Source organism: Streptomyces sp. AJS327, assembly GCF_013450295.1.
Taxonomy (GTDB): Bacteria; Actinomycetota; Actinomycetes; order Streptomycetales; family Streptomycetaceae; genus Streptomyces.
Genome location: NZ_SKBR01000001.1, coordinates 992,219 through 1,107,561, shown reverse-complemented (window position 1 = coordinate 1,107,561; position 115,343 = coordinate 992,219). Strand labels below are relative to the sequence as shown.

76 protein-coding genes, 3 pseudogenes, 1 CRISPR repeat array and 1 riboswitch (1 of these 81 cut by a window edge) are annotated in these 115,343 nt (G+C 73.3%); of the genes and pseudogenes, 36 read left to right on the top strand and 43 right to left on the bottom strand.

The window, feature by feature from the left end; all coding sequences use genetic code 11:
- The 9 genes from cas7e to E0L36_RS04330 all read right to left on the bottom strand — a co-directional run.
- Nucleotides 1-475: the 5' end (the start) of a type I-E CRISPR-associated protein Cas7/Cse4/CasC gene (gene cas7e / locus E0L36_RS04375; RefSeq protein ID WP_180927499.1), read on the bottom strand. It extends 767 nt beyond the left edge of the window; the window shows 475 of its 1,242 coding nt (coding positions 1-475); the start codon lies at nucleotides 473-475; its stop codon lies off the left edge, out of view.
- A gap of 144 nt (nucleotides 476-619) precedes the next feature.
- The gene (gene casB, locus E0L36_RS04370; protein ID WP_180927498.1) at nucleotides 620-1,585 is read right to left on the bottom strand and encodes a type I-E CRISPR-associated protein Cse2/CasB; all 966 of its coding nucleotides are present in this window, start codon (nucleotides 1,583-1,585) and stop codon (nucleotides 620-622) included.
- Between the two features lie 90 nt (nucleotides 1,586-1,675).
- Complete coding sequence (casA, locus tag E0L36_RS04365) at nucleotides 1,676-6,514, bottom strand: type I-E CRISPR-associated protein Cse1/CasA (RefSeq protein ID WP_258015892.1); 4,839 nt, start codon at nucleotides 6,512-6,514, stop codon at nucleotides 1,676-1,678.
- A 264-nt stretch (nucleotides 6,515-6,778) separates the two neighbouring features.
- On the bottom strand, nucleotides 6,779-7,345 hold the full coding sequence (locus E0L36_RS04355; protein ID WP_180927497.1) for a hypothetical protein: 567 nt from the start codon (nucleotides 7,343-7,345) through the stop codon (nucleotides 6,779-6,781).
- A gap of 336 nt (nucleotides 7,346-7,681) precedes the next feature.
- Nucleotides 7,682-9,301: a CRISPR direct-repeat array (repeat unit 29 nt; unit sequence GGGTCCATCCCCGCGTGCGCGGGGAGCAG).
- Between the two features lie 325 nt (nucleotides 9,302-9,626).
- Nucleotides 9,627-10,109, bottom strand: a complete 483-nt coding sequence (locus tag E0L36_RS04350) for a hypothetical protein (RefSeq protein WP_180927496.1) — start codon at nucleotides 10,107-10,109, stop codon at nucleotides 9,627-9,629.
- Between the two features lie 116 nt (nucleotides 10,110-10,225).
- On the bottom strand, nucleotides 10,226-12,628 hold the full coding sequence (locus tag E0L36_RS04345; RefSeq protein ID WP_180927495.1) for a DUF6571 family protein: 2,403 nt from the start codon (nucleotides 12,626-12,628) through the stop codon (nucleotides 10,226-10,228).
- A 127-nt stretch (nucleotides 12,629-12,755) separates the two neighbouring features.
- Nucleotides 12,756-13,295 carry a hypothetical protein gene (locus E0L36_RS04340; RefSeq protein WP_180927494.1) on the bottom strand — a complete coding sequence of 180 codons (540 nt, stop codon included), beginning with the start codon at nucleotides 13,293-13,295 and terminating at the stop codon, nucleotides 12,756-12,758.
- 574 nt (nucleotides 13,296-13,869) lie between these two features.
- Nucleotides 13,870-15,282 (bottom strand): amidase, encoded by a 1,413-nt coding sequence (locus E0L36_RS04335; RefSeq protein ID WP_308416625.1) that lies wholly within the window; start codon nucleotides 15,280-15,282, stop codon nucleotides 13,870-13,872.
- A gap of 316 nt (nucleotides 15,283-15,598) precedes the next feature.
- Nucleotides 15,599-16,531, bottom strand: a complete 933-nt coding sequence (locus tag E0L36_RS04330; protein ID WP_219636095.1) for a CPBP family intramembrane glutamic endopeptidase — start codon at nucleotides 16,529-16,531, stop codon at nucleotides 15,599-15,601.
- Between the two features lie 173 nt (nucleotides 16,532-16,704).
- Here E0L36_RS04330 and E0L36_RS04325 point away from each other — a divergent pair, with 173 nt between their 5' ends.
- Complete coding sequence (locus tag E0L36_RS04325) at nucleotides 16,705-17,205, top strand: GNAT family N-acetyltransferase (RefSeq protein ID WP_180927492.1); 501 nt, start codon at nucleotides 16,705-16,707, stop codon at nucleotides 17,203-17,205.
- Between the two features lie 108 nt (nucleotides 17,206-17,313).
- Here E0L36_RS04325 and cobN read toward each other — a convergent pair whose 3' ends face one another.
- Complete coding sequence (gene cobN, locus E0L36_RS04320) at nucleotides 17,314-21,000, bottom strand: cobaltochelatase subunit CobN (RefSeq protein ID WP_180927491.1); 3,687 nt, start codon at nucleotides 20,998-21,000, stop codon at nucleotides 17,314-17,316.
- Between the two features lie 30 nt (nucleotides 21,001-21,030).
- Nucleotides 21,031-21,154: riboswitch (cobalamin riboswitch) on the bottom strand.
- 434 nt (nucleotides 21,155-21,588) lie between these two features.
- On the opposite strand from cobN, the pseudogene E0L36_RS04315 reads away from it, so the two are divergent.
- The 4 genes and pseudogenes from E0L36_RS04315 to E0L36_RS04300 form a co-directional block, all read left to right on the top strand.
- Nucleotides 21,589-22,869, top strand: a pseudogene (locus tag E0L36_RS04315) (cobalamin biosynthesis protein CobG); the annotation flags it as partial.
- A gap of 891 nt (nucleotides 22,870-23,760) precedes the next feature.
- A complete protein-coding gene (locus E0L36_RS04310; RefSeq protein WP_180928594.1) occupies nucleotides 23,761-24,387 on the top strand; it encodes a precorrin-8X methylmutase in 627 nt (208 codons plus the stop codon).
- A gap of 86 nt (nucleotides 24,388-24,473) precedes the next feature.
- Nucleotides 24,474-26,096, top strand: a complete 1,623-nt coding sequence (locus tag E0L36_RS04305; RefSeq protein WP_374705507.1) for a precorrin-2 C(20)-methyltransferase — start codon at nucleotides 24,474-24,476, stop codon at nucleotides 26,094-26,096.
- Nucleotides 26,097-26,525: 429 nt separating this feature from the next.
- A pseudogene (locus tag E0L36_RS04300) lies at nucleotides 26,526-26,939 on the top strand (SDR family oxidoreductase); the annotation flags it as partial.
- A 70-nt stretch (nucleotides 26,940-27,009) separates the two neighbouring features.
- Here E0L36_RS04300 and E0L36_RS04295 read toward each other — a convergent pair.
- Complete coding sequence (locus E0L36_RS04295; protein ID WP_308416624.1) at nucleotides 27,010-27,822, bottom strand: cobalt-precorrin-6A reductase; 813 nt, start codon at nucleotides 27,820-27,822, stop codon at nucleotides 27,010-27,012.
- 11 nt (nucleotides 27,823-27,833) lie between these two features.
- Here E0L36_RS04295 and E0L36_RS04290 point away from each other — a divergent pair, with 11 nt between their 5' ends.
- Nucleotides 27,834-29,003, top strand: coding sequence for a cobalt-precorrin-5B (C(1))-methyltransferase (locus E0L36_RS04290; protein WP_180927489.1), 1,170 nt, complete (start codon nucleotides 27,834-27,836; stop codon nucleotides 29,001-29,003).
- 55 nt (nucleotides 29,004-29,058) lie between these two features.
- On the opposite strand, the gene cobM is transcribed toward E0L36_RS04290, so the two are convergent.
- Together cobM and cbiE are read right to left on the bottom strand one after the other, a co-directional pair.
- Nucleotides 29,059-29,823 (bottom strand): precorrin-4 C(11)-methyltransferase, encoded by a 765-nt coding sequence (cobM, locus tag E0L36_RS04285; protein ID WP_180927488.1) that lies wholly within the window; start codon nucleotides 29,821-29,823, stop codon nucleotides 29,059-29,061.
- A gap of 128 nt (nucleotides 29,824-29,951) precedes the next feature.
- The gene (gene cbiE / locus E0L36_RS04280; protein ID WP_180928592.1) at nucleotides 29,952-31,184 is read right to left on the bottom strand and encodes a precorrin-6y C5,15-methyltransferase (decarboxylating) subunit CbiE; all 1,233 of its coding nucleotides are present in this window, start codon (nucleotides 31,182-31,184) and stop codon (nucleotides 29,952-29,954) included.
- 767 nt (nucleotides 31,185-31,951) lie between these two features.
- On the opposite strand from cbiE, the gene gdhA reads away from it, so the two are divergent.
- Nucleotides 31,952-33,334 (top strand): NADP-specific glutamate dehydrogenase, encoded by a 1,383-nt coding sequence (gene gdhA / locus E0L36_RS04275; protein WP_180927487.1) that lies wholly within the window; start codon nucleotides 31,952-31,954, stop codon nucleotides 33,332-33,334.
- A gap of 336 nt (nucleotides 33,335-33,670) precedes the next feature.
- Here gdhA and E0L36_RS04270 read toward each other — a convergent pair whose 3' ends face one another.
- From E0L36_RS04270 to E0L36_RS04260, 3 genes are all read right to left on the bottom strand, one after another.
- Nucleotides 33,671-35,272 (bottom strand): ROK family transcriptional regulator, encoded by a 1,602-nt coding sequence (locus E0L36_RS04270; RefSeq protein WP_219636094.1) that lies wholly within the window; start codon nucleotides 35,270-35,272, stop codon nucleotides 33,671-33,673.
- 735 nt (nucleotides 35,273-36,007) lie between these two features.
- Nucleotides 36,008-36,826: a DUF5753 domain-containing protein gene (locus tag E0L36_RS04265; RefSeq protein WP_258015890.1), complete on the bottom strand. Its 819-nt coding sequence runs from the start codon at nucleotides 36,824-36,826 to the stop codon at nucleotides 36,008-36,010.
- Between the two features lie 1,315 nt (nucleotides 36,827-38,141).
- Nucleotides 38,142-38,717, bottom strand: a complete 576-nt coding sequence (locus E0L36_RS04260) for a rhodanese-like domain-containing protein (protein WP_180927486.1) — start codon at nucleotides 38,715-38,717, stop codon at nucleotides 38,142-38,144.
- 77 nt (nucleotides 38,718-38,794) lie between these two features.
- Between E0L36_RS04260 and E0L36_RS04255 the strand changes: the two genes are divergently transcribed.
- A complete protein-coding gene (locus E0L36_RS04255) occupies nucleotides 38,795-39,103 on the top strand; it encodes a metal-sensitive transcriptional regulator (RefSeq protein ID WP_180927485.1) in 309 nt (102 codons plus the stop codon).
- Nucleotides 39,104-39,613: 510 nt separating this feature from the next.
- Here E0L36_RS04255 and E0L36_RS04250 read toward each other — a convergent pair.
- The 6 genes from E0L36_RS04250 to E0L36_RS04225 form a co-directional block, all read right to left on the bottom strand.
- The gene (locus E0L36_RS04250) at nucleotides 39,614-40,381 is read right to left on the bottom strand and encodes a sulfite exporter TauE/SafE family protein (RefSeq protein WP_180928590.1); all 768 of its coding nucleotides are present in this window, start codon (nucleotides 40,379-40,381) and stop codon (nucleotides 39,614-39,616) included.
- A gap of 157 nt (nucleotides 40,382-40,538) precedes the next feature.
- Nucleotides 40,539-41,906: a rhodanese-like domain-containing protein gene (locus E0L36_RS04245; protein WP_180927484.1), complete on the bottom strand. Its 1,368-nt coding sequence runs from the start codon at nucleotides 41,904-41,906 to the stop codon at nucleotides 40,539-40,541.
- Nucleotides 41,907-43,221: 1,315 nt separating this feature from the next.
- On the bottom strand, nucleotides 43,222-44,775 hold the full coding sequence (locus tag E0L36_RS04240; protein WP_180927483.1) for an MFS transporter: 1,554 nt from the start codon (nucleotides 44,773-44,775) through the stop codon (nucleotides 43,222-43,224).
- Nucleotides 44,776-45,862: 1,087 nt separating this feature from the next.
- A complete protein-coding gene (locus tag E0L36_RS04235; RefSeq protein ID WP_180927482.1) occupies nucleotides 45,863-47,026 on the bottom strand; it encodes a dihydrodipicolinate synthase family protein in 1,164 nt (387 codons plus the stop codon).
- Between the two features lie 322 nt (nucleotides 47,027-47,348).
- Nucleotides 47,349-47,789: a helix-turn-helix transcriptional regulator gene (locus tag E0L36_RS04230; protein WP_180927481.1), complete on the bottom strand. Its 441-nt coding sequence runs from the start codon at nucleotides 47,787-47,789 to the stop codon at nucleotides 47,349-47,351.
- Between the two features lie 685 nt (nucleotides 47,790-48,474).
- The gene (locus tag E0L36_RS04225; RefSeq protein WP_180927480.1) at nucleotides 48,475-50,241 is read right to left on the bottom strand and encodes a serine hydrolase; all 1,767 of its coding nucleotides are present in this window, start codon (nucleotides 50,239-50,241) and stop codon (nucleotides 48,475-48,477) included.
- Nucleotides 50,242-50,322: 81 nt separating this feature from the next.
- Here E0L36_RS04225 and E0L36_RS04220 point away from each other — a divergent pair, with 81 nt between their 5' ends.
- Complete coding sequence (locus E0L36_RS04220; protein WP_180927479.1) at nucleotides 50,323-51,087, top strand: TetR/AcrR family transcriptional regulator; 765 nt, start codon at nucleotides 50,323-50,325, stop codon at nucleotides 51,085-51,087.
- Nucleotides 51,088-51,178: 91 nt separating this feature from the next.
- Here E0L36_RS04220 and E0L36_RS04215 read toward each other — a convergent pair whose 3' ends face one another.
- The gene (locus tag E0L36_RS04215; RefSeq protein ID WP_219636093.1) at nucleotides 51,179-51,487 is read right to left on the bottom strand and encodes a hypothetical protein; all 309 of its coding nucleotides are present in this window, start codon (nucleotides 51,485-51,487) and stop codon (nucleotides 51,179-51,181) included.
- 539 nt (nucleotides 51,488-52,026) lie between these two features.
- Between E0L36_RS04215 and E0L36_RS04210 the strand changes: the two genes are divergently transcribed.
- Complete coding sequence (locus E0L36_RS04210; protein ID WP_180927478.1) at nucleotides 52,027-53,613, top strand: GMC oxidoreductase; 1,587 nt, start codon at nucleotides 52,027-52,029, stop codon at nucleotides 53,611-53,613.
- A gap of 354 nt (nucleotides 53,614-53,967) precedes the next feature.
- Nucleotides 53,968-54,111 (top strand): hypothetical protein, encoded by a 144-nt coding sequence (locus E0L36_RS04205; RefSeq protein ID WP_180927477.1) that lies wholly within the window; start codon nucleotides 53,968-53,970, stop codon nucleotides 54,109-54,111.
- A 266-nt stretch (nucleotides 54,112-54,377) separates the two neighbouring features.
- Here E0L36_RS04205 and katG read toward each other — a convergent pair whose 3' ends face one another.
- Entirely contained in the window at nucleotides 54,378-56,600 is a 2,223-nt protein-coding gene (gene katG / locus E0L36_RS04200) for a catalase/peroxidase HPI (protein ID WP_180927476.1), read from the bottom strand.
- Between the two features lie 422 nt (nucleotides 56,601-57,022).
- Between katG and E0L36_RS04195 the strand changes: the two genes are divergently transcribed.
- Nucleotides 57,023-57,436, top strand: a complete 414-nt coding sequence (locus E0L36_RS04195; RefSeq protein WP_180927475.1) for a Fur family transcriptional regulator — start codon at nucleotides 57,023-57,025, stop codon at nucleotides 57,434-57,436.
- A 105-nt stretch (nucleotides 57,437-57,541) separates the two neighbouring features.
- Here E0L36_RS04195 and E0L36_RS04190 read toward each other — a convergent pair whose 3' ends face one another.
- A complete protein-coding gene (locus E0L36_RS04190; protein ID WP_180928588.1) occupies nucleotides 57,542-58,282 on the bottom strand; it encodes a GNAT family N-acetyltransferase in 741 nt (246 codons plus the stop codon).
- Between the two features lie 736 nt (nucleotides 58,283-59,018).
- Entirely contained in the window at nucleotides 59,019-60,434 is a 1,416-nt protein-coding gene (gene glnA / locus E0L36_RS04185; protein WP_180927474.1) for a type I glutamate--ammonia ligase, read from the bottom strand.
- Nucleotides 60,435-60,937: 503 nt separating this feature from the next.
- Here glnA and E0L36_RS04180 point away from each other — a divergent pair.
- Entirely contained in the window at nucleotides 60,938-61,408 is a 471-nt protein-coding gene (locus E0L36_RS04180) for an RDD family protein (protein WP_180927473.1), read from the top strand.
- Nucleotides 61,409-62,051: 643 nt separating this feature from the next.
- On the opposite strand, the gene E0L36_RS04175 is transcribed toward E0L36_RS04180, so the two are convergent.
- From E0L36_RS04175 to lipB, 3 genes are all read right to left on the bottom strand, one after another.
- Nucleotides 62,052-62,741, bottom strand: a complete 690-nt coding sequence (locus E0L36_RS04175) for a DUF4191 domain-containing protein (RefSeq protein ID WP_180927472.1) — start codon at nucleotides 62,739-62,741, stop codon at nucleotides 62,052-62,054.
- Nucleotides 62,742-63,275: 534 nt separating this feature from the next.
- Nucleotides 63,276-64,241 carry a lipoyl synthase gene (gene lipA / locus E0L36_RS04170; RefSeq protein ID WP_180927471.1) on the bottom strand — a complete coding sequence of 322 codons (966 nt, stop codon included), beginning with the start codon at nucleotides 64,239-64,241 and terminating at the stop codon, nucleotides 63,276-63,278.
- A 119-nt stretch (nucleotides 64,242-64,360) separates the two neighbouring features.
- Complete coding sequence (lipB, locus tag E0L36_RS04165) at nucleotides 64,361-65,155, bottom strand: lipoyl(octanoyl) transferase LipB (RefSeq protein ID WP_180927470.1); 795 nt, start codon at nucleotides 65,153-65,155, stop codon at nucleotides 64,361-64,363.
- Nucleotides 65,156-65,425: 270 nt separating this feature from the next.
- On the opposite strand from lipB, the gene E0L36_RS04160 reads away from it, so the two are divergent.
- Together E0L36_RS04160 and E0L36_RS04155 are read left to right on the top strand one after the other, a co-directional pair.
- Complete coding sequence (locus E0L36_RS04160) at nucleotides 65,426-67,099, top strand: regulator (protein WP_180927469.1); 1,674 nt, start codon at nucleotides 65,426-65,428, stop codon at nucleotides 67,097-67,099.
- 183 nt (nucleotides 67,100-67,282) lie between these two features.
- Nucleotides 67,283-67,642, top strand: coding sequence for an arsenate reductase family protein (locus E0L36_RS04155; protein ID WP_180927468.1), 360 nt, complete (start codon nucleotides 67,283-67,285; stop codon nucleotides 67,640-67,642).
- Between the two features lie 87 nt (nucleotides 67,643-67,729).
- On the opposite strand, the gene E0L36_RS04150 is transcribed toward E0L36_RS04155, so the two are convergent.
- On the bottom strand, nucleotides 67,730-69,175 hold the full coding sequence (locus tag E0L36_RS04150; protein WP_180927467.1) for a sensor histidine kinase: 1,446 nt from the start codon (nucleotides 69,173-69,175) through the stop codon (nucleotides 67,730-67,732).
- A 473-nt stretch (nucleotides 69,176-69,648) separates the two neighbouring features.
- On the opposite strand from E0L36_RS04150, the gene E0L36_RS04145 reads away from it, so the two are divergent.
- The 6 genes from E0L36_RS04145 to E0L36_RS04120 all read left to right on the top strand — a co-directional run bounded on the left by E0L36_RS04145 (nucleotide 69,649) and on the right by E0L36_RS04120 (nucleotide 78,042).
- Nucleotides 69,649-70,020 carry a 5-carboxymethyl-2-hydroxymuconate Delta-isomerase gene (locus E0L36_RS04145; RefSeq protein WP_180927466.1) on the top strand — a complete coding sequence of 124 codons (372 nt, stop codon included), beginning with the start codon at nucleotides 69,649-69,651 and terminating at the stop codon, nucleotides 70,018-70,020.
- Nucleotides 70,021-70,037: 17 nt separating this feature from the next.
- On the top strand, nucleotides 70,038-71,066 hold the full coding sequence (locus E0L36_RS04140; RefSeq protein ID WP_180928587.1) for a Gfo/Idh/MocA family protein: 1,029 nt from the start codon (nucleotides 70,038-70,040) through the stop codon (nucleotides 71,064-71,066).
- Between the two features lie 259 nt (nucleotides 71,067-71,325).
- Complete coding sequence (locus E0L36_RS04135; RefSeq protein ID WP_180927465.1) at nucleotides 71,326-71,973, top strand: response regulator transcription factor; 648 nt, start codon at nucleotides 71,326-71,328, stop codon at nucleotides 71,971-71,973.
- A gap of 793 nt (nucleotides 71,974-72,766) precedes the next feature.
- Nucleotides 72,767-75,922, top strand: a complete 3,156-nt coding sequence (locus E0L36_RS04130; RefSeq protein WP_180927464.1) for an alpha-N-acetylglucosaminidase — start codon at nucleotides 72,767-72,769, stop codon at nucleotides 75,920-75,922.
- Between the two features lie 164 nt (nucleotides 75,923-76,086).
- Complete coding sequence (locus E0L36_RS04125) at nucleotides 76,087-77,187, top strand: histidine kinase (protein ID WP_180928586.1); 1,101 nt, start codon at nucleotides 76,087-76,089, stop codon at nucleotides 77,185-77,187.
- Between the two features lie 156 nt (nucleotides 77,188-77,343).
- Nucleotides 77,344-78,042, top strand: a complete 699-nt coding sequence (locus E0L36_RS04120; protein ID WP_180927463.1) for a TetR/AcrR family transcriptional regulator — start codon at nucleotides 77,344-77,346, stop codon at nucleotides 78,040-78,042.
- Between the two features lie 240 nt (nucleotides 78,043-78,282).
- Here the strand turns inward: E0L36_RS04120 and pulA are convergent.
- The 5 genes and pseudogenes from pulA to E0L36_RS04095 all read right to left on the bottom strand — a co-directional run.
- Nucleotides 78,283-80,928, bottom strand: a pseudogene (gene pulA, locus E0L36_RS04115) (pullulanase-type alpha-1,6-glucosidase); the annotation flags it as partial.
- A gap of 568 nt (nucleotides 80,929-81,496) precedes the next feature.
- Nucleotides 81,497-82,525 (bottom strand): LacI family DNA-binding transcriptional regulator, encoded by a 1,029-nt coding sequence (locus E0L36_RS04110; RefSeq protein WP_180927461.1) that lies wholly within the window; start codon nucleotides 82,523-82,525, stop codon nucleotides 81,497-81,499.
- 41 nt (nucleotides 82,526-82,566) lie between these two features.
- Nucleotides 82,567-83,466 carry a sugar ABC transporter permease gene (locus E0L36_RS04105; protein ID WP_180927460.1) on the bottom strand — a complete coding sequence of 300 codons (900 nt, stop codon included), beginning with the start codon at nucleotides 83,464-83,466 and terminating at the stop codon, nucleotides 82,567-82,569.
- 2 nt (nucleotides 83,467-83,468) lie between these two features.
- The gene (locus tag E0L36_RS04100; protein ID WP_374705506.1) at nucleotides 83,469-84,470 is read right to left on the bottom strand and encodes a carbohydrate ABC transporter permease; all 1,002 of its coding nucleotides are present in this window, start codon (nucleotides 84,468-84,470) and stop codon (nucleotides 83,469-83,471) included.
- A gap of 436 nt (nucleotides 84,471-84,906) precedes the next feature.
- Entirely contained in the window at nucleotides 84,907-86,181 is a 1,275-nt protein-coding gene (locus E0L36_RS04095) for an extracellular solute-binding protein (RefSeq protein ID WP_180927458.1), read from the bottom strand.
- Nucleotides 86,182-86,718: 537 nt separating this feature from the next.
- On the opposite strand from E0L36_RS04095, the gene E0L36_RS04090 reads away from it, so the two are divergent.
- The 3 genes from E0L36_RS04090 to E0L36_RS04075 all read left to right on the top strand — a co-directional run bounded on the left by E0L36_RS04090 (nucleotide 86,719) and on the right by E0L36_RS04075 (nucleotide 90,714).
- Nucleotides 86,719-88,314 carry a glycoside hydrolase family 13 protein gene (locus E0L36_RS04090; protein ID WP_180927457.1) on the top strand — a complete coding sequence of 532 codons (1,596 nt, stop codon included), beginning with the start codon at nucleotides 86,719-86,721 and terminating at the stop codon, nucleotides 88,312-88,314.
- Between the two features lie 25 nt (nucleotides 88,315-88,339).
- Nucleotides 88,340-89,650 (top strand): LacI family DNA-binding transcriptional regulator, encoded by a 1,311-nt coding sequence (locus E0L36_RS27400; RefSeq protein WP_308416623.1) that lies wholly within the window; start codon nucleotides 88,340-88,342, stop codon nucleotides 89,648-89,650.
- A gap of 203 nt (nucleotides 89,651-89,853) precedes the next feature.
- A complete protein-coding gene (locus tag E0L36_RS04075; protein ID WP_180927456.1) occupies nucleotides 89,854-90,714 on the top strand; it encodes a phosphatase PAP2 family protein in 861 nt (286 codons plus the stop codon).
- A gap of 147 nt (nucleotides 90,715-90,861) precedes the next feature.
- On the opposite strand, the gene E0L36_RS04070 is transcribed toward E0L36_RS04075, so the two are convergent.
- Both E0L36_RS04070 and E0L36_RS04065 read right to left on the bottom strand, forming a co-directional pair.
- The gene (locus E0L36_RS04070) at nucleotides 90,862-94,047 is read right to left on the bottom strand and encodes a bifunctional [glutamine synthetase] adenylyltransferase/[glutamine synthetase]-adenylyl-L-tyrosine phosphorylase (protein ID WP_308416622.1); all 3,186 of its coding nucleotides are present in this window, start codon (nucleotides 94,045-94,047) and stop codon (nucleotides 90,862-90,864) included.
- Between the two features lie 75 nt (nucleotides 94,048-94,122).
- A complete protein-coding gene (locus E0L36_RS04065) occupies nucleotides 94,123-95,484 on the bottom strand; it encodes a glutamine synthetase family protein (protein WP_180927455.1) in 1,362 nt (453 codons plus the stop codon).
- A 381-nt stretch (nucleotides 95,485-95,865) separates the two neighbouring features.
- On the opposite strand from E0L36_RS04065, the gene E0L36_RS04060 reads away from it, so the two are divergent.
- The gene (locus tag E0L36_RS04060) at nucleotides 95,866-97,008 is read left to right on the top strand and encodes an LLM class flavin-dependent oxidoreductase (protein WP_180927454.1); all 1,143 of its coding nucleotides are present in this window, start codon (nucleotides 95,866-95,868) and stop codon (nucleotides 97,006-97,008) included.
- A complete protein-coding gene (locus E0L36_RS04055; RefSeq protein WP_180927453.1) occupies nucleotides 97,008-97,673 on the top strand; it encodes an FMN reductase in 666 nt (221 codons plus the stop codon). The genes E0L36_RS04060 and E0L36_RS04055 overlap by 1 nt, the downstream gene beginning before the upstream one ends.
- A 143-nt stretch (nucleotides 97,674-97,816) precedes the next feature.
- Here the strand turns inward: E0L36_RS04055 and E0L36_RS04050 are convergent, their stop codons facing one another.
- Nucleotides 97,817-99,019 carry a S8 family peptidase gene (locus E0L36_RS04050; protein ID WP_180927452.1) on the bottom strand — a complete coding sequence of 401 codons (1,203 nt, stop codon included), beginning with the start codon at nucleotides 99,017-99,019 and terminating at the stop codon, nucleotides 97,817-97,819.
- A gap of 106 nt (nucleotides 99,020-99,125) precedes the next feature.
- Nucleotides 99,126-100,169 (bottom strand): helix-turn-helix transcriptional regulator, encoded by a 1,044-nt coding sequence (locus E0L36_RS04045; RefSeq protein WP_180927451.1) that lies wholly within the window; start codon nucleotides 100,167-100,169, stop codon nucleotides 99,126-99,128.
- A gap of 267 nt (nucleotides 100,170-100,436) precedes the next feature.
- Here E0L36_RS04045 and E0L36_RS04040 point away from each other — a divergent pair, with 267 nt between their 5' ends.
- The 3 genes from E0L36_RS04040 to E0L36_RS04030 all read left to right on the top strand — a co-directional run bounded on the left by E0L36_RS04040 (nucleotide 100,437) and on the right by E0L36_RS04030 (nucleotide 104,620).
- Complete coding sequence (locus E0L36_RS04040) at nucleotides 100,437-100,973, top strand: hypothetical protein (protein WP_180927450.1); 537 nt, start codon at nucleotides 100,437-100,439, stop codon at nucleotides 100,971-100,973.
- A gap of 127 nt (nucleotides 100,974-101,100) precedes the next feature.
- Entirely contained in the window at nucleotides 101,101-102,741 is a 1,641-nt protein-coding gene (locus E0L36_RS04035) for a multicopper oxidase family protein (RefSeq protein WP_180927449.1), read from the top strand.
- A gap of 133 nt (nucleotides 102,742-102,874) precedes the next feature.
- The gene (locus E0L36_RS04030; RefSeq protein ID WP_180927448.1) at nucleotides 102,875-104,620 is read left to right on the top strand and encodes an NAD+ synthase; all 1,746 of its coding nucleotides are present in this window, start codon (nucleotides 102,875-102,877) and stop codon (nucleotides 104,618-104,620) included.
- A gap of 30 nt (nucleotides 104,621-104,650) precedes the next feature.
- On the opposite strand, the gene E0L36_RS04025 is transcribed toward E0L36_RS04030, so the two are convergent.
- Nucleotides 104,651-105,691 (bottom strand): endonuclease/exonuclease/phosphatase family protein, encoded by a 1,041-nt coding sequence (locus tag E0L36_RS04025; protein ID WP_180927447.1) that lies wholly within the window; start codon nucleotides 105,689-105,691, stop codon nucleotides 104,651-104,653.
- A gap of 346 nt (nucleotides 105,692-106,037) precedes the next feature.
- On the opposite strand from E0L36_RS04025, the gene panB reads away from it, so the two are divergent.
- The 5 genes from panB (at nucleotide 106,038) to E0L36_RS04000 (ending at nucleotide 110,849) form a co-directional block, all read left to right on the top strand.
- On the top strand, nucleotides 106,038-106,967 hold the full coding sequence (panB, locus tag E0L36_RS04020; protein ID WP_180927446.1) for a 3-methyl-2-oxobutanoate hydroxymethyltransferase: 930 nt from the start codon (nucleotides 106,038-106,040) through the stop codon (nucleotides 106,965-106,967).
- Nucleotides 106,968-107,237: 270 nt separating this feature from the next.
- Nucleotides 107,238-107,558, top strand: coding sequence for a hypothetical protein (locus E0L36_RS04015; protein WP_180927445.1), 321 nt, complete (start codon nucleotides 107,238-107,240; stop codon nucleotides 107,556-107,558).
- 490 nt (nucleotides 107,559-108,048) lie between these two features.
- Entirely contained in the window at nucleotides 108,049-109,059 is a 1,011-nt protein-coding gene (locus E0L36_RS04010) for an ATP-binding cassette domain-containing protein (protein WP_180927444.1), read from the top strand.
- Nucleotides 109,056-109,928 carry an ABC transporter permease gene (locus E0L36_RS04005; protein WP_180927443.1) on the top strand — a complete coding sequence of 291 codons (873 nt, stop codon included), beginning with the start codon at nucleotides 109,056-109,058 and terminating at the stop codon, nucleotides 109,926-109,928. Before E0L36_RS04010 ends, E0L36_RS04005 begins: the two co-directional genes overlap by 4 nt.
- Nucleotides 109,929-110,021: 93 nt before the next feature.
- Nucleotides 110,022-110,849: a site-2 protease family protein gene (locus E0L36_RS04000; protein ID WP_180927442.1), complete on the top strand. Its 828-nt coding sequence runs from the start codon at nucleotides 110,022-110,024 to the stop codon at nucleotides 110,847-110,849.
- A gap of 215 nt (nucleotides 110,850-111,064) precedes the next feature.
- Here the strand turns inward: E0L36_RS04000 and E0L36_RS27395 are convergent, their stop codons facing one another.
- From E0L36_RS27395 to E0L36_RS03985, 3 genes are all read right to left on the bottom strand, one after another.
- Nucleotides 111,065-111,352, bottom strand: a complete 288-nt coding sequence (locus E0L36_RS27395) for a hypothetical protein (RefSeq protein WP_258015889.1) — start codon at nucleotides 111,350-111,352, stop codon at nucleotides 111,065-111,067.
- 160 nt (nucleotides 111,353-111,512) lie between these two features.
- The gene (npdG, locus tag E0L36_RS03990) at nucleotides 111,513-112,265 is read right to left on the bottom strand and encodes an NADPH-dependent F420 reductase (RefSeq protein WP_180927441.1); all 753 of its coding nucleotides are present in this window, start codon (nucleotides 112,263-112,265) and stop codon (nucleotides 111,513-111,515) included.
- A gap of 314 nt (nucleotides 112,266-112,579) precedes the next feature.
- The gene (locus tag E0L36_RS03985; RefSeq protein ID WP_180927440.1) at nucleotides 112,580-112,864 is read right to left on the bottom strand and encodes a hypothetical protein; all 285 of its coding nucleotides are present in this window, start codon (nucleotides 112,862-112,864) and stop codon (nucleotides 112,580-112,582) included.
- Nucleotides 112,865-112,915: 51 nt separating this feature from the next.
- On the opposite strand from E0L36_RS03985, the gene map reads away from it, so the two are divergent.
- Nucleotides 112,916-113,773 (top strand): type I methionyl aminopeptidase, encoded by an 858-nt coding sequence (map, locus tag E0L36_RS03980; protein ID WP_180927439.1) that lies wholly within the window; start codon nucleotides 112,916-112,918, stop codon nucleotides 113,771-113,773.
- 425 nt (nucleotides 113,774-114,198) lie between these two features.
- Nucleotides 114,199-115,185 (top strand): hypothetical protein, encoded by a 987-nt coding sequence (locus E0L36_RS03975; protein ID WP_308416621.1) that lies wholly within the window; start codon nucleotides 114,199-114,201, stop codon nucleotides 115,183-115,185.
- The last annotated feature ends 158 nt before the right edge of the window (nucleotides 115,186-115,343 follow it).

The following is a 115,343-nucleotide window of genomic DNA, read 5'->3' as shown; positions in this document are numbered from 1 at the left end:
CGACACTCTCGGCTCCGGCGCCTTCGGTCCCCGCACCCTCCGTCGCGAGTGCCGCGAGCGCGTCGAGCTGGAGGGCGCTGAGAAACAGCAGGTAACTGGACTCCGGTGCGGGCTCCTGGGCGCCCTCCTCCACGTCCTTCTTCTGCCTGCGCGGAGGAACCTCGATCTTCGTGCCGGTCGCGGTACGCAGGGTCTCGGCGGCGAGTTCCACCGCTACCGGCCTCAGCGCGGGAGCACGCTCGGTGATGCGCTCTCCCAGCAGCTCGGCCACCTTCCGGGTACGGACGCCGAGTTCGGATGGTGGGAGTGTCTCGTTGAAGCCGAGGCGGGTGGCGCGCTTCCACGCCTGGCTGGAGACCCTGGCCCGCCGCACACCGCCGTAAACGGCCGTCTTGGGCATGCCGGTGTCGTCCCGGTTGAGATTGCTCGGCGGGACCGTCTGAAGGACGTGGATGTCCAGGATGGTTCGTGTCATCACAGCTCGATTCCTCGATAGGGGTGTGGGTGAAGCGGAGCACGTCGGAACAGACCGGTCTGGACGGCGCGTTGGTCGCGTCCTCACGGTGGGCAGGGACCCACGGTCGAACGTCCCCCACCCCACCGTGCGACGTGGCGAGTGTCACTCGCCGGTGTCGTCTTCTCCCGCGCCGTCGTACCCGTAGCCAACGAACTCGTCGTCCTCGTACTGGTCGTCGGCGTACTCGTGGTCGATGTCGCGTGGTGCGGGGATGGTGGGAGCGGAGGGGTCGGTGGCCCCCTCGGGCGGCACCGCACCGCTGTCCGGGCGCTGCTCGGCCGTGGGGCGGTAGGCGGCGAGGTGGAACTCGCGGCCCCACTCACGGCTGACGACGTTCCGCTCCCCGGTCATCTGCCAGCGGTGCAACTGGTCGGCGAGGCGCACGTAGTCCAGCGGCACACGGTCGTTGCGCAGCAGCACCACGATGTCGCGCAGGCGAACGGCCAGCGCGTCGAAGGAGGTGGACGAGCCCAGCCGGACCAGGCGTTTGCGGGCGGGGTGCCGGGCCTCCCGTTCTGCCCTGCCCTCCGTGAAGTCCTTGTCCCCCTTGCTCTTCCGCCGTCCGCCCCGGCCTGGCTTGGTCCGTCCGTCCCCGGTCGCCGTGGACTCCCCGTCATCGTCCCCCCGTTGGGGGGCCATCAGCGCGCGTACCGACCGGCCCAGTGTCCATCCCTTCTGGTGCATTCCGGCGCTACGGGACGACTGCTGGTGCAGCGCCCAGAGCGTGACGGCGAGGTGCACCGCCTCCTCGGCGAACAACGCCGAGCTCGCCTTCCAGGTGCCGGGGACGGTTCGCGTCGAGCCGAGGACATCGGCGTAGTCCCGGTAGACGTCGGGGAGTTCTTCCAGCCCGGCCTGCGCCCACAGACCGGGATCCTCGTGCACGCGGCGGCCCACCCCTCGGCGGATACGCGCGAGTTCGGCGACGGCGTGCGGGTCGTCGGCCTGGTAGGTGCGCTGGAGCTGAACGACGCAGCGGGCGGTGGCGAGCGCCGCGGGACTGCGCGGGAGACGCCGGGAGTTCTGCTCGGACTGGGCGTCCGCCCCGGATGAGGATGGACTGGTCATGCGGGTGGCTCCGTTGAATGGGTGGGTTCGGACGTGTCCGGACGCGGGAGACGGTGGCGGACGGGCGGGTCAGGCGGGGTCACGGGCGGGTCAGGCGGGGTCGGTGGCGAAGCGCGAACCGGGCCGGGGCAGCGTTCCGTTGAGGTCGCGCAGGAACCACAGTTCAGCGCGGGCCGCGTCCACCCAGCGCTTCGTCTTCTGATGCTCGACGAGCCGTCCCGTCTCCGCCGAGTCTCCCGCCGTGTCGAGTAGTTCGCGACCCAGGTCGGTGAGGATCCGCCGGGCGGTGCGCCGCCATTCGTCCCGGGCCCGCTCCGGGGAGGGGACGGCGGCGAGGCCGGCGAGCCAGCGCCGGTACGGTCCGTCCAGGGCGCCGTAGCCCCGGTCGCGCGCCGCGGTACTCGGGGCGGCCGGGTCGGAACCGGCGGCGCGAGCCAGGTTGCCCGCCAACTGTCCCAACGCGCGCACACCTTGCTCGGACTCCCGGACCGCGTCCAGCGCCAGGGTGCCGTACTGCGGGTACTCCTCGTGCAGGAGGATGACGGGGAGGGGGATCTCGTCGTCCACCACCTCGTCCACCACGGACTGCTGGGTGCCGTACACCGCGCCGATCGCGCGGGTGCGCAGCAGCGTGTGCGCGGGCAGTTCGCCCTCGTTGGCCAGCATCGCCAGCCACCGCACCACTCCGGAGGTCCGCCGCTCGGGGACGTCCCGGCCGCTGTCGGCACCGGTCGCCAGGTGGGGAAGCACTGCCTCAAGTCCCCACCAGGCGGCCCGACTCGGGTCATGCTGGAGCGGCATGTGGACTGCCTTCAGACCGTGTTTCCGCTCCTGGGCGGGGCTCCGCCGCCAGCCGGTCATGGGCTCCAGGTCCCAGCGGTTGTGCGCCGTGAGTGGGTCGCCGTATCCGAGGACGACGCCGGTGACCTCCTCGCCCTCGGTGTGGAGCAGCATCCTCCGGGACTGCCAGGTGTACAGGTCACGTGGCCCGGTGGGTCGCGCGGTCTCCGGTTCCTCGTCCAGGTCGACCGCGCCCGGCCCGGGCTGCTGACGACGCCAGATCGGACGGTCCAGCGCGCCACGCCCCGGGCGCAGGATGTCCACCTCGTAGGGGATGAGGTTCAGCAGGAGGGTGTCACGGAGCGTGTCGCCCTCGGCGAAGACGCCGCCGAGGTTGCCGGTCCAGCCGACCCCCTGCGGATAGACCTTCCCGCTCTTGACCCGACTGTCGTCCACCATCCCGGACTTGATGCCTGACACGTCGAACGCGTGGGCGTGCACCACCCAACGGGCCGCCTCCGCCAGCCCCAGACGGTCGGCCCCGGGTCGGCGCATCGAGAAGAACGCCTCGCCGCTCGGGACGTCGGCCACGATCCGGTTCAGCGGCGACACCTCGTGCTTCGCCGTGTGCAACCCGGCCACCTGGAAGAACGGCTGCTCAGGGTGGAGCAGGTCGAAACGCTCCCGGTGGCGCTCCAGATACTCCGGCACACCCCCGAACGGGTCCTTCGCCTGCCACAGCCGCTCCCAGTCCTCCTGGTCGACCGGCCCGTCCACCGCGTCGTGCAGGATCGCCAACAACAGACGGAGCAGGGCTAGTTCCTGCGTCGGCAGGTCACCGACCAGCCGCCGTATCTCCCCGGCCCGGGCGAAGACCTCCGTCAGCGACAGCTCCGTGAACTCCCCGTCGGTGCGCAACGCCGTCAGCCAGGGTCGGGTGATGAGGTCGAACGACCGCCGCATGGACTCCACTTCCTGTGTCGGGGGCGACTCGAAGGGCCCCACCAGGAGCCCGTCGGCGCGGCTGTAGCGGACGTCGAAGCCTGCCAGCCGGGTCTGACACTCCTCGTCCAGAACCAGAATCAACTCGCCTGCCAGCCACGGGCATTCGGTAGTGCTCTGCCACGCCGGGACGTGGAAGCGCTCCAGTTCGTCGAGTGTCCGATCGATGGTGCGGCTGTTGCAGAACTGGGCGGGGAGCGTCAGCGCGCTCGCCGCCACCGCCTCGGCGGCCCACCGGGGTGGCGGCATGTGCTCGGGCAGGCTCAGGCCGCCCCGGCCGCCCTCCAGCCAGCTGAGGGTCCTCAACCGCCCGTCCCGGCAGCGCTGGACGAGCAGCACCTCCAGGTTCTCCCGGGTGTCGCGCACCTGGGCCCGGCCGGTGCGGCTCTCGTCCGTGTCTCCCACGGCGCCGTACAGCCAGCCGACGATCGGTCGCCCCGCCGGGCGCACCGGGCCCAGCCGGAAGGGCTCCGCCCGTTCCCGCTGCTCCGCCACGGCATCGCGTTCGGCACTCGCGGCCTTGTCCAGTACCGGCGCCCAACTCTCCGGCCCCACCGGCGTCTTCCCGTACGCCTCCTGCACGAGCGGGCTGATGTGCTTCGGCAACACCAGTGGCGCGCCGTCCAGATGAGGACCGAGCACCGCCAGCGCCCGCAGCAGGTGGTGGGCGCGGTAGACCGCGATCGATCCACGGGCCAGGCGGGGCGGGTCGGTTCGCCAGTCCACCCCCGTCACCAGGCAGCGTGCCCGCCTCAACGGGGTTGGTCGCGGGCGTGGATGACGGTGCAGCCGCCCCATGCGCTGAAGCGCGAGGTCAACCGGGGCCAGATCCGTCACCAGTAGATCGAAGTCCACGTCGAGCGACTGCTCGACGACCTGGCTGGCGACCACGACGTGCGGACCGGCCGGACGTGTCTCGCTGTCCGGGCCGAACCGCTCCCGCAACTCGGCATCGTTCCGCGCGCGGTCAGCGGCGACGAAGCGGGAGTGCGCGACCGTCACCGCACCGTCGCCGAACCGCTCCCGCAGCACCCGCGCGGTGTCCAGCACCCGGGCGACGGTGTTCCGTACCACCAACGCACAACCGCCGTCGCGGAGTTCACGCTCAAGACGGTCCGCGAGGACCGGCAGCCCGTCCGCCAGCCGCTCCAGCACGATCTCGGTCCTGCGCCCGGCCGCCGCCTCCGGGCTCGCCGTCCGTACCGGGCCACCCGGCGCCACCGCAGTGATCAGTGGGTACACGGTCCCGGTCACCCCCGCGCCGGTCGCGACGCCCCCGTCGGGATCGGGGGCCGCGGGGGACACCACCTCGCCCACCGGTATCGCGTCAGACGAGACGCCCGCCGGTGTCGCGTCCGGCGGCGTCGCGTCCGGCGGCGTCGCGTCCGGCGGCGTCGCGTCCGGCGGGTGGCCCTCGGAGACTTCGGCCGCCTGCGCGTGCGGTCGCCCGGCCGGGCAACGAGGGGCCGAGTCCGTCCCCGAGTCGGTCTCCGGGGCGGAGAGGGAGGCGGAGTCCGGCGGGGAGACGGACGCGGAGGGCGAACCGAGCGTCGTCACACCACCGTTCGCGTAAGCGGCCAGCAACTCCCGTCGTCGCCCCTCCGGCAGGGTCGCGGAGAGCAGCACCACCGGCACCCGGTACGCGGCCAGCCACCCCAACACCCGGTCGAGGTAGGTGTTCATGTACGTGTCGTAGGCGTGCACCTCGTCGACGACGACCACCTTGCCCGCCAACGCCAGGTGCCGCAGGGCGAGATGGCGGCTCTTCAAGCCGGCGAACAGCACTTGGTCGATGGTGCCCACCGCGAAGGAGGACAACAACGACTTCTTGCGCCCACGCAACCACTGGTGCGCCTGCAACTCCGCGGGATTGTCCCGGCGGGCGTCCCGGGCCCGCTGGATCCGCGTCGCGCCGTCCGACTCGACCGCCGCGATCCGCCGACGTCCCACCTCCAACAGCCCGGCCCAGACCTCGTTCAGCGCCGCCTTGGCGTGCGCGAGCGTCACGGACGTGGGCCCCACCGACGGCAGCCGCTCCAGCCAGCTCAGCAGTCGGGGGAACATCGCGTCCCCCGTCGCCCGGGTCGGCAGCGCCACCAGGACACCCCCGGCGCCCGAGCGCGCCGCCAGGATCTCCGCCGCCGCGAACCCCGCCTCGGTCTTGCCCTCGCCCATGGGCGCCTCGATCACCAGCATCCCGCCAGTGTCCAACTCCCTTGCCATCCGCACCGCTTCGGCCTGCACGGGTCGCACCCGCGCCCCGTGCGGCAACGCGAACCGCTCAGCGAACAGTTCCTCCACCGAACCAGCGGGCTCCGACGGCACCCAGGGCGGCGGGAGATCCAGCCCCGTCCAGGCGGCGGTCAACCGGCGCGCCTCGTCGAACCCTCCGAAACCTGACTCCGGTTCGTACGGAAACAACTCCGCCGAACTCGCGATCCAGTCCGAGACGATGACCACCGCGCTCAGAAGGACCTGCGCCGTCTGCGGAATCCGCGCCGAACTCCACTCCGGAAAGCGTTCGTTCGTTCCGGAGACGCGAGCGCACTCGTCCAGCAACTCGAACTGCGCCTCCCGCCACACTCGTTCGCTACGCCCCGGAGTCCGCAACAACCGTGCACGCACACGCAAAGCATGAATCTGCTCCTGCGAGGGTGGCGTCCCGTGGTGGCCGCCCAACACCACCGCCAGTTGCCCGGCCACGCGGTGCCGCCAACCAAAGCGTTCGAACAGCCACTCTTCCAGCAGCAGTTGACTGGCCAGCCCGTGCGGGGCCATACGCCGATCCTGACCGAACTCCCTCCGGTACGGCATCTCCAGGCCCCGGTCCCGCATACGGTCTGCGAGCGTGTCCACCTGACAGGCGAACGCCGGGGTGCACTTCCCCACGTCGTGCGCCCCCGCGAGAAAGCGCACCAGCTGTCGCCCGTCCGCCACTCCCCCCGGTAGCCCCTCCCCCAACAGCGCCCTGACGTTCTCCGGCAGCCACTCGTCCCACAACCTGCCAGCGACGGCGGCGCTGTCGGCCATGTGCCGCCACAGCGGCAGCCAGCCGTCAGTTCGCCGGTCGTGCTTGCCCCAGGCCCTGCGAGCGGGGGCGGACAACCGCGCGAACGGGGAACCCCGTTCGCCGTCGCCCTGATGCATGGGGCCATTCGACATGTCGTAGACCTACTCGTTGCGCGGTGTTCGGAACAACACTCAAATTGAACGCAGTTGACCACTCGCGCCCACTAGCGTCCACCGACCGATCCCCCACCTCCGCCGGGGCAGAAGCTGAGCTGTGGGCCTCCGCGCATCGACGGATGAGGACCATCCCCGCGCGGGCGGGGAGCAGTTCAAAGTAGGTCACGAAGGCCAAGTCAGATGGGGTCCATCCCCGCGTGCGCGGGGAGCAGCACACCAGCCCGCTCAGCACTCCCGCGCGGACGGCTCGTCCTTGAGAACCACCCATCCCGCCTCCCCCTTCTCTCCCCAGTCCTCGACGGTGACCGTGACGATGAACTGCTCCGGTTGCCCCTTCGGTAGCGGGCTGACCTTTCCGGTCTTGCGGTTCACGCTGTGCCACCGCGAGATGTCGAGGCAGTCGCGGATTGTGGCCATCGCCAGCCGGCCATTCCGGGCAGGGGTCACCTCCGTGACGCTGGCGTCGTGCCGCGGCTTCCCGCGGTATCGGTACCCGTCCTTGGTGACCTGAGCGACACCCTCCTGGGCCTGCACCAGCGCGGCGCCGCTCGCGTAGCCCTCCAGCTTCGTGCCCTTCGTGGTCCCCTCGCTGTAGGCCTTGACCTGCTCCGTCCAGTAGCCCTCGTACGCCTTGAGGATCTTCTGCTTGACCTGATCCTTCTCCCCCGTAGAGGGACTGGCCGCGGGCGAGCTGGCGGCGGTCGACGCCGAAGACGGACTGGGGGAGGAGGAGGGTTTATCGTCCGAGGACGACGAACCGGAGCCCTGGCACGCCGCCGCACTCAAGGACACGGCCGTGACCAGACTCAGCGTGTACAGCCCACGTCGTCGAGGCGATCGGTGTGAGCTGCTGTGATGACGGTGCGTCACATTCATCCTTCCGGGGGATCGTTGGCCGTGCCAGATAGATCAGGGGCGCCTGACCGGCGCCAGCCGGGGCGCGTCGCTCCGCTCGCGGCAGCCACCGGCCCTCCAGGGCGTGCGCCAGTATCACGCTCCGCTACAGCCGTGTACACCCGCACCTGCCGCCCCACCAGGCTCCGCAAGCCTCCCGAGGCTGGAAAAGCCATTGCCCGGCACATGACAGACCATGCGCGCATCGATACCGCGCAGTTGCCCACCATCACAGGGTCCATCCCCGCGTGCGCAGGGAGCAGACGAAGTCGGGGCGCATCGGGGCTTCGGGGACGGGTCCATCCCCGCGTGCGCGGGGAGCAGCCAACACCGTCACCTCGACACAGGGGAGGGGGGGTCCATCCCCGCGTGCGCGGGGAGCAGCGCCCCCGCCGGACCATCACTCCGAACGGACGCGGGTCCATCCCCGCGTGCGCGGGGAGCAGGAGGGTCACCAGCGGGTGAGCCTCGGGAAGACGGGTCCATCCCCGCGTGCGCGGGGAGCAGAACCGGTGCACGGTGCTGCCGTTGGCTGCCGCGGGTCCATCCCCGCGTGCGCGGGGAGCAGGTCGCGAACTCGGCGGGGCGGATCTGGTGGTCGGGTCCATCCCCGCGTGCGCGGGGAGCAGCTGGCCTCGCGCCTTCAGGAGTTCGAGGCCCCGGGTCCATCCCCGCGTGCGCGGGGAGCAGGTCTCGGGCGAGGAGTCGACCCCCTCTTCGGCGGGTCCATCCCCGCGTGCGCGGGGAGCAGATTCGCTCGCTGAGCGCAGGTCGGCAGGGAGGGTCCATCCCCGCGTGCGCGGGGAGCAGACATTGGTGGGCCCGAACGCCGTCCACAGGTGGGGTCCATCCCCGCGTGCGCGGGGAGCAGGCGGCATGGCCTCACTGGCACCGCGCGAAGCCGGGTCCATCCCCGCGTGCGCGGGGAGCAGGCGGCATGGCCTCACTGGCACCGCGCGAAGCCGGGTCCATCCCCGCGTGCGCGGGGAGCAGGCCCGGCCGCTGACCTCGGACGAGGTGACCGAGGGTCCATCCCCGCGTGCGCGGGGAGCAGCTTGTCCGCAAAGTGAGTCTGCAATCCGCGAGGGGTCCATCCCCGCGTGCGCGGGGAGCAGAGGAGTGCGATCTGGTGTTCTCGCGACGTGACGGGTCCATCCCCGCGTGCACGGGGAGCAGCCGGTCCGCGTACGGGTGCCGGCCCCGCTCGCCGAACAGGGGTCCATCCCCGCGTGCGCGGGGAGCAGCGCCCTGGCAGCGTACGCACAGTTGCTTGTTGTGGTCCATCCCCGCGTGCGCGGGGAGCAGATGTCCCACAAGTCACGCGTCAGCGGCGTCCCGGGTCCATCCCCGCGTGCGCGGGGAGCAGTCCGGCCGCACCCGTTCCCCGCACGCGGGGAAGGGTCCATCCCCGCGTGCGCGGGGAGCAGCCGAGGCGGCCCAGCGCCGCACGGGAGTCGCCGGGTCCATCCCCGCGTGCGCGGGGAGCAGAGGGGAACGGGGAGGACCGACAATGCGGCGAGGGGTCCATCCCCGCGTGCGCGGGGAGCAGGTAGCGCGCCTCGATGCGGCCTGTGGAGCCGCGGGTCCATCCCCGCGTGCGCGGGGAGCAGGATGGAGATGGATCTGTGAACAAGCCGGTCCCGGGTCCATCCCCGCGTGCGCGGGGAGCAGGGCGCGAGCCTGCCGGACACTGCGGTGGAGCTGGGTCCATCCCCGCGTGCGCGGGGAGCAGGGGTGGGACGCGGTGGCGATCACCCCGATCCGGGGTCCATCCCCGCGTGCGCGGGGAGCAGCAGATCCTCGACCCGGTGTACTCCTCGCGGAAGGGTCCATCCCCGCGTGCGCGGGGAGCAGAGGAACTGAGCTGGGAGTTTATGGGCGCGTGAGGTGATGGATTGCCACTTTCAGGAATTCGGTCATTTCACCTATAGCAGGCTAGAGCTGGCAGCGCCGGACGGGCAGCCCCCGCGCAGCGAGCAGAGGGGGGAACGGGTCCGACGCGGGGGTCACCTGGACGGCCGGGACGGCGGGGGTCGGGCTGCATGGGCCTCGAAGCCTGATGGTCGGCACGGCCTCCACGGGCACGTTGGAATGAACGCACCGTCCGCCCGCACTGAGCACGGTGGGGCCGAACCGGAACAACACCCTCGCGGACGGGGCGGCTTGACCTCTCGCCCAGTCAAGGCTTCGGGCACTTGATCTTTTTCGACACCTCTTCCATCACCGCCTCGGACAGTTTCCCGAAGTACTCGTGGGCTCGATCACCATCAATATTCTCCAGGTCAGCATTTGCCATCGACACGACGACCATGAATCGATCAGCCCCGCTCTTGCTACTGGGCTCACGCAAGCACCGCATCACCGAAGCCGCCCCTCGCGGCCACGTCGCCGTCTCATACTTTGCCTTATACATCTTCGATTCACTTACCGACCTCCTACGTGCCTGAAACAGCGGATCCGGATACCCCTTCTCACTGGAATACTCCCAGGAAGGTGTGAAAGATACCGCCGGCATTCCGTCCACCATATACTTGCAGGTTGGAGAGTCCGTTTTATACTCCTTCCAGCTACCGTGCAGTTGATGGTAGATCTTCTTCCCTGGGAGGAACATCTCCTCATAGAGAGCCTGCGGAACGTCAAGACCGCAGAGATTCTTCGGCACCGCGTACTCACGCTTCGGAGACTCCGAACAACCGGCGGCCAACGTGACACACGCCAGCACTACACCCGCAAACCCAACGCCCCGTCGACGGGAACCAGAACATGACATCATTTCCCCTACTCCGCAGGGTCCGGATTACCGCGACCCCGCGCCATATTGGACCCCGCACCGAATGAATCCCCTGCCTGCCCCCTTGCCCCCGACTCCATGGAATCCCTCACACTCCCCTTAACCCCTGCCTCCTCTGCCGCGTTCTTGACTACCATTTCCATATGGTCTCTCAATGCCTCCTCGGTTTCCGCGAAATCGTATCTGCCCTTGTCCTCGGCATATTGCGCGACCTGAGGAACGTCGTTCTTCATTCGTTCGGTGATGGAGTCGCTGAGGTCTTCCTGGAGCCAGGTGGCGGGTGCGGCGAAGATCTCGCCTGCTCGGTGGGCTCCGGAGGCGAACTCGATACCGGCGCCGACGAAACGGTTGACCCACTTGCTGTTCTCGTCGATCCGCGCGTTGTAGTCCTGGGCCTCACCAACCGCGTCCTCGTACATTCCCGCCGCCTTGGCCTCGCTGAGGATGCCGGAGACCTTGGCTCCGCTGCGCACCGCGTCGCTGATCTCGTCCCGGGCGTCGCTCTTGTCCGCGTCTGACGGCAGGTTGCCGATGGCTTCTCGGATGTTGTAGGCGGTGTAGGTCTCCTGGGAGGTGACGATGGAGGCGTAGGCGTCGGGGTCCCGGCCGGTGGCGTAGAGGAAGTTCGCCAGGTCACCGGGGCGGAAGTCGGCGCGGGTGCCCTTGGCCGGTGTGTCGTCGCCGTACATCGGGTGCTGCACGTCACCGGGGTAGTCGGAGATCATCTTGCCGAGGGTGGGGCGCAGGTTGACGAGATCGCCGTCCCCTCGGATGAGGTCGGGGTCCTTGCCGAAGATCCTGACCGTCTCCTCCATGACCGAGGCGTTGGCCGCCGAGTGGGAGGAGGGCCCCGCGCTCGCCTCGGTGTCGGGGAGACGGCCGGTGGCGGCGGCCTTGAGGGCGTCCTCGAACCCGGCGAAGGCGTCCTTGTCCCGTTCCGTGTTCACGGGTCCGGTGCGCGGTGTCCCACCCGCGACACCCGGGGAGGTGGAGCCGCCCTCGGACTCGCCGTTGACGACCTCCCAGCCGTCCTTCCGTTCCTTGATCAGGTAGGCGAGACGGTCGTTCCGCTCCGTCTTTCCGTCGGTGGGGTCGGGGTCGGACTTCGGGTCGAGGTATGTGGCGGCGGTGTCGGGGTCCTTGGCCATGACGCCAAGCACCCCGTCGTAGGGGTCGTTGGCGAACCAGCCGCCGTCCTTTCCGTGGAAGCCGCCGCGGAGGTTCCAGACTCCGGGTTCCCTCTCCTCGGCGGCGCGGATGTCGTCCGCGACGTCGTGCAGGAACTGCGGGGAGTAGCTGTCGCCCTGTCGCATCAGGGTGACGAGGGTCTGGTAGCCACGGGGGTTGGAGTTCTGCCCCGACTGCCAGGTCTCCTTCTGCACGGCGCTGGAGGTGTACGTCTCGACTCCGGCCTTGCGCATGTCGGCGCGCCAGTCCCGGTAGAAACTCCCGGCCGGGCTTTTCTCCCACTCGCGGTACTTCTCGGCGTAGCCGGAGGTACCGGGCTTGAGCACCTTTCCGTTGTCGTCCTTGAACTCCGGGACCTTTGTCGCGGTGGCCAGGGTGGTGGCCAGCCCCTGCTGGAAATCGCCGTACTGGGCGCGGTGGGGTCCGCTGCCGCGCGTCAGGTCGTTGAGCCGGTTGGCGGTCTCGATGGTGCCTTCCGGGCCGAGGGAGTTGAGCACGGCGCGGCTGAACTCCGGGTCCTTCTTGTTGGCTCCCAGGAGGAAGTCGAGTTCCTGTCGCTCCTTGCGGGAGAGGTCGTCGCCGTCACCGAGTCTGGTGAGGAGGTGTTTGGCCCGGGCGGAGTTGACGTGGCCCGCGTCGCCCTTGAGTCCGCCGTCGAACCCGCCCTCCGTGCCCCTGTCGTTGTCCCTCGCGCGGGCTGCGAGAGCGAGCCGGAGGTTGTGGTCGTCCTCCTGAACGGCCTTGACCTGCTTGGCGATCGCGTCGGTCCATTGTTCCTCGCCCTGTCGCCGGGCCATGGCGGCCTCGCGGCTGGCGGGCCGTTCGTTCTCCGGCAGCCGGTCCACGTCGAGGGTGCAGCGGCCACGGCTGTCCACGTTCATCCCGGCTTCCCTGGCTTCGCGCACGAGCCGCAACAGCCGCTTCCTGCCTTCGCTGAGCGTGCTGTGCGCCTCGGCCAGCAGCCGACTGACGGCCCGGGCCTCGCGTTTGGCCTCGCCGTACTCCTCCAGGGTCACGTCGCCCTGGGTGCGGTAGGCGAGTTCGGACTCGCCCTGCCACGTGTCGTTGACGGTGCGCCGTACATGCCGCCGGTAGTCCGCCTCCAGCTCGCCGAAGCGCTCCCCCATCCGCTTCCAGTCCTTCGACGCGTCCTTCAGGGGAGTCAGGTCGGTGTGGATGATGGCGTCGTAGTCGATGGCCACGTGGTCTCCGCCTTGTCGGATGGTCTCGTTCTTGCGGATGGTCTCGTCACACGCGTGTCGGGGAGCGTCGCCCGCATGTCGAACGCCACTCCGGTCAGCGGTCGTCCGTGCCGTGGGGCGCCGTGGGTCATCGGCCGGTTCCGGGGGTGTCGCCGCGCGCGTTGTCGATGAACTGGTCGATGGGGCTGCGGAGTCGGGGTGACGGGGTGGGGCCGGGGAACTGTCCACCGGTACGGTCCTCGTTGCTCTGGAAGAGCCGGTTGTTCTCGCCCAGCGCCCTGTGTTCCCGTTCGAGGCGCCGCTCCAGGCGGGTGAGGCTGCGCAGCCAGCGCTCCTGCCGGTGGGCCAGCCCGGCGGCCACCTCCCACTCCTTCAGCTCGGTCGGCATCCCGCCGGAGTCCCCGCCCGACCCGGCGCTTCTCCCGGCGTCGGTCAGGCGTCCCGCCTTGCGCGTCTCCGGGCCGAGGTGGTCCTCGACGTAGAAGGCGGCCTTCTGCTTGGCGGTTCGGGAGTGCTTGAGGGAGGCTCCGGGGCCCGAACCGCCGTGGAGTCCCCAGGCGTCCGGATCGCCGTTGATCCGCGTCCGGGTGGCGGGGGCGCTCTCGTCGGCGTCGTTCGCCGCGCCGGGGTGGGCCGTACCGTCCGGCGTGTGCGGCTTCTCGGACATCTGACCCCCGTCGTCGGTGTGCGTCCGTGCGTACGGGGCGCCGGACAGTGGCGCCCCGCGCCGGGACACTAACAACGCGTCAGACAGAGGACGTTGGCCTCGGGGGCGGGTATCGGCCACGTCGTGCCCGAGCCCCTGACGTAAGGGCGGGTGCGGGACGGGCGCTTGAGGGTTACGGGCGGGGCGTCCGAACGGCGCTCATGTGCCCGGCGGTTGGGCGGGAGCGCACGGACTTCGGCCAGTTGGCCCGACGAAGACCTCCACGACGCCCTTCCGTCGCGAACTCGCTCACCGCCCGTAGGCCAGGGTGTCCGAAACGGGGCTGGTGGAGTGGGGGTGGCCGGAACGCACTTGCACGCCAACAGGACCTGTGGCTACGGGCGTTCGCGGGAGAGGAACCTCGTGACGGGTCCGGGCGGGGGTGCCCGATGGCGCGGGGCGCCGGAAGGTTGGAGAGGGCAGAGCGCCAGAGTAGTTGGACGGCGGGGCGACCGGGCCTCGGGCTGGTGGGCGCGAGGAACGGGCCCGGCGCGGGGGACGGTTAGGGACCGACGCGGCCCCGGGCGCGGCCGGGTTATGGGTGGGTGGGCCAGGGTTGGACGGCTTCCAGGGTGAAGGCGGTCTCGATGAGGGTGCGTTCGTCGCCGTGTCGCGCGGAGAGCATGACGCCGATGGGGAGTCCGTCCTCGGTGGTGGCGGCGGGCAGCGCGATGGAGGGGGTACCGATGACGTTGTTGAGCGGGGTGAACGCGACGTAGGCGGTGAGGCGTTGGACGAGCGTGTCGTAGGGCACCGCCGGGCTGAGGTGGCCGAGCCGGGGGGTGGTGTGGGCGAGGACGGGCGAGAGGACGAGGTCGTGCTCGCGGAAGACGGTCACGTAGTCGGCGGTGGCGCGTCGCAGCCGGGAGAGGGCGCCGGGGGCGCTGCGCAGGCGGCGCCGGAAGCGGGTGCGGAGTCCCTGGCTGAGGCCGTCCATCCGGCGGGAGTCGAAGCCGCGTTCGTGGAGCAGTCGTCCGGTGGCCCCGGAGAGGAAGGAGAGCATCCCCCAGTAGGTGAGGAAGTCCTCCTCGAAGCGGCTGTCCAGGGGAATCTCGACGGGTTCGACGGTGTGCCCGGCGCCCTCCAGCGCCGTGGCGGTGGCGGTGACGGCGGCACGGGTGGCGTCGTCGGTGTGGGCCCCGGTGGGCGAGTCCAGCAGCAGCCCGATGGTGAGCCGCCGGTCGGAGGGGCCCTCTATGTGGCCGAGCGGGGGCAACTCCGGGTTGCGCCAGTGCCGTTCAGCGGCGGCGTGGAAGGCGGCGGTGTCCCGCACTGTGCGGCTGACGATCCCGTCGCTGATGAGGTCGATGGGCAGTTTGCTGCCCTGGTCGTTGGCGACCATGCGGCCCCGGGAGGTCTTGAGTCCGACGAGTCCGCAGCAGGCCGCGGGGATGCGGATGGAGCCACCGCCGTCGTTGGCGTGCGCGACCGGTACGGCGCCGGAGGCGACGAGCGCGGCGCTGCCGCCCGACGAACCGCCCGCGCTGTGCGCGGTGTTCCAGGGGTTGTGGACCGGTTCGGCGTGCTCGTACTCCGTGCTGGCGTTGAAGCCGAACTCGGGCAGCCGGGTCTTGCCGAGCACGGTGACACCGGTGCTCAGGAACTGCCGGGTGAAGGCGGCGTGCCGTTTGGCGGGGCGCGCGGTGAACGCGGCGCTGCCGTGGCCCGTGGGGGCGCCCCGGTAGTCGGTGTTGTCCTTGACGAAGCTGGGGACCGCCGCGAACACCCCCGCGCCGGACCGGGGTTGCCCGGCCGTGGTGGCCAGGGCTTCCTCGTACAGCGGGGTCTGGACGGCGTTGAGCCGCTGGTCGGCCACGCGGACGCGTTCGACGGCGGCCCGGGCCACCTCGGCGGGGTCGAGTTCGCCCTTCCGGAGCAGCGCCGCGAGGCCCACCGCGTCGTGCTCTCCGAGGATGTCGTCGCCGTAGACGTGCACGGTCTCGCTCACGGACCTCTCCCGCCATGATCGTCGCGAACACCTCAAGCTAGACGGCCATGGCGGCGTCGGCAAGGTGTAGCACGCAACGACGGCGGGGCCTCCCGTCGTCATGTGGTCGGATCCCTGCCGGTGGGGACGGTGGGGACGGTGGAGACGGCGGGGCGGAACGGTTCAGGGGCCGGGTGGTGCGGGTGGGGGCGGAGTGGGCAGGCGGAGGGCGAGCAGCGGGGCGCGCGGGGTGGCCCCGGGGGATCGCGCGGTGCGTCCGGGGGCGGGTCGGTCGCGGTGTGGGGGGCTGGTTTGTGGCGGGGGTCGCGGGAGGGGGTCAGCGGTGGCCAACCGGGCTCGTACGGGGGGTGGTTGGGGTCGCGTAGTGGGAGGGATGGAGGCGGCCGGTCACGGCCAGGAAGGTGACGAACGCGCCGGTGACGATCCAGCCGGGCCATCCGGCCAGCCCCATGTGCAGGGGGTCGAGTTCCGCGTCGGAGTCGGCGAACTCCTTGACCATGCCGACGCTCACGGAACTCACCACCGCGTGCGCGATGACGGCGGGGACCACCGAGTCGGAGCGCAGCCGCAGCCAGGTGAGGACCGGCAGGATGAGGAGGCAGCTGACCAGCATCGCGGGCACCGACACCCACCAGGGTCGGCCCGGGTACTGGCCGCCCATGAGCAGGGTGGGCAGGTGCCACAGGGCGAAGGCCGCCCCGGTCAGCACGTAGGCGCGGAGCACGCGGCGCCGGTCGCCGTTCCCCAGGAGGCGGGGGAAGAGGTAGCCCTGCCAGCCGAGTTCCTCGCCGAAGAACAGGGGGAGGGACAGCAGCATGCCCAGTACGGCTCCGGCCGCCCACGGGCCGAGCCCGTCCCAGCGCACGCCGGCGAAGGGGTAGCGGCCGGCGAGGGCGGCGAGGATGAGGGCGGCCGCGGTGAGGGCGGCGGGGACGGCGAAGGCCGTCAGGCAGGACCGGACGGCCCGGCCCCAGGGTTTCTCCCAGCGCAGGGCGAGGACGTCCCGTGCCCGGCCGCCGCGTTCGATCCAGCGGACGACGACGAGGGCCGCGAGGGCGGGGGCCAGCATCGCGACCGCGATACACGCCTCCTCCAGCGCGCCGGTGTCCTCGCGCGCGTCGCCGCGCTGGTAGCCGCTGAGCAGGAGCGGGGACATGGCCGCCCACATGCCGACGTAGGCGATGGCGAGATAGGCGATCACCCCACGTCGGCGGTGGGTGAGCGGTAAGGGGCCGGTCCAGGTCGTCATGCCAGGGACGCTATGGACCGGCGCGGAGGCCGGAAAACCGGCTAGGGCGTGCGTCGAGGGTGCGTCCAACCCCCCTTCCTCCGGGGGGACTTCCCCACCCGGTGCCGCCCGGTTCCGGAAGTGACCGCCGGTGGTGGGTACATGCGGTGCGGCCGTCCGGGTAGGGTCGCGCGATGCCCGAGCTGACGCTGCTGCGTGCCGACCACGCTCCCGCGGTCCTGGCCTTCGAGTTGGCGAACCGTGCCTACTTCGCCGCCTGGGTCCCGGACCGTGGCGACGCCTTCTTCGAGCGGTTCACCGACCGGTACGCCGCCCTGCTGGCCGAACAGGAGGCCGGAGCCTGCGCGTTCCACGTGCTCGTCGCCGGGGACGGTTCGGTGCTGGGCAGGTTCAACCTGGTCGACGTCGAGGAGGGCGCCGCTCATGTCGGCTACCGGGTCGCACGGCACGTCGCCGGACGGGGTGTGGCGAGCGCGGCCGTCCGGGAGCTGTGCGGTCTGGCGGTGACACGGTACGGGCTGCGCACCCTGTGGGCCGCCGCCGCACACGAGAACGTGGCGTCCGGAAAGGTGCTGACCCAGGCCGGGTTCGCCCCGGTCAGCCCCGCCGAACCGGCCGACCTCGGTGGGGCGTTGGGCACCTGGTACCGGCGTGACCTGGTGCGCCCCTGGTGAGGTCGCGCGTTGGCGGGCTGGTCCACCACCCGTGGGGGGCGTTTCGGGCCGTCCCGGGCCGGGGCGGGGGGGGGGGCGTCGCCCGCCCGTCCCGGGTCGGGGTCCGGACTACCGGGTGGGGTGAGGGTCCTCGTCGGGGTCCTCGTCGTCCTCCAGTTCGCCCTCGGTGTGCAGGAAGACCTCGCGCAGCGCGTCGAGTACCGCGGGGTCCGGCTTGGCCCACATACCGCGTGACTCGGCCTCCAGCAGTCGTTCCGCGATGCCGTGCAGCGCCCAGGGGTTGGCCTGTTGGAGGAAGGCGCGGTTCTCCGGGTCGAGGACGTAGGTGCCGGCGAGCCGGTCGTACATCCAGTCGGCCACCACGCCGGTGGTGGCGTCGTAGCCGAAGAGGTAGTCGACGGTGGCGGCGAGTTCGAAGGCGCCCTTGTAGCCGTGGCGCCGCATGGCCTCGATCCAGCGGGGGTTGACGACGCGGGCGCGGAAGACCCGGGAGGTCTCCTCGACCAGGCTGCGGGTGCGAACGGTCTCGGGCCGGGTGGAGTCCCCGACGTACGCCTCGGGGGCGGTGCCGCGCAGCGCGCGGACGGCCGCGACCATGCCGCCGTGGTACTGGAAGTAGTCGTCGGAGTCGGCGATGTCGTGTTCGCGGGTGTCGGTGTTCTTCGCGGCGACGGCGACGCGGCGGTAGGCGGACTCCATCTCGGCGCGGGCGGGGCGTCCGTCGAGTTCGCGGCCGTAGGCGTAGCCGCCCCAGACGGTGTACACCTCCGCGAGGTCGGCGTCGGTGCGCCAGTCGCGGCTGTCGATGAGCTGGAGCAGCCCGGCTCCGTAGGTACCGGGGCGGGAGCCGAACACCCGTGTGGTGGCGCGGCGTTCGTCGCCGTGTTCGGCGAGGTCGGCCTGGACGTGGGCGCGGACGTGGTTGTGTTCGGCGGGTTCGTCGAGTCCGGCGGCGAGCCGCACCGCGTCGTCCAGCAGGGCGACGGTGTGGGGGAAGGCGTCGCGGAAGAAGCCGCTGATGCGCAGGGTGACGTCGACGCGGGGGCGGCCGAGTTCGTCGAGCGGGACCGGCTCCAGTCCGGTGACGCGGCGGGAGGCGTCGTCCCACACGGGCCGGACGCCGAGGAGGGCGAGCGCTTCGGCCACGTCGTCGCCGGAGGTGCGCATGGCGCTGGTGCCCCAGAGGGAGAGGCCGACGGAGGCGGGCCAGTCGCCGTTGTCGGCGCGGTAGCGCTCCAGCAGGGAGGTGGCGAGGGCCTGTCCGGTGTCCCAGGCGAGGCGGCTGGGGACGGCCTTGGGGTCGACGGAGTAGAAGTTCCGCCCGGTCGGGAGGGTGTTGACGAGGCCGCGCAGCGGGGAGCCGGACGGCCCGGCGGGCACGAAGCCGCCGTTGAGCGCGTGCACCGCGTGGTCCAGTTCGGTGGTGGTGGCGGCCAGCCGGGGCACGACCTCGCGGGCGGCGAAGTCCAGTACCTGGCCGACCTGTTCGCGCTGTTCCCCGGGGAGTTCGCGGATGACCCCGGGCACGGCCGCCGGGTCCCATCCGGTCTCCTCCAGCGCCTCGACGAGGGCGCGGGCGCGCTCCTCGGCGGCGTCGGCCCCGGCGCGGGCGGCGGCGGACTCGTCGAGGCCGAGCGCCTCGCGCAGGCCCGGGAGCGCGCTGCGGCCGCCCCAGATCTGCCGGGCCCGCAGGATGGCCAGCACCAGGTTGACGCGTTCGGGCCCCTCGGGGGCGGCGCCGAGTACGTGCAGTCCGTCGCGGATCTGCGCGTCCTTGACCTCGCAGAGCCAGCCGTCGACGTGCAGCAGGAAGTCGTCGAAGCCGTCGTCGTCGGGCCGTTCCTCCAGGCCGAGGTCGTGGTCGAGGCGGGCGGCGCGGATCAGCGTCCAGATCTGGGCGCGGATCGCGGGCAGTTTCGCCGGGTCCATGGAGGAGATCGCCGCGTACTCGTCGAGCAGTTGCTCCAGCCGGGCGATGTCTCCGTAGGAGTCGGCGCGGGCCATGGGCGGGACGAGGTGGTCGACGAGGGTGGCGTGGGCGCGGCGTTTGGCCTGGGTGCCCTCGCCCGGGTCGTTGACCAGGAACGGGTAGACCAGCGGGAGGTCGCCGAGCGCGGCGTCCGGCGCGCAGGCCGCGGAGAGTCCGGCGTTCTTGCCGGGCAGCCACTCCAGGTTGCCGTGCTTCCCGAGGTGGATCATGGCGTCGGCGCCGAAGCCGCCGTCCGCGCGGTCGGCGGCGATCCAGCGGTAGGCGGCCAGGTAGTGGTGGGAGGGCGGCAGGTCCGGGTCGTGGTAGATCGCGATCGGGTTCTCACCGAAGCCGCGGGGCGGCTGGATGAGGATCAGCAGGTTGCCGTGGCGCAGCGCGGCGAGGACGATCTCGCCGGCCGGGTCGCGGGAGCGGTCGACGAACAGTTCGCCGGGCGGCGGTCCCCAGTGAGCCTCGACGGACTCCCGTAGCTGTGCGGGGAGTTGGGCGTACCAGCGGCGGTAGTCGGCGGCGGGCACGCGGACGGGGTTGCGGGCCAGCTGCTCCTCGGTCAGCCAGTCCTGGTCGTGGCCGCCCGCGTCGATCAGCGCGCGGATCAGTTCGTCGCCGTCGCCGGTGGCGAGGCCGGGCACCGGGTGGGTGTCCTCGTCGCCCAGGTCGTAGCCCTCGGCGCGGAGGCGGCGCAGCAGCGCGACGGCGCTGGCCGGGGTGTCGAGCCCGACGGCGTTGCCGATCCTGGAGTGCTTGGTGGGGTAGGCGGAGAGGACCAGCGCGAGCCGCTTCGCGGCGCGTGGCCCGTGGCGCAGGCGGGCGTGCCGTACCGCGATCCCGGCGACGCGGGCGGCGCGTTCGGGGTCGGCGGCGTAGCGGGGCAGGCCGTCCGCGTCCAGCTCCTTGAAGGAGAAGGGGACGGTGATCAGCCGCCCGTCGAACTCGGGTACCGCGACCTGGCTGGCGGCGTCGAGCGGGGAGACGCCCTCGTCGTTGTCCTCCCAGTCGGCGCGGGAGCTGGTCAGGCAGAGCGCCTGGAGGATCGGCACGTCGAGCGCGGCGAGCGCGCCCGCGTCCCACGCCTCGTCGTCGCCTCCGGCGGACGCCTCGGCGGGGCGGCTGCCGCCCGCCGCCAGCACGGTGGTGACGATCGCGTCGGCCTGGCGGAGCGTTTCCAGCAGCCCGTCCTCCGGGGTGCGGAGCGAGGCGACGTACAGCGGCAGGGGCCGTCCACCGGCGGTCTCGACGGCGTCGCACAGGGCGTGCACGAACGCGGTGTTGCCGCTCATGTGGTGGGCTCGGTAATAGAGCACCGCGACGGTGGGCGGGGTGGGGCGCTCCGGTTCGTCTCCCGTCGCGGCGGGGGTGGCCGGGCGCGGGGTAGCGCGCTCCAGCGGGCCCCAGGAGGGCGCGGGAGCCGGGGGGTCGAAGCCGTGGCCGGTGAGCAGCACGGTGTCGGAGAGGAACCGGGCGAGCTGGGCGAGGTTCTCGGCGCCGCCGTGCGCGAGGTAGGCGTGGGCCTCGGCGGCCAGGCCGACGGGGACGGTGGACGCCTCCATCAGCTGGGCGTCCGGGCTCTGTTCACCGGTGAGGAAGATCACCGGGCGGTGCTGGGCGCGGAGCGCGTCCACGCCGTCCTGCCAGGCGCGGAGTCCGCCGAGCAGCCGGACGACGACGAGGTCGGCGCCGTCGAGCAGGGCGGGGAGCGCGTCCAGGGGAAGCCGTGCGGGGTTCGCGAAACGGTACGGAACCGGGCCGTCCGCGGCACGCGCGCTCAGCAGGTCGGTGTCGGACGTGGACAGCAGCAGGAGCATGCGCGTATGGCCTTCCTCGGGGTCCGCGCCCCGGGCGGTGACGAGGACGGCGGGAGTTCCTGGCTCACCCGGCTCACACCGGGCTCACAGTGGCGGGACCGCGCCGGATTCACACCGGGCTTCCTCCCATGACGCCGTCTCTGGCGGTGATGGACCACGCGACGCGATCCACCGCGGACCATAGTACGGGCAGCTCACCGGACCGGATACGGGACCGGCCGCCGGGGATGGACCGGCGGCTGGAACGGGCGGGCGCTGGGCGGGCGACGGCTCGACGGGCGGTGGCTCGGCTGGCGGCTTCCGGGCGGGGCGCCGGGTGGGTTTCGGGTTGGGGGCTGGGCGGGTGGTGGGGGTTCGGTGGGCCGGTTCCCGGGGTCGTCGCGGGGGTGGTTCGGGGGTGGTTCGGGGTTCGCCGGGGTGGTCGCGGGGGTGGGTTTCGGGTGCGGGAAACCCGTCGTGGACTGGCCGGAAACCGTCGTCGGTGGGCCGGGACGACGAGCGCCGCCGGGGCGGCGAATCGCCCCGGTACACCCGTTTTTCCGGGTGGGCCGCCACCGGTGTGACGTGGCCGCCCGAGCGCGCGTCGGTATGCTCGCCGCCATGCCACAGCTCCCCTCCCGCTCACCGAGACGCGTCGATTCGCGTGTTCGCGACCGGGATGACGCCTGCCCGGGCGCCCTCCGGGTCCACCGGGCGGACGACGGGTTCCTGGCCCGGATCCGGCTCCCCGGCGGCCTGTTGACCGCCACCGCCGCCCGGACGCTCGCCGGACTGGCCGAGCGACACGGGGACGGCCACCTCGATCTCACCTCACGGGGGAACATACAGCTCAGAGGGTTGAGTCCGGGCGTGGAAGGGGAGTTGGCCGCCGGGTTGACGACGGCCGGACTACTGCCGTCACCCCGGCACGAGCGGGTGCGCAACATCGTCGCCTCCCCGCTGAGCGGACTGGACGGCCGGGGCGCGGCACCGGTGTCGCACTGGGCGGCGGAGCTCGACCAACTACTGTGCGCCAGCGAATGGACGGTACGGCTTTCCGGGCGCTTCCTGTTCGCCCTCGACGACGGACGCGGTGACGTCGCGGCGCTCGGCGCGGACATCACGCTCACCGCGCTCCCCGGGGCCGCCGCCCTGCTCCACGCGGGCGCCGAGCGCCCCGGGGTGCGGGTGGCGGCTGGGGCCGCGCCCCGTGCCGCGCTGCTGGCCGCCGAGGCGTTCCACGCCGCGGCCGAACGCGCCGCCGCCGCCCGGGAGACATGCACTCCCCCGGCCACCGGCGGTCCCACCACCGGTCGAGACGGGGAACCCGCCCCCGCTCCGCGCTTCTGGCGGGTGCGGGAACTGCCGCCCGAGCACGCGCTGTCGGCGGAACGGCTCGCCGCGACGCTCCGCTCGGCGGGGGTTCCGCCCCCTCCGGGCACCCCGGACCACCACGCTCCACATACCGACGGCACAGCTGGATTCGGCCACCCACCGGGCTGGCCGCCCGGAACTCCCCCGCCCCTGGGCGTGGTACCGGGACCGGACGGGCGGCACACCCTCTCGGTCACCGCGCCGTTCGGCCGGTTCCCCGCCGCGCGGTGGCGGGCGCTGGCCGCGCTGGCCGAGCGGCACGGGCGCGACGCGCTCCGGGTGACGCCGTGGCGGGGGGTGCTGGTGCCCGGCGTGCCGGAGGCGAGGGCCGAACGGCTCCTCGCGGCGCTCGGCGCGGAGGGGCTGGTGGTCGGCGCGGAGTCCGCCTGGGCCGGGGTCGGCGCCTGCGCCGGGCGCCCCGGCTGCGGCAGGGCGCTGCGTGACGTGCGGGCGGCGGCCTCCGCGACCCGTGGCGGCGGCCCCCATCCGCTGCCGGTGTACTGGTCCGGCTGCGCGCGGCGCTGCGGGCGCCCGAAGGGCGCGGGCGTCGAGGTGGTGGCCGACGAGGACGGCTACACCGTCTCCGTCCGGCGACCGGATCCGGACGGGGCCGGAGGGCGGGAGCCGGTCCCGTCCGGATCCGGGGAGGCGATCTCCCATACGCGCGAGGCGAGTTGGCCGAATCCCGGAGGAGGGTCCGGACATCCCGGAGGAGGGTCCGGAGGGGAGTCCCCGGACGGGGCGACGGGCCCGGCGTGGTCCCTTCGGGTGCCGGACACCGGCCGCGCCCCCGGGGCGGTGAGGGACGCCCTGCGGCGGGCGGTCGGCGCGGCACGCCGCGCCGAACAGCCGCCCGCCGAACAGTCGTGCGCTGAGCGGTCGTTGACGCCCCCGCCGACGGGTTCCGAAGTACCGGCCGCCGAGGCCACGACGGGCGGAACGGCCGGGGGGACCGGAGTGTCGGCGGCCACCGGACTGACGGCGGCGGTTCTCCCGGCGGCCCGTCCCCGGACGGCTGACCCAACGGCCGCCGGGGGTGGGCCGGTTGACGCGGCGTCCCGCGAACTGCCGGGCGCGGAGAGGCCGGTGGTCGGAGGGCGGCCCCCGTCCCGGCGGGCACCGGCGGACGCCGGGACGGCCGCCACACGCGGCCGGGCCGGGCCGGACGGGCCCGTCGGCGCGGTCAGCCCCGCCGGTCCTGCCGGGCCGAACAACCGTGCTGACGGGGGCGGTTCGGGCCGTCCGGGGGTGCGGACGCGCGACGGGACCGCGCGGGCCGACCCGGGGACCGGGACGGCGACGGCGCGCCGGGGGGACGCCCGGGACGGCGAACGGCGGGCCGGGACCCCTCCCGGTCCCGGCGACGAGACGACGAGACAGCGCGACGGCGAGAGGGACGGCAGCACGGTGTTCGAGTACGAGAGGGACGGCGCGGAGATCTACCGCCAGTCCTTTGCCACGATCCGCGCCGAGTCCGACCTCGCGGGACTGCCCGCGGACGTCGGTCAGGTGGCGGTGCGGATGATCCACGCCTGCGGCATGGTCGACCTGGTGCGGGACCTCGGATACACCCCGGACGTGGTGGCCCGCGCCCGGGCCGCGCTGCGCGCGGGCGCGCCGGTGCTGTGCGACGCCACCATGGTGGCCAGCGGCGTCACCCGGCGCCGACTGCCCGCCGACAACGAGGTGTTGTGCACGCTGGGCGATCCGGCGGTGCCCGGGCTCGCGGAGCGGCTCGGCACCACCCGGAGCGCCGCCGCGCTGGAACTCTGGCGCGACCGGCTGGAGGGCGCGGTGGTCGCCGTCGGCAACGCGCCGACCGCGCTGTTCCGGCTGCTGGAGATGGTGCGGGACGGCGCCCCGCGCCCGGCGGCCGTGATCGGCGTCCCGGTGGGGTTCATCGGGGCGGCCGAGTCCAAGGACGCGCTGGCGGCGGACCCGTCCGCACTCGATTACCTGATCGTGCGCGGGCGGCGCGGTGGCAGCGCCCTCGCCGCCGCCGCGATCAACGCGATAGCGAGCGAGGCAGAGTGAGCGAGCAGCAGACCCACCACACCCCGGACACCGGCCCCTCGGAGGAACCGGCCGCGCCGGAGCCCGCGCGCGGGCGGCTCTACGGGGTGGGGCTCGGCCCCGGCGACCCGTCGCTGCTGACGGTGCGCGCGGTGCGCGTCATCGAGGAGGCCGACGTGGTCGCGTACCACAGCGCGCGGCACGGCCGTTCGATCGCCCGGTCCATCGCGGCCGGGTACCTGCGCGGGCAGATCGAGGAGGCGCTGGTCTACCCGGTCACCACCGGCGGCACCGACCATCCGGGGGGCTACCGGGGCGCGATGGAGGACTTCTACGCGGAGTCCGCCGCCCGCCTCGCGGCGCACCTGGACGCGGGCCGGACCGTCGCCGTCCTCGCCGAGGGCGATCCACTCTTCTACGGCTCCTACATGCACATGCACAAGCGGCTGGCGCACCGCTACCCGACGGAGGTGATCCCGGGGGTGACCTCGGTCAGCGCGGCGGCGGCCCGGCTGGGCACACCGCTGGCCGAGGGCGAGGAGGTGCTCACCATCCTGCCGGGCACCCTCCCGGAGGAGGAGCTGACGGCCCGGCTGTCGGGCACCGACGCCGCCGTGGTGATGAAGCTCGGCCGTACCTTCCCCACCGTCCGCCGGGCGGCCGCCCGTTCGGGGCGGCTGGCGGAGACGCACTACGTGGAGCGGGCGACGATGAGCGGGGAGCGGATCGGCCCGCTGGACGCGGTGGACGCGGAGGCGGTGCCGTACTTCTCCGTCGCGGTGCTGCCGGGGCGGGCCGGGGCCGTGCCAGTCCCGGGCGGCCCGGGGTACTCCCCAGGCGACCCAGCCGATGCCGCCGGGCCGGAGGGTGTTCCGGCTGGCGGACGGGGCGCGTCCGGGACGGGGTCCCCAACCACCGCGTTCGGCACGGGTGTTGGGGAGTCGGACGGCGAACGGGCCGGTGAGGTCGTGGTGGTGGGCACCGGACCGGCCGGGCCGCTCTGGCTGACCCCGGAAGCGCGGGGTGAACTCGCCGCCGCCCAGGACCTCGTCGGCTACACCACCTACCTCGACCGGGTGCCGGTACGGCCCGGGCAGCGGCGTCATCCCTCGGACAACCGGGTCGAGTCGGAGCGGGCCCAGTTCGCGCTGGACCTCGCGCGCCGGGGGCGGCGGGTGGCCGTCGTCTCCTCGGGCGACCCGGGGGTGTTCGCGATGGCCAGCGCCGTCCTGGAGGCGGCGGCGCTGCCCGAGTACCGGGAAGTGCCGGTGCGCGTGGTGCCCGGTGTCACGGCGGCCAACGCGGCGGCGGCCCGCGTCGGGGCGCCGCTCGGCCACGACTACGCGGTGCTGTCGCTCTCCGACCGGCTCAAGCCGTGGGAGGTGATCGCGGAACGGCTGCGGGCCGCCGCCGGGGCGGACCTGGCGCTCGCGCTGTACAACCCGGGCTCGCGGAGCCGCACCTGGCAGGTCGGCAAGGCCAGGGAGCTGCTGCTGGAACACCGGGCCCCGGACACTCCGGTGGTGCTGGCCCGGGACGTGGGGGGTGCCGGGGAGCGGGTGCGCGTCGTCCGGCTGGCGGACCTCGACCCGGCGGACGTCGACATGCGGACCCTGATCCTGGTCGGTTCGTCCCGTACCCGGGCGGTGCGCCGGGCGGGCGGTGAGGAGGCCGTGTGGACCCCGCGCCGCTATCCGGTGGAGCCCTCCGGGCCCGCTTCCGGAACGTGACCCACCCCACCGGTGGATGACCGCGCCCGGGGTCGGTACGGCGGACGGCCCCGGCGGGTGGCCCGCGAGGCGGCCCCCGGTGGGCGGCGTCCAACCGCCCGCCGGGGCACGGTCGTTGACCCCTGCCGGCGCCGACCGGCCCGGCTGGCGCGAGCGGACTGACGGGGCGCGGCCGCACGGGGGGCGAACGGCGGGCGCCGCGGGGGGTGTTCAGGCGAGCGGCCAGCCGCGCAGGGCGGCGTCGGCCATCCTCTGGAGTTCCTCACGGTCGACGCCGCTCGCGGCCCGCACGGCGACGCCGAAGGCCAGGGTGGTGACGTAGCGGGCCAGCAGCCCGGGATCGGTCTCCGGTGGCAGTTCGCCCTCGTCGACGGCGCGTTGGAAACGGTCCCGGAGGCGGCAGCAGCCGTCGTCGCGCCAGGCGGCGAGCGGGTCACGCGCCGCACCGTCCAGAAGGCGCTGCCCCTGCTCAACGACGGCGCCTCGGTCATCCTGAACGGCTCCACCACCGTGGACACCGGAACGGAGGCGTTCGGCGTATACGCGGCGACCAAGGCCGCCACCCGGTCGTTCGCCCGCACCTGGGCCAACGAACTCAGCGGACGCGGTGTCCGCGTCAACACCGTCACGCCCGGCCCGACCGAGACCCCCGGCCCGCCGGGGCTCGCGGCCGACCCGGAGGGCTCCGCCGACCTCGGCCAACAGCTCGCCGCCCAGGTCCCGTTGGGACGCCTCGGCCGTCCCGAGGAGATCGCCGCCGCGGTCGCCTTCCTCGCCTCCGCGCAGAGCAGCTTCATCACCGGTTCGAGCCTGTACGTCGACGGCGGCCACAACCAGGTCTGACCACCCCCGCCCCTCCGGACGGGGACGGCCCGGCCAGCCCGCCGGCACCCACCCGGCCCGCCGGGCCGGCTCAGCCCGGCGAATCCCGGCGGGCCACCGGCGGCGGCCCCTCGCCGAGGGCCCCGCGCAGCCGCGACCACAGCCAGTCCGCGGCCTCTTCGGGGCCGTCGGCCACCGGCACCCCCTCCGGCGGTGGCGGCCTGCGGACCACCACGACGGGCAGCCCCACCTCCCGCGCCGCGGCCAGCTTCGGGGCGGTGGCGGCGCCCCCACTGTCCTTGGTGACCAACACGTCGACGCGGTGGCGGCGCAGCACCTCACGCTCCCCTTCCAGGGTGAACGGGCCCCGGTCGAGCAGCACCATGTGGCGGGCGGGCAGCGGCGGCTCCGGCGGGTCGACGGAGCGCAGCAGGAACCACGGCTCGTCCAGGTGCGCGAAGGCCCCGAGACCCATCCGCCCGGTAGTCAGGAAGATCCGGCGGCCCAGCGCGGGCAGCAGCCCGGCCGCCTCCGCGAGGGAACCGGCCACACGCCAGTCGTCACCCACTTCCGGCACCCAGCCGGGGCGGCGCAGGGCGAGCAGGGGAACATGGACCCCGGCGGCGGCCAGCGCCGCGTGGCAACTGATGGTGGCGGCGAAGGGATGAGTGGCGTCGATGACCACGTCGACCCGGTGCGCGCGCAGCCAGCGCGCCATCCCCTCCGGCCCACCGAAACCGCCGACCCGCACCGCGCCGGGCAGCGGACCCGGCCGCGCGACCCGGCCCGCGAGCGAACTGGTCAGGCGGGGCGGCCGCGGCCAGCCAGCCACCGTCTCCACCAGCCGCCGGGCCTCCGTCGTGCCACCGAGCACCAGCACGTGCGGGACGTCCACGAGACTCACGGGGTACCTCCATGGCTGAGACGACCGAGACCGAGTCGACGGGCACCCCACCGGGCCCCGCCGGAGGACGGGACGCACAGCTGCGGCACACCGGACTGCGGTCCGGCTGGACCACCGGCGCCTGCGCCACGGCCGCGGCCAAGGCCGCCTACACCGCCCTGCTCACCGGGGAGTTCCCCGACCCCGTGCACGTCACGCTGCCCCGGGGACACCAGCCCGCGTTCCCCCTGGCCGTCGAGGAACTGACCCCGGAACGGGCCACCGCGGGAGTCGTCAAGGACGCCGGCGACGACCCGGACGTCACCCACGGCGTGCTGATGCGCGTCACCGTGCGGCGCCTTCCGCCCGGCTCCGGGGTGGTCTTCGCCGCGGGCCCCGGCGTCGGCACCGTCACCCGCCCCGGACTGCCGCTCGCCGTCGGCGAACCCGCCATCAACCCGGTGCCGCGCGCGCTCATCGGCGACCACCTCGCCGACGTCGCCGCCCGGTGCGGAACCAGCGCGGACGTCGAGGTGACCGTGGGCGCCGACGGCGGGGAGGAGATCGCCCGCAGCACCTGGAACCCCCGGCTCGGCATCCTCGGCGGCCTCTCGGTACTCGGCACCACCGGCGTCGTCGTGCCGTACTCCTGCTCCGCCTGGATCGACTCGATCCGCCGGGGCGTCGACGTGGCCCGCGCCGCGGGCCGCACCCACGTCGCCGGATGCACCGGCTCCACCTCGGAACGGACCGTGACCGCCGAGTACCGGCTCCCCGAGGACGCGCTGCTGGACATGGGCGACTTCGCGGGCGCCGTGCTCAAGTACCTGCGGCGCCACCCCGTCGACCGGCTCACCGTGTGCGGCGGCTTCGCCAAACTGTCCAAACTCGCCGCCGGCCACCTCGACCTGCACTCCGCCCGCTCCCAGGTGGACACCGGCTTCCTGGCCGAACTGGCCCGCGCCGGAGGCGCCTCCGAGACGCTCGCCACACGCGTCGCCGAGGCCAACACCGGCCTGGCCGCGCTCCAGTGGTGCGCCGCCGAAGGCGTACCCCTGGGCGACCTGGTGGCCGAGGCGGCGCGCGACCAGGCGCTCACCGTCCTGCGCGGCGCCCCCGTCAGCGCCGACGTGCTCTGCGTCGACCGCGCGGGCACCATCGTCGGCCGCGCCGCCCCACGCGGCCCCCGCTCCGCGCCATAGCCGCCCACCGTCCACAGCGGTACGGGCGGTACGGGCGGTACGGGCGCCCGACCCCTCAGGCACCGCTGACGGAACCGGAGGCGCGCTCCCGCCCGGGCGAGTACAGGTAACTGTCCCCGAACTGCTCGGCGCCCAGCGTCCGCCCCACCATGATCACCGCGGTGCGGACCACACCCGCCGCCGTGACCCGCTCCGCGATGTCCGCCAGCGTGCCCCGCAGTACCAACTCGTCCGGGCGACTCGCCATCGCCACCACCGCGGCCGGACAGTCCGGCCCGTAGTGCGGCAGCAATTCCTCCACCACCCGGTCCACATAACGCGCGGCGAGATGCAGCACCAGCAGCGCGCCACTACGGCCGAGCGTCGCCAGGTCCTCCCCCTCCGGCATCGCCGTGGCGCGCGACGCGAGCCGGGTCAGCACCACCGTCTGCCCCACCGTCGGCACCGTCAGCTCCCGCTTCAGCGCGGCGGCGGCCGCGGCGAAGGCGGGCACCCCCGGCACCACCTCGTACGGCACCCCCGCCGCGTCCAGCCGCCGCATCTGCTCGCCGACGGCGCTGAACACCGAGGGATCACCGGAGTGCAGCCGGGCCGTGTCCGCGCCCTCCCGGTGCGCCCGCAACAGCTCGGCGGTGATCTGGTCCAGGTCCAGATCGGCGGTGTCGACCAGCCGCGCGTGCGGCGGGCACTCCGCCAGCAGCTCCCGCGGCACCAGACTCCCCGCGTACAGACAGACGTCGCAGGCCGCGAGGGTCCGCACCCCGCGTACCGTCATCAGGTCCGCGGCGCCGGGACCGGCACCGACGAAGTACACCGTCATCGCTCTTCTCCAGACGGGGCCCCACGGCCCCAGACGTCTCCCCGCACCACTGGACCCAAGCCCCGGATGCCTGACCGCGCCCACCCGTCCACGGCACGCCCACCCCGGGGCGGCCGTCCCGGAGGGCCTCACCCTCCCGGCTTCACCACCGCCCACTGCGTGACCGGCAGCGCCGCGCGCCAGCCGGTGAACCCACCCACCGGCGCCGCGTGCGACACCGCGAGCCGCACCAGCTCACCCCCGTACCGCCGGTACCAGGAGGTCAGCAGCGCCTCGGACTCCAGCGTCACCGCGTTCGCCACCAGCCGCCCGCCCCCGGGCAGCGCCTCCCAGCAGCGCTCCAGCACACCCGGCGCGGTCAGCCCACCGCCCACGAACACCGCGTCCGGGCACGGGAGTTGTTCCAGCGCCCCGGGGGCCGCCCCGGTCACCACGCGGAGGCCGGGCACGCCCAGCGCCTCCGCGTTCTCCCGGATCCGCGCCGCCCGCGCCGCGTCCCGCTCCACGCCGACCGCGCCACAGCCACGCCCGGCCCGCATCCACTCGATGGCGACCGAACCCGCCCCACCCCCCACGTCCCACAGCAGCTCGCCCGGCTCCGGCGCCAGCGCCGCGAGGGTCACCGCCCGCACGTGCCGCTTGGTCAGCTGCCCGTCATGCGCGAACGCCGCGTCCGGCAGCCCCGGAACACCGCCCAGCCGGGGCACGCCGGACGCCCGACGGCACTCCACGGCGACCACGTTCAGCGCGGAGCCCTCCGGATGCCGCCAGTCCTCCGCCGTACCCTCCCGCCGGGTCTCCCCCACGGCACCCAGATCGTCCAGCACCCACATCCGCGAGGGCCCGAACCCCCGCGCCGTCAGCAGCTCCGCCACCTCCCGAGGCGTTCCGGCGCCCGAGCTGAGCACCAGCAGCCGCACCCCCTCGTACGCGCGGACCAGCAGCCCCGCCGCCGGCCGCCCGACCAGCGAGACCACCTCGGTCCCCTCCACCGGCCAGCCCAGCCGCGCGCAGGCGTACGACACCGACGAGGGATGCGGCAGCACCCGCAGCCGCTCCGCGCCCAGCACCTCGCCCAGCACGCGCCCAATCCCGTAGAACAGCGGATCGCCGCTGGCCAGCACCGCGATCCGGCGGCCCGCGTGCTCCGCGAGCAACGTCGGCACGGCGGGCCGCAGCGGGCTGGGCCAGGAGACGCGGAGACCGGGGCAGTCCTCCGGCAGCAACGCCAGCTGACGAGCCCCGCCGATCAGCACCTCGGCCGCGCGGAGTTCCTCCCGCGCGGCGGGCGGCAGCCCAGGCCAGCCGTCGGCACCGATCCCGACGACGCTCACGGCGGCTGCTGCGGACTGCGGGGACACCACGACCGTCACCTCGACACGGGGACATCACGGAGACATCACGGGGAAACAGGGCGGACACGGACACGCACCGAGGGACACGGGCGCACACGGACGAACACGGGGGTACACGGACGAGCACGGACGGAAACGGATAAGCACCGACGGATACCTGGCAGGCACGGCCAGTACCGACGGAACGGCGGGAGGAACGAGGAAAGCGAGAAGGAAACGGAAAGCGGGAATGCAGCCCACGGGACAGGCCGCACTCTACTTCCCACCCCCGCCCACCCCCGGCCCGGGTCCGCCCTGACCAGGAAGGCGACCGCCAGCACCCACTCCGCGCCCCGCCACGCGCACCCACGGCCCCGCCACCGCGCGGAACCACGGAGACCGGAGAGCCGGAAGGGAACGACACCCCTCCCGCACCGCCACGACACCCCGCGACGAGGGCGGCCGGGATTCTTGGCGCGGGCGGGCAGAAAACTTGACGTACCCACCCTTCCTGACGGACGGTGCTAAAGGAAACTGGTGCACCCTGCTCCGGTTGCGCCGCGCCATCCCAGGACGAGGGACCAGCGCGCGGCGGAAACCGAAGCGGCCGGGGTGACCAGGGCGATCGGGAGCTGCCCCGCCCTCACGCGGCACCCCCCTTGCCATGACGCGCCGTGGCCGTCCAACGACGTACGGAAACCGCGCTTGTGTCCTCACACGCCCGCGTGTCCGCATGCCCGCGTGGAGCACCCGCATTCGTCGGAGCACCGCACGCCTCGAAGGAGCCTGGATAGATGACGGTATCGAGCTCATCCGGCCGGATCAGTGACGGAATACACACCCGCGTACTGGAGCCCCTGTACGCCGAGGTGCTGCGCCGCAATCCGGGGGAGACGGAGTTCCACCAGGCGGCCCGGGAAGTGCTGGAGACACTGGGCCCGGTCTTCGCCGACCGCCCGGAACTCGTCGACGCTCGCATCGTCGAACGGCTCTGTGAACCCGAACGTCAGCTGATCTTCCGCGTCCCGTGGCTGGACGACCGCGGACGGACCCAGATCAACCGGGGCTTCCGGGTGGAGTTCAACAGCGCGCTCGGCCCGTACAAGGGCGGCCTGCGCTTCCACCCCTCGGTGAACCTGGGCATCGTGAAGTTCCTCGGCTTCGAGCAGATCTTCAAGAACGCGCTCACCGGCATGCCGATCGGAGGCGGCAAGGGCGGCAGCGACTTCGACCCCAAGAACCGCTCCGACAACGAGATCATGCGGTTCTGCCAGTCGTTCATGCTGGAGCTGTACCGGCACCTCGGCGAGTACACCGACGTACCGGCGGGCGACATCGGCGTCGGCTCCCGGGAGGTCGGCTACCTCTTCGGCCAGTACCGCCGGATCACCAACCGGCACGAGTCCGGCGTCCTCACCGGCAAGGGCCTCAACTGGGGCGGCGCGCAGGCCCGCACGGAGGCCACCGGATACGGCTGCGTGATGTTCACGGCCGAGATGCTCCGCGCCCGCGGCCTGGAACTGGAGGGCAAACGCGTCTCCATCTCGGGCTCCGGCAACGTGGCGATCTACGCCGCCGAGAAGGCGCAGCAACTCGGCGCCACCGTCATCTCCTGCTCGGACTCCTCCGGCTACATCGTCGACGACAAGGGCGTCGACCTCGAACTCCTCAAGCAGCTCAAGGAGGTCGAACGCGGCCGGATCTCCGAGTACGTCGAACGCCGCGGGCCGCACGCCCGGTTCGTCTCCGGCTCCAGCGTCTGGGAGGTCCCCTGCGACGTGGCGCTCCCCTGCGCCACCCAGAACGAACTGGACGAGGACGACGCCGTGACCCTGGTACGCAACGGCGTCATCGCCGTCGCCGAGGGCGCCAACATGCCCGCCACCCCCGAGGCGGTCCGGGTGCTCCAGGAGGCGGGAGTCGCCTTCGCGCCCGGCAAAGCCGCCAACGCGGGCGGCGTCGCGACCAGCGCGCTGGAGATGCAGCAGAACGCCTCCCGCGACTCCTGGACCTTCGCCTACACCGAGCAGCGGCTCAGCGAGATCATGCGGCACATCCACGACTCCAGCCACCGCACCGCCGAACGGTACGGCCAGCCGGGCAACTACGTGGTGGGCGCGAACATCGCGGGCTTCGAGATCGTCGCCGACGCGATGCTCGCCCAGGGCCTCATCTGAGCACCCAGGGCCTGATCTGACCGGCGCACACCACCGGCCCCGGGCCCACGGCCCGGGGTCGACACCCCCCGAGCCGGGACCGGTTCGCCGTCGGGCCGGGATCGGCGCCCGGGGGTCGGGATCGACACCCCAGGCCGGGGTGGACGGGGCTCCCGGTGACCGGATCAGAACGGACCGGGTACGGCCGCGTTGTCAACGCGGATGTGGAGCTCCCGACGAGCCGCGCACGGCGGACCGGACCCGACAACCGGGTCAGAGCGGATCGGGTTCGGCGATCGTCGACACGAATAGGGGTCCCGACGAGCCGCGCACGGCGGACCGGACCCGACAACCGGGTCAGAGCGGATCGGGTTCGGCGGGAGTCGAACGGGGACGGGGGCGGCGACGCGCCGCGCGCACCGGGCCGGGAGCGGTCAGCGGGGGCCCGCCGCCCGCCTGGCTCTCAACAGCCGTCGCCTCAACCGCCGTTGACGCCCGGTCCGCTCCGTCCACCGCTGACGCCCGATCCGCCGCCGCCTTCCTGGCCGCCTTACCCGCCCTGCCCGACCTACCCGCCCGGGCCGTCTTCGGCAACTCCGGCACCTCGGGTACCTCGGGCACCTGCGCCGCCGTCGACACCTCCGCCTCCACGGACCGCGGACCGACACCCGGAGCGACCGCCACGGCGGCGACCGGCGACGGCTCGGCCGGAGCCCGGCCCCCGCCGTCGAGGAACCGGCCGAGCGGCAGGGTCGCCGCACCAACCGTGATGGCCGACTCCGGCTCCACAGTGCCCAGTTCGATGGTGGTACGGGCCATCAGATGCCGCAGGGCGTGCGCGGAACACGCCGCCCGGACACCGGGCAGCAGCCGCGGCCCCAGCAGGGCGCCCGCCCAGCCGGTGAGCACCACACGGTCCGGCCCGAACAGGTTGACCAGATCGGCGATTCCCGCGCCCAGGTACCCGGCGGTATCGTCCAGCACGGAATCCGCCAACGGATCCCCGGAGGCGAGAAGTTCGACGAGCGCCGGCTCCACCGTCCGCGCCAACGGCACACCCCCCACCTCCCGCCACCGCTCAACAATGGCCTCCGCCCCGCTGTACGCCTCCAGATGCCCCCGTGCACCGCACCGGCACCGACGGCCATCCACCCGCAGCGTGGTGTGGCCCCACTCCCCCGCACCGCCGAAGGCCCCCACATAGGCGCTGCCCCCGCTGACGACGCCGACGCCCGTACCCACGAGCGCGACAACCGCGTTCCGCGCGCCGTGTCCCGCTCCCCGCCAGATCTCCGCGCGCCCCTGCGCGGTTGACGCGTCCACCAGGAACACCGGAGTGGCGGCGGGCAGTTCGGCCGCCTCCCGAACCAGCCGCTCCAGCGGCACACCATCCCGGTCGGTCCACCGCGGGCCCGCCACCGGCAGCCGCTCCCCCGGCAGCTCCTCCACCGTGACGTCCTCCCCGGCCCGCGGGGTACCGTCCGGCGCACGGTCAACGGACGGCCCCGGTACGGCGATACCGATACCGAGCGGTACGAGGGGATCGGCGTCCCGCACGGCCCGGATCCCGTCCGCGATGAGCCCGGCCAACTCCAGCGCGCCGTGCCCCACGTCCCGCAACGGGTACTCCACGCCCGCACGTTGGTCCAGGGAGAGATCGAACCGTTCGACACGCAACCGGGTGGCGCCGATATCGACACCGATCAGCGCGCCACGATCCGGATCGACACGCAGCAGGGCACGGGGCCTGCCACCGTCCGAGTCGACCAGCCCCGCCTCCCGCAGCAGCCCCTCGGCGAGGAGTTCCCCGGTGACGTTGCTGACGGTGGCCGGGCTCAACCCCGTGGCAACAGCGAGTTGCTGACGGCTGACCGGCCCGTCGAAGTACAGCTCACGCAGCAAGGCGGCGCGGTTGGTGCGGCGCAGGTCCCGCACCGTTCGCCGGTTCCCTGTGGGCATCTGGCTCCCTTCTCGCCCAGACTTCAGGGGAACCTACCCGTACCGGGTACCCCGACGAACGCCCCGCGTCGTCATATGCCCTACGCCCCGGGTGAACGCCCGCCAACCACCACCCCCCACACACCCACCACGCCCTCCCCCACCACACGCACACCCACCACGCCAACACCGCCGCGCCAACACCGCACCGCGCACACCCACAACGCCAACACCGCACCGCGCACACCCACCGCACCAACACCCCGCCGCACACCCAGCACACCAACACCCCGCCGCGCGCGAGGGGGCGGCACCTTGGGTATCTGGGTTTCCCTTGGGGCCCTTCCCCCCACCCCCACCCCTCCCCACCTCCGCCTCGCCTCCGCCTCCGCCTCCGCCTCCGCCCTCAACAGTCCGGCGGTGCCGTCGGTACCGTGCGACCCCGCTGGATCACATGTCGGGACAGCGTGACGGGATCACGTGATCGCACGGTCAGACGGTCGCACTCCGGACTGAGCGGGCCCTACCGCAACCGGCCAAAGACGCGCCCGTGTTGGGGCATCGCCCAGCTCCGCCGACGATGCTTCCGCACTCGCCCGCTCGTCACCCTCCCGGTCGTCACCGTCCGGCCGCGGTGACGACCGTCATCGGCTGCGGTGCTACCGGTCGTTCAGGAGGGCACGGCACGACTACCCGCCGTCTCGCGGCCCACCGCGACGGGGAACTCCTTCCATGTGCCGGAGAAGTTCGCCCTTCTCACCATGCCTCCATCACGGATCGGATGAGTCGCGCCGAGTCACGCGGCGACAGGGCGTGCGATCGGAGGCGGTCGTAGGCGTGCCGTCTGGGACGCGTGCTCTCCATGGTCTCCAGCAGGGTGCCCGCATCGCTGGACTCCTCCCAGACCGCCAACGGGCCGTCCGCCCGCGTCAGCAAGGTCACCGAACCAGCGAGCGGAGCGTGTTCTCCGTGCCCCCGTGGGAGTACCCGCAGCGTGCTGTACCGGGTGTCGACCATGGCGAGCAGCGAGACCAGCTGCCCCCGCATCACCTCGGTTCCGCCGATCGGCCGCCGGAGGACCGGTTCGTGGAGGATCGCGCTGAACCGTGGGGTGGGTGTCCGGCCCAGCACCCCCTGGCGGGCCATCCGGGTCGTGACGCGGTCCTCCAGCTCTTCGGGGGTGAGGTCATGGGGTTCCGCGCCGAGCAGTGCCCGGGCGTACCCCTCGGTCTGCAACAGGCGGGGCACCTCGTTCTCGGCGTACTCCTCCAGCACCACGGCGTGCTGTTCGAGCTCCGTCCACCTGCGGTGGCGGTCCGCGTGGTCCTCGCGTCTGACCAGTTCGTAGAGCTTCTGGAAGAAGGCTCCGGTGCCGAACAGCTCGTCCAGCAGGGCGGGGAGTTCCGGGGGTGGTGTGTGTTCGGCTGTCTCGATCAGGGAGAGGCGACTGGTGCTGATGTTCACCTTTCCGGAGAGGGCTTCCAGGCTCATCTCGCCGCGCAGGGCGCGCATCTGGGCCCCGAAGAAGTCCCGTGCGGAGCGGTCCGGCGTCAGCGTGCGTGCGGGGACTCCCATGTGGCTCCTGCCTTCCGACGTGCCTCGGTGGTGTGCGGCCAGATCCCGCGGGGAGCGGGCAGGCGGACAGCGCTGTCATCGGTTCTCGAAGCGGCGCTTCGGGAACGCGGGCGAGGACCAAACTAAGGCGCTGTGGAGATGTCGGGGGAAGTTATCCACAGGCATGGAAAGGAATGAATACGGCGGAAGGTTTCTGGTCAACAGCGGTCACCAGGTGGGCGGTTGTGGACGCGCGATGACGTGTCGTGGCGATCTGGATGGTGCGCTTCCGGTACGTCCGACCGCTGGGCCACGGTTCTCGGGGAGGGGGACGTCGACTGGGGCGACTCCTGGCCGCCCGGCCGCCGGGCCACGGCTCTCGGGCAGGGCGGGCGGCTCGGGGTATCGCACTCGGGGTCAGGTGGCGACGGCGGCGGCCGGGGTGGCCAGCACCGGGCCCTGCGGGTCGTCCTGGTAGCCGTTCTCCATCGGGCCGAGGTCCCGCTCGTTGAGGTAGGACGCGATTTCGGTCATCTTGCCCTCCTCCGCACTTTCCTGGTTGCCACTTGCACCGGTGGGTGTCGAGTCACCGGTGCGGCTACTGATAACTGACTGGGCGAGTCGCCACGGGGCGCCGTACCGGAATTCTCCGGTCACTGGATCCCGTATCCCGGAAAAGGGTGGTCCCGATCGGGACAACCGCATACGGTAAACATTCCGCTTCACCTTTTTCGGGGCGTTGCGTGAACGCCTTGATATGAGAATTGCACGACGTGCGGGGTCGGTCCACAAAAATCAGTGGCAGCAATATGCACGACGCGGTTCAGAAAGATGCTGTCCGGAAGTTGCGGAGGAGTGGGCAAAGTATCGGAAGTACCGCACCACGCATCACGAGTTTGACGGCAACATCACTCGGAAACATCCGCCGCACGCGGATCACTTGGCGTCAGGAACGTCACGGGGGTATCAGGAGGCAACCGGAGACGTCGGGGGAATCGTCGATCGCGACTCCGCCCGCACTTTCCCGGGGAAACGCGGAATCCGGTACTGCTTAGCGGGGCCTGGGAACGCGTCGGGCGCGCTGGCCACGACAGGCGGGTCAACGCGGCTGACGGAACGCGCTGGAGGCGTCGGGCCATGGCGGCGCGCGGCCGGGAACCCGTTGGGCACGCCGGACGGCGACCAGCCGTGGGCCGCCACCCCGCCGTGGCCGGAGGCGGTGGGGTGGCGACCCGGGCCGCGGCGGGTGGGGCGTGGGTCGTGAGGGGTGGGGGCGTGGGGAGTGGGGGAAGGGTTCGCGGTGTGGGGTTCGCGCTGTGGGGTCCGCGACGGGCGATCAGTCGCGGCGGAGCGCGGCGACGGTGGTGTTGAGGTCGCAGGCGCGGGAGCGGTTGTGCGGGAGTTTGGCCAACAGGGCGGCCATACCGCAGGTGTTGGTGAGCGCGGAGAACACCAGCCCACCGGCGACTCCGGCGGAGAGCAACGCGAACGCCGGGTGCAGCAGCGCGAGTCCGAGGCCGAGCAGGACCAACAGCCCGGCGGTCAGCCGGACCTGGCGTTCCATGCCCCACACCGCGGGGCCGCCCTCCACGCGCTCCAGTTCACCGCCGTCGGCGGCCCAGGCGCCGGTGCCGCCCTCCAGGGAGAGTGCGGTGACGCCGAGTTCGGCCAGGGACGCGCAGGCGGTGCGCGACCGGTTGCCGGAGGCGCAGACGACCAGTACCTCGGAGCGCTCGGCCGCCTCGCGGAGCGCGGGCACCGCCTGGCCTATCCGGTCGAGGGGGATGTTGTGCGCGCCCGGCAGGTGCCCGGAGGCGTACTCGCCGGGGGTGCGCACGTCGACGATGGTGAGGTCGGTGAGCCGGGACCGGGTCGCGGCGGCGTCGAGGGTGCGGACGGGGGTGGTGCTCATGGGTGCTTCCTTAGCGATCGGCGTACCCTTGAGGGGGGAAAGGTTACCCCCTGGGGTATACGAGAGGAGTTGTCGTCGTGCGGTTGGATCTCGCGGAGGAGGAGTTGCGGTCCGCCCTCAACCGGCTGCGCCGGGCGCAGGGCCAGATCGCCGGAGTGATCCGGATGATCGAGGAGGGCCGGGACTGCGAGGAGGTGGTGACGCAGCTGGCGGCCGCGTCCCGCGCCCTGGACCGGGCGGGCTTCTCCATCATCGCCACCGGTCTGCAACAGTGCATGACCGGCGGTGATTCCGGTACGTCGGAGGACGCGGACGGGAACCCGGTGGTGGAGGACCCGAAGGAGATGCGGGCCCGGCTGGAGAAGCTCTTTCTCTCCCTCGCCTGAACCGCCTCCCGCGCCACGAGTCCGACACCTGGGCCGGAGCCCGGTCCGGAGCCGGGCCAGCCCGCGGATCCGCTGCCGGACCCGGTAACGGGCCGGATGTCGGCCCCGGGGTCGGCGGCGGCAGGCTGACGCGGGCCACGCCCGCCGGTTCCGTACGCGCCAGTTCCGTGCCCGCCGGTTCCGTGCCCGCGTCCAGAGCCGGGGCTCCCACGCCCAGGGCCTCGGCTCCCGTGTCCGGGGCTGGGGCTCCGAGCGAAGAGTGCGTTCCGGTTCTGGTCTCGGGGTCGGCCTGCGGTGCGGGGCCCCGGGCCAGTGGGGCCACCCGAGTCGGTGGACGTGTCCGGAGCCCGCCGCCAGCGTCGGCGTGCGGCGCCCAGGCCCGGGATCCGTGGCGGGCGGCTGGACCGGGAGCCGGTGCGGGCAGCCTCGGATCGGCGCCCGACATCTCGGTCCGGGCGCCCGGCTTCCGGAGCCGGGCCGCGAGGCGCCTCGGGGAGCGGCGTCCGGGGGTCACCGGGTCACGCCCGTCACACCGAGCAGCAGCTCGACCAGCATCCCGGCGGAGACGACGAGCAGCACCAGGCCGAAGGTCCGGCGCAGCAGAGCCTCCGGCACCTTCGACGCGAGCCGCTTCCCGTCCCAGACGCCGAGCAGCGCGGCGCCCGCGAAGGGCAGCAGGACCGCCGCGTCCAGAGTGTCCACCGTGTTGCCGCGCAGGGCCAGCCCCGCCAGGGAGTTCACCGTGATCACCAGCAGGCTGGTGCCCACCGCCGCGCGCATCGGGAGCCGCACCAGCCGGTGCAGCGCGGGCACGGCGAGGAAGCCACCCCCCACACCGAGCACCCCGGTCACCGCGCCGAGTCCGGCCCCGGCCCCCGCCGCGCGCGCCGCCCCACCGGTGCTTCCACGGCCGGTGACCGGGCGGCGGCGCAGCATCGGCAGCGCCGCGCAGGCCGCGAGTACCGCGAAGGCGACGGTGAGGGCGGCGCTCGGGAGGCGGATGGCGAACCAGCCGCCGAGGGCGGCGGGCGCGACTCCGGCGGCGGCGAAGAGCGCCCCCGCCTTCCAGCGCACCTGCCCGTCCCGGGCGTGCGTCAGGAGCGCGACGGCGGAGACTCCCGCGACGATGACCAGACTGACGGTGGCGGCGGTGACGGGTTCCAGGCCGAGCAGGTAGGTCAGCGCGGGCACGGCGAGGATGCCGCCGCCCCCGCCGAGCGCGCCCAGCACCAGGCCGACCACGGCTCCGGCGGCCAGCGCGAGCAGCAGCGTCGTCACCAGTCCGGCCGCCCCGCTCTGGGCGCGGACCACCGCACGAACCGCCGCGCGAACTGCCGCGCGGACCGGGATGCCCCGGAGTACGCGCCGGGGCGGGCCGAGGGCCCGGCGAGCGCCGCCCCGGCGGTGGTTCCGGCGCTCGCGGGACGGCCCGCGATCACGGGGTGACCAGTCGGAGTCCGGTGGCCTCCGCCGCGTCGAAGGGGTCGTCGATGGCGACGACCTCCCGTCCGGCGGCGTCCAGCAGCGAGGCGGCGGTCGCGGCGCGCATGCCCCCGGCGCAGTGCACCCAGACCGTGCCGGGCGGCACCTCGTGCACCCGGCGGGGCAGCTCGTGGATCGGGATGTGCGTCGAGCCCTCCAGGTAGCCGGTGGCGCGCTCGGCGTTTCGCCGCACGTCGAGCACCACGGTCCCGGGGTCGGACGGTTTCGCGGCGAGGTCCGCGAAGGTGGCGCGGGGGTAGGTGGCCAGGGACTCGCCCTCGCGCACCCAGCCGTCGGGGTCGCCCGTCGCCGCGGCCGCCGGACGGTCGATGCCGACACGGACGAGTTCGCGCTGGGCGGCGGCGAGTTGCTCGGCGGACTCGGCCAGCAGGGTCACCGGCTTCCCCCACGGGATCAGCCAGGCCAGGTAGGTGGCGAGCTGCCCCTCACCCTCGATGTTGAACGACCCGGCGACGTGGCCCTCCGCGAAGGCGACCCGGTGCCGCAGGTCGACGACCCACTCGCCCGCCGCGAGCCGTCCGGCGATCTCCTCGGCGTCCGCCGTGGCGGGCGGCGTGAGGTCCACGGGTGCGGGGCCCGCGGCGTTCAGCGGGCCCATGTGCGCGTAGTAGGCGGGGATGTCGCCCAGCTCCGCGAGCAGTTCCCGAACGAAGGTGTCGACGTCCCGGAGCAGCGCGTCGTTGACGCGTTTCTCCTGGCCGATGGTGCTGGAGTCGGTCTCCGCCCCGGCGCTGGAGGCGGAGCAGAAGCTGCCGAAGCCGTGCGTGGGCAGGACACGCGTCTCGTCGGGGAGTTGTTCGGCCAGCCGTCGCGCGGAGGCGTGCTGCTCACGGGCGAGCGCCCCGGTGAGCCTGGGCTCGACCAGGTCGGGGCGGCCCACGGTGCCGATCAGCAGCGAACCGCCGGTGAAGGCCGCGACGGGGCTGTCGTCCTCGGACAGCACGTAGCTGAGGTGGTGCGGGGTGTGGCCGGGTGTGGCCACGGCGCGCAGCGTCAGGCCCGCGTCGACGGTGACGGTGTCGCCGTCCGCGACCGGCAGACGGGCGAAGGACACCCGCGCCCCGGCGGGCACGAGGTAGGCGGCACCGGTCACCCGGGCCAGCTCCAGCCCCCCGGTGACGTAGTCGTTGTGCAGGTGCGTCTCCACGACGTGGGAGATCCGCACGCCCCTGCGGGCGGCATGGGCGAGGACTCGGTCAATGTCGCGCGGCGGGTCGACCACCACGGCGGTGTCGGCGCCACCGGCGAGGTAGCCCCGGTTACCGAGGCCCGGCACCTCGATGATCTCGACGAAGAACACGGACGGACTCCTTTCTCTTACCCCGCTGGGGTATCAACGACCGTAACACTTTTACCCCCGGGGGTATTCTCCGGGCCACCCCCGCTTCCACCAGAACGGCCGTGACCAGGCCAAACGACCACCCGCCGCACTCCACACCTCGACGGGGACGGCCTGCGGGCCCGGTTGGCGAGCCCCGGCGGCGAGCCCCGACGAGAAAGGGAACCGGCCCCCGTACGCCCCCCGGCGGGGGTCGGACGAGGACCAGAGCAGGACGCCAGAGCGTCTGAGACCAGGACGCCAGAGCGCCAGGACACGGACGGTGACGCGTCCCGGCAGGCCGACCCCGGGACGCGCCCCGGAGCCAAGGACGGGCGAGGAGAGGGATCGGGGGGACGCGGACGCAGAGAGCGGGGAGGGGAAGGACGAGGAGGCAGAGAGCGGGGGCAGAGAGCAAGGGGGGAGAACGAGGAGGCAGAGTGCGGGACGGAGTGTGGGGCGGGGTGTGGGGCGGGGTGTGGGGCGGGGTGTGGGGGCAGAGCGAGGGAGTCGAGCTGGGACGGGTGTCGGAGGAGGGGGCCGGAGCAGGGGGCCGGGGCATCGGGGGCGCGGGACGGACGGTCGGGAACGCGGAGCAGCGAGGGGCAGCAGGTCAGCGGGCGAACACGGCGGGCGCGGCGCCGGGCGGGCACGCGGACAGGTGCAACGGCACCGCGCACCGGACCGCCGCGTCGGACCGCAGCAGGCGACGGCACACGGGCGCTGAGCGAAGGGTTCACCGAGCACGCGATCCTGCCCTGGCCACCGGCAGCCCCTCCCCTCCCCTCCAGCACGGGCGAGACGGGGCCACCAGCACGGGCGAGACGGCAGCGAGGCGACGGAGGAGCGGGGCGGAGGCCCAAGGCGACAGCCCGGACGATCCCGGGCGTCCCGAGTAACCGCCGCCGACGCGAACGACCTCGGACGGCCCGGACGCCCCGGCGGACTCGACGGGGCAGCTCCGGGAGGCCCGACGAGGTGGCACCGGGAGGCCGACACCGGGACCGAGCACCTCAGACCCCACCCCGCCCCACCCGGCCGCCCCAACTGGCCGACCCCATCCGACCGCCCCGGCTACTCCGTCCAACTGGCCCCGGTGCGACGGGCGTTAATCCTGCGACGCCGTGGGCCGGAACGGCGTCAGCGTGAGCGCCAGTGCGGCAAGCGGTCCCGGTGGGTCAGTGGCGACCGGCAGTCAGTGGCGACCGGCGGTCAGTAGTGACGGTGAATAGTGACCGGTGGTGAGTAGTCATCGGTGGTCAGCGGCGATCGGCGGTGGGTGCGGGCGGCCAGGCGCTCAGTGCGGGTTCTCCGTGGGGCGCAGGTCCCTGGGGACCATCGCCCAGGCCAGTACCGCGGCGGCCAGGGGAAGGATCGCGGATATCAGGAACGTCGGCGTCATGCCCGAGGTGAAGGCCGCCGAGACGTCCCGGAGTAGCGCGGTCCCGGCGGGGCCGCCCAACTCGCCCGCCACGTGCGCCGCCTCTCCGATCGAGTCCCGCACATGGGCCGCGGGCTCACCCGCCACCGGCAGCTCGGGCAGGTTCGCGCGATACAGCGCCGTCGCCAGGCTGCCGAGTACGGCGACACCCATCGCCGCGCCCAGCTCGTAACTCGTCTCGTCGACCGCGGCGGCGCCGCTGACGTCCCGCGCGGGCGCGGAGGCCATCAGCGTCACCGAGGCCGCCGTCGTCGCGACGCCGACGCCCGCGCCGATCACCCCGAGGGAGACCGCGACCGCCGGGTAGCCGAGGGTGCCCGACCGTTCCATCACCCAGGGCAGCGCGAGCCCGGCGGCCATCAGCACCAGCCCGGCGCCCAGCACGTGCCGAATCGGCAGCCGATGCATCAGTGTCGGCGTCACCAGCGAGGTGACGATCAGCCCGAGCGGCGCTGGAAGCAGCCGCACCCCTGCCGTGATCGGGGAGTACCCCTGCCCGTACTGGAACCACTGGGTGATGAGGAACAGGGCCGCTCCCATGGCGATCATGCCAAGGAAGATCGTGGAGGCGGCGATGCTGAACGGTCTGCTGGTGAACAGCCGCACCTGGAGCAGCGGTTGCTCCAGCCGCGCCTGCCGCCGGACGAAGATGGTGAGCACCACCGCGGCGACGGCCAGCAGCCCCCACGCCACGGGTGAGCCCGGGCCGCCCTTGCCCAGCTGTTTGATGCCGCCCACGAGGGCGAACATCCCGGCCATCGACTGCACGACGCCCCACCAGTCCCACCGCCCCTCCCGGGGCTCGTACGACTCGGGCAGCATCCTGCCGCCGACCACGATCACCGCGACCGCGACGGGGACGTTCAGCAGGAACGCCGAGTGCCAGCCCTGTCTCTCGACCAGCAGCCCGCCGATGACCGGCCCGAGGGCCATCCCTCCGCCGAGGACCGCCGCCCACACCGCGTACGCGAAGGCGCGCTCGCGGGCGTCGGTGAAGACACTGCGGAGGATGGAGAGTGTGGCGGGCATGATCGCCGCGCCTCCGGCGCCGAGCAGCGCGCGGGCCGCGATCACCTGCCACGGTGAGACGGCGAACACCGCGATCAGCGAGGCCCCCGCGAAGATCGCGAACCCGAGAAGCAGCACCCGTTTACGTCCCCAGCGGTCACCGAGCGCCCCGGCCGTGACCAGCAGTCCCGAGAGTGCGAGGGCGTAGATGTCGATGATCCACAGCTGCTCCACGGCGGTCGGCTGGAGGTCGGAGACGAGTGAGGGGAAGGCGACGTTCAGGATCGTGGTGTCCATGGCGATGAGCAGCAGGCTCGCGGAGAGGATCGCGAGCACCGCCCAGCGCCTGCGGTCGCCGGAGGGGATGAGGTCGGAAGTGGTGCCGGGCGCAACGGCGTGCATGGGGGTCCAGTTCGGGTCGTCGCTGGGAGTGGCCTGACACTCACCAGTCTCTGCTGAGACATGAGTGTCGCACATACGCACGAGACGGCGAAAGCGCGTATCTGGGGAGCGGGGCGGCCGAAAACGACACCGCGCACGCGGTGGTACACCCGCGGCGGGCACCGCCCCGGCGCCCGTATGCCAAGCACCCGGGCGCCCCCGGACAGCCGCCACGCGGACGGCGGAGAGGCGCGGCAGGGTCCGGGAGGCACGGGAGAGGAACGGCAGGGTCGGAAGGGGCACGGGAGGGTCGGAAGGGGCGCGGGAGGCGCGGGAGAAGCGCGACAGGGTGCGCAAGAGGCTCGGGAGCGGCGTCGGACGGTCGCGCGCCACGGCCCCGGGCCGCCCACCGGACGCGCTCCCCCACGAACGGGCCGCCCACCGGACGCGCTCCCCCACGAACGGGCCGCATCGCCGGGATGGACCCCCCACCGGCAGGGCCGACGGGCGGGGCCCGCGTGGGGGCCGGTGGGTGCGTGAAGACGGGGGTCCGGGTGGACGCGGGGTTCGCGTCCACCCGGACCCACCGACGGGACCGCCGTGGAGTGCACCCCCACCGGGACTCTCCACGGCAGCCCGGTCCCTGGTGTCCGGTCACCGCGGACCGGACCGTCCGCCCCGGGGCGATGCGGACGAGCGCCGGACGGAGCGCGGAGGCCGGGCCGTGTCCGCGAGACCGCGCGGAGCGGGCTCGGTAACTCGACGGTGTCCGGCGGGACTTCGGTGTCCCGGCCAGAACGTCCCCCCGGCCGGAGGACGGCGCTCCCGCCACGCGTCACGGCCGCGTTGGGCCGGGCACGTGGAGGCGTCGGCGCGCGTCCATCTCATCTCCGGTGTGGCGGCACCCGTTCGGAGTTCCACCCGTCCACCACGCCCCGCGGACCGGGACCTTGTGAACCCCGTCCGTACGGACGTGCACGAGGCTAGCCACCTCGGGCGACGGCGGGAAGCGGTACGCCGGGACGGACACCAGACCGCAGTGGCGCGGCAACACCCCGACGGCCACCGGGCACGCGCCACAGATCAGCCAACGGACCGGCCGAGGCGGTCAGTTGGTGAGGCCGTGTACCTCCAGCAGCGCGCGCATCCGGCGGACGGCCAGTTCGGGGTGGAGCAACGCCCCCGCGTGGTCGGCACGTCGGAACAGTTCGGCGAGGTGGGTCAACGAGCGGGCACTCTGCGCTCCGTTGACCATGCCGAAGTGGGGCTGGTGTCCGTTGAGCCAGGCCAGGAAGACGATTCCGGTCTTGTAGTGCTGGGTGGGAGCGGTGAACAGCAGCCGCCCCAGGGGCACGGTGGGTTCCATCGCCGCCCGGTAGCCGGGGACGTCGCCCGCGTCGAGGGCGCGCAGGGCCTGCGAGGCGGGCGGCGCGATCGCGGCGAGGACGCCGAGCAGGGCGTCGCTGTGCCCGTCGGCGTCCCCGAGCACCAGCTCGGAGTAGTGGAAGTCGTCGCCGGTGTACAGGCGTACGCCAGCGGGGAGTTGGGCCCGTAGCCAGCGCTCGCGCTCGGCGTCCAGCAGCGAGACCTTGATGCCGTCGATCCGTTCGGCGTGCGCGCGCAGCAGGGTGAGGACGGTTCCGGAGGCCGCGTCGAGGTCGGTGGAGCCCCAGTAGCCACGGAGCTGCGGGTCGAACATCTCGCCCAGCCAGTGCAGTACGGCGGGTCCGGAGACCTGGTCGAGCACCTTCGCGTAGACCGTGAGGTAGTCGTCCGGCCCGGTGGCGGCGCGGGCGAGTGCCCGGCTGGCCATGATGACCGGCACCGCCCCGGCCTCCTCGACGACGGCGAGCTGCTCCAGGTAGGCGGCGGTTACCTCGGCGAGGCCGGGTTCCGGCGAGGTGAGGTGGTCGCTGCAGACCCCGGCGACCAGCCGTCCGCCGACCGATCGGGCCTCGGCCGCCGACCGCCGGACCAACTCGGCCGCCGTGGGCCAGTCCAGGCCCATTCCGCGCTGGGCGGTGTCCATGGCCTCGGCCACGCCGAAGCCCCAGCGCCACAGTTCGTGCCGGAAGGCGAGCGTGCGGTCCCAGTCCAACACGGCTGGTGCGCCTGGGGTGTTGTCGGCGTACGGGTCGGACACCACATGGGCGGCGGCGTAGGCGACGCGGCAGCGGGGCGGGCCCTCGGGGACCGTGTAGGCGGGTTCCGGGCGCGGGGTGTACGGCTCGGTCCGCCCCTCGGCGGTGGGCAGTCGCAGCGTGTGCGTCACGGGGTCTCCCGGGGTCGGGCAACGGACGGTTCGAAGGAAGGACAGCCGGAGGCGCGGGAAGAGGGTGCCACGTCGAGGGAACGGGGTGCTGGTCCACCGGCTGTGCGTGGAGCGGCGGTTGGTGCTCGCCGGGCCAACGCTCGGTGGTTCGCGAGGCGTTGGAAGGACGGACGGTGAACGAACGGTGCGTCACCCGACGGTACGGGGCAGCGGAACGGCGCGGGAGGGGAGAACGCGCTCCGGGCGACCCCCGCCGCCTCCCGGGTGGTCGGCCGCGCCGGACGGTCCACAACTCGCCGCTTCTCGCGGGGCGTCGAACCGTTCAGCATTCCGTCGGCGCTCCCCCACCGCGCCGCGTCAACTCGTGGAGCGCGGCGAGCGCACCGGGCACGACGCGGTAGTACGTCCAGGCGCCCCGGCGCTCCGCACTGAGCAGCCCGGCCTGGCGCAGCAGCCGCAACTGGCGGGAGACGGTGGGCCGGGGGACACCGGGTTCCCCGAGGTCGGTCACGCACATCTCGCCGCCGGGGTGTGCCGCGACGCGGGAGAAGAGCAGCAGGCGCAGGGGGTCCGCGAGGGCGCGGAAGACGGCGGCCAGGGTGCGCGCGTCCTCCGCCGTGAGATCGGGTGGGGCGATCGGTGGGTGAGCCGAACTGACGGCTGGCTCGCGGTCGTTGGGCGAGGTCGTCTGGTCGCGGACGGGTCCGGCGTCCGGCGCGCTCGGGGCCCGCCGGGCACCCCGTCCGTTCTCCGCATCGGCCATATGGACATCCATCAATGCTGGGGCGTCCAGCCTCTCCCACCCCTGCGTCGAAATCAAGCCATCAACCAGCGGGGATCCTGCGCTGCTCCTCGGTGCCGCGCCAACGGCGGCCGGACCCGGGCGCCTCCGGCCGTCGGGAACGCGAGCCCCAGTAACGGGACGCGGACGCCGACGACGCGGAGGCGCGGGACAGCGAGGGCCCCCGACCCGCCAGCCGTGGCCGGTAGGAACCAACCATCGGTATCACGGGACGAGTTGGAGGGGCACGGCGTGAGGACGCCGCGCCTGAACGGTGCGAGACCCCCGCGGCACGGTATCGGCACCACGCGACGTCCCGGGCGGGTGGGGCGCGGCGAGCCGGACACCGCCGCCACCGGCGGGAGCGGGGCGGCCGGAGTGGAACGGGCGGGGCCGAACTGGCGGACGGGACAGTGGAGTCGGACGGGACGAAGGAACGGGGCGGGGCGCGGGCGAGGACGGGAGGAGCGGGGCGGGCGGAACGCCCCCACGCGCACCGCGTCGCCCCTGTGCCTGGGCCCGGAGCCGACCCCGGCTCCGGGCCCAGATCCCCCTTGGTCGCGGTCCGCCCCGAGTCGCGGACCGACAACCGGTACCGAGTGAAGCAGCCGACGCTAAGCAGTCGATGAACGCGCAGGCAGGAAGGGCTTTCCCGGGATGGCAACCGTCAACTCGACGGCGTCTGGGCGGTGCTGGCGCGTTCCACGGAACGGACCCTCTGCGGCAGCCAGTTCGACCTGCCGGCCCGCGTCCTGACGGTTCCCCGGCGGCCCACGGCGGCGAGTTGGGGCCGTGAGGTCGAGGTGGAGCGGGCTCGGGTGGAGCGGGCGGAGCGGATGGCGAGGACGACCCGCAGGACGATGGTCGCAGCACCCGCCCCGGTCGCGACCCAGAGCGCGATGGCGACGTCCGGTAGCCAGGCGTGCAGTTGGGACGGGCTCATGTAGCGGCTGAGCAGCAGCGCGGTGCCGGGCAGCGCCGCGGGCAGGCACCAGAGCGCGGTCGGCACGACGCGGCGCCACGCGGATCCGCGCGAGGGGGGTCGGCGGAGCAGCAGGGCCGCGCGCGCCGCGGCGAGGAGCAGGGCCAGCGCCAGCGCGGTCAGCCCCCAGATCGTCAGGTGGTAGTCCGACGCCAACGGGTCCTCGGTGGAGGGCCGTTGGCCTCCGGCCAGGATCCGTGCGGCGTCGAAGCCGATGCGCATCACCGCGTCGTCGTGGAGCAGCCCGTACAGGTTCTGCGTCAGGACGAGTGCGGTGTCCCGCTCCGGCAGCAGGAAGATCATGGCGGAGTAGCCGGGCGAAGCGCCGGTGTGCCACAGCGCGTTGTTGAGGGGGGCGTCGAGACCGCCGATCCGCCAGCCCATCCCGTACCCGGTGGGATCGCCGTCGGGCTGGAGCCTGCCCTCTGTTCGCGCCCGCCGGACGGAATCGGGGGTGAGGACGGTGCCGCCGTCGGCGGTCTGGCCCGAGCGGAGTTGGAGGGCGGCGAAGGCGGCGAGGTCCTGGAGGTTGCCGCCGATGTAGCCGTAGCCCGCACCGTGCTGGTCGACACCGTCCGACACCGCGGCAGGCCTGCCCCACAGGAGGCTGTACCCCGGGGGCAGTTGGCGTTCACGGGCGGTCGTCCGGTCCGCTATGGCGCCGTCCATTCCCGCCGGTTCGAAGACGCCGCGCCGCAGCTGCTCGGCGAAGGGACGGCCGGTGACCGCCTCGGCGACCGCCGACAGGACGAGGTAGTTGGCGCTGGAGTAGGCGTACGCGGAGCCCGGTGGTCCGAGCGGCTCGACTCCGTCCAGGGCGCCGAGGCGGTCGGCGGGACGGGGGCAGTCGGCGTCCAGGCAGTCCGTGACGCGGAACGTGGCCGACTCCGGCAGCCCGGAGGTCTGCTGGAGCAGGTGCCGGACGGTGACGCGGGCCGCGTGCGCGCGGCCGCCGAACCGGAATCCCGGCAGATGGTCCACGACCCGGTCCTCCAGGCCGAGTTGCCCGTCCTGCACGAGGGTGAGTACGGCGCTCGCGGCGATCGGCTTGGCGACCGATCCCCAAAGGAAGGGGGTGTCGGGCCCAACGCGCCTGCCGTTTCCGTCCGTTCCCCAGAAGCGCTGGTGTTCCGGACCGTCGGGGCCGACAACGGCGTAGGCGAGGCCGGGAGTTCGGGTCGTCTTCATCCGGTCGCGGATGTAGTGGTCCAACTCGGCGTAGCGGCGGGAGAGTCCGGCACTCCGGTCCGGCGCGGAGTCCGGCCGGAACGCAGCCGTCGCGGACGAGGCGGCTGGGGCGGACCGCGCTCCGCTCTCGGGTGGGCCGGTCGGCGACGCCGTGGCGGGCCGCGCGAGCGGGAGCAGGCAGGCCAGGACGAGCAGCGGGGTCAGTAACCGGCGCGGGGGCCGTGGGGCCGTTCGCGTACCGGCCTGACCTGGGCGGACGTTCATGAGGCTCCTCGTCGTTCGGCGGGGCGAGCCGGATAACCGTATGGCGGTACGGTTTTTACCGTACGCTGGTACGGTTATCAAGTGCCGAGGACCGCAGACCACGAGGAACGCCGGAGCCAGATCGCCGCCGCCGTCTGCCAGCTCATCGCGGAGGCGGGGCTCGACGCCGTCACCATCGCGCGCACCGCCGCCACCGCGGGGATGTCCGTCGGCCTGGTGCAGCACTACTTCCGCTCCAAGGACGAGATGCTGCTGCACGCCTTCAGGACGGTCACCGCCCGCGTCCGCCACCGGGCCGAGGACCGCATTCGGGCGGGAGTCGCGCACCAGCGGCCGATCGCGCACGTCATGGCCGGCGTGCTGGCCGAGTTGGTCCCGCTGGACGAGACCCGCCGGGCCGAGTTCCGGGTGACGCGGGCCTTCGCCGGGCGCGCGCTGGACGCCCCCGCCCTCGCCGAGGTCGACGTGGAGACGGCCCGCCAACTGCGCGCGGACGTGGCGCGGGCGGTGCACAACGGCAAGGAGTGCGGCGAGGTCCCGCCCGAACTCGACCCGTGGCCCGCCGCGGTGCGCCTCACCGCCGTCGCGGAGGGCCTGGCCGCGCAGGTCTACCGCGACCCCGACGGGGTGAACGAGCTGTCCGCTGCGGAGTTGGCGGCCTCGGTCCTCACCACCGAACTCGCCACCGTCTTCACCGGGGAGTGCCGCCAGTACGCCGGAACGACCCGGAACCAGGGCGCAGGGGACGCACCGAACACGAGAGAGACGCGGGATCCGGGGGACACGGGGCGTGCGCGGGGCACGTCGCCGGAGGACACCAACCGCACGGGCGGCGGCACGGGTTGACGGCTGCCGCTCAGGGCGGGTGGGCCGTCGGGCGGAAGAACTCCCGGCGCGCGCGGCCGACCGTGCCAACGGCCGTCGTACCGGGGTCGGTTCAGCGGGTCACAGCGAACATGAGCGCGACGACGAGGATGGCGAGCGCCCCCAGAACGGCCCCGGCGAAGGAGGCGCCGAAGTTCGTCGCGGCGCCCCGCTCGCTTCGTCTGATCCCCACCACCCCCAGCACGACGGCGAGCAGACCGGTCAGGGCGGCCACGTAGTCACCGATGACCGGGACGAAGGCGCACACCAGCGCGACCACCCCCATGGTCAGGGCGGTGTCCCCGGCCCCGTCGCGCGGGGCCGTTCCCTCGGCCTCTCCGTCGTGCCCCACCATCTCCACCTCCCGTACGGCGACCGGCACTCGGCCACCCACCCCGCCGTACGCCAGCCCCGTCACTCACCGGCCCGGCGGGGCGCTCCATGCTGCCAGCCGCCGCCCCCTCCCGGGGCGCGCCACCCCACACCCGGGAACCGGCGGCGTCCGCTCACCGCCGCCCCCGGGGTGCCGATCGTGCGTACGCCCGCGCCCCCGGCCGTGATCGCCACCCCCTCGCCAGCCGCCCCACCGCGCACGCGCCCGCCCCTGCCCGCACGCGGAGGGCCCGCGCCGTCCCCTCCCCGCGATGGCTCGAACACCCCCGCGCCCGGCCGCACTTCCGTACTTCCTCCGTCCACCCTCCACGCGTCCGCCGTCGATCTGGCGCGCCTCACATCCAACCGCCTGCTTCAGTCCGGCAGTTCAGGTGGCGTTACCACACTGGGGGCGACGGACGCGCGGGGCGACCGAAGACCGACGTCCCCTCCCCCGCACCGCCTACATTGACGGCCGACCAACGCCCCCGCCGGGCGGCCCGGACGACCGCGCGGCCCGGCCCGTCGCCCTCCCCACCGGAGCCGCCCATGCCCAGCACCGCCCGGCGCACCCTGCTCACCGGCGCGGCCGGACTCGGAGCGGCGAGCCTGCTGCCGTCCTCCGCGAAGGCCACTTCCCCCGCCCGCACCCGTCTGACCAGAGAAGACCATCGGGTGGTGATCATCGGTTCCGGGTTCGGCGGCGGTGTGGCGGCGCTCCGGCTGGCGCGCGCGGGCGTTTCGGTGACCGTCCTGGAGCGGGGGCGCCGCTGGCCCACGGGGCCGAACGCGGACACCTTCCCCCGGCTGTCCCGGCCGGACCGGCGGGTGCTCTGGCACGGCACCGTTCCCGAGGCGGTGCGGCCCCTGGCGCGGCTGCTCGGCGCCCCGTTGGACCTCGCGCCACACGTCGGGCTCCTGGAGCCGGTGCTCGGGCGCGACATGCTGGCCGTCTGTGCCGCCGGGGTGGGTGGCGGGTCGCTCGTGTACCAGGGCATGACCCTCCAGCCCTCCGAGGCGGTGTTCCGTACCTGGCTGCCCGAGAAGCTCAACTACCGGCGCATGGACCGGATTCACTACCCGAGGGTCGCGCGGACGCTGGGTGTGGCGACCGCGCCGAACCGGCTCGTCGAGACTCCGAACTACCGCCTCGCGCGGCACTTCGCGCGGCGGGTCCGGGCGGCGGGCCACCACCTCGGGAGGATCCCGATGCCGATCGACTGGGAGTACGCCCTCGCCGAACTGCGTGGCGAGATGCGGCCCGCCTACACCAGCGGGGACTGCGTGTTCGGCGGCAAGCACTCGGTGGACGTGACCTACCTGCGGCGGGCGGAGGCGACCGGCCGGGTCCGCCTCGCGACACACCACCAGGTCACCGCCATCTCCCGTACGAAGAACGGGCGTTGGCGGGTGTACGTGGACCGTACCGACGACAGCGGCCGGGTCCTCGAACAGAAGATCCTCACCACCAGGGCGCTGGTCATGGCGGCGGGCAGCCTCAACACCAGCAAGCTCCTGGTGCGGGCGAGCGCCACCGGCGCGGTACCCGACCTGCCCGACGGACTCGGCAGGGGCTGGGGCACCAACGGTGACCGGATCTACCTGTGGAGCGGCCTCCAGGAGGAACTCGGCCCCGTCCAGGGCGGACCGGTCGTCTACGGCAGCAAGGACTGGGACGATCCGGCCACCGCCCACACGATCACCCAGTCGTCCCTCCCGCCGCTGGCCGCCGCGGCCCACACGACGCTGCTGTTCGGGTTCGGCGTCAGCCCCGACCGCGGCCGCTTCCGGTACGACGCCCGCACCGACACCGTCACCCTGCACTGGCCGCGCCACGGGGACGCGGGCAGCCACCGCCGTATCCACCAGCGGATCTCGGCCGTCGCCCGCGGTCTGGGCACCCTCACGGACACCAACAGCGTCGTCAACACCACGCTGCACCCGCTCGGTGGCGCCGCCATGGGGACGGTGTGCGACCTGGAGGGCCGGGTGCTCGGCCAGCGCGGCCTCTACGTCCTCGACGGTGCGCTGCTGCCGGGCACGACCGGCGCCTGCAACCCGTCGATGACGATCGCCGCCGTGGCGGAACGCGCCCTGGACGCCCTGGTGTCCGAGGACGTCGGCACGGTCATCTAAGCCGCGCCGGTCCCACGCGGGGCCGCGCGCCCCACGGCCGTCGCCCGGTCGGTGCGGGAGCAACCCCCGTGCGCTGACCGTCACTTCACGTCCACGACGCCCAACCCATGCTGTCCCGGGCGTCGAGGGACGCCGTACGGCCTGCCGCTGCTCCCAACCGCCTTTCCTCTCCCGACACATGAGGAGCCTCGTCGCCCGGTGGTGCGTGTCCGCCACGTACGCGGCCGCCCCAGTATGCGGTCAATCGGCCGACCACGAGAGGGAATCGGCCGACGGCGGGCGATGCCGCGCCGCCGGGCCGCGACCTCCGCGAGGATGCGGAACGGACCCCGACGAGGACGGAGAGGAGGACGTATGGGCAAGCAGGTCACGTGCGGGTCGACCCGGACCACCACGGGCAGGCGCTGCCAGAACCCCGCGATGATCGGCCACTCCCGCTGCCAGCTCCACCGTGGAGAGTGGACCCCGCGGCAGGCGCGCCGCCGCAAGAAGCGCTGACCGGACGCACCACCGGGCCCCGTACCCACGCCCCCCACGGGGCCCACCCACCGGCTCCCTGCCGGTCGTGCCCTCCGGCTCCGCCCATCCGCCGATCCCGTGCCCCCGTCAGCCGTGCCCCACAGCCCGGTCGGGCTCGTGCGGCGCCCACGGCGACCGCGTACGGGACGCGGCGCGAACCCGGGACGGGACACGCCCGTGGGCGGGCCGGACGAAGCCGACCCGCCCACGGGACAGGGTGGTGCTCGGTACCCGGCGCTCAGCGCTCAGGCGACGTCGAACCGGTCCAGGTCCATCGCCTTGTGCCAGGCGGCGACGAAGTCACCGACGAACTTCTCCCCCGCGTCATCGCTCGCGTAGACCTCGGCGACCGCGCGCAGTTCGGAGTTGGAGCCGAAGACGAGGTCCGCGCGGGTACCGGTCCAGCGGACCGCGCCGCTGCCGTCCCGGGCCTCGAACTCGTCCTGCGCCTCGGAGGTCGACTTCCACGTCGTGTCCAGATCCAGCAGGTTGACGAAGAAGTCGTTGGTGAGGGTGCCCGGCCGGTCGGTGAGGACACCGTGCCTCGACTGGCCGTGGTTGGCGCCCAGAACACGCAACCCACCGACGAGGGCGGTCATTTCGGGGGCGCTCAGGTTCAGCAGGTTTGCCCGGTCGAGCAGCAGGTACTCGGCGGGCAGCCGGTTGCCCTTGCCGACGTGGTTACGGAACCCGTCCCCGCTCGGCTCCAGCGCGGCGAACGACTCCACATCCGTCTGGTCCTGCGTGGCGTCCACCCGGCCGGGAGTGAACGGCACCTCCACGTCGTGCCCGGCGTCCCTGGCCGCCTTCTCGATGGCGGCACCACCGGCGAGCACGATCAGGTCGGCGAGGGAAACCCGCTTACCGCCGGACTGGGCGGAGTTGAAGGTCTCCTGGATGCCCTCCAGGGCCTCCAGCACCACCGCCAGCTGCTCGGGGTCGTTGACCTCCCAGCTGCGCTGCGGCTCCAGCCGGACCCGCGCGCCGTTGGCGCCGCCCCGCTTGTCACTTCCACGGAAGGAGGACGCCGACGCCCAGGCGGTGGAGACGAGTTGGGCGACGGTGAGGCCCGAACCGAGGACCCGCTCCTTGAGGGCGCTGGCATCCGCGGCGTCGATCAGCTCGCCCGTGCGCTCCGGCAGCGGGTCCTGCCACAGCAGCGTCTCGCCGGGCACCTCCGGGCCCAGGTAGCGGGCGACCGGGCCCATGTCACGGTGCGTCAGCTTGAACCAGGCGCGGGCGAAGGCGTCCGCGAACTCCTCCGGGTTCTCGTGGAAGCGGCGCGAGATCGGCTCGTAGACCGGGTCGAAGCGCAGGGCGAGGTCGGTGGTGAGCATCGTCGGCGCGTGGCTCCTGGACGCGTCGTGCGCGTCGGGGATGGTGCCCGCGCCCGCGCCGTCCTTGGCCACCCACTGCTTGGCCCCGGCGGGGCTCTCCGTCAGCTCCCACTCGTAGCCGAAGAGGTTCTCGAAGAACCCGTTGCCCCACCGCGTCGGGGTGCTCGTCCACGTCACCTCAAGACCACTGGTGATCGCGTCGGCGCCCGCGCCGCTGCCGTGGCTGCTCTTCCAGCCCAGGCCCATCTGTTCCATCGGCGCGGCCTCCGGATCGGCGCCCACCCGGTCCGCCGGTCCCGCGCCGTGCGTCTTGCCGAAGGTGTGCCCACCGGCGATGAGGGCGACGGTCTCCTCGTCGTTCATCGCCATCCGGCGGAAGGTCTCCCGGATGTCGCGGGCCGCGGCCAGCGGGTCCGGATTGCCGTTCGGCCCCTCGGGGTTGACGTAGATCAGGCCCATCTGCACGGCGCCGAGCGGGTTCTCCAGCTCACGGTCGCCGGTGTATCGGGCGTCGCCCAGCCACTCCGTCTCGGGACCCCAGTACACGTTCTCGTCGGGCTCCCACACGTCCTCCCGGCCGCCCGCGAAGCCGAAGGTCTCCAGACCCATCGTCTCCAGCGCCACGTTGCCGGTGAGGATCAGCAGGTCCGCCCAGGAGATCCGCTGCCCGTACTTCTTCTTCACCGGCCACAGCAGACGGCGGGCCTTGTCCAGACTCGCGTTGTCCGGCCAGCTGTTGAGCGGCGCGAATCGCTGCTGCCCGGCACCGGCGCCGCCCCGGCCGTCGCTGATCCGGTAGGTCCCGGCGCTGTGCCAGGCCATGCGGATCATGAGCGGGCCGTAGTGCCCGAAGTCGGCCGGCCACCAGTCCTGCGACGTGGTGAGCACCTCGGCGATGTCCTGCTTCACGGCCGCCAGGTCAAGGGAGTTGAACGCCTCGGCGTAGTCGAAGTCCTCACCCAGCGGATTGGCCACGGCGGGGTTCGGGGCGAGGATCTTCAGGTTGAGTCGATCCGGCCACCACTGGCGGTTTCCACCACCCTGCGTGGGGTGCGGGGCGCGTCCATGCACGACGGGGCAGCCACCCTCCGTCGTCGCGTCTACGGCCGTTGCGTCATGGTTCTCAGGCATGGAAATCCTTCCGGACCAGGCGGATTACGGTGCTCAGGAACTGCGCGCGGTGGAACGGTCAGGACATGGAACGCCGTCGGCCATCCCGGGCGTGTCCCTCCGGGCACCCGAAGTGCCGGCAACGGGGGCCGGGTTCACCGGTCGGACGGCCGACGGCGAAGGCGGCGGCCGTACGGCGTTCCGCGTCAACCCGCCCGGACCGCACGCCGGTTGAGGGTGACGACGCGCTCGGAATCGCGACTCTCCGGCGCGCGGACGCGTCTTTCGAATCGTCACGTACCTTTCCCCGCCCCTGTTCTGTCCCTTGGCTCTCGCTGGAGTCGATCCTACGATGGACTCAGTCCAAGTCAATACGACAACCAGGGCCGTACGGATTCACGGATTCCTGGTCCGGCGATCCCCCGTTAGGCGGCTGGAGGGTCATGAGTGACCTGCTGGAACGGCTTCGCGCACGCGGCTGGCGGATAACCGCACAGCGTCGCGTGGTCGCCGAGGTACTCGACGGCGAGCACGTCCACCTCACCGCGGACGACGTCCTGGAGCGCGCCGCCGCCCGGCTCCCCGAGATCTCCCGGGCGACCGTGTACAACACCCTCGGCGAACTCGTCTCACTGGGCGAGGTCGTCGAGTTCGCCACCGACGACCGCGCCAAACGGTACGACCCCAACGCCCTCCCGCACCACCATCTGGTGTGCTCGGTCTGCGGCACCATCCGCGACGTTCACCCCAGCGGCGACCCCCTCGCCGACCTGCCCACCACCGAGCGCTACGGCTTCACCGTCCACGAGGCCGAGGTGACCTACCGCGGCCTCTGCCCCTCCTGCGCCCCCACCTGAACCACAAGCCACCGTCCCCGCATGGCGGTTGCTCGCGGATCACACGAACCCCTCCATACGTGCGATCCGTTCGCCGTCATCCAGCCCGACGGAAGTAGCTGGTTGTCATCCAGCCCAACGGAAGAAGCTGATAGGGGAGTTCGGACGGAACCCGATACGCGGATACACCGGCGCCCCGGCCGCCGTCGCGTGCAGCGTCGCCCGGGTCAGCCCGGTGACGCGAACACCCTCGTAGAGCGCCCTCCGCGTCACCGCCTCGCCGTACCCCCGCCGTTCCCACTCCGGGAGCGTCGCCACCATCAGGACGAACAACCGCCCCTCCGCCTCCACCGCGGCGGCACAGGTGACCGGCGTCTCCCCCCGGAAACCCAGGAAGGCGAACACCCCGCTCTTCCACAGCGCCGACCCCCCGAGACCGTCCCGGCCGTCGGCCAACTCCAGGTCGTACGCACGGGAGTTGATGTCCGCGTACGCCGTCAGTAACGCGTCCGTGGTCACCCGCGTGAACCGCAGGTCCGGGTGTGACGGTTCCGCGAGCCGCAGCGGCTCCACGGCCATCCCGGTACCGGGGAACGCCCGCTCCAGCCCCGCCCGCCCGGCCGCCGCCGTCAGCCCCGCGCGCGCCCCCTCGTCCAGCAGGTCCTCGAAGACCCAGAGAAACCCCGGGTTCTCCTTCCCCCGCATGACCTCCGCCGCCTCACCGAGCCGCCGCGCCAGCACCCCGGCGTCCACGCCAACCTCCGTCAGCGCCACGCAGTTCCAGAACGGGAAGCGGCAGTCCACCCAGCGCACAGCGACACCGGGAAGGTCCCGCACATCCGCGTCCGGATCCCGGTCCAGGACCATCGTCCGCCACACCGAGGCCAGTTGCTCCACTGACTCGACCGACTCCACAGGAACGCCCACGAATTCCCCTCAATCACCGGCATGCACGGACATCCCAGTACAGCACGCCACCTCCCTCCCCCACGGCCCCTTTCCCCCTTCCCGCCTCCAGGCCCGGACGGCGCTCCCCGACCCCACGCGCCCCAGCCGACCGGGACACGAACCGCCCCGTGCGCGAACCACACCGACCGGCCCCACACGACTCCGCCGTCCGGCCGCCATGCCCCCTCCCATCGGCCATGCCGCTGGGGGTGCGGGGGGGCGGAGTATCAGACGACCGAGACCCGAACCTCAAGCGGGTCCGGGCCGCATACCCGGACTCGCTCGCCACACCCGCTGCGTCGGCTCCCGAGGCGACGGTCGTTCCTCTTCCTGGTATCGCATCAGCCAACGTTCGTACGGTTCACGACCGCTGGCCCACCACGAGAGGGCGCTCCGCCCCACCCGCCAGCCCCCAGAAGTCCCCACAACAACAAAAGTCGCCCACAGCAAGAAAAGGGTGAGGGTCGCCTCCCCGGTCTGGGGAGGCGACCCTCACCGTCGACGCTGACGCTACGTCAGACAATCCCGCAGCCGCCGCACATCCGGTGCACAAGAGCCCGGAGAACCAGCGGTACCGGCAATGGACGCTACGAAGCGTCCCCACGGGTCAGAACCGGCTTCCGCCGCTCCGGCCCAGGTCGCCCGACCCCGCCTCTTAGATGTCGAAGTACAGCTCGAACTCGTGGGGGTGGGGGCGGAGTTGCATGGGGGCGATCTCGTTGGTGCGCTTGTAGTCGATCCAGGTCTCGATCAGGTCGGAGGTGAAGACACCGCCCGCCTGGAGGTACTCGTTGTCGGCCTCCAGGGCCTCCAGGACCGCGGGGAGCGAGGTCGGGACCTGGGCCACGTCCGCGTGCTCCTCGGGGGCGAGTTCGTAGAGGTCCTTGTCGATCGGCTCGGCGGGCTCGATCTTGTTCTTGATCCCGTCGAGGCCGGCCATCAGCAGCGCCGCGAAGGCCAGGTACGGGTTGGAGGACGGGTCGGGCGCGCGGAACTCGACGCGCTTCGCCTTGGGGTTGGACCCGGTGATCGGGATGCGCATCGCGGCGGAGCGGTTGCGCTGCGAGTAGACCAGGTTGACCGGCGCCTCGAAGCCCGGGACCAGGCGGTGGTACGAGTTGACGGTCGGGTTGGTGAAGGCGAGCAGCGAGGGGGCGTGCCGGAGGATGCCGCCGATGTAGTAGCGGGCGGTGTCGGAGAGTCCGGCGTAGCCCTGCTCGTCGTGGAAGAGCGGGGAGCCGTTGCTCCACAGCGACTGGTGAACGTGCATACCGGAGCCGTTGTCACCGAAGATCGGCTTGGGCATGAAGGTGGCTGTCTTGCCGTTCCGCCAGGCGGTGTTCTTCACGATGTACTTGAAGAGCATGAGGTCGTCGGCGGCGGCGAGCAGGGTGTTGAACTTGTAGTTGATCTCGGCCTGTCCGGCGGTGCCGACCTCGTGGTGCTGGCGCTCCACCTCAAGCCCCGCCCGGGAGAGTTCGAGGGAGATCTCGGCGCGCAGGTCGGCGAAGTGGTCGACCGGCGGGGCCGGGAAATAGCCGCCCTTGTAGCGCACCTTGTAACCGCGGTTTCCGCCGTCCTCGATAGCGCCGGTGTTCCAGGCTCCGGCCTCGGAGTCGATGTGGTAGTAGCCGGCGTTCGCCTTGGTCTCGAAACGCACGTCGTCAAAGACGTAGAACTCTGCTTCGGGGCCGAAGAACGCGGTGTCCGCGATACCGGAGGAGGTGAGGTACGCCTCGGCCTTCTTCGCCACGTTACGCGGGTCACGGCTGTACTGCTCGCCGGTGATCGGGTCGTGGATGAAGAAGTTGATGTTGAGGTGCTTCTCCTTGCGGAACGGGTCGAGGCGCGCCGTCGAGAGGTCCGGGACCAGGGCCATGTCGGACTCGTGAATGGCCTGGAATCCACGGATCGAGGACCCGTCGAACATCAGGCTCTCGGTCGGGTCGAAGCCGTCGGCGGGCACCGCGAAGTGCTGCATCACACCGGGCAGGTCGCAGAATCGGACGTCGATGAACTTCACGTCGTTGTCAGCGATGTACTTCTTGGCCTCGTCGGCGTTCTGGAACATCCAACTCCTCCTAGCCCCGCCGCGAGGGGACGGGAATTCTCCGGGGCGCTAGCCAGTGCGGTGGCGCGCTGCCGCCGACCTTAGGCAGGGGCCATTTCTCAATCATGACCCATTTGTTTCGCTGATGTTAACCAGGTGGCCAGCGCCGTGAGCGACCCAGATCCGGGCCGGTCCGGGCCCGTACTTGGCGGGCTTCCCCGATTCCCAGGGGCGTGTGTCACAGGTTCCCAGGGTGTGTGCCTCGGTTCCCGGGCTACGGGTCCCTCGTTCCCACGGTCCATCGCCCCGTGCCCGTGGTTCTTGGTGACTCTCCGTGGGCCCACCGCTCCATCGCTCCGAACCACCGGGACGGAGCGGGGCGGTACGGAGCGGGGCGGTACGGAATGGAGCGGGAGGCGGATCCCCGGGTTCCGGGGAGTGGGTGAGGGCGGCGCCGACGGGTGGGGCGGCCGGAGAGGCGACCTTCCGTGAGGGCCGTTCGGGGCCCGCGCTACCGTTGACGGGTGGACAACAGGGACGCAATCGGATCGTGGCTCTCCGGCCCCAAGGCCGCCGCCGAGAGCATGGGCGCCGACTTCGGTTACCCGGGGGAACGCCTCGGCCTGCCTCGGGAGGGCACCGGGTCGCTCGCCCGGCCCGGGCGCCGCTTCGCCGCGATCCTCATCGACTGGGGTCTCTCCCTGCTGGTGGCCTACGGCCTGCTGTCCGGGCAGGACCTGGGAGCCGCGGACGCGTGGACGATGGTCGTGTTCCTGGTGCTGAGCCTGGTGACGGTGGGCACGGTCGGGTGCACTCCGGGCAAGCGGCTGCTGGGGATGCGGGTGGTCTCGGAGGACGGACTGGTACGGCTGCCGCTCTGGCGGGCCGCTGTCCGTACGGTGCTGCTCGGGCTGGCCATCCCCGCGCTGGTCTGGGACCGGGACGGCCGCGGGCTGCACGACCGGCTCGCCAAGTCGGTTGAGGTCCGCATCTGATCCCTGTCCGTGTCTGATCCGTGTCCGTATCTGACCGTGTCGGAGTCTGATCCGCGTCTGATCCGGGTCTGAGTGGCGGCTGACTGGTTCGCTCCGCGTCGGTGACCGTCGGGCGGTGCCGAGGCGCCCGGCGATCAGCCCCGTCGACATCGACATACTCAGCTCCGTGTGACGCGCAGCTCCGTGCGACGCGTCCAGTTCCCTCGACACGTTGGCTCCGTCGGAGCCTTCCGCTCCGGCTGCGCGTTCCGCCTCGCCGTGGCGTTCTGCTCGGCGGCGCCTTCCGGCCGCGTCGGCGCCCGACGGTCAGCTCCGGTGTCGCCTCGCGCGCACCACCCGGGGCAGGGAGCTCCGTCAGGCCGCGCGGCCCGCGCCGTATCGCTGGCGCCCGTCCCGGCCCGGACGCCCGTCCCGATCCCGGACGCTCGTCCCGCGCCGCTACGCGCGTCCCCGGGACACAGCGCTGGGCCCGGAACGGCGCGCGTTCCGGGCCCAGGGGTCGAGTCACGTCGGTGGGTCACGTCGGTTCGTGGGGCGCGGTCTCGGGTTCCGTACCGCACGCGGTGCTAGGCGCGCACTGTCGGTGACCGTGGCCGGGCGCCGGGCCCCCGCGGGCCCGCGACGGTGAGGCTGCTGCCTCGGGTCAGGGCTTGCCGCGCATGCCCTTGGGCATGCGCGCGTTCTTCGGCATCGGGCCCTTCGGGACGGGCATGTTGCTCATCAGGTCGCCCAGCGCCCGCAGCCGGTCGTTGACCTCGGTGACCTGCGATCCCTGGAGGACGCGGGGCAGCTTGACCATGTTGCGGCGGATCTTCTTCAGCGGGACCTGGCCCTCGTCGTTGCCGACCACCATGTCGTGCACCGGCACCTCGCCGACGATCCGGCCCATCTTCTTCTTCTCGGAGGCCAGCAGGGAGCGGAGCCGGTTGGGGTTGCCCTCGGCCACCAGCACGATGCCCGCCCGGCCGACGGCGCGGTGGATGACGTCCTGGTTGCGGTTCATCGCGACCGCCGGGGTGACCGTCCAGCCACGGCCGATGTTGTCCAGCACCGCGGCGGCGGCACCGGGCTGTCCCTCCATCTGACCGAAGGCGGCGCGCTCGGCCCGCCGCCCGAAGACGATCGCCACGGCCAGCAGCGCTAGGAGCACACCCAGGATGCCCAGGTAGATCGGGTGCCCGAGCAGGAAGCCGATACCGAGGAAAACCCCGAAGGTGACAAGCCCTACGCCCGCCAGAATCCAGCCGATCCACCGGTCCGCACGCCGGGTCATCTTGTAGGTCTGGCCGATTTGCTTGATCCGGCCTGACTTCTGGGAGTCGTCCTTCGCCATAGGAGAGAGTTTACGGGGCCCGACGGGCGTCGGATGTCCCGGCCGGGTTTAGAGCGGTTACGCGGTGCTATGTGACCGGAGTGACAGGGTGCCCGCCTTCCGGGGGCCGACGGGAAGCGTCCCGTCTTCGGGGGCGACCCGGCGGACACACCGGGCGTCGGCCGCCGGTGCCGGGCCCCAGCAAGCGAGCGCCCGGCGCCCCTGCCGGAGCCGGGAAGCTGGTGACGGACGCCCCTGCCGGACGACGGGAGGCGTGCCGGGTGGCGGGCGGTCCTCGTACGCGGGACGTGTGCTCCGCCGGGCGGTCGCGGCCGGGGAGGGTGCGTGGGAGCGGGGCGGACCGTGGACGCCGCCCGCGCACCGGGCTCCCCCGGAGAGCGCGGCCGCCCGTGAGCGAGGCGCCGGGTCCGGTGGCCCGATACCCGCGTCCCGGGACCGGCCCCGCCGAGCGGGTGGCAGCCAGAGCTGAGTGCGGGCGGGGGGACGCGGGTGGCCGGACGGAGGAACGCGGCTGGCTGCGGGTGCCGCGGGGGGCTAGGCGGAGGGGACGGTGCCGCGGGCGGTCACGGCCTGCTGGTAGAGCCGCCCGGCCCGGTAGGACGAACGGACCAACGGGCCGGACATGACCCCGGCGTAGCCGATCTCCTCGGCCTCGCTCTGCAACTCGACGAACTCCTCGGGCTTGACCCAGCGTTCGACGGGGTGGTGGCGCGGGGAGGGGCGGAGATACTGGGTGATCGTGATCAGCTCACAGCCCGCCTCGTGCAGGTCGCGCAGCGCCTGGCTCACCTCCTCGCGGGTCTCGCCCATACCGAGGATCAGGTTGGACTTGGTGACCAGCCCCGCCTCGCGAGCCTCGGTGAGCACCTGGAGCGACCGCTCGTAGCGGAAGCCGGGGCGCACCCGGCGGAAGATCCGGGGCACCGTCTCCACGTTGTGCGCGAGCACCTCGGGACGGGCGGAGAAGACCTCGGCGAGCTGCTCGGGGTCCGCGTTGAAGTCGGGGATCAGCAGCTCGACGCCGGTGCCGGGCATCGCGGCGTGGATCGCGCGGACCGTCTCGGCGTAGAGCCAGGCGCCGCCGTCCGGCAGGTCGTCCCGGGCGACGCCGGTCACGGTGGCGTAGCGCAGGCCCATGCGGGCCACCGACTCGGCCACCCGGCGTGGTTCGTCCCGGTCGAGCGGGGCGGGCTTGCCGGTGTCGATCTGGCAGAAGTCGCAGCGCCTGGTGCACTGTTCGCCGCCGATCAGGAAGGTCGCCTCGCGGTCTTCCCAGCACTCGAAGATGTTGGGACAGCCGGCCTCCTGGCAGACCGTGTGCAGGCCCTCGTCCTGGACGAGCTTGCGCAGCGCGGTGTATTCGGGGCCCATTTTCGCCCGGGTTTTGATCCACTCAGGCTTGCGCTCGATCGGGGTCTGACTGTTCCGTACCTCAAGACGCAGCAGTCGGCGGCCTTCCGGCCCCGGTACTGGCTGCCCCTCGGATGCGTCAGCGGACACGTCCGGCTCCCAACGTACTTTCGATTCCACGGCGTGTACCAGCCTACGCCTGTGCTGTGCGGGGTCAGATCCCGGTGAGGGACGGTGGCCGCCCGGTGCCCCGTGGCGGGCGGCGCGCCTCAGACGGCGCGGGGCAGCGGTTCGGCGGTCTCCAGGACGGCCCGCAGGTGCTTCTCCAGCACCGGCAGCACCTCGCGCACGGGCACCTCCCGGCCGAGTTCGCCGGAGAGCGAGGAGACCCCGGCGTCCCGGATGCCGCAGGGCACGATGTGATCGAACCAGGTCGTGTCCGGATCGCAGTTCAGCGCGAAGCCGTGCATCGTGACGCCCTTCGCCACCCGTACCCCGATCGCGCCGAGCTTGCGGTCGGCGCCGCGCTGCCCGGCGTTCGAGGGGGCGTACTCGGGGCCGTTCAGCCGGGGGTCGAACTCCGGGTCCTCGGTGGCGGAGGTGCCCGGGGCGAGGTCGAGGGCGAGGCCGCCGGAGGCGGACGGGCCCGCCGCGGTCTCCTCGCCCAGCATCCAGACGCCGCTGCGGCCCTCGACCCGCGTGACGTGGACACCGAACTCCGCGCACGTCCGGATCATGACCTCCTCCAGACGGCGGACGTGCGCGATCACGTCCACCGGGCGGGGGAGCTTGAGGATGGGGTAGCCCACGAGCTGCCCCGGGCCGTGCCAGGTGATCTTGCCGCCGCGGTCAACATCGACCACCGGCGTTCCGTCCAGCGGGCGTTCACTGTCCTCGGTCCGTCGCCCGGCCGTGTAAACCGGCGGATGCTCCAGCAGCAGGCAGGTGTCCGGGATCTCGTCCGCGAACCGGGCCGCGTGCACCGCGCGCTGCTCCCGCCAGGCGGCCTCGTACTCCACCGCCTCGGTGCCGAAGCCGAGATGGACACAGCGCAGCTCACTCATCGCGGAGCCCCTTTCTCGCAGTCCGTCCGCGGCCCGCCGCGGTCTCTCGCGCGGCCGGGACGGCTCCCCTCCGCCGCCGCCCTCCGCGTCACGTCCGCTCCACTCTACGGCTGGCCGAGGCGCTGCCCGCGGGGGCCGCTCACTCACACGTACGGATGAATACCCGACAAGAAGGTCCAGCCCAGGGTGGCAGGCCGTTACATTCGCGCCGTTCCAACAGGGCGCCCCGGCGTCTGCCGCAAGCCGTGAGGGCAGGAGACCGCATACCCGATGACGACGGAACGACCCGGAGGCACCTCTTCGCAGTCCTCCCCACAGCGCATCCCCAACCGTCAGCTCGCCGCGCTCATCGCAGAGGCCGGTTTCTCCAACGCCGGGCTCGCACGGCGGGTGGACCAGCTCGGTCTGGAGCACGGTCTCGATCTGCGATACGACAAGACGTCCGTCACCCGCTGGCTCCGTGGTCAACAGCCACGCGGGACGACCCCGGCGCTGATCGCCGAGGTCTTCACCCGCCGTCTCGGCCGGCGGCTGACCGCGCAGGACCTCGGCCTCGACGCGTGCGCGCCGGTCTACGCGGGCCTGGAGTTCGCCGCGAGCCCGGCCGAGGCGGTGGACATCGTCAGCGGCCTGTGGCGCAAGGACTCCGGCACCCACGCCGAACTCCGGAAGATCGCCTTCACCCCGGCCGGGCTGGTCGTGCCGAGCCGCGACTGGCTGATCGGACGGCCCGACGAACGGGTCGCGCGGGGGGTCGATCCGGAGGGGGCCGAGCATCCGGCCGCCGGAGCGGCCCGCTCCCCCGCCCGGCCCGGTACCGCGCCGGGCGGTCCGGCGGGCGCGGCTCCACCGGGTGGCACCGGCACGTCGGCCCCGGCCGTGGGCCAGCGTCCGGTCCCGCCTCCGCGCCCCGGCACGGTTCCGGGGCGGGCCGCGGGTGGGCTCCGCGTCCCGGCGCAGAACCGGGGGCCGGGGGCGGTCGGCGCGGCCGGGGCCACCGTGGTCGGGGACCGGATGGAGCGGGTCGAACGGCGTCCCGGGCAGCGGGTGACCGGTGGTGACATCGCCGCGCTGCGCTCCGTCTGCGAGCTGTTCCGCGCCCTCGACCACGCCTACGGCGGCGGGCACGCCCGGCAGGCGCTGGTGCGGTACCTGGAACACGAGGCGGAGCCGATGCTGCGCGGGGTCTACAGCGAGCAGATCGGCCGCCGGCTGTTCGCCGCCGCCGCCGACCTGACCCGGCTCGCGGGCTGGACCTCGTTCGACATCGCCGCGCACGGGCTGGCGCAGCGCTACTTCGTGCAGTCGCTGCGGCTGACGCAGGCGGCGGGCGACCGCGCCTTCGGCAGCTACGTCCTGGTCACGATGAGCCGTCAGGCGGTCTACCTGGGGCACGGCCGGGAGGCGGTGCAGCTCGCCCGGGTCGCGCAGCAGGGCGTGGGCGCCTCGGCCCCGCCCACCGTCCAGGCGCTGCTGCACGCCGCCGAGGCGCGGGGGCACGGGGTGCTGGGTGAGGTGCGGGCCTGCACCGCGTCCCTCGCCCGGGCGGAACGCGCGCTGGAGACGGCCCGCCCGGGCGAGGACGTCCCGCAGTGGGCGCGGTTCTTCGACGAGGCCCAGCTGGCGGACGAGTCGGGACACAGCCACCGGGACCTCCAGCAGTACCGGGCGGCGGCCCAACACGCGGAGCGCTCCCTCCAATTGCGCGGCGCGGGGTACGCGCGCAGCCGGCTGTTCTGCCGGATCGTGCTGGCCACGGCGCGACTCGGGCTGGGCGAGGTGGAACAGGCGTGCACGCTCGCCGCGGAGGCCGCCGTGCAGGCCGCGGAGATGCGCTCGGTCCGCGCGCACGAGTACGTGCGGGACTTCGAGCGGCGGCTGGAGCCGTACCGGGACGCGGCTCCGGTGCGCGGCTACCGGGAGAAGGTGGCGGCGCTGGGCTGAGCCGTGTCCCCACCGGGCCCCGCGGCTCGCCTCCGGGCGACCCGCGGGGCCCTCGTCCGGTCCGCCGGGGGTTCGTACGGTCCGCACGGCCCGGACGCGGACGGGGCGGCTCCCACGCGGTCGGCGGGCGGATGTGACGACGGGCCGCTGCGCTGGCGGCGGCGGACGGCATAGCGTGGGGGCATGGAGATCTGGATCAATCCGGCCTGCTCGAAGTGCCGGAGCGCCCTGCGGCTGCTGGACGAGGAGGGCGCCACCTACACGGTGCGCCGCTACCTGGACGAGCCGCCGAGCGCGGACGAGTTGCGCGAGGTGCTGGAGCGGCTCGGGCTGGAGCCGTGGGACATCACCCGGACCGGCGAGGCGGTGGCGAAGGAGCTGGGGCTCGCCGACTGGCCGCGTGCGGCGGAGGAACGGGAGCGCTGGATCGGGGCGTTGGCCGAGCACCCGAAGCTCATCCAGCGTCCGATCATCACCGCCGACGACGGCTCGGCCGTGGTGGCGAGGACGGACGAGGCCGTGCGCGGCACGCTGAGCCGCTGAGCCGCGAGACGGTGCGCGGTTCGCTGAGCTACCGAGCCGGGGCACCGCCGGGCCGCGCGGGGTCCGAGGGGCGTCGTCCGGGGCGTGTCAGCCGCGTACCACGGGCACGGCCGGGATCTCCATGGTGACGAGGGTGGGGCCGCCGGGCGGGCTGCTGACGGCGAGGATGCCGTCGAACTGGCCCAGCCGCCTCTCGATCCCGGCCATCCCGGAACCGGCGGTCAGGTCCGCGCCGCCCCGCCCGTCGTCGGTCACCGCGATCCGCAGCATCCCGCCCTCGTCGGCGCTGTAGTGGATGTCGATCCAGATCCGGGTGGCCTGCGCGTGTTTCACGGCGTTCGTCAGCACCTCGCTGACGGCGAAGTACGCGGCGGACTCCACCGGTTCCTCGAACCGGGCCGACACCTCGACGTCCACCTCGACGGGGGTCCGCATGCGCAGGGCGAGGGCGCGGACGGCGTCGGGCAGTCCGCGTTCGGCCAGGACCGGGGGGTGGATGCCGCGCACCAGGTCCCGCAGCTCGGTCAGCGCCTCCGCCGAGTTCTGCCGCGCCTGCGCGATCAGTTCCTTGGCTCGCGCCGGATCCTTCTCCACCAGCGCCTCGATCGTCCCCAGACTCATTCCCATCGCCACCAGCCGCGCCTGCGCCCCGTCATGCAGATCCCGCTCGATACGCCGCAACTCCGAGGCCGAACTGTCCACCGCGTCATGCCGCGTCGCGTACAACCGCTCCACCCGCTCCGCCAGCAACGCCTCCCGGCCGGGGGCGATGAAGGCCCTGGCGAGCAGGAAGTGGGCGTGGACGAGGTGGTGGCTGAGCCGGTAGCAGAGCAGCAGCAGGACGCTGCCGAGGCAGGCGCAGATCACGGCGCTGCCGAACCCGGTGACCGGGACGAACCCGTACCAGTAGCCGCCCTGGAGGACCCGCCAGACACCGGCGAAGACGACGAAGCCCTCGATGCCGTAGACCAGCAGCCCCGGCGGGATGAGGGCGCAGAGGAAGCCCGCGGTGGCGTCGACCAGCAGCCAGACCACGTCGCGCCAGGTGGCCGGGTCCTTCAGCAGGCGGATGCAGCGCTCTACCTGGCCGGTGACGCCGTCCCGCAGGTCCGCCGGGAGCGGGCGGTAGGCGGAGGGGATGGTCACCCCGGTCCAGTCGTGCGCGAGACGGCGGCGCAGTTCGGCGTGGGCCCGCACCAGGCGGAGGACGGCGGGGGTGACGAAGACCCCGAGGCCCAGCGGGATCAGGCAGACGGACACCACGGTCAGCACGAAGAGGACCGGGGAGACCGTGATCGCCAGCAGCGCGAGCCCGAAGCCCCGGACGGCGGCCAGCAGGGCGCCCTGGATCCCGGCACGCCGGGCCGGTGCGCCCCGGCGGTCCCGGTCGTCCCGGCCGGGGGGCCGGGCCGGGAGCGGGGGCGGCGGACCGGGGTACGGCTCCCGGCGCGCGGCGCCGCTCCGCCCAGCCGCCGGGCCCGGCGGCTGGGGGGTTCCGCCCCTGGCCGTACCGTCAACCGCCTCCGCGCTCATGTCCGTTTCCCTTTCCGCACCGTGTCCCACCCCGTTCGGCCCATCCGGCCCATCCGGCCCGTTCAGCCCGTCCGGCCCGTCCGTCGGGTTGAGTCCGATCGTGCCGTCCGGCCGACCCCACGGCCCGTCCCGGCACCATCCTGGGCCACCCACCCGGCCCGTACACAGTCTGCGCCTCCCCGGTCAGCGGGTCACGGGCTCCCTCCCCCACGTCCGGGGTGGTGCTAGGTCCACCCCGCGGCCACCCCGGCGGTCCTCCTCACCCCGGGTCGGGACGGGGACACGGACAGGCGCGGGCGGGCGGGACGGGGACCCGCCGGCGCGGCCGTCACGGCCCGTCCGTCGAGCCGACTCCCGGGAGCGGACCGGGTGTTCGGGAGCGCGGGAGGGGCCGCCGGAGGGCGCGGGGCACGGGCGGGCGGGGCCCGCGAGGCAGGCGTGAGCCGTTCGCGGCGACCCCGTACGCTGCCCCCATGCCGCACATCACCGTCGACTACTCCGACGCGCTCTCCGAGACGTTCGACCGGCGCGGCTTCGGCCTCGCCCTCCATCCGCTGGTCGCCAACACCATCGAGGGAAGTGTGGAGGGCTGCAAGACGCGCTTTCGCCGGATCGAGGAGTCCGTCCTCTCCGACGGGACCGACGACATCGCCATGGTGCACATCGAGGTGGGGGTCCTCTCGGGCCGCACCCCGGAGGTCAAGACCGAACTGTCCCGATCGGTGCTGGCGCTCACCCGGAACTTCGTGAAGCCGGTGCCGGGCTGCGCGCTGCACCTCTCGGTGGACGTCAGCGACCTCGCCCGGGGCAGCTACGCCAGCCACACCGAACGGCTGCCGTCGTGACGGCGGGTGAACGCCCGCTGCGCGTCGGGCTGTTCGGTACCGGCCCCTGGGCGGAGCTGACCCAGGGGCCCGCGCTCGCGGCACACCCCGGGGTCGAGCTGACCGGGGTGTGGGGACGCCGCACCGAGGCCGCGTCCGCGCTCGCGGAGCGGCTCGGCACCCGGCCCTACGCCGACGCCGGGGCGCTGCTGGACGACTGCGAGGCCGTCGCCGTCGCGCTGCCGCCGGACGTCCAGGCGCCGCTGGCGGTGCGGGCCGCCGACGCGGGCCGTCACCTGCTGCTGGACAAGCCCGTCGCGACCACCGAGCGCGCCGCGCGCGAGGTGGCGGAGGCGGCGGAGCGCGCCGGGGTGGCGTCCGTGGTCTTCTTCACGCTGCACTTCAGCGAGCCGACGGCCGACTGGATCCGCGAGCAGCGGCGGGCCGCCGAGGAGCACGGCGACTGGCTGACAGGCGGCGCCGACTGGTTCTCCCCGGTGTTCGGCGGCTCCGACTCCCCGTTCGCGGCTTCTCCCTGGCGTCGGGCCAAGGGCGCCCTGTGGGACGTGGGACCGCACGCGCTGTCGGTGCTGCTGCCGCTGCTCGGGGACGTCGTCACGGAGCGGATCGGGGTGGGCCGGGGCCCGGGCGACACGGTGCACCTCACGTTCCGCCACACCGGAGGCGCCTCCAGCACGGTCGGGCTCAGCCACTCGGTGCCCCCGGCCGCCGCCGAGGTGTCGGCGCGGGTGCGTGGGCCCGCCGGGATCGCCACGCTGCCGGAGCGGGCGACGTCCGCAGCCGACGCGTTCGGCGTGGCCGTCGACACCCTGCTCACCGCGGCCCGCGCGACGGGCTCCGGCACCGCGACGGCCCCGGCGGCGTCCGCAGCCCCCGGGACCTCCGGGGCCACCGCGGGGGAACGCGCTGACGGGGAGGTGGAGTACGCGGCCACCCGCTTCTGTGACGCCCGTTTCGGGCTGCGCGTCACGGAGATCCTGGCGGCGGCGGAGGCGGCGCTCGCCACGGCCGAGGACGGCACACGGGAGATGGCCGGGGGCTCCTGACCCCACCGCCCGGCCGCTTCCGGGGCCGCCCACCGGGGAGTTCGCCCGGGGCGGGCGCGGCGGACTGACGGGCGGGTCGGGTGGATGGATGGCGGCGGGCGGAACGGGTGGGGTGGGGAGCGGAGGGGCGGGCGGAAACGGGGGCGGGACGCTGGCGGCGCGGGAGGCGTGCGGCAGACGGTAGATTCGGCGCACCAGCCCGCTGTTCGCGCGAGCACCGCTCGCGCACCGCCTCGCGGACCATCCTTGGAGTGCACCCGTGCGTGTCGTGATCGCCGAAGATCTGTTCCTGCTCCGCGACGGACTGGTCCGGATGCTGGAGGCGTACGACTTCGAGATCGCCGCCGCCGTGGACAACGGGCCCGCGTTGAGCCGGGCGCTGGCCGAGCTGGAACCGGACGTCGCGGTCGTGGACGTCCGGCTGCCGCCGTCCTTCAGCGACGAGGGGCTCCAGTGCGCGCTGCACGCCCGGGCCGAGCGCCCCGGACTGCCGGTGCTGGTGCTCTCCCAGCACGTGGAGCAGCTGTACGCACGGGAGTTGCTGGCGGACGACCGGGGCGGGGTGGGCTACCTGCTGAAGGACCGGGTCTTCGACGCCGAGCAGTTCGTGGACGCGGTACGGCGGGTGTCGGCGGGCGGTACGGCGATGGATCCGCAGGTGATCCAGCAGCTGCTGTCCCGGCGTTCGAAGGACGCGCCGATGGGGGCGCTGACCTCGCGGGAGAAGGAGGTCATGGAGCTGATGGCGCAGGGCCGGTCGAACGCGGCCATCGCGGCGCAGTTGTTCGTCACCGAACGGGCGGTCGCCAAGCACACGTCGAACATCTTCGGGAAGCTGGAGCTGCCGCCCTCGGACGACGACAACCGCCGGGTCCTCGCCGTGCTGGCCTATCTGGACCGCGACTGACATCCATGAGGAGCATCCCCACCGGGTCTCCCCGGCCCGCCCTCTTCCCCCGGTGTCCCCGGTCTCTCTCCCCCCGCCCTCGTCCGGTCTGACCCGGCCTCGTTCCGGTCCGGTCTCGTTCCGGTCCGACCCGGTCCCACCACGGGCTTCCCTTTCCCCGCCCTCTCCCTTTCTCTCCCTTTTCCCCCCTTTTCCGTCTTTCCCTCTCTTCTCCCTTTCCCCTCTTCTCCTTCTCCTTTCTCGTCTGGCCCGGGCGCGTCCGGTCGTGGCCGGTCGTGGCGCGGCCTCTTCCCATACTTCGTCCCCTCCGGTCGCGCCGCGCACCTCTCCCTCCTCTCCCTCCTCTCTCCCCTGCGCCTGGCCCGGTGCGTCTCGTCGGGGTCCGGCGCCGGTTCCGTCCGCCGCCGGTCCGGACGTCCTCCGCTGCGGTCACTGGCGCGCTCTCCGCTCCCGTCGCTTCCGGCGCCGCTGCCGCTTCCGCTTCTGGCGCCCGTTCCGGTCTCGTGCGGTCTGATTCCTGACCTGCCGGGTTCTCGTCCGGTCGGTTCCGGCGGGGCTCGGTCTCGTGCGGTCGCGTTCGTTCTCGTTCGGTCATGACGGTCTGCCGTCGGGGCGCCGTCGTTGGGCTCCCCGGGGCGCCGTGCGGCGAGGCGGTGACGAACCGGGGCCCGGGCGGGCGGGGAGCGGCGCGGTCGGGCTACGGGGGCGTTGCGGTCGCGGTCCGGAACGAGGCCGAGACGGATCGTACGGAACAGATCGGGATTTGGGAGACTCGGAAGAATGGTGGGAACAGATGAGCGGTATGGGCAGACGCGCGCTCCTCGGCGCCGCCGGAGCGCTGGGCGCGGGAGCGGCGCTGGGCGACGGGCACACCCGGGCCATGGCGAGTGAACGGGGCGCTCCGGCGGCCTCCTTCGTCACCGCGGCGGAGGCGGCGCTGCGGCGGCTGGTCCCGGACCACGCCGAGCAGTTCCGGCTGAGTCCGCTGGAGGGGGCGGAGCGCTTCCGGGTGGCCGGCGACGCGGGGCGGGTGGAGATCGCGGGCAGTACCGCGGGCACCCTGCTGACCGGCGTGCACTGGTATCTGAAGTACAGCTGCGGGGCGCACGTCTCGTGGTCGGGCTCGCGGCCGCGGCTGCCGCGGCAGCTGCCGGCCCCGGCGGCGCGGGAGGAGCGGAAGGCCACCGTGCCCGTGCGGTTCGCGCTGAACGACACCCACGACGGGTACACCGCGCCCTACGCCGACTGGGCGCACTGGGAGCACTTCCTGGACGTCCTCGCCCTGCACGGCTGTAACGCGGCGCTGGTGACGGCCGGTCAGGAGGCGGTCTATCCGCTGTTGCTGCGGGAGTTCGGCTACCGCGAGGAGGAGAGTCTGCGGTGGCTGCCGGCGCCGAGTCATCAGCCGTGGTGGCTGTTGCAGAACCTGGCGGAGTACGGCGGGCCGGTCGGCCGGGAGCTGCTGGCGCGCCGGACCGCGCTGGGCCGCCGGATCGTGGAGCGGATGCGGGAGCTGGGTATCGCGCCGGTGCTGCCGGGCTACTTCGGGACCGTTCCGGAGGACTTCGCCGAGCGGAATCCGGGGGCGCGCACGGTGCCGCAGGGGCGGTGGCACGGCTTCCGGCGGCCCGCGTGGCTCGATCCGCGCACCGCGCTGTTCCGCGCGGTGGCCGCCGCGTACTACCGGCATCAGCGGGCGCTGTTCGGCGCCGTCGAGCACGTCAAGATGGATCTGCTGCACGAGGGTGGGCGACCTGGTGAGGTGCCGGTGCCGGACGCGGCCCGGGCGGTGGAGGGGGCGCTCCAGCGGGCGCTGCCGGGGGCGACCTGGGTGATCCTGGGCTGGCAGCGCAACCCGCGTCCGGAGTTGCTGGCGGGGCTGGCGCATCCGGAGCGGATGCTGATCGTCGACGGCCTCTCCGATCTGGCGCGGATCACCGACCGGGAGCGGGACTTCTCCGGGGTGCCGTACGCCTTCGGCACCATCCCCAACTTCGGTGGGCGCACGACGATCGGCGCCCGGACGCACATGTGGGCCGAGCGGTTCGCGCGGTGGCGGGACCGGCCGGGCAGCAAGCTGGTGGGTACCGCGTACATGCCGGAGGCCACGCACCGCGACCCGGCGGCGTGGGAGCTGTTCAGCGAGCTGGCGTGGCGTCAGGAGGCGGTGGACCGGACCCGCTGGTTCGAGGGGTACGCGCGCTTCCGGTACGGGGCGGACGATCCGGGCGCGGAGGCGGCGGTGACGGCGCTGCGTACGAGCGCGTACGAGATCGCCAGCCGGGACGGCCGTCCGCACGACAGCGTGTTCGCCGCCCGGCCCTCGCTGACGGCGCGGTCCGGCGCGCACTACGCCACCCACACGCCCGCGTTCGACCTGCCGACCTTCGACGGGGCGCTGGAGGGGCTGCTTCGGGTGCGGCCGGAGCTGCGGGACAGCGACGCCTACCGGCACGATCTGACGGACACCGCGCGGCAGGCGCTCGCCAACCGGTCCTGGCTGCTGATCGGTCAGCTGCGGTCGGCGTTCGAGCGGGAGGACCTGCCGGCCTTCCGGGCGCTGTCGACGCTGTGGCTGCGGCTGATGCGGCTGAGTGACGAGATGAGCGGGGCGCATCCGGCGTTCCAGCTCGGGCCCTGGCTGGAGCAGGCCCGCCGGGCGGGGAGCGGGGCGGCGGAGCGGGACCAGTTGGAGCGCACCGCGCGGGTGCTGGTCACCACGTGGGGGGACCGGGAGACGGCGAACGGGGGGCGGCTGGCGAACTACGCCAACCGCGACTGGCAGGGGCTGATCGGGGAGGTGCATCTGCCGCAGTGGCGCGCCTACCTGGAGGAGCTGGAGGACGCGCTGGTGGAGCAGCGGAAACCGGCCGCGTTCGACTGGTACGCGCGCGAGGAGCGCTGGACGCGGGAGCGGAACTCCTATCCGCTGCGGGCGGTGAGCGATCCGTACGGTACGGCGCTGCGGGTGCGGGACGTGCTCGCGAAGGCGCCGTTCCAGGGGAGCGTCGAGGTCGGGGTGGAGCCGGAGACGCTGGAGCCGGGGGGCGCCGCCGAGCTGACGGTGACCTTCCGGAACGAGAACGGGCTGCGGGCGACCGGCGCCGTCGACTTCGCGCTGACCGGTTCGGTGGAGGCTCGGCCGGACGGGCCCACCACCGTGCCGGGGGTGGAGCCGGGGGCGCGGGCCACGGCGCGCTGGGAGGTGCGGGCGCCCCGGGAGCCGGTGCGGGAGCCGCTGGTGCCGCTGTCCTACGAACTCGCGGTGGGGTACGGGCCGGAGGGCGGCACGAGGGTGCGGGAGCGGCGGCCGGGGCGGCTGTTCGTCGCGGGTCCGCTGGACGCCGGGCTGCTGACGGCGACCTCGAACGAGGCGGTCTTCGGTCAGCTGGGCGACCGGTTCGCGATCGACGGGGGCGGCGCCGATCTGTGGGGGAAGACCGCGGAGTTCGGCACGGTCTTCCGGGAGGGGGCGCTGGGCGAGGGTGACGCGGTCACGGTGACGGTGCTCCGGCAGCCGGCGACGGGGCCGTGGGCGCGGGCCGGTCTCGTCGCCCGGAACACGCTCGCCGGTGGGACGGGGCGGAAGGCGGGGGCGGGCGGTCGGTCGGGGGCGAGCGGGCGGAAGGCGGGCTTCGTGAACCTCGCGGTGACCCCGGCCAACGGCGTCGTCCTCGCCCACGACGCGGACGGGGACGGGGCGCTGGACAGCTACCAGCGGATCAGCGGGGTGCGGGCGCCGGTGACGCTGCGACTCTCGCGGGCCGGGGGTTCCTGGCGGGGAGAGCTGTCCCAGGACTCCGGGGCGACCTGGCGTACTGTCGCCACCGTGCCGGCGCGGGGCGCCGCGGCGGCGCAGGACGCGGGGCTGTTCATGACGGCGGCTGGCGGCGGCTCCGGGGCCCGGGGCACCGTCGACTTCACTGACTGGCGGGGCCGCGTGGGCTGAGCGGCGCACGGGCCCGGCTCGGGTGACTGGGCCGGGTGGTCAGGGTGAGTGGAGGAGCGGTGGCGGAGACGATCCCCGGCGAACGGGTCGACCCGTTCGGGCGGTCCGGGGTGCCCGGGCCCGCGCGGGCCCAGCGGACCGGGCGGGCCGGTGGGGAGAGTCCGCTGCGCCGGGCGCTGCTCTCGGTGGTGCGGGGGCCGGTGCTGGCCGTGGGCTCGCTGGTCTGTTCCACGGTGCTGTTCCTGCTGTCGCTGGTGGGGCTGGTGCTGATCCCGCTCGGGATGGGGGTGTTCCTCACCCCGCCGGTGCAGCGGGCGCTGCGCGGGTACGCCAACGGGCGGCGGCGGCTGGCGCTGCGCTGGGGCGGGGTGCCCATCGCGGAGCCGTACCGCCGCTGGCCGCGCGATCTGCGGAACGGTCCGGTGGGGCAGGTGGAGCGGTGTGTGCTGCTGCTGAGGGACCCGGCCACCTGGCGTGACCTTCTGTGGCTGCCGGTGGACGTGGTGGGCGGCTTCGTCACCGCGCTGCTGCCGCCCCTGCTGCCCGTCAACTTCCAGCTGACGCGTGCGCTGTTGGCGCCGACGCGGGAGGCGTTGCTGGCGGAGCGGGTGGAGCGGTTGTACGCGTCGCGGCATGACGCGGTGGACAGTTCGGCCTCGGAGTTGCGGCGTATCGAGCGGGATCTGCATGACGGGGCGCAGGCGCGGCTGGTGGCGATGGGAATGAGTCTGGGGACGATCGAGGCGCTGGTGGAGAAGGATCCGGCGCGGGCCAAGGAACTGATCGCGCAGGCGCGGCGGAACTCGGCGGAGGCGCTGACCGAGCTGCGGGACCTGGTGCGCGGCATCCACCCCCCGGTCCTGGCCGAACGCGGACTGCCCGACGCCGTCCGCGCCCTCGCCCTGCGCATGCCGGTTCCGGTGGAGGTCGACGTGGAGCTGTCCGGCCGGTATCCCGAACCGGTGGAGTCGGCCGCGTACTTCGCCGTCTGCGAGGTGCTGACGAACGCCGCCAAGCACGCGCGGGCGCGCACCGTGTGGCTGGACGTCCGGGGGGCACGGACCGACGAGGGGGACATGCTGCGGATCGCGGTGACCGACGACGGGCGGGGTGGCGCGGACCTGACCGCCGGTTCCGGGATGGCCGGGATCGAGAGGCGGCTGGGCCAGTTCGACGGCATCCTCGCCGTCAGCAGCCCGCCTGGCGGCCCCACCCTCGTCACCATGGAGATCCCGGCGTCGGTGCTGCCCGCACCGGGGACGTGAACCGGCCCTGGACGGGCGGGTGTTGGCTTCTCGGGGCGACGGCGCGCGGTACCGGCGCCGGGGCCGCCGCGCACTGCTACGCGTGGTAACGGTCACTTCGCGCCGTTACCACGTGCAACCCCCTGCCCAACGCTCACGGCCCGTAGGGTGGGAGCCATGACGACAGGGGCGCGCCGCAGGATGGGTGTGGAGGAGCGGCGGGAGCAACTCATCGCCGTCGCACTGGAGTTGTTCAGCCAGCGCTCCCCGGAGGACGTCTCGATCGACGACATCGCCTCCGCCGCCGGGATCTCGCGCCCCCTCGTCTACCACTACTTCCCCGGCAAGCACAGCCTCTACGAGGCCGCGGTGCGACGTGCCGCCGACGAACTGTCCGCCCGGTTCGTCGAGCCCCGGGAGGGGCCGCTGGGGGCGCGCCTCCAGCGCGTGATGACCCGGTACTTCGACTTCGTCGACGAGCACGGGCCGGGCTTCACCGCGCTGATGCGCGGTGGTTCGGCGGCCGGTTCGGAGCGGGCCACGGCCGTCATCGACGAGGTGCGGCGGGCGGCCTACGGGCACATCCTCACGCACCTCGGCGTGCGCGCGCCCGGCCCACGGCTCGCGCTGGTCATCCGCTCCTGGGTGGGCCTGGCCGAGACGACCGCGCTGACCTGGCTGGAGGACCGGTCCCTGCCCCGGGCCGAGCTGGAACTCCAGCTGGTCCACGACTTCATGGCGCTGGCCACGGTGACCGCCGGGTACGACGAGGAGACCGCCGCCGTGGTGCGGCGCGTCATGGCCGGGGAGCCGGCGGACGGCCCGCTCGCGGAGCTGGCCTCGCGGCTGCTGGTCCTGGTGCCCCAGCCGTCCTGACCGCCAACTCCCCCCAGCTGCTGTCCTCTTGGGGCGCGCCGCTGGTGGGGCACGCCCCGCCTGGGCCCACCCGGCGACTGCCCAGCTCCCTCCCGGATACCCGGCGAACCGCATGTCGTACGCCCAACGACCGCGGGGCGTCCGGTACTTCCCGTGCTCCGGGCACGCCGACGGGGCGGACGCCGTCCCGGGGAGGGTAACGACAGCCGCCCCGGGGCGGGTTGGCGGAGGAGCGGTGGTTCAGTCGCTGGTGAAGACGGCGACGGAACGCGCCGGGACGGAAAAGGTCCCCGAATCCGCGTCGTACGCAGAGCGCTTGACCGTCTCGTCGGAGCCGGACGCCTGTACGGGGTGGAGCGCGTACCGCTTCCCGTCCAGCTCGGGTACCCGCTGGTCCTGGCGCTCCGGGGTGGCGTTGAACACCAGCACCAGCGGGCCGAGCCGGGCGGTGATCACGCCGGGGGTCTCCTCCGGGCCGGACAGCGGGAAAGACAGCTCCCGCCGCACCGCCTCCGTCGTCGGCTGGCTGAAGGCGGGTTCGGAGGCGCGCAGGCGCAGCAGGTCGCGGTAGGCGCCGTCGGCCCAGCGGATCTCCGCGCAGCCGGGCCGGAGCGCGGGGCTGGGCAGGATCGGCCGGGCGTAGGGCCACGCCGCCTCGTTGTCGGCGGCGGGCGGCAGCCCCCGGCCGAAGCCGTTGCCCTTGCGGCAGTCCCAGTTCAGCGGGTTGAACCAGTCGCCCGAGTCGTAGGAGTTGCGGTCCAGGGACTTCGAGCGCAGCAGTTCGGATCCGGCGTGGGAGAGGGCGGGCCCCTGGGACAGCGCGGCGGTGGCCATGGCGAGCACCTGCGCGCGGGCGCGGTCGGCGGGCTGGGTGGCGCGCGGCAGCTTGTAGGCCAGCGCGTCGTACAGCGTCTCGTTGTCGTGCGCGTCGACGTAGGCGAGGGCGTCTCCGGGGTCGGCGGCGTACCCGGCGGGCTGGCCGCCGTAGTCGACCTCGGAGCCCCGGACGCGGCGGCCGGTGTGGTCGACGAAGGTGTAGTCCGCCAGGTTGCCGCTGAGCCCCAGTTTGACCTGGTCCTGGTAGAGCCGGAGCCGGTCCCGCTGCTCCTGCCGACTTCCGTTGGCGGGCGAGGAGTTGGGGTCGGTGTAGAGGCCGCTGGCGAAGCCCTGCACCCGGGGGTCCTCGTCGAACGGGCCGCCGCCGCGCACCGCGTCCCGGGCCCGGTCGGAGAAGGTCGCGACGCCGGTGCCCGCCATGTTCCGCTGGGTGGCCTGCTCGAAGCGGGCGTCGTCGGCGACCTCCCCGAAGTTCCAGCCCTCGCCGTAGAGCAGCACGGCGGAGCCGTCCACCCCGTCCTTCTCCAGGGTCAGTTCGTCCAGCGCGGCGCGGACCGCGAGGATGTTGGCCTTCGGGTGGTGCCCCATCAGGTCGAAGCGGAAGCCGTCCACGCCGTACTCCCGCGCCCAGGTGACCACCGAGTCGACCGTCAGCTTGCCCATCATGGCGTGTTCGGGGGCGGTGTTGGGGCAGCAGGTGGAGTCCGCGACCGAGCCGTCCTCCAGCAGCCGGTGGTAGTAGCCGGGCACGATCCGGTCCAGCACCGAGCGGGGGTCCTGCCCGCTCGCCACCGTGTGGTTGTAGACGACGTCCATGACGGTGCGCAGCCCCGAGTCGGCCAGCCCGCCGACCATCTCGCGGAACTCCCGGGTACGCGTGGGCCCTTCGGGGTCGGTGGCGTACGAGCCCTCGGGGACGGTGTAGTGGACCGGGTCGTAGCCCCAGTTGAAGGCGTCCTTCCCGGCGGTTCCCGCCACGCACTCCTGCTGCGCCGGGGAGTCGGGCGCCTCCCCCGCAAGGTCGCAGTCGGGCGTCTCCTGGTCCTCCCGGCGCTCCGGGACGGTCCCGAAGTCGAAGGCGGGCAGCAGGTGGACGTACGAGGTGCCCGCCTCGGCCAGCCGCCGCAGCTGCCGCGTGCCGTCCGAGTCCCGCTGGGTGAACGCCCGGTAGGTGCCGGGGTGCTGGGCGGTGTCGTCGTTCGCGGAGAAGTCCCGGACGTGCAGCTCCTGTATCCGCGCGTCGCGTGCCGGAACCGCCTTCGGTTTGCCGCCGGGCCCGGCCAGCTTCTCCCAGCCGGGCGGGGCGAGTTCGGGATCGGAGAGGTCAGTGGCCACGCTGCGCCGGGAGTTGGCGGTGAGAGCGGTGGAGTAGGGGTCGGTCACCCGGTTCGTGACGATCCGCTGGGCCTCGGGCGCCCAGACGGTGACGTGGTAGCGGTAGGTGGCGTCCTTCCACCGGCCGGTCGCCCGCCACACCCCGCTCGCCGCCGAGCGGCGCATCGGCACCACTTCGCCGTCCACCTCAACGGCGACCCGCACGGCCGTCGGCGCCCAGACGGAGAGGGTGACGCGCTCCCCGCTGAAGACCGGGCCAAGCGCCGCCCGGGTGGCTCGCGGCGCGTACAGCGCGTCCAGCACGCCCGGGATCTGCACGCCGGTGGCGGCCGACAGCCGCTCCCCCGCGTCGTCGCCCGCGACCGCCAGCACCTGGCCGCGCAGCGCCCCGCGCACCCGGTCCGCGTCCTCGGCGGCGAGCCGGTAGGCGTGGTAGCCGGAGAGGTGGGGGTGGGCGGCCCGCTGCTCCTCGGTGAGCCCGCCCGGGACCCGGCTCAGCGGCAACTCCTCGCCCTCACCGGTCAGTTGACCGTCCGAGACGCCGAGCCCGCCGGTGCGGCTGTACACCAGCCGGTGCCGGTCCGCGCGGTCGCCCAGCCCCTTGGGCCAGGCGACGGTACGGCCGTCGATCCACTGCGCCTTCGCGGTGCGCGGGTCGAGGTCGTCCGCGACGGCCCGCGCGGGACCGGCACCCGCCGGTGCCGCCCCGGCCAGGGTGGCCAGCAGGGCGCCGGAGAGCAGCGCCGCGAGCCAGGCCGGGCGCCAGCGCGGCGCCCCGCGAACCGCGCCCGGCACGCGCGGCTCCCGGCGGACCGCCCGCGCGAGCCGCGCGAGTCTGCCGTCTGGCCCCAACCGGCGGTCGTGCCTTGGCTGTTCGTCCCGTTCCCGCTGTTCCTCTGGTACCGCTCCACGCACGGCGCTTCTCCTCCCGGCGGGTCCGACCCGGCCGACCGGGCGCGTAGGGCCCGGCTGTCGGACCCCGGTCGGCCGGGCCGGAGTGATGAGGAACGTAACAGCTTGCAGAAAGTTGTGGAAGCCTTTGCGCAGCGGGGAGTTGGGGCGTTCCACACAGCCGCGCCGCGCCGCACGCACGCCCCGCCTCCCGCTCCCGCGCGGTTCCGGAACCGCGCGGCGGCACCCCGCGACGCCGCGCCACGCCCCAACGCGCCGCGATACGGGGGCAGTCGCGCGACGCGGCGCACGGGCGCCGGGCGGCGGCACCCTCGGGACGGGAAGGGGACTCTGAGGCTCCGGGTTCCGGGTTCGGGGGCCGGGCCCTCGGTCAGCGTTTGGCCTGGGCGGTGGAGCCGCGCACCACGAGCTCCGGCTGGAAGACGAACTCGGTACGGTGCACGGGACTTCCGGCCAGCTCCTCCAGCAGCGTGTGCACGGCGGCGTTCGCCATCGCCCGGACCGGCTGGCGGATCGTGGTCAACGGCGGGTCGGTGAAGGCGTTCAGCTCGGAGTCGTCGTACCCGACGACCGAGACGTCCTCCGGCACCCGCAGACCGCGCTGCCGGACCGCGCGCACCGCGCCCAGCGCCATCAGGTCGCTGCCGCAGACGATGCCGGTGCGGCCGGAGTCCAGCAGCGCCCCGGCGGCGGCGTGCCCGCCCTCCACGGTGAACAGGGTGTTGCGCACCGGCGCCTCGGCCTCCGCCTCCTGCCCCTCGGGCACGCCCAACGCGGCGAGGAACCCCTCGGTCTTGCGCCGGGTGGGCACGAACCGGCTGGGGCCGACGGCCAGTCCGATCCGCTCGTGCCCCAGATCCCGCAGGTGCCGGACGGCCATGGCGGCCGCCGCCCGGTCGTCCGGGGAGACGAAGGGCGCGGTGATCCGCTCGTTGTAGCCGTTGATCAGCACGAACGGGACGCCCCGGCCCGCGAGTCGGTCGTACCGGCCGGGGTCGGCGGACAGGTCGGCGTGTAGCCCGGAGAGGAAGATGATCCCGGTGACCCCGCGTTCCACCAGCTGCTCGACGAGTTCGTCCTCGGTGGCCCCGCCGGGCATCTGGGTGCCGAGCACCGGGGTGTAGCCGTAACCCGAGAGCGCCTGCTCGATGACCTGCGCGAAGGCCGGGAAGATCGGGTTGGTCAGCTCGGGGATGACCAACCCGACCAGCCCGGCGCTGCGTTGCCGCACCCGCGTGGGCCGCTCGTAGCCGAGCAGGTCCAGCGCCGCCAGCACCCGCTGCCGCGTACCGGCGGCGACGCCCGCCTTGCCGTTGAGCACGCGGCTGACGGTCGCCTCGCTCACCTCGGCCTGGGCGGCGAGGTCGGCCAGACGCGCGGTCGGAAGATCGGTGCTCATGTCGTCCCTGGGTTGAGGTGTACGGAGGGGTGGAACGCCCCTCAGGACTTGATCGCCCCCGCTGTCAGGCCGGACACCAGGTGCCGCTGGGCGAAGCCGAAGACCAGCCCGGCGGGCACGGCGATGATGACGGCCGCCGCGGTCATGGCGCCCCAGTCCGAGCCGTACCGGTTGACGAAGGTCTGGAGACCACCCGCGAGCGTGAGGTTCTCCTCACCCGTCATGAAGGCCGTAGCGTAGGCGACTTCGGCCCATGCCGTCACAAAGGTGTAGAAGCCGGTGACCGCGAGCCCCGGCTTGGCCAGCGGCAGGATGAGCCGCCAGAAGACGCCGAAGGGGTTGAGTCCGTCGACCCGGCCGGACTCGTCGATGCTGGCCGGGATGGTGTCGAAGAAGCCCTTCATCATCCAGGCGCAGAAGGGCACCGCCACCGTCAGATAGGTGACGATCAGCCCGACAGGCTGGTTGAGCAGGCCCATCGTCGCCATGGTGTTGTAGAGCGGGACGATCAGCACCGCCATCGGGAACATCTGGGTGATCAGCAGCGTCCACATCAGCGGGCGCATCCCGGGGAAGCGGAAGCGGCTGAGCGCGTAGCCCGTGGTGGAGGCGATGAACACCCCGACGAGGGTGGTGCCGAGGACCACGACCAGGGAGTTGCCGAACCAGGTGAGGAACTTCGTCTCGTTGAGCACGTGGTCGTAGTTGCGCAGCGTGAACCCGTCGAGCAGCGCGGTGGAGAAAGAGTTCTCCTCCGGCTTGAACGAGGTGACCAGCAGCCACAGCACCGGGAAGAGGGCCACGGCGGTGCCGGTGACCAGCGCGGCGTGCAGCCCGACGGAGGCCAGCCGCCCCCGGTCGCGGGGGCCGCGCGGACGGGGAGCGCGGGCACCGCGGGAAGCGCGGGAAGACGGAGCCGGGCGGGCGGTTCGGGCGGGCATCGTCACCACACCTCTCCCTGACGGCGCAGCGCGCGCCGGTAGACCAACGTGAAGAGCGTGAGCAGCAGCAGGATCAGGACGCCCCAGGCCGCGGAGGTCGCGAAGTCCCGGGGGCTGTTGACGAACGAGAGCCGGAAGGCGTAGGTCACCAGGATCTCGGTGGAGTCCTCCGGTCCCCCCTTGGTGAGCAGGTAGATCACCGGGAACATGTTGAACGTCCAGATGGTGCTCAGCAGGACGACGGTGCCGCTGACCGCGCTGATGCCGGGCAGCGTGATGTTGCGGAACCGCTGCCAGGGACCGGCACCGTCCATCTCGGCGGCCTCGTACAGCTCGCCGGGTATCGACTGGAGGGCGCCGAGCATCGCGACGATCATGAAGGGCACGCCCAGCCAGACGTTCACCGCGATGACGGCGAGCTTGGCCCAGGTCGGATCGCCCAGCCACGGCACCCCGTCGACCCCGCCACCCTCCAGCACCTTGTTGAGGATGCCGTTGTTCTCGTTGAAGAGCATCTTCCAGGCGAAGACGGAGACGAACGCGGGGATGCCCCACGGGACGATCATCGCGACGCGGTAGAAGGAGCGCCCGCGCACCTGGCGGTTGAGCATGTTGGCGAGCGTCAGGCCGAGCAGGAAGGTCAGCCCCACACAGCCGACGGTCCACACCGAGGTCCAGGCCAGCCGCTCCCAGAAGACCGGGTCGGAGAGGATCTCGGTGTAGTTCTCCAGCCCGACGAACTCGTAGGTGGCCGGGATGTGGTTGACGCCGATGGTGCGCTCGACGTTCGCCTCGTCGGCGTCGGTGAGCGAGAGGTAGACGCCACGGCCCAGCGGGTAGCCGATGATGAGCCCGATGACGAGCACCACCGGGGCGACCATCGCCCAGGCGTACCAGTGCCGCGCGAGGAGGGAGCCCGCGCCGCCGCGCCGCTTCGGGGCCCGGCCCCGGGCCGCCGCCCGGCCGGACGCGGTCGGCGGTGCGGAACCACCGTGGCGCGCCACGGCGTTGGGGGGCTCACCGTCCGGGGCGCGGGTGCCCGCGTCCTGTGTGTCGGGTGTACCGGACATCGATGTTCCGTTTCTGCCGTGGCGGGCCGCCGCCCACCGGTCCTGACGCGTCGCGACGCCCGCGCGCGGATGTTCCGGGCCCGGGGCCCGCCGCGGCCCACGGCCGTCGCTCCTCCTTGCTCACGCTGCTCACGCTGCTCAACCTGCTCGGGCTCGCCGCCCGGCACCAACCGACTCGTCGACAGGTCGACTCGTCGTCACGGCCGACCCGGTGACCGCCGCCCCGGGTAGCGGGCGGTCCCGCGTCCGAGGCGCGTACGGGGGAGCGCACGGGCCCCGGCGTCCAACGGCGGCCTGGCGCGGGCGAGTTGCCGGACGGCCCGGCTCCCCCGGGGTCGGGCCGCCCGGCGGTACCGCGTACCGGGCGAGGCTAGGAGTAGTCCTCGTCCTTGAGCAGCTTCCGGAACTTCTCCCCCGCGTCCCCGGCGGCGTCCTTGGGCGACTTGCCGCCGGTCAGCACCCCGTCGACCTGGACGCGGATCGGCTCGAAGAGCGAGTTGCCCTGGGCGATCCAGGGCCGCTGGACCGCCTTGTCCACGGCGGGCTTGAAGAACTCGACCATCTCGTTCTTCCTCACCTCCGGGTCGCGGTAGACCGACTTCCGGGTGGGCAGCAGGCTCAGCTCCCTGGCGGTGCGCTTCTGCACGCTGGCGGAGCTCATGTACTTGGCGAACTCCTGCGCGGTACGCATGTTCTTGGTGCCCGCGAAAACCGAGAGGTTCCAGCCACCCTGCGGGGAGCCCTGGGCCTTGCTGCCCGCGAGGACCGGGGCGACGCCGAGGTTCTTCCGGTCCTTGAACTCCTTGCCCTTCAGCGCGCCCGCGATGTCCCAGGGACCGTTGACCATCATGGCCACCTCGCCGCGCTGGAAGGCGCGGAGGCCGTTCTCCTGGCCGTCGCTGGCGTCGGTGACCGCGGCCTTGGAGTCCACCAGGTCCTTCATCGTGGCGAAGGCGCGCTCCCCGGGCTTCCGGTCGATGGTGACCTTCTTCGCGGTGGTGTCCAGCAGGTCGCCGCCCTCGCCGTAGAGGTAGGGCAGGAACCAGTACGGGTCGTCGCCGCGCAGGTAGAGGGCGGTGGCCCCGGTCCTGTCCTTGATGCGCTTCGCGACGCTCTTCAGCTCCTTCACCGAGGTGGGCACGTCCACCCCGGCCTTCTTGAGCAGCCGCTTGTTGTAGAACAGCCCGAGGGTGTCGGTCACCTGGGGCACGGCGTAGGTCTTGCCCTCGAAGCGGGTGCTGCCCGCCGCCGCCCTGAGGTAGTCGGACTCCTGGTCCAGCGCGGGGGTGCCCTCCAGCGGGGCGAGGTAGCCGAGCTTGGCGAAGTCGGCCACCCAGGCCACCTCGGTGCGCATCACGTCGGGTGCCCCACCGGACTCCCCGCCGCCCGCCGCGTTCTTGAACTTCTGGTTGGCGTCGCCGAAGTTGACGTGGACGTACTTCACCTTGACCTTCGGGTGCCTCTTCTCGAAGTCCTCGGCGATCTTCCGGTAGCTGCCCTTCTCGGCGTCGTTCGAGGTGTCCCAGTAGGTGATGGTCCCGGCGATCTCACCGTCGTCACCGCTGTCCGAGTCGCCTCCGCCGCAGGCGCTCGCCGCCAGTGCCAGCGCCGCGACCAGCGCGGTGGTGCCTATGCCACGCCGCATGTTCCCGCTCCTCACTTCTCGATGGCCCCGGTGATCCAGCTGTCCCCGGTGACCCGTGGTGAACCTCGGTACGCCGTCGCGCGCCGGTACGTCCGTCCCGCCGGTGCTGACTCCCCGCGCGCGCCGGTGCTCCGTGTGCCGTGCTCGCGGTACCCCGGTCCGCCCGTCCGAACGGGCGGTCGCGCGGGGCGCGTTGGCGCGCGGGGTCGCTCGGCCCCGGCGTCCGCGCGGCTCCCGCCACGGGGCTCACCAGCCGGAGGGCCCGCGGGCTCCCGGCTGCGGAGGAACGTAACAGCGCCGCCATCGCCGCGAAAGACCTTGCCGCAATTTTCTGCAAAGTCATGGCTGTCGCCTTCCACCGGGCCCCCGGCGCTGCTACGTTCCGACGGGCGGCATGCCCCAGCGGCCCGATCCCGCGGGCCTCGCCGTCGCGTCCACAGCCCGGGCCGGGCCCACGCCCACGACCAGCCCTGGCCGAGGCGGACGTGGCGCTCAGCGCCACGCGACTGTTGCCGGTCACCACCCGAGGGAAGACCCATGACCCAGCACGCCGTCAACGACGACACCGCGACCGCAGCGGACCCCACCCCGTCCGGCTGGTGGCGCGACGCCGTCATCTACCAGGTGTACGTGCGCTCCTTCGCCGACAGCGACGGCGACGGCGACGGCGATCTCCCCGGCGTCTGCCACCGGCTGCCCTACCTCGCCGAACTCGGCGTGGACGCCGTGTGGTTGACGCCCTTCTACGCCTCGCCGCAGGCGGACGGCGGCTACGACGTCGCCGACTACCGCTCCGTCGACCCGCGGTTCGGCAGCCTGGAGGACGCCGAGGCGCTGATCCGCGAGGCCCACCGGATCGGACTGCGCGTCATCGTCGACATCGTCCCCAACCACACCTCCGACCAGCACGTCTGGTTCCAGCGGGCGCTCACGGGCGACGAGGTGGCCCGGGCCCGCTACCACTTCGCGCCGGGCCGCGGGCCGAGCGGCGAACTGCCCCCGAACGACTGGGAGTCCGTCTTCGGCGGCCCGGCCTGGACCCGCGTCCCGGACGGCGCCTGGTACCTGCACCTGTTCGCGCCCGAGCAACCCGACCTCAACTGGGAGAACCCAGAGGTGCGCGAGGAGTTCAACTCGGTCCTCCGCTTCTGGCTCGACCTGGGCGTCGACGGCTTCCGGATCGACGTGGCGCACGGCATGGTCAAGGCCGAGGGGCTGCCCGACATCGGGCGCTCGGAACAGGCCCGCATGATCGGCGCCCAGCGCCTGCCCTTCTTCGACCAGGACGGCGTGCACGAAATCCACCGCTCCTGGAGGAAGTTGCTGGAGACCTACGGACCCGAGCGCATCGGCGTCGCCGAGGCGTGGGCGCCCAGCTCCGAGCGGCTCGCCCTCTACGTCCGCCCGGACGAACTGCACCAGGCGTTCAACTTCCACTTCCTGGACTGTCCGTGGGACGCCGGGGCGATGCGCCGGGTCATCGAGGAGTCGATGGCCGCCGCCACCTCCGTCGGCGCCCCCACCACCTGGGTGCTCTCCAACCACGACGTGGTGCGGCACGCCACCCGGCTGGGCGGCGTCGAACGCGCCCGCGCCGCCGCCCTGTTGCTGCTCGCCCTGCCCGGCTCCGTCTACCTCTACCAGGGCGAGGAACTCGGGCTGCCCGAGGTCACCGACCTGCCCGACGAGGTACGGCGGGACCCGGCCTTCTTCCGCGGCGAGGGCCAGGACGGGCAGCGCGACGGCTGCCGCGTCCCGCTGCCCTGGTCCGGCGACCAGGCCCCGTACGGCTTCGGGCCCGGCGGCAGCTGGCTGCCGCAACCCGACGAGTGGGCCGGGCTGTCGGTGGCCGCGCAGAGCGGCGACCCGCACTCCACCCTGGAGCTGTACCGCTCCGCGCTGCGGCTGCGCCGCGCGCTGCCCGGGCTCGGCGACACCCCGATGAAGTGGCGGGAGGCTCCGGACGGGGTGCTGGCGCTCTCCCGGCCGGGCCTGGTGTGCACCCTCAACACCCGCGCGGAGGAGGTCGAACTCCCCGTTCCCGGGCGTCCGTTGATCTCCAGCGCCCCGCTGGGGTTCCGCGACGGCGGCGTCCGGCTGCCCGCCGACTCCTGCGCGTGGTGGGCAGTCTGACCGGCTCCGGGTACAGTCCGGTGCTGTGACCGCACGGTTGGCTGACATCGCAGCACAGGCGGGGGTCAGCGAGGCCACGGTCAGCCGGGTGCTGAACGGCAAGCCCGGCGTCGCCGCGACCACCCGCGAGTCCGTCCTCGCCGCGCTCGACCTGCTCGGGTACGCGCGCCCCGTGAAGCTGCGCGCGCGCAGCGCCGGACTGGTCGGTCTGATCACCCCGGAGTTGGAGAACCCGATATTCCCGGCGTTCGCGCAGGTCATCGCGCAGGCGCTGACCCGGCAGGGCTACACGCCCGTGCTGGCCACCCAGACTCCGGGGGGCTCGACCGAGGACGAACTCACCGAGATGCTGGTGGGGCGCGGGGTCGCCGGGATCATCTTCGTCTCCGGGCTGCACGCCGACACCACCGCCGACCCCGGGCGCTACGCGCGGCTGCGCGGCCAGGGCGTGCCGTTCGTCCTCATCAACGGCTATTCGGAGCGGGTGCGCGGCGCGTTCGTCTCCGCCGACGACCGGGCCGCGATGCGGCTGGCCGTCACCCACCTCCGTTCGCTGGGCCACCGGCGGATCGGACTGGCCCTGGGCCCCCGCCGGTTCGTGCCGGTGCAGCGGAAGATCGAGGGCTTCGTCGAGGCCGTCCGGGCCGGGTCGGACGCCCCGGGCGCGGCGGAGCGGGCGGGCACCGTCCCCGCGCTGTCCGACAGCGGCGGCCAGTCCGCCGTCCGGGCCCGGGGGGCGGGGAGCGCCGCCCCCGGCCCGGCCGATTCCCCCGGCTCCACGACGGCCGTCACCGCCCTCGCGCCGGAAGCGGGAACCCCCGGCCCGGACTTCGACGCGGAGACGGACGCCACCCCGGACACGGGCTCGGGCTCGGGCTCGGACACGGGCTCGGACACGGGCTCGGGCTCGGACACGGGCTCGGGCTCGGGCTCGGGGGAGAACGGTCCCGGCGAGTACATCGAGCACTCCCTCTACACCCTGGAGGGTGGCCAGGCCGCCGCGTCCGCGCTGCTGGACCGGGGGTGCAGCGCGGTGGTGTGCGCCAGCGACATGATGGCGCTCGGCGCGATCCGGGCCGCCCGGCAGCGCGGGCTGAGCGTGCCGGGGGACGTCTCCGTCATCGGCTTCGACGACTCCCCGCTGATCGCCTTCACCGACCCCCCGCTGACCACGATCCGGCAGCCGGTCACCGCCATGGGGCAGGCGGCGGTGCGGGCGCTGCTGGAGGAGGTGGGCGGGACCCCGCCCCCACACAGCGAGTTCGTCTTCCTGCCCGAACTGGTGGTGCGCGGCTCCACCGCCTCGGTCCCGCCCCGCGCCCCGGGCACCGACTGACGGCCGCCCGGCGGCTTCCCCGCGGTCGTGGTACGGCCGTACGGCGGCACGGGCCGACGGCACCCGCCTACGGGCTCCGGGCTGCCGCCGTACCGGTGACGGAGCGGCCGCGCGGACCCGTCGCCCCACGGTGGCGGGGGTGGTGGCGGGAACCCCCCACGGGATGACGGGGGGCGTACCCCCGTCTGGCAGACTGTCCCCCTATGGGGGCACCGACAGCGCAGACAGACGACCAACCACCGCCTGCCGCCACCGAGATCCCCCCGCGGGAGACTCGTCCGGAGAGCGGCACCGGCCAGAGCCGTATCCAGACGGCTCTGGAGCGGGCCAGGCTTCCCAGACGGCCCCGGATCTGGTTCGAGATCGCGCTGATCGCCGTCAGCTACTGGACGTACTCCCTGATCCGGAACGCCGTCCCCGAACAGCGGGCGGCCGCCCTGCGGAACGCCGACTGGATCTGGGAGGCGGAGCGCATCCTCGGCCTGGCCGTCGAGCAGTCGGTCAACCAGTGGGCCAACGACGTGACATGGCTCATCGTCGGCATGAACTACTACTACGCCACACTGCACTTCGTGGTGACGCTCGGCGTGCTCGTCTGGCTCTACCGCCACCACCCCGGCAGGTATGCGGCGACCCGGCTCGTGCTGTTCATCACCACCGGCGTCGCGCTGCTCGGCTACTACCTCTTCCCGCTCGCCCCGCCCCGGCTGATGGAGAGCACGCACTTCATCGACACCGTCCAGGTGCACGAGACCTGGGGCTCCATGGCCTCGGGGAACCTCGCGGAGATGTCCAACCAGTACGCCGCGATGCCGTCGATGCACATCGGCTGGTCGCTGTGGTGCGGCATCACCATCGCGATGCTGGCGAAGCCGCTGTGGGTCCGGGTGCTGGGCGCCGCCTACCCGGCCGCCACCCTCGTCGTGATCATCGCCACCGCCAACCACTTCTGGCTGGACGCGATCGGCGGGTTGCTCTGCCTCGGGCTGGGCTTCGCGCTCTCCTGCGCCTGGTACCGGCGGCTCGCCTACCGGCTGCCCCGGATGGTCCCGGCCGGCGGCTGAACCACCCCTCCGCCCGGAGCCCCGGACGGGCCACGCCCGGACGGTCAGGCCCGGGCTGGGACGGCCGGACGGGGACGTACCGGCGGGGCGGTGGCGAGACGGTGGCCGGGGCGTTGGGCAGGGTCGGCGGGGGCCGCGCGGGTCGCGTCAGCCGCCGTAGAACAGACGCTCCATCACGGCGCGCGCCCGCCGGGTGAGGCGCCGGTAGTCGTCCAGCATGTCGCCCACCCGGCCGGGTTCGTACCCCAGGTAGCGGGCCACGGCTCCGGCCTCACGGGGCTCCGAGGGGAAGGTGTCGCCGGGCCTGCCACGCACCAGCATCACCGCGTTCCGCACCCGGGAGGCCAGCAGCCACGCCTCGTCCAGCGTGCGGGCGTCCTCCGCCTCCAGGTGCCCGGCGGCCAGCGCGGCGGCCAGCGCCTCGCGGGTGCGGGTGGTGCGCAGGGTGGGATCGGCGGCCGCGTGCCGCAGCTGGATCAGCTGCACGGTCCACTCGACGTCCGTCAGACCGCCCCGGCCGAGTTTGGTGTGGGTGGTCGCGTCGGTTCCCCGGGGCAGCCGCTCCCCCTCCATGCGGGCCTTGAGGCGGCGGACCTCCCGCACCGCGTCCTCGTCCAGGCCCCCCTCCGGATACCGGAGCGGGTCGACCAGCCGCACGAAGCGCTCGCCCAGCTCGACGTCGCCCGCCACCGGCGCCGCCCGCAGCAGCGCCTGGCTCTCCCACACCCGCGACCACCGCCGGTAGTACGCCTCGTACGAGGTGAGCGACCGGACGAGCATCCCGGACCTCCCCTCCGGGCGCAGGTCGGTGTCGATCAGCAGCGGCGGGTCGGAGCTGGGGATCTGGAGGAGCCGCCGGATCTCGGTGGCCACCGCGAACGCGGCCTTGCCCGCCTCGTGCTCCGTGACGCCGGGGCGCGGATCATGCACGAAGAGGATGTCCGCGTCCGAGCCGTAGCCCATCTCCCGGCCGCCGAAGCGGCCCATGCCGATGATCGCGAACCGGGTGGGGAGTTCGTCGCCCCAGGTGGCGCGGACGGCGGCGCGCAGCGCCCCGGCCAGCGTCACCGCGTTGACGTCGGTGAGCGCGGTACCGACCCGGTCCAGCGCCTCCCCCGGATCGTCCGGCGCCGCGCCCTCGGTGCCGTAGGCGCCGATGATGTCGGCGGCGGCGGTACGGAACAGCTCCCGCCGCCGCACCCCGCGCGCCGCCGCCACCGCCTGCTCGGCGTCGTCGGCCCGGCCGACGGCGGCCAGCGTCTCCTGGAGCAGCACCGCGGGCGGCCTCGGCCGCAGCCCGCTGCTGTGCGAGCCCTCGGCGGCCGCCCCGGCGGCGGCGCCGTCGCCGAGCATCGCCACCGCCTCCGGCGCCCGCAACAGCAGGTCGGGGGCGAAGCGGCCGGTGGAGAAGACCCGCGCCAGGTTCTCCGCCGCCGCGCCCTCGTCCCGGAGCAGCCGCAGGTACCAGGGGGTCTTGCCCAGCGCGTCGGAGATCTTCCGGAAGCCGAGCAGTCCGGCGTCCGGGTCGGCGGAGTCGCCGAACCAGGCCAGCAGCACCGGCAGCAGCGTCCGCTGGATCGCGGCCTTCCGGCTGACCCCGCTGGTCAGCGCCTCGATATGGCGCAGCGCCGCGACGGGGTCCGCGTAGCCGAGGGCCTCCAGTCGCTGCCGGGCGGCGGCGGTCGACAGCCGCGCCTCGACGGTGTCGAGCTGGGCGACCGCGTCCAGCAGCGGCCGGTAGAACAGCTTCTCGTGGAGCCTGCGCACGGCGGCCGCGTGCCGCCGCCAGTTCTGGTGCAGCGTGGTGACCGGGTCGGTGCGGTAGCCGAGGGAGCGGCCCAGCCGCCGCCGGTCGGCCTCCGCCTCCGGCATGAGGTGGGTGCGGCGCATGTTGAAGAGCTGGATGCGGTGTTCCAGGGTGCGCAGGAAGCGGTACGAGGCGTCCAGCTCGGCGGCGTCCTGCCGGCCGACGTAGCCCCCGGCGGCGAGCGCGGCCAGCGCGTCGAGGGTGGTCGGGCTGCGCAGCGAGCTGTCGCCCCGGCCGTGCACCAGCTGGAGGAGCTGCACCGCGAACTCCACGTCGCGCAGCCCGCCGGGGCCGAGTTTCAGCTCCCGCTCGACCTGGGCCAGCGGGATGGCGGCCTCGACCCGGCGCCGCATCTGCTGCACGTCGGTGACGAAGTTCTCCCGCTCGGCCGCCTGCCACACCATGGGCGCGACCGCGTCGACGTACTCCTGACCGAGGGTCAGGTCACCCGCGACCGGGCGGGCCTTCAGGAGGGCCTGGAACTCCCAGGTCTTGGCCCACCGCTGGTAGTAGGCGAGGTGGCTGCTGAGGGTGCGCACCAGCGGCCCGTTCCGGCCCTCGGGGCGGAGGTTGGCGTCCACCGGCCAGATGGTCCCCTCGGCCGTGGTGTCGGAGCAGATCCGCATCATCCGTGCGGCCAGCCGGGTCGCGGCGCGCAGCGCGGCGTCCTCCTCGGTGGTGCCGACGGCCTCGGCGACGAAGATCACGTCCACGTCGGAGACGTAGTTCAGCTCACGGCCCCCGCACTTGCCCATGCCGACGACGGCGAGGCGGCACTGGGCCGCGTCCTCCGGCGCCTCCACCACGGCGATCCCGAGCGCGGCGCGGAGGGTGGCGGTGGCCAGGTCGGCCAGTTCGGCGGCGGTCTGGGCGAGGTCGCTGGTGCCGCAGACGTCCCGCGCCGCGATGGTGAGCAGGCAGCGCCGGTAGGCGGCGCGCAGCGCGTCCGGGTCGGTGGCGGGCTCCAGCTCGGCGGCGAAGTCCGCGACGGTGGGGCGCAGGTCGGCGATCTCGTAGGTGGCGAGCACCCGCCAGTCGCCGGGGTGCGTGGCCAGGTGGTCGCCGAGCGCGGCGGAGGCGCCGAGCACCCCCAGCAGCCGGTCCCGCAGCGGCTTGCTGCCCAGCAGGGTGCCGAGCAGTTCGCGTTCCGCCGCGTCCGCTCCCCGGGGGGTGAGGCCGCGCGCGCCCGCCGCCTCCCCGTGCCCGGCGGAGGCGGCGGGGGCGGCGGGGGAAGTGGGGGCGGGGGCGGAAGGCGCGGCGGGGGCGGCGTCCGGTTGGCCGGCGTCCCCTCCTGGCCCCGGGGCGTCCGGGGGGCGGGTGTCCCGCAGGGCCTCGACCAGCCGGACCAGGCCCAGCAGCGCCTGGTCGGGGTCGGCGGTGGCCCCGAGCCCGTCGATGAGCTGCGGCTCGGACCGCACGGGGGCGAGCGCCTCGGCGTCGAGCAGCCGCGCGGCGGCCGCGGGGTCGGTGAAGCCCCGCCGTACGAGCTTCCCGAACACGCTGTCCCTGCGCCCCAGCTGTGGCACGTCCGCCACTCCTCTCCCCTCCGTCCACTCCGGCGCCCGGCCGTCCGCGGTGGCCCGGGCGGGCCCGCCCTCGGGTTACAGCACCGGGAGGTTCTTGCGGAGTTCGAAGGAGGTGACCTCGGAGCGGTACTCCTCCCACTCCTGCTTCTTGTTGCGGAGGAAGAAGTCGAAGACGTGCTCCCCGAGGGTCTCCGCGACCAGCTCGCTCCGCTCCATCAACTGGATGGCCTCGCCCAGGTTCTGCGGCAGCGGGTCGATGCCCATCGCGCGCCGCTCGGAGTCGGAGAGCGCCCAGACGTCGTCGTCCGCGCCGGGCGGGAGTTCGTAGCCCTCCTCGATGCCCCGGAGCCCGGCGGCGAGCAGCACCGCGTAGGCGAGGTAGGGGTTGGCGCCGGAGTCCAGGGAGCGCACCTCGATGCGGGTGGAGCCGGTCTTGCCCGGCTTGTACATCGGCACCCGGATCAGCGCCGAGCGGTTGTTGTGCCCCCAGCAGATGTACGAGGGGGACTCGCCGCCCTCCCCCGCGGTGCGCTGCGCGCCGCCCCAGATCCGCTTGTACGAGTTGACCCACTGGTTGGTGACGGCGGAGATCTCCCCGGCGTGCTTCAGCAGCCCGGCGATGAAGGAGCGGCCCACCTTGGAGAGCTGGAACTCGGCGCCCGACTCGTAGAAGGCGTTCCGGTCGCCCTCGAACAGCGAGAGGTGGGTGTGCATACCGGAGCCGGGGTACTCGGAGAACGGCTTGGGCATGAAGGTGGCCTGCACGCCCTGCTCCAGCGCGACCTGCTTCATGACGAGGCGGAAGGTCATGATGTTGTCGGCGGTGGAGAGCGCGTCGGCGTAGCGCAGGTCGATCTCCTGCTGTCCGGGGGCCCCCTCGTGGTGGGAGAACTCCACGGAGATGCCCATGGACTCCAGCATCGTGATCGCCTGCCGCCGGAAGTCCATGCCGACGTTCTGCGGGGTGTGGTCGAAGTAGCCGGAGGAGTCGGCGGGGACGGGGCGGGCCCCGTCCACCGGCTTGTCCTTGAGCAGGAAGAACTCGATCTCCGGGTGGGTGTAGAAGGTGAAGCCCAGGTCGGAGGTGCGGGCGAGGGCCCGCTTGAGGACGTAGCGCGGATCGGCGTACGAGGGGGAGCCGTCCGGCATCAGGATGTCGCAGAACATCCGGGCGGTTCCGGGCGCCTCGGCCCGCCAGGGCAGTATCTGGAAGGTTCCGGGGTCCGGCTTGGCGATCATGTCGGACTCGTAGACGCGGGCGAAGCCCTCGATCGCGGAGCCGTCGAAGCCCATGCCCTCGTCGAAGGCCTGCTCCAGCTCGGCGGGGGCGACGGCCACGGACTTGAGGAAGCCGAGGACGTCGGTGAACCAGAGCCGGACGAACCGGATGTCGCGCTCCTCCAGGGTCCGGAGCACGAATTCCTGCTGCTTATCCATATCCATCCATCCTCGCTGGTCAGGCCACCCGCCGCGGTCCCCCCGGGCGCGCTCGGACAACACGAGCATCCCACCACACGGCCCCGCGCGCGCCGTGCCCCCGGGAGGGAATCCGGGCGTGGTCCGGTCGGGCCCGCCCGCGGGCTCATTCTGGTCCACCTCTGGATCTTGGTCGACTCCGTCACCGTGGGCGGACCACCGGGACGGCGGCCCCTCCCCCGGCGCGGCGAGTGAGGGTGGCGCCCCGGCGGGAGCGGGCGGCGGCGCGGGCGGCGGGGGGATCGTGGTGGGGGCCGGGGCTGTGGGGTACCCGGGAATGCCTGACGGCCGCGGAGCATTAGGGGCAATATAGTTCAACAATCAACTACTGGAGTGAGGGCCATGCAGTTCGGAATCTTCTCCGTCGGCGACGTCACCACCGACCCGACCACGGGGCGCACGCCGAGCGAGCACGAGCGGATCAAGGCGATCCTGGCCATCGCCCGCAAGACGGAGGAGGTCGGCCTCGACGTCTTCGCCACCGGGGAGCACCACAACCCGCCCTTCGTCCCGTCCTCCCCCACGACCCTGCTGGGGCACGTCGCCGCCCGGACGGAACGCCTCATCCTCTCCACCGCGACCACGCTGATCACCACCAACGACCCGGTGAAGATCGCGGAGGACTTCGCGACGCTCCAGCACGTCGCGGACGGCCGGGTGGACGTGATGATGGGGCGCGGCAACACCGGCCCGGTCTACCCCTGGTTCGGCCAGGACATCCGCCAGGGCATCCCGCTGGCGATCGAGAACTACGCGCTGCTCCACCAGCTGTGGCGCCAGGACGTGGTGGACTGGAAGGGCCAGTTCCGCACCCCGCTCCAGGGGTTCACCTCCACCCCCCGCCCGCTGGACGGGGTGCCGCCCTTCGTCTGGCACGGCTCCATCCGCAGCCCCGAGATCGCCGAGCAGGCCGCCTACTACGGCGACGGCTTCTTCGCCAACAACATCTTCTGGCCGAAGGAGCACTACAAGCGGCTGATCGGGCTCTACCGGCAGCGGTACGCCGCCTACGGCCACGGCACCCCGGAGGAGGCGTACGTCGGGCTCGGCGGCCAGGTGTTCATGCGGAGGCGCTCGCAGGACGCGGTCCGCGAGTTCCGTCCGTACTTCGACAACGCGCCGGTCTACGGGCACGGGCCGAGCCTGGAGGAGTTCACCGCGCAGACGCCCCTCACCGTCGGCTCCCCCCAGGAGGTCATCGAGAAGACCCTGACCTTCCGCGAGTCCTTCGGGGACTACCAGCGGCAGCTGTTCCTCATGGACCACGCCGGACTGCCGCTGAAGACCGTGCTGGAGCAGCTGGACCTGCTCGGCGAGGAGGTCGTCCCGGTGCTGCGGCGGGAGTTCGCCGCCGGACGGCCCACGAACGTCCCCGACGGCCCCACCCACGCGGCGCTCCGCGCCCGGGCGGAGTCAGCCACCCCGGAGACGTCCGCGGTGACAGGGACGTCCGAGGCGACAGCGCCGGAGAGGGTGAGCCGTTGATGAACAACCAGCCGACCGAGACGCCCGGCGGCGGAACGGCGGGTCCCGTGCGGCTCACCGTCGTCTCCGGCGGCCTGAGCCAGCCGTCCTCCACCCGGATGCTGGCCGACCGGCTGGCCGGGGCGACCGGGGAGGCCCTGCGGTCGCAGGGCCGCACCGCCAGCACGCACACCGTCGAACTGCGCGACCTGGCCACCGACATCGCGCGCGGCTACGTCACCGGGTTCCCCGGCCACACCCTCGGCGCGGAACTCACCGCGGTGTCCGAGGCGGACGGGCTGATCGCGGTCACCCCGGTCTTCAACGCCTCCTACAGCGGGCTGTTCAAGTCCTTCTTCGACGTGCTGGAGGAGGACGCGCTCGCCGGGAAGCCGGTGCTGCTCGCCGCCACCGGCGGCAGCCCGCGGCACTCGCTGGTACTGGAGCACGCCCTCCGGCCGCTCTTCACCTACCTGCGGGCGCTGACCGTGCCCACCGGGGTGTTCGCCGCGACCGCCGACTGGGGCGCCCAGGAGGGGCCCGGCCCCTCGCTGCCCGGCCGGATCGCCCGCGCGGGCGGGGAGCTGGCGGGGCTGCTGCGGGAGCGGCCCGGGGCTGCGCCGGCGCCCACCGAGCCGGTGGTGCCCTTCGAGCAGCAACTGGCCGCGCTCCGCCCGCCGGAGTGACCGACGGCCGGGCCCGGGCGCACGCCGGTCCCCGGAGGCCGAGTGGGCCTCCGGGGACCGGTTGGTGGATACAGCCGCGGTCCGGCATGTGGGGTACCGGACCGCGGCTGCGGCTCAGGTGATGCGCTGAGCGGGAGCCGCTGTTACTCGACGACGTTCAGCAGCACGTTCGGCGAACCCTCACCCGGGTTGCCGACCACGTCCGCCGAACCGCCCTCGACCAGGGCCGTGGAGACCTGCTCCGGGGTGGCGTCGGTGTTACCGGCGAGGTACACCGCCGCGGCGCCCGCGACGTGCGGCGAGGCCATGGACGTACCGGAGATGGTGTCCGTGGCGTCGTCGTCCGTGTTCCAGGCACCGGTGATGTCCACGCCGGGGGCGTAGATGTCCAGCACCGAGCCGTAGTTGGAGAAGCTGGCCTGCGCGTCGGTGTCGTCCGTCGCGCCGACGGTGATGGCCTCCTCGACCCGCGCCGGGGACGAGTTGCCCGCGTCGGTGCCCTCGTTGCCCGCGGCCACCGCGTAGGTGATGCCGGCGGCCACCGAGTTGCGGACGGCCTCGTCCAGCGCCTCGTCGGCGCCGCCACCGAGGGACATGTTCGCGACGGAGGGACCGTCGGCGTTCTCGGTCACCCAGTCGATGCCCTCGACGACCCCGGCGGTGGTGCCCGAGCCGTTGTCGTCCAGCACGCGGACGGCCACGATGTTGGCCTTCTTGGCCACGCCGTGCGCCTCGCCCGCGACGGTGCTGGCCACGTGGGTGCCGTGGCCGTTGCCGTCCTGAGCCTCGTCGTCACCGTCGACCGCGTCGTAGCCGTCGGCCGCGCGGTCACCGAAGTCGCTGTGCGAGACGCGCACACCGGTGTCGATGACGTACGCGGTGACGCCCTCACCGGCGCTGTCCGGGTACGTGTAGTTGTCGTCCAGGTTCAGCTCGGGCGTGTCTATGCGGTCCAGACCCCAGGAGGGCGGGTTGGCCTGGTCAGCGGAGATCTTGTGCTTCTGGTTGGCGAAGACCTTCTCGACCGCCGGGTCGGCGGCGAGCTTCTTCGCCTCGCTCTCCGTCATCTTCGCGCTGTAGCCGTTCAGGGCGTGCGTGAAGGTCTTGTCGACGGTGCCGCCGTGCTCCTTGACGACGGACTTGCCCTCCGCGGAGGCGGCCTTCACCTCCGACTTCTTCATCGTCACGATGTAGCTGCCCTTGACGGCGTTCGCGGAGTTGGCTCCGACGACCGTGCCTTCGGCAGGAGAGGGGGCCGCGTTCGCGGGGAGCGCGACGGCGCTGAGCGCCACAGCGGCTGCCGCAGCGGAGATGCCAACGGCGAGCTTCTTACGCGTCACTGCCATTTCGAGGGTTCCTCCTCGTCGTGGGGGGTGCACTGTGGGGGTGCGTGCCGAAGCTCAGCACATCGTCACGGGCACGACAAGAGGTCCGAGGAAACCGGCAATTGCCTCAACCCAGCTCATTCACCCTGGATCGCCCGTCGGGTTGGAGCGCCCAGCCGAGGCTCGCCGCACGCATCCCGAGCTGGAACCGGGTGGTCGCGCCGAGGCGGTCCATCAGCCCGTGCAGCCGCCGCTGGAACGTGCGGTAACTGACCCCCAGTTGACGGGCCATCACCTGGTCGGTCAGCCCGGTGGAGAGCAGCGCCAGCAGCCGCGCCTCGTCCGGCGTCGGGCCGTCGGCGGCCCCCTGCGGACGGCCCGCCAGGTAGTCCGAGAGCGGCAGCGCCCTGCCCCACAGCACCTCGAAGAACTCGCAGAGCACCTCCAGCAGCCCCGAGGGGTGCACCACCACGCTGCTGGCCAGCTCATGGGGGGCGGAGCGCAGCGGGATCAGGGCGAGCCGGTCGTCCGCGATCATGAGTTTGGTCGGGGTGTCGACCATCACCCGGGCGTCCTCGCCGAGTTCGGCGCACGCGCCGATGTCCGCGTCCAGCCGCTGGAAGCGCTCCAGCCCCTCACTGTCGTAGATCACGCGGTAGGCCACGCCCTGGCCCATCATCTGCGCCTGAGCAGGCATCATCCCGGTCTTCGGGTCCAGCTGGTCCGGGTCGCTGGTGGCGTACGGCGGGCGGTCGATCCCGCGGATCTGCTGCCGCGCGCTGCGCTGCACCACGTCGACCTGGCGAATCACCGCCGCGCGGCCGGTGACGATCTCCACCAGGTCGACCGGGTCGCGCCCCGGCGAGCTGGCCCGGAACCGGGAGGCCAGCAACTGGATGTGCCGCCGCGTGCGGTGGATCTCCTCCTCCCGCGCGAGCAGCATCGACTCGAAGGCGACCTCCGGCGCGACCGGCAGGTAGCGGTCCTCGCCGCCGCGTCGACCCGCGAACCGGCCCACCAGGCTCCGCTCCTCCAGCGAGGCGAGCGTGGCGCGCACCCGCGCGGCGCTGAGCCCCAGCGCGGCACGCAGTTCGGGAACCGTGACGGCACCGTCGACCAGCGCCTCGTACAACTGCTGCTGGACGGGTTCGAGATCGAGGGCCTCCAACATGAACGCATCCTGGGCACGGTGGCGAGTTCGCGTCAATGACAAATGCGCGCCATCGACCGGGCAAACCGCCCGGGAACGGCGATCCGGAGCATCACGCACCCACCCCGGTCGCCGCCTCGCCCTTTCGGACAGCGCACGGCGCTTCCCGGTCATCACTCCCCGGCACCCGCGCGCGGCGGAGCGGGCGGGGATAGAGTGACCACCGGGACGCCGGAGAGGCGTCCCGCTTCGGCCGGAGAGAAGCAGCCAGCGAAGCGAGGAGACGCGATGCGGCGAGCGCGGAGCACCACCTGGGGTGCCCGACTGCTGCTGTTCGCCGCCCTGTTGCTCGGCATCGCCACGATGCACACGCTCGGCCACCCCACCGACCACGGTGGCGCGCTCGGCGCCCACGCGGCGCCCGCCCTCCACTCCGCCGACACCCCGGCCGCCGGGCACACCGGTCACGCCGCCCCGGCCCACGACCCCGGCCTCTCCCCCGCCGGACCCGCGTTCCTCGCTGACCCCGCTGGCCCCGCCGGTGTCGACGCGCCGCCCGGGGCCGCCCACGCCCTCCAGGGCGCGGACGGCGGCGAGCACGGCGGGCTGCCCGGTGGCGCGGATCCGATGTCGGTCTGTCTCGCGGTGCTGGGCGCCGCCACCGCCGTGGCGCTGCTCACCGGCGGGCTCCTCGGCGCGCTCCGGCGCCGCTTCCTCGCCTCGCTGGCCACCGCCCAGGCGCTGACCCGTCGGGCGGCCCTGCCCCCGGCGCCCCCGCCGCCGCACGCCACGCGCCTCGCACAGCTGTCGGTGCTGCGCGTCTAGCGGAACCCGGCCGTCCGCCCTCGGCGGACCGGCCTCCGCGACGCGCTCCGCCGTGTGGCCGACCCGCGCTCTTCCGCGCTCGCGGTCGCCCCGCGGCCCACCATCGACACCAGACAAGGCGATCACCATGCGTACTTCGCGACTCCAGACCGCTGCGACCCCCCTCACGTCCGGCACCTCCCGGACCTCCCGCCGCACCCTGCTGGGCGCCGGGGTGGCCCTCGCGGGCACCGGCCTGCTCGGCGCCTGCTCCTCGGACGACGACGGCGGCTCCCAGGACGGGGGTGCCAAGGGCCAGGCGGACGCCAAGCCCGCCACGGACGGCGAGTGGATCGAGCCCGACAGCAAGGAGGTGCGGGCGGCCGAGGCCAAGCGCGCCGCGGGCGACACCGAGAAGGTCAGCCTCACCGCCACCCGTTCCAAGCTCGACCTGGGAGACGGCGTCACCGTCTCCACCTGGGCGTACGACGAGGAGCTGCCCGGCAAGGAGGTGCGCGTCACCGCGGGCAACACCCTGGAGCTGAAGCTCGCCAACAACCTTCCCGAGGCCACCTCGGTCCACTGGCACGGCCTGGCCCTGCGCAACGACATGGACGGGGTCCCCGGGCTGACCCAGCGGGACATCAAGCCCGGCGCCGACTTCACCTACCGGTTCCGGCTCGCCCACCCGGGCACCTACTGGTTCCACCCGCACTCCGGCGTCCAGCAGGACCGCGGCCTGTACGCCCCGCTGGTCATCGAGGACCCGAAGGAGCCGCTGAAGTACGACGAGGAGTGGGTCGTCGTCCTCGACGACTGGGTGGACGGGGTGGAGGGCTCCACGCCGGACGCGGTCCTCAAGGAGCTGGCCAAGGGCATGTCACACGGCGGCGGCCACGGCGGGGGGCACGGCGCCCACTCGATGGGCGGCCGTAACGAGCCCAAGCCGAAGGAGTCCGGGCCGTCCCGGATGATGATGGGCGCGACCAGCAAGCACCTCGGCGGCGACGCGGGGGACGTGGCCTACCCGCACTACCTCGTCAACGGCCGGACCGCGAAGGAGCCGCGCACCTTCAAGGCCAAGCCGGGCGACCGCGTCCGGATCCGGCTGGTCAACGCCGGTGGGGACACCGCGTTCCGGGTCGCGCTCGGCGGGCACAGGATGACCGTCACCCACACCGACGGCTTCCCCGTGCGGCACCGGGAGACGGAGGCGCTGCTGCTCGGCATGGGCGAGCGGTACGACGTGCTGGTCACCGTCAAGGACGGCGTCTTCCCGCTGACCGCGCTGGCCGAGGGCAAGAAGAAGACGACGATGGCGGTGCTGCGGACGGGCGGCGGCGAGACGCCCTCCGCGAAGACCCGCCCGGCGGAGCTGGACGGCAAGCTGGTCACCGCCGAGCAGCTGCGTGCCGACTCCTCGGTGCGGTTGCGGTCCGGCGACCCGGACCGCACCATCCGCTTCAAGCTGACCGGCTCGATGGAGAAGTACGACTGGTCCATCAACGGCCGGACGTACGACCCGAAGGAGCGCTACCCGATCAGCGCGGGCGAGCGGGTGCGGCTGGTGTTCGTCAACGACACCGAGATGTGGCACCCCATGCACCTGCACGGCCACACCTTCCAGCTGCCCGACGGCGGGCCGCGCAAGGACACCGCGATCGTCCTGCCCGGCAAGAAGCTGGAGGTGGACTTCGACGCCGACAACCCGGGGCTGTGGATGGCGCACTGCCACAACGTCTACCACAGCGAGTCCGGGATGATGACCGTGCTGGGCTACCGCCCCTGACCCACGGGCGGGGCGTTCCGGAACGGCGCGCCCCGCCGGGTCCCCGGGCCCGGCCCGTACCGGCGCCCGGGCGCCACCGGCGCCGGGCCGTTCAGCACGATCTCGTGTCAGTAAGACGATTACACTCAGGGACGTGCCTCAACTACGCCTCGCCCTGAACCAGATCGACTCCACCGTCGGCGACCTCGACGGCAACGCCGAGTCCGTCGTCAGCTGGACCCGGCACGCCGTGGAGCAGGGAGCGCACCTGGTGGCGTTCCCCGAGATGATGCTCACCGGCTACCCGGTGGAGGACCTGGCGCTGCGGTCCTCCTTCGTGGAGGCCAGCCGGGAGACGCTGCGCGCGCTGGCCCACCGGCTCGCGGAGGAGGGGTTCGGCGAGGTCCCGGTGGTCGTCGGCTACCTCGACCGCGCGGAGCGGCCCGCCGCCTACGGCCAGCCCGCCGGGGGGCCGCAGAACGCCGCCGCCGTGCTGCACCGCGGGGCGGTGGCGCTGGCCTTCGCCAAGCACCACCTGCCCAACTACGGCGTCTTCGACGAGTTCCGCTACTTCCTGCCCGGCGACACCATGCCCGTCATCCGGGTGCGCGGAGTGGACGTCGCGCTCGCCATCTGCGAGGACCTCTGGCAGGAGGGCGGCCGGGTGCCCGCCGCCCGCGCCGCCGGGGCCGGGCTGCTGCTGTCGGTCAACGCCTCGCCGTACGAGCGGGAGAAGCACGACACCCGGCTGGAGCTGGTGCGCAAGCGGGCGGGCGAGGCCGGGTGCACCACCGCCTACCTGGCGATGATCGGCGGCCAGGACGACCTGGTCTTCGACGGCGACTCCCTCGTCGTCGACCGGGACGGCACCGTGCTGGCCCGCGCCCCGCAGTTCGAGCAGGGCTGCGTCGTCCTCGACCTGGACCTCCCGGCCGCCGGGGCGGTGCCGTCCGGGGTGGTGGACGACGGGCTGCGCCTGGACCACGTCACGCTCTCCGCCGACCCGCTCCCGGCCTACGAGCCGGAGGTCACCGGCAGCACCGCGCCCCGGCTGGGGGACGACGAGGAGATCTACACGGCCCTGGTGGTCGGGCTGCGCGCGTACGTCGCGAAGAACGGCTTCCGCTCGGTGCTCGTCGGACTGTCCGGCGGTATCGACTCCTCGCTGGTCGCGGCGGTGGCCTGCGACGCGGTCGGCCCGGAGAACGTGCACGGCGTCTCGATGCCCTCGCGCTACTCCTCCGGGCACTCCCGGGACGACGCGGCGGAGCTGGCGGAGCGCACCGGCCTGCGTTTCCGTACCGTCCCGATCGGCCCCATGTTCGACGCGTACATGGAGTCGCTGGCGCTGACCGGCCTCGCCGAGGAGAACCTCCAGGCGCGGCTGCGCGGCACCCTGCTGATGGCGCTCTCCAACCAGGAGGGGCACCTGGTGCTCGCCCCGGGCAACAAGTCCGAGCTGGCGTGCGGCTACTCGACGCTGTACGGCGACTCGGTCGGCGCGTACGGACCGATCAAGGACGTCTACAAGACGAACGTCTTCCGGCTCGCGCGGTGGCGCAACCAGGCGGCCTCCGCGAGCGGCCACACCCCGCCCATCCCGGAGAACTCGATCAGCAAGCCGCCCAGCGCGGAACTGCGCCCCGGGCAGCTCGACTCGGACTCGCTGCCCGACTACGAGGTGCTGGACCGCATCCTCAAGCTGTACGTGGACGGCGACCAGGGCCGCGCGGACATCGTCGCCCGGGGGTTCGACCCGGAGCTGGTCAACCGGGTCCTGCGGATGACGGACACCGCGGAGTACAAGCGCCGCCAGTACCCGCCGGGCACGAAGATCTCGGCGAAGGGCTTCGGCAAGGACCGCCGGCTGCCGCTCACCAACCGCTGGCGCGAGCGCTGACCGGCGGCCCCGCGAAGTCGCCCCGGAACCTCAGAGGTTGATCGAGGCGGCGACGGGCAGGTGGTCGCTGCCGGTCTCCGGCAGCGACCAGGAGGACACCGGCTCCACGCCCTTCACCATGATCTGGTCGATCCGGGCCATCGGGAACGAGGCGGGCCAGCTGAAGCCGAAGCCGTCCCCGGCGGCTCCCTGGGTGGAGCGCAGCTGGGAGGTCACCGGCGCCAGGGCGCGGTCGTTCATCGTGCCGTTGAGGTCGCCGAGCAGCACCACGCGCTTCAGCTTCTCGGCCGAGACGGCCTCACCGAGCGCGCTCGCGCTGTCGTCCCGCTGCCCGGCGGTGAAGCCCGCGCGGAACTGCACGCGCACCGAGGGCAGGTGCGCGGCGAAGACCGCGACGTCCCCCCGCGGGGTGCTGACCGTGGTGCGCAGGGCGCGGGGCCAGCCCATCCGGAGGTCGACGGGGCGGCTGTCGCTCAGCGGGTACTTGCTCCACACCCCGACCGTGCCGGCCAGCGTGTGGTGCGGGTAGGCCCGGCGCAGCGCCTTGCGGTAGGTGCCCGCCCGCGCGGCGGACACCTCCTCCAGGGCGAGGATGTCGGCGTCCGAGGCGATGAGCCCGCGCGCGGTGCCCTCCGGGTCCGGGTTGCCCGCGTTGACGTTGTGCGTGACGACGGTGAGGTCGCCGCCCGCGCCGGACTTGGTGGTCACCAGACCGCCGAAGAGGCTGACCCAGACGACGACCGGCACCAGCAGCGCGATCAGCGCCGTCGGCGAGCGGCGCAGCAGCCCGGCCACGAGCAGCACCGGGATGAGCAGACCGCCCCAGGGCAGGAAGGTCTCCCAGAGCGAGCCGAGGTTGCCGATGGAGTTGGGGATCCGGGCGTGCGCGGACAGCGCGAGGGCCAGCAGCAGCGCGAGCACCGCCGGGACCAGTCCGCGCCGCCACGCGCCCTCCCCGCCCCAGCGGCCCAGGGCCCGCCGGAGGCGCTGGGCGCCCCGGCCACCCGCGGTTCCGCGTCGCGGACCGCCGTCCGGCTGGCCGGTGGCCTCCGCCGTGTGCGCGCCTGCCATCGCTGCCCTCGCTTGCCTGTGGTGATGGTGCATGAACGATATGTGATCCCGGAGGGCTCGCTGACGCACGAGACGCCTCGCCGGGCGGGGGACGCGGGCGGCCCGTAGCGCGTCGGCGGCGGGCGGCCACACAGAGACAGGACGTGCGGAACCGCGCCTCGGGTTCCGATCATCCGGGACCGTTCGTGTCCGTCTCCGTCGCGTCCCGGGGTGGTCCGCCCGGGAGCGCGCGCCCCAGGCCACCGCCCTCCTCGCACTTCCCCCCGCGCGCCCCCGCGTGCCAGCATGGCGAGAGTTCCGGGGACGCCGTGAGGGCGCCACGAGACGACGAATCAGGAGCCGTACCATGCAGCACGCAGCGCAGCAGGCTGTCCGAAACACCCGGGAGGGCGCCTCCGGCGCCCCGGCGTCATCCCCCGCGTCCCCCTCGGGGGCGTCCGACGGCGGGGGGTCGCTCAAGCTCTACGGCGGTGTCACCACCCGCCGCGTCACGGTGCGTGACCTCGGAGCCGCCAAGGGCCGCGGGGAGAAGTGGCCCATGCTGACCGCGTACGACGCGATGACGGCCTCGGTGTTCGACGAGGCCGGGATACCCGCCCTGCTGGTCGGGGACTCCATGGGCAACTGCCATCTCGGGTACGAGTCCACGGTCCCGGTCACCCTGGACGAGATGGCGATGCTCTCCGCCGCCGTCGTCCGGGGCACCCGGCGCGCGCTGGTCATCGCGGACCTCCCCTTCGGCACGTACCAGGAGGGGGCGGCGCAGGCGCTGCGCAGCGCCACCCGGCTGGTCAAGGAGTCGGGCGTGGGGGCCGTGAAGCTGGAGGGCGGGGAGCGCTCGGCCGACCAGGTGGAGCTGCTGGTCCGCAGCGGCATCCCGGTCATGGCGCACGTCGGGCTGACCCCGCAGTCCGTGCACGCGATGGGCTACCGCATCCAGGGGCGCGGCGAGGAGGCGGCGCAGCAGCTGCTGCGGGACGCCAAGGCGGTCGCGGACGCCGGGGCCTTCAGCGTCGTACTGGAGGCGGTGCCCGCCGAGTTGGCGGCCGAGGTCACCAGGTCGCTGGACGTCCCGACGATCGGGATCGGCGCGGGGGCGGAGTGTGACGCGCAGGTCCTGGTGTGGACCGACATGGCGGGGCTGACCTCCGGCAAGGTGCCGCGCTTCGTGAAGGAGTACGCGCGGCTGCGGGAGACGCTCGGCGGCGCCGCCCGCGCCTTCGCCGACGACGTCGTCGGCGGCGCCTTCCCGGAGGCGCGGCACAGCTTCAGCTGAGCCGGGTTCGCCGATCGCGCTCGGTGACGGGCCGCGCCGGTGCTCCGGTTCGGGGGGCACGGACGGCTCGTTGCCGGGCCCGCGGGGCGGCGGCACCCGCGTGGAGCCGCCGTCACCCGGCTTCCCGAGACTGTTCGGAGCAGTTCCGTCACCGAGATCGGTGGTCGCCGGTACAGCGCGAGGAATGGGCATACAAGGGGCGGTACATCTCATCCGACTTTCCCGATCAGGGGCTCCGCTTCGAGCGGGCCCCAGGAGAGAAACGAGGACATGATGAGGAACCTCACCCGTGCCGTGGCGACCGCGGGGCTGGCCGTCGGCCTCGCCGTCGGCGTGGCCCCGGCCGCCAGCGCGAACAGCCATGACCGGCCCGTCAACGTCTACTTCGTCTACGGCGACTCCGTCTTCGCCAACGAGCGGGGACCGGGCGACCTGGCGGTGCCCTTCGTGAAGAACTCCCGCCACGTCGGTCAGTCGACGCAGAACGAGTCGATCAAGACGGGCAACATCAAGACCAAGGTGCACGGCAAGCACAACCGCGTGCCGGTCGAGGTCGAGGGCTCCGAGCAGGACCAGGTCCGCAGCCGCTGACCGCTGACGCGCTGACCCCCTGAGCACCGGTGCTCCGGGGCCCGGACGGCGCGCGACCCGTCCGGCTCCCGCGTGACCCCCGGCGTCCGCCCCTCCGGCGGGCCCCGGGGGTTCGCTCATCTCCGTTCCCACACCGCCGGGTTGGGCCCGCGGGCGCGGGCGAGCCGGGACGCGGGGCCCCCTCCCCATCCGGCCGTGTGACCGATGTCACCGCCCCGGCCCGGCACCCCCGCCCGACCGCCCCCACACCCCCGTGACGGAGCCTCCGAACCCCGTCGCCACCCACCGCGTACGGACGGCCACGGTGTGTCGTACCGGATGGCCGGGGTCCCGCCGCACACCGTCTACTCCCGGGCGAAGCGGGGCGGTTGGGGCACCGGCGAGGGGGCGGGGGTGCCCGGTGGGGACCGCCGGGACCCGGCCTGGCGAGGGGCGGCGGTGTCGGTGGGCTGTCGGTCGTTTGTCAGCGGAAGCTGGCACCTTTGGTTCCATGACGCGACACACCACCCCACCGCGCGGCGGCTCCGCCGTCGAGGTACGCGGCCTGGTCAAGCACTTCGGGGACAACAGGGCGGTCGACGGCATCGACCTCGACGTGCGCGAGGGCACCGTCATGGGAGTTCTCGGGCCGAACGGGGCGGGCAAGACCACCCTCGTCCGGATGCTGTCCACGCTGCTCCTGCCGGACGCGGGCACCGCCGTCGTCGCCGGGTACGACGTGGTGCGCCAGCCCCGCCAGCTGCGCCGCACCATCGGCCTCACCGGCCAGTACGCCTCGGTGGACGAGAAGCTCTCCGGCCGGGAGAACCTGTACATGATCGGGCGGCTGCTGGACCTGCCCCGCTCCCAGGCGCGGCGCCGCGCCGACGAGTTGCTGGAGCGCTTCTCGCTGACCGAGGCGGCCAAGCGCCCGGCCAGCAAGTACTCCGGCGGGATGCGGCGGCGGCTGGACCTCGCCGCGTCCATGATCGGCCGCCCCCGGGTGCTCTACCTGGACGAACCGACGACCGGTCTCGACCCCCGCACCCGCAACGAGGTGTGGGACGAGGTGAAGAACATCGTCGAGGACGGCAACACCGTGCTGCTCACCACCCAGTACATGGAGGAGGCCGAGCAGCTGGCCAGCGAGCTGACCGTGGTCGACCGGGGCAAGGTCATAGCCGAGGGCCGCGTGCCCGAGCTGAAGGCGAAGGTCGGCGGGCGCACCCTGGAGATCCGCCCGGTGGACCCCGCCGAGCTGCCCCTGATGGCCACCGCCGTGCGCGAGGCCGGACTCGACGGCGTGGGCGGCAGCACCTCGGACCCGGCGTCCGGCGTGCTCAGCGTGCCCATCGTCAGCGACGAGCAGCTGACCGCCGTGGTCGGCCTGCTGGGCGAGCGCGGCTTCGCCATCGCGGACATCGCCACCCATCTGCCCAGCCTGGACGAGGTGTTCCTCGCGATCACCGGCCAGAAGGCCACCCACCAGGACCACGACGAGCTTGAGGAGGCCGCGGCGTGAACACCACCACCGCGCCCGCCCCCGAACACCCGGGGACCCCCGCCCGGAACACCCCGCGGGCGGCGTCCCCGTCCGACGACGGGAGGATCGGCCTCCGCGCCAACCTGCGCCACCTCGGCGCGCTGGCCCGGCGCAACACCCTCCAGATCAAGCAGGACCCCGAGTCGATGATGGACGTCCTGCTGATGCCCATCGTCTTCACCCTGCTGTTCGTGTACGTCTTCGGTGGCGCCATCGGCGGTGGCGGGGACGGCGGCGACCGGGACGCCTACACCAACTACCTGGTGCCCGGCATGATGGCGATGATGAGCACCAGCCTCGCCATGGGCGTGGGCACCGGACTGAACGAGGACTTCCGCAAGGGCGTCATGGACCGGTTCCGGGCCATGCCCATCGCCCGTTCCTCGGTGCTGCTCGCCAAGGCGCTGGTCGAGGCCGGGCGGCTGCTGGTCGCCATCGTCGTACTGCTGATCGTCGGCTTCCTCGTCGGGTTCGACATCGACGGCCAGTGGCTCGGGCTGCTCGCCGCCACCGGGCTCACCGTGCTCTTCGGCGTCTCGCTGATGTGGATCTTCATGGTGATGGGGCTGTCGCTGCCCAACGCGCAGGCCGTGCAGCAGGTCTCGTTCCTGATCCTGATGCCCCTCCAGTTCGGCTCCTCGGTCTTCGTACCGACCGAGACCATGCCCTCCTGGCTGGAGACCTTCACCCGGTTCAACCCGCTGACGCAGGTCGCGGACGCCGCCCGGGGGCTGATGCTCGGTGAGGGCGCCGTGGCCTCCCCGGTGCTGTGGACCATGGTCTGGGTCGTCGGCCTGACGGCGGTCACCGCCCCGCTCGCCATCGCGAAGTTCCGCAAGCAGGTGTGACCACCCTCCCGCCACCGGCGCCCCCGGTGACCGCTCCCGGCCGCCCGGCCACGGCTCGCCGGGCCGCGCCGGGGGCCGGTACGGTCTAGCGCCATGGCCCGCGCTTCACCACACCCCGAACACCACCGCATCAGCCCGGTGTTCCTGGGCGTGCTGGTGGTGATGGCGCTCTCGGGGTGGGTCGTCTGGACCGGCCGGGCGGAGATCACCGGCGTCGGGGTCTTCCTGTTCGTGCTCTCCGGCTGGATCGTCTCGCTCTGCCTGCACGAGTACGCGCACGCCCGCTCGGCCCTCAGCGCGGGGGACACCTCGGTCGGCGCCAAGGGGTACCTCACCCTGAACCCGCTGCGGTACACGCACGCCGGGCTGAGCGTGCTGCTCCCCGTCCTCTTCGTGGTGCTGGGCGGCATCGGCCTGCCCGGCGGCGCGGTCTACGTGGAGCGGGGCCGGATCAGCCGGCGGTGGCGGCAGAGCCTGGTCTCCGCGGCGGGACCGCTGACGAACGTGCTGCTGGCGATCCTGCTCACGGCCCCGTTCTGGCTGGACGCGATGGCGGACGTGCCCTTCGCCTTCCGGTACGCGCTGGCCTTCCTCGCGATGCTCCAGGTGACGGCGGCGGTGCTGAACGCGCTGCCGGTGCCCGGCCTGGACGGGTACGGGGCGCTGGAGCCGTGGCTCTCCCCGCGCCTGCGGCGGCGGTTCGAACCCTACGCGCCGTTCGGGCTGCTGCTGGTCTTCGCCTGCCTCTGGATCCCGGCCGTGAACACGGTCTTCTGGGAGACGGTGGGCACGGTGCTGGAGTGGCTGCGCGTGCCCGGCGCGGACGTCGACTTCGGCTACGAGTACTTCCGCTTCTGGAACGGGGAACCCGTAGTAGACGCGGTGGACGCGGTGGACGCCGTCGACACGGTGGGGCGGTGAACGCCGCGTCTCGGCGGGGCGGTCGACGCGGCGGGCCCCGGCGCGGGTGGCGGGGCCTCCGGTGGCGGGGCCTCCCGGGGCCCGGGCCTGATCGGGCCGCCCGGCGCTGACCCGTCCCGGCCGGAGAACGGATCCGGGAACGGGCCCGGGTCCCGGTCCGGGTCCGTGAACGGGTCCGGGGACCGGTCCGGATTCGGGGGTCGCGGACGGCTCGGTCAGGCGGTCGTCTCGGGGGCGCGGGACGTGGAGGGCACGGTGCGGCAGGCGGCCCCCTCGGCCGCGGCGGAGGCCGCGTCCCGCTCGGCGGCGGCCGCCAGGGCCCGCGTCCGGCGGCGGTAGTACCAGGCCATGTTCGAGGTGAGCCCGGCCAGCAGCACCCACACCACCCCGAGCGGCCAGCTGCCGTTCACGAACGAGAAGACCGCGGCGGCCGTCGCGAGCAGGCAGAGGACGGCGGTGTAGAGCGCGATCCCCCGGGGGGAGCGGGCGGTGGGGGCGGACATCGGCGGTCTCCCGGGCGGTGTGACGTGAACTGCGGACGGGGCGCGCTGCGGCGCCCTCTCCACCGTACGCGCGGCCCGCGCCCCACCGGCCGGGAGGGCGCGCCTTCCCGGCCGGACGGGCCGCCGGACCAGATGCCGGTCCGACCAGACGCCGGCCGGGTCAGATGTCGGTGAGGCGGACGCCCGCGTGCGCCCGGTAGCGGCGGTTCACCGAGATCAGGTTGGCGACCAGCGACTCCACCTGGTGCGCGTTGCGCAGCCGCCCGGCGAACACGCCCCGCATCCCGGGGATGCGTGCCGCGAGCGCCTGCACGAGTTCACAGTCGGCGCGCACCTCCCCGAGCACCATCACGTCGGTCGCGATCTCCTCGACGTCCGCGTCCGCGAGCAGCTCCGCCGACACGTGGTGGAAGGCGGCCGTGACCCGCGAATCGGGCAGCAGCCCCGCCGCCTGCTCGGCCGCGCTGCCCTCGTCCGGGGTGATCGCGTAGGCGCCCTTCTTGTCGAAGCCCAGCGGGTTGACGCAGTCCACCACGAGCTTCCCGCGCAGCTCCTCGCGGAGCGACTCCAGGGTGCGGGCGTGCCCGTCCCACGGCACCGCCACGATCACCACGTCCGAGCGGCGGGCGCACTCGGCGTTGTCCGCCCCCTCGATCCCGGTGGCGCCCCGCGCGGCCAGTTCCTCGGCCGCCTGCCGGGCCCGCTCCTCCCGGCGGGAGCCGATGACGACGCGCTGACCGGCCCGGGCCAGCCGGTAGGCGAGTCCCCGGCCCTGGTCGCCGGTCCCACCGAGCACGCCGACGGTGAGGCCGGAGACGTCCGGGAGGTCCCAGGGGTCCTTCCGGGGGGCGGGGGACGCGGGCGCCGACGCGTCCGGGGCGGCCGGGGAGGAGGGCTCAGCTGCACTAGTCATGCGCCGCATCCTCCCACCGGCGGCCCGGCGTCCGCGCCGTGCCCAGCCGTGACGGTGCTCACCGCGCCGTCCCGCGCACCGGAGGCCCGGCCCGAACGGCCGCCCCACACACGGCGGTTGGTGAGGCCCGGCGCCCCCGCCCGGCGGCGGGGCCGCGCCCCCGGCGTACTCCTGGACGTACCCGGAGGGGGTGCGGGCCGAGGTACCAGTGCGGGCCAGGGCACCGCCCGGGGACTGGGCTCGTGGGGGGACTGGGCTCGTTGGGGGACTGGGCTTGTCGGGGGGACTGGGCTCGCGGGGGGGGCGGGCGCGGGTCAGTCCCGGGGGCGGCCGGTACCGGGGCCGTCGGGGCGCCCGGGCTGGTCGGGGGTGTCCCCCGCCTCGTCCGGCGACTGGTCGTCGTGCCAGCGCGGGTCGTTCTCCCAGCTGGTGTTCCGCTCCCGGGCCGTCTCCATGGCCTGGGCGGCCTCCTCGGGGGAGCCGTAGGGACCCATCCGGTCCTTGCCGGGGCACTGCGGGCCCTCCTCGACGGCGCCGTGTTCGAGGCAGTAGTACCACTCGCCGGGCTTCCCGGCCTTTCCGCGTCTGAAGAGTGCCATCGGACCATGCTCCCGCTCCCCCGCCCGGGGCACCACCGTTAGACTCGCGGCATGTCTGGCCAGTCACTCCTCGTTCCCGGCACGCTCTCTCCGCCACGGGGGGTGCCCGCCTCGATTCCGCGCCCGGAGTACGTCGGCAAGGAGGCGCCGACCCCGTACACCGGCCCCGAGACCCAGGACGCCGAGACCGTCGAGCGGATGCGGACGGCCGGGCGGGTGGCGGCCGGAGCGCTCGCGGAGGCGGCGCGGCACATCGCCCCCGGGGTGACGACCGACAGGCTGGACGAGGTCGCGCACGAGTACCTGCTCGACCACCAGGCGTATCCGTCGACGCTCGGCTACCGCGGTTTCCCCAAGTCGCTGTGCACCTCGGTCAACGAGGTGATCTGCCACGGCATCCCGGACTCCACCGTGCTGGGCGACGGCGACATCGTGAACCTGGACGTCACCGCCTTCCTCGGCGGGGTGCACGGCGACACCAACGCCACCTTCCTCTGCGGCGAGGTGGACGAGGAGTCCCGGCTGCTGGTGGAGCGCACCCGGGAGTCGCTGAACCGCGCGATCAAGGCGGTGAAGCCGGGGCGGCAGCTCAACATCGTCGGCCGGGTGATCGAGTCCTACGCGAAGCGCTTCGGCTACGGCGTGGTCCGGGACTTCACCGGCCACGGCATCAACACCGCCTTCCACTCCGGCCTGATCGTCCCGCACTACGACGACCCGCACTCCACCACCGTGATGCGGCCGGGCATGACCTTCACCATCGAGCCGATGCTGACGCTGGGCACCCACGAGTGGGACATGTGGGAGGACGGCTGGACGGTCGTCACCAAGGACCGCGAGCGCACCGCACAGTTCGAGCACACCCTGGTGGTCACGGACTCCGGCGCGGAGATCCTCACCCTCCCCTGAGGCCGCGGGACACCGCCCCGTCCGTACCACCGGCCCGCCGACTCCCCGGCGCCGTTCGGCCGTTCGGCACCGGCCCCAACACCCAGGCGCTGTACGTCCGTTCGCCAACACCCAGGCCCCGTACGTCCGTTCACGGTGCGCCAGCGACCCGCTTCCGGTGGGGGTAACACCCCGCTTCCGGTGGGGAGTTCGGCGGGGGGGGTGCGGTGACGGTCGGCGCGTGGCACGTGGGAGACACCACCGGGCACGATCTGGCGGGCGGTGGGACGGTCCCAACCGTCCGCCGCGCGCGCCACGTCGAGACAGCGGAGGGCGGTGCGCGGCTCGGGGTTCCAGGCTGGCTGGACCGGCCCGCCCCGGGGTCCCGGGGTGCGCACGGCGCGGTACAGTTCCTTCCCGCGGAACGCGGGGAGGGTGAGTTCGGAGTGAAGCGGGCGAGGAACTCGGCGATGGCGCTGTCGGCCGGTGCCGTCGCGCTGGCGGTGACGCTGTCCGGCTGTATGACGGTGCACGGTGAGACCGCCGTGGTGCCCGCGACCTCCGAGAAGGAGGCCCGGAAGGTCTTCCGTGAGTTCACGGCCAAGAGCAACCGGGCCAACAGCCGTCTGGACACCCGGCTGAACGCCACCATCGAGGGCGGCGCGCTCGGCGCCATCAACCAGGCGGCCCTCAAGACCCGCAAGGGCGCCAAGGAGAACGGCGAGAAGATTCCGCCGATCCCCCCGCTGAAGCTCCGGGACACCCGGTTCCTCATCCCCAAGCAGGCGGGCTGGCCGAAGTTCTTCGTCGCCGACACCCGGGGAGACGACACCGGCAACCGCTGGTTCTACGTCTTCCAGCGCGAGAGCGTGGACGCCCGCTGGAAGGCGAGCTACCTCAGCGTGCTGGAGCCGGACGAGCTCCCGACGTTCCCCAAGGACTCGGACGGACACGTCAAGGCCGTGCCGAGCGGCGGAGGTTCGGGGCTGAGCGTGGCGCCGGGCGCACTCAGCAGGGAGTACGTGCGCACCCTGCGGGACGGCGGCGACCGCTTCGCGGACGGGCCGCACACCGACAAGCGCCGCACCCAGCGCGAACGCTCCGAGAAGCGGCCCGGGTTGCGGACCGAGTTCGCCGACTCGGCGGCGCGGCCACCGCAGTTCGTCCCGGCGGGGCTGCGGGTGAAGGGGGGAGGCGCGCTGGTCTTCTTCGCCTCGCACCACCACACCAAGCAGACCTTCCACAAGGACTACGCGCCGAAGATCAAGGACCCGCTGGTGCGCGAGATGCTCTCCGGGGAGACGCCGAAGAAGGCGGTGACCTACGCGCGCGTCTCCCAGCAGGCGGTTTCCGTTCCCGAGGCGGACAGCGCCGGGGACGGCGTCGTCTTCCTCAACCGCATCGACGGGATGACCAGCGCCAAGGCCGACTGAGACAGGCGGGACCCGCGTCGGCGCGTCCCCACGTTCCGTGCCCGCACGGCGCGTTCCGTCGCGGTACCGCGCCGCCCACCACAGCCGGGATCCCGCGCTCCCCTCCCCCGTTTACCGGCCCTCAACTCCCCTGCGTCCGTGCCTCGTTGGGCGGCGCG

Excerpts from the sequence above, each read along its gene's own strand:
- casB (WP_180927498.1), bottom strand. The coding sequence starts at position 1,585 with ATGACCAGTCCATCCTCATCCGGGGCGGACGCCCAGTCCGAGCAGAAC.
- casA (WP_258015892.1), bottom strand. The coding sequence starts at position 6,514 with ATGCATCAGGGCGACGGCGAACGGGGTTCCCCGTTCGCGCGGTTGTCC.
- E0L36_RS04340 (WP_180927494.1), bottom strand. The coding sequence starts at position 13,295 with ATGTCCGAGAAGCCGCACACGCCGGACGGTACGGCCCACCCCGGCGCG.
- E0L36_RS04330 (WP_219636095.1), bottom strand. The coding sequence starts at position 16,531 with ATGACGACCTGGACCGGCCCCTTACCGCTCACCCACCGCCGACGTGGG.
- E0L36_RS04325 (WP_180927492.1), top strand. The coding sequence starts at position 16,705 with ATGCCCGAGCTGACGCTGCTGCGTGCCGACCACGCTCCCGCGGTCCTG.
- cobN (WP_180927491.1), bottom strand. The coding sequence starts at position 21,000 with ATGCTCCTGCTGCTGTCCACGTCCGACACCGACCTGCTGAGCGCGCGT.
- E0L36_RS04290 (WP_180927489.1), top strand. The coding sequence starts at position 27,834 with ATGGCTGAGACGACCGAGACCGAGTCGACGGGCACCCCACCGGGCCCC.
- cobM (WP_180927488.1), bottom strand. The coding sequence starts at position 29,823 with ATGACGGTGTACTTCGTCGGTGCCGGTCCCGGCGCCGCGGACCTGATG.
- gdhA (WP_180927487.1), top strand. The coding sequence starts at position 31,952 with ATGACGGTATCGAGCTCATCCGGCCGGATCAGTGACGGAATACACACC.
- E0L36_RS04270 (WP_219636094.1), bottom strand. The coding sequence starts at position 35,272 with ATGCCCACAGGGAACCGGCGAACGGTGCGGGACCTGCGCCGCACCAAC.
- E0L36_RS04265 (WP_258015890.1), bottom strand. The coding sequence starts at position 36,826 with ATGGGAGTCCCCGCACGCACGCTGACGCCGGACCGCTCCGCACGGGAC.
- E0L36_RS04260 (WP_180927486.1), bottom strand. The coding sequence starts at position 38,717 with ATGAGCACCACCCCCGTCCGCACCCTCGACGCCGCCGCGACCCGGTCC.
- E0L36_RS04240 (WP_180927483.1), bottom strand. The coding sequence starts at position 44,775 with ATGCACGCCGTTGCGCCCGGCACCACTTCCGACCTCATCCCCTCCGGC.
- E0L36_RS04230 (WP_180927481.1), bottom strand. The coding sequence starts at position 47,789 with ATGGCCGATGCGGAGAACGGACGGGGTGCCCGGCGGGCCCCGAGCGCG.
- E0L36_RS04225 (WP_180927480.1), bottom strand. The coding sequence starts at position 50,241 with ATGAACGTCCGCCCAGGTCAGGCCGGTACGCGAACGGCCCCACGGCCC.
- E0L36_RS04210 (WP_180927478.1), top strand. The coding sequence starts at position 52,027 with ATGCCCAGCACCGCCCGGCGCACCCTGCTCACCGGCGCGGCCGGACTC.
- E0L36_RS04205 (WP_180927477.1), top strand. The coding sequence starts at position 53,968 with ATGGGCAAGCAGGTCACGTGCGGGTCGACCCGGACCACCACGGGCAGG.
- katG (WP_180927476.1), bottom strand. The coding sequence starts at position 56,600 with ATGCCTGAGAACCATGACGCAACGGCCGTAGACGCGACGACGGAGGGT.
- E0L36_RS04195 (WP_180927475.1), top strand. The coding sequence starts at position 57,023 with ATGAGTGACCTGCTGGAACGGCTTCGCGCACGCGGCTGGCGGATAACC.
- E0L36_RS04190 (WP_180928588.1), bottom strand. The coding sequence starts at position 58,282 with ATGGTCCTGGACCGGGATCCGGACGCGGATGTGCGGGACCTTCCCGGT.
- glnA (WP_180927474.1), bottom strand. The coding sequence starts at position 60,434 with ATGTTCCAGAACGCCGACGAGGCCAAGAAGTACATCGCTGACAACGAC.
- E0L36_RS04175 (WP_180927472.1), bottom strand. The coding sequence starts at position 62,741 with ATGGCGAAGGACGACTCCCAGAAGTCAGGCCGGATCAAGCAAATCGGC.
- lipB (WP_180927470.1), bottom strand. The coding sequence starts at position 65,155 with ATGAGTGAGCTGCGCTGTGTCCATCTCGGCTTCGGCACCGAGGCGGTG.
- E0L36_RS04160 (WP_180927469.1), top strand. The coding sequence starts at position 65,426 with ATGACGACGGAACGACCCGGAGGCACCTCTTCGCAGTCCTCCCCACAG.
- E0L36_RS04155 (WP_180927468.1), top strand. The coding sequence starts at position 67,283 with ATGGAGATCTGGATCAATCCGGCCTGCTCGAAGTGCCGGAGCGCCCTG.
- E0L36_RS04150 (WP_180927467.1), bottom strand. The coding sequence starts at position 69,175 with ATGAGCGCGGAGGCGGTTGACGGTACGGCCAGGGGCGGAACCCCCCAG.
- E0L36_RS04145 (WP_180927466.1), top strand. The coding sequence starts at position 69,649 with ATGCCGCACATCACCGTCGACTACTCCGACGCGCTCTCCGAGACGTTC.
- E0L36_RS04130 (WP_180927464.1), top strand. The coding sequence starts at position 72,767 with ATGAGCGGTATGGGCAGACGCGCGCTCCTCGGCGCCGCCGGAGCGCTG.
- E0L36_RS04120 (WP_180927463.1), top strand. The coding sequence starts at position 77,344 with ATGACGACAGGGGCGCGCCGCAGGATGGGTGTGGAGGAGCGGCGGGAG.
- E0L36_RS04110 (WP_180927461.1), bottom strand. The coding sequence starts at position 82,525 with ATGAGCACCGATCTTCCGACCGCGCGTCTGGCCGACCTCGCCGCCCAG.
- E0L36_RS04105 (WP_180927460.1), bottom strand. The coding sequence starts at position 83,466 with ATGCCCGCCCGAACCGCCCGCCCGGCTCCGTCTTCCCGCGCTTCCCGC.
- E0L36_RS04095 (WP_180927458.1), bottom strand. The coding sequence starts at position 86,181 with ATGCGGCGTGGCATAGGCACCACCGCGCTGGTCGCGGCGCTGGCACTG.
- E0L36_RS04090 (WP_180927457.1), top strand. The coding sequence starts at position 86,719 with ATGACCCAGCACGCCGTCAACGACGACACCGCGACCGCAGCGGACCCC.
- E0L36_RS04075 (WP_180927456.1), top strand. The coding sequence starts at position 89,854 with ATGGGGGCACCGACAGCGCAGACAGACGACCAACCACCGCCTGCCGCC.
- E0L36_RS04065 (WP_180927455.1), bottom strand. The coding sequence starts at position 95,484 with ATGGATAAGCAGCAGGAATTCGTGCTCCGGACCCTGGAGGAGCGCGAC.
- E0L36_RS04060 (WP_180927454.1), top strand. The coding sequence starts at position 95,866 with ATGCAGTTCGGAATCTTCTCCGTCGGCGACGTCACCACCGACCCGACC.
- E0L36_RS04055 (WP_180927453.1), top strand. The coding sequence starts at position 97,008 with ATGAACAACCAGCCGACCGAGACGCCCGGCGGCGGAACGGCGGGTCCC.
- E0L36_RS04050 (WP_180927452.1), bottom strand. The coding sequence starts at position 99,019 with ATGGCAGTGACGCGTAAGAAGCTCGCCGTTGGCATCTCCGCTGCGGCA.
- E0L36_RS04045 (WP_180927451.1), bottom strand. The coding sequence starts at position 100,169 with ATGTTGGAGGCCCTCGATCTCGAACCCGTCCAGCAGCAGTTGTACGAG.
- E0L36_RS04040 (WP_180927450.1), top strand. The coding sequence starts at position 100,437 with ATGCGGCGAGCGCGGAGCACCACCTGGGGTGCCCGACTGCTGCTGTTC.
- E0L36_RS04035 (WP_180927449.1), top strand. The coding sequence starts at position 101,101 with ATGCGTACTTCGCGACTCCAGACCGCTGCGACCCCCCTCACGTCCGGC.
- E0L36_RS04025 (WP_180927447.1), bottom strand. The coding sequence starts at position 105,691 with ATGGCAGGCGCGCACACGGCGGAGGCCACCGGCCAGCCGGACGGCGGT.
- panB (WP_180927446.1), top strand. The coding sequence starts at position 106,038 with ATGCAGCACGCAGCGCAGCAGGCTGTCCGAAACACCCGGGAGGGCGCC.
- E0L36_RS04015 (WP_180927445.1), top strand. The coding sequence starts at position 107,238 with ATGATGAGGAACCTCACCCGTGCCGTGGCGACCGCGGGGCTGGCCGTC.
- E0L36_RS04010 (WP_180927444.1), top strand. The coding sequence starts at position 108,049 with ATGACGCGACACACCACCCCACCGCGCGGCGGCTCCGCCGTCGAGGTA.
- E0L36_RS04000 (WP_180927442.1), top strand. The coding sequence starts at position 110,022 with ATGGCCCGCGCTTCACCACACCCCGAACACCACCGCATCAGCCCGGTG.
- E0L36_RS27395 (WP_258015889.1), bottom strand. The coding sequence starts at position 111,352 with ATGTCCGCCCCCACCGCCCGCTCCCCCCGGGGGATCGCGCTCTACACC.
- npdG (WP_180927441.1), bottom strand. The coding sequence starts at position 112,265 with ATGACTAGTGCAGCTGAGCCCTCCTCCCCGGCCGCCCCGGACGCGTCG.
- E0L36_RS03985 (WP_180927440.1), bottom strand. The coding sequence starts at position 112,864 with ATGGCACTCTTCAGACGCGGAAAGGCCGGGAAGCCCGGCGAGTGGTAC.
- map (WP_180927439.1), top strand. The coding sequence starts at position 112,916 with ATGTCTGGCCAGTCACTCCTCGTTCCCGGCACGCTCTCTCCGCCACGG.